Source organism: Candidatus Hydrogenedentota bacterium (genome assembly GCA_016791475.1).
In the GTDB taxonomy this organism is placed as follows: domain Bacteria; phylum Hydrogenedentota; class Hydrogenedentia; order Hydrogenedentales; family JAEUWI01; genus JAEUWI01.
Window position 1 is genome coordinate 1 of sequence record JAEUWI010000002.1, and the last position, 115343, is coordinate 115343.

General features: G+C 61.3%; 85 protein-coding genes, 1 tRNA gene and 1 pseudogene (1 of these 87 running past the window's edge). 50 read left to right on the top strand and 37 right to left on the bottom strand.

Annotated elements, in window-relative coordinates; genetic code table 11:
- On the bottom strand, positions 1-442 hold a 442-nt coding region (locus JNK74_01120; protein MBL7644766.1), incomplete at its 3' end, for a transposase.
- Positions 443-640: 198 nt separating this feature from the next.
- Between JNK74_01120 and JNK74_01125 the strand changes: the two genes are divergently transcribed.
- The 3 genes from JNK74_01125 (at position 641) to JNK74_01135 (ending at position 4177) form a co-directional block, all read left to right on the top strand.
- Positions 641-3364: a glycoside hydrolase family 127 protein gene (locus JNK74_01125; protein MBL7644767.1), complete on the top strand. Its 2724-nt coding sequence runs from the start codon at positions 641-643 to the stop codon at positions 3362-3364.
- A gap of 192 nt (positions 3365-3556) precedes the next feature.
- Positions 3557-3778: an AbrB/MazE/SpoVT family DNA-binding domain-containing protein gene (locus JNK74_01130; GenBank protein ID MBL7644768.1), complete on the top strand. Its 222-nt coding sequence runs from the start codon at positions 3557-3559 to the stop codon at positions 3776-3778.
- A 9-nt stretch (positions 3779-3787) separates the two neighbouring features.
- Positions 3788-4177: a type II toxin-antitoxin system death-on-curing family toxin gene (locus JNK74_01135; GenBank protein ID MBL7644769.1), complete on the top strand. Its 390-nt coding sequence runs from the start codon at positions 3788-3790 to the stop codon at positions 4175-4177.
- Between the two features lie 27 nt (positions 4178-4204).
- Here JNK74_01135 and JNK74_01140 read toward each other — a convergent pair whose 3' ends face one another.
- Positions 4205-4825 (bottom strand): lysophospholipid acyltransferase family protein, encoded by a 621-nt coding sequence (locus JNK74_01140; GenBank protein MBL7644770.1) that lies wholly within the window; start codon positions 4823-4825, stop codon positions 4205-4207.
- A complete protein-coding gene (locus tag JNK74_01145) occupies positions 4822-5352 on the bottom strand; it encodes an NUDIX hydrolase (GenBank protein ID MBL7644771.1) in 531 nt (176 codons plus the stop codon). The genes JNK74_01140 and JNK74_01145 overlap by 4 nt, the downstream gene beginning before the upstream one ends.
- A gap of 463 nt (positions 5353-5815) precedes the next feature.
- On the opposite strand from JNK74_01145, the pseudogene JNK74_01150 reads away from it, so the two are divergent.
- The 8 genes and pseudogenes from JNK74_01150 to JNK74_01185 all read left to right on the top strand — a co-directional run bounded on the left by JNK74_01150 (position 5816) and on the right by JNK74_01185 (position 13841).
- Positions 5816-5986: pseudogene (locus JNK74_01150) on the top strand (prepilin-type N-terminal cleavage/methylation domain-containing protein).
- A 117-nt stretch (positions 5987-6103) separates the two neighbouring features.
- Positions 6104-6841: a hypothetical protein gene (locus tag JNK74_01155; GenBank protein ID MBL7644772.1), complete on the top strand. Its 738-nt coding sequence runs from the start codon at positions 6104-6106 to the stop codon at positions 6839-6841.
- A gap of 150 nt (positions 6842-6991) precedes the next feature.
- Positions 6992-7366 (top strand): ankyrin repeat domain-containing protein, encoded by a 375-nt coding sequence (locus JNK74_01160; GenBank protein ID MBL7644773.1) that lies wholly within the window; start codon positions 6992-6994, stop codon positions 7364-7366.
- Between the two features lie 131 nt (positions 7367-7497).
- Complete coding sequence (ettA, locus tag JNK74_01165) at positions 7498-9174, top strand: energy-dependent translational throttle protein EttA (protein MBL7644774.1); 1677 nt, start codon at positions 7498-7500, stop codon at positions 9172-9174.
- Positions 9175-9307: 133 nt separating this feature from the next.
- Positions 9308-10144 (top strand): site-specific DNA-methyltransferase, encoded by an 837-nt coding sequence (locus JNK74_01170; GenBank protein MBL7644775.1) that lies wholly within the window; start codon positions 9308-9310, stop codon positions 10142-10144.
- A 40-nt stretch (positions 10145-10184) separates the two neighbouring features.
- Positions 10185-11126 carry an XcyI family restriction endonuclease gene (locus JNK74_01175; GenBank protein MBL7644776.1) on the top strand — a complete coding sequence of 314 codons (942 nt, stop codon included), beginning with the start codon at positions 10185-10187 and terminating at the stop codon, positions 11124-11126.
- Positions 11127-11207: 81 nt separating this feature from the next.
- A complete protein-coding gene (locus tag JNK74_01180) occupies positions 11208-12428 on the top strand; it encodes a putative DNA binding domain-containing protein (protein MBL7644777.1) in 1221 nt (406 codons plus the stop codon).
- 87 nt (positions 12429-12515) lie between these two features.
- Entirely contained in the window at positions 12516-13841 is a 1326-nt protein-coding gene (locus JNK74_01185) for a SpoIIE family protein phosphatase (protein MBL7644778.1), read from the top strand.
- Between the two features lie 13 nt (positions 13842-13854).
- Here JNK74_01185 and JNK74_01190 read toward each other — a convergent pair whose 3' ends face one another.
- Entirely contained in the window at positions 13855-15558 is a 1704-nt protein-coding gene (locus tag JNK74_01190) for a sodium:solute symporter family protein (protein MBL7644779.1), read from the bottom strand.
- 271 nt (positions 15559-15829) lie between these two features.
- Here JNK74_01190 and JNK74_01195 point away from each other — a divergent pair, with 271 nt between their 5' ends.
- Positions 15830-17500: a carboxypeptidase regulatory-like domain-containing protein gene (locus JNK74_01195; GenBank protein MBL7644780.1), complete on the top strand. Its 1671-nt coding sequence runs from the start codon at positions 15830-15832 to the stop codon at positions 17498-17500.
- 28 nt (positions 17501-17528) lie between these two features.
- On the opposite strand, the gene JNK74_01200 is transcribed toward JNK74_01195, so the two are convergent.
- A complete protein-coding gene (locus tag JNK74_01200) occupies positions 17529-18053 on the bottom strand; it encodes an ankyrin repeat domain-containing protein (protein MBL7644781.1) in 525 nt (174 codons plus the stop codon).
- A 611-nt stretch (positions 18054-18664) separates the two neighbouring features.
- On the opposite strand from JNK74_01200, the gene JNK74_01205 reads away from it, so the two are divergent.
- The gene (locus tag JNK74_01205; protein ID MBL7644782.1) at positions 18665-19984 is read left to right on the top strand and encodes an HDOD domain-containing protein; all 1320 of its coding nucleotides are present in this window, start codon (positions 18665-18667) and stop codon (positions 19982-19984) included.
- Positions 19985-20368: 384 nt separating this feature from the next.
- Here the strand turns inward: JNK74_01205 and JNK74_01210 are convergent, their stop codons facing one another.
- The gene (locus JNK74_01210) at positions 20369-21166 is read right to left on the bottom strand and encodes a hypothetical protein (GenBank protein MBL7644783.1); all 798 of its coding nucleotides are present in this window, start codon (positions 21164-21166) and stop codon (positions 20369-20371) included.
- A gap of 372 nt (positions 21167-21538) precedes the next feature.
- Between JNK74_01210 and JNK74_01215 the strand changes: the two genes are divergently transcribed.
- Positions 21539-22306, top strand: a complete 768-nt coding sequence (locus JNK74_01215) for a ComF family protein (GenBank protein MBL7644784.1) — start codon at positions 21539-21541, stop codon at positions 22304-22306.
- 50 nt (positions 22307-22356) lie between these two features.
- Here the strand turns inward: JNK74_01215 and JNK74_01220 are convergent, their stop codons facing one another.
- Entirely contained in the window at positions 22357-22551 is a 195-nt protein-coding gene (locus JNK74_01220; GenBank protein ID MBL7644785.1) for a hypothetical protein, read from the bottom strand.
- A 463-nt stretch (positions 22552-23014) separates the two neighbouring features.
- Here JNK74_01220 and JNK74_01225 point away from each other — a divergent pair, with 463 nt between their 5' ends.
- Both JNK74_01225 and JNK74_01230 read left to right on the top strand, forming a co-directional pair.
- The gene (locus JNK74_01225; GenBank protein MBL7644786.1) at positions 23015-25834 is read left to right on the top strand and encodes an FAD-binding protein; all 2820 of its coding nucleotides are present in this window, start codon (positions 23015-23017) and stop codon (positions 25832-25834) included.
- Positions 25835-25934: 100 nt separating this feature from the next.
- Entirely contained in the window at positions 25935-29036 is a 3102-nt protein-coding gene (locus JNK74_01230; GenBank protein ID MBL7644787.1) for a hypothetical protein, read from the top strand.
- 6 nt (positions 29037-29042) lie between these two features.
- Here JNK74_01230 and JNK74_01235 read toward each other — a convergent pair whose 3' ends face one another.
- Together JNK74_01235 and JNK74_01240 are read right to left on the bottom strand one after the other, a co-directional pair.
- Positions 29043-29915, bottom strand: coding sequence for a tetratricopeptide repeat protein (locus tag JNK74_01235; protein MBL7644788.1), 873 nt, complete (start codon positions 29913-29915; stop codon positions 29043-29045).
- A gap of 88 nt (positions 29916-30003) precedes the next feature.
- Positions 30004-30942 (bottom strand): tetratricopeptide repeat protein, encoded by a 939-nt coding sequence (locus tag JNK74_01240; protein ID MBL7644789.1) that lies wholly within the window; start codon positions 30940-30942, stop codon positions 30004-30006.
- A gap of 99 nt (positions 30943-31041) precedes the next feature.
- Between JNK74_01240 and JNK74_01245 the strand changes: the two genes are divergently transcribed.
- The 3 genes from JNK74_01245 (at position 31042) to JNK74_01255 (ending at position 34824) form a co-directional block, all read left to right on the top strand.
- Positions 31042-31572 carry an NUDIX hydrolase gene (locus tag JNK74_01245; protein MBL7644790.1) on the top strand — a complete coding sequence of 177 codons (531 nt, stop codon included), beginning with the start codon at positions 31042-31044 and terminating at the stop codon, positions 31570-31572.
- A gap of 230 nt (positions 31573-31802) precedes the next feature.
- Entirely contained in the window at positions 31803-32675 is an 873-nt protein-coding gene (locus JNK74_01250; protein ID MBL7644791.1) for an HDOD domain-containing protein, read from the top strand.
- 40 nt (positions 32676-32715) lie between these two features.
- Positions 32716-34824, top strand: a complete 2109-nt coding sequence (locus JNK74_01255) for a GAF domain-containing protein (GenBank protein MBL7644792.1) — start codon at positions 32716-32718, stop codon at positions 34822-34824.
- A 1-nt stretch (position 34825) separates the two neighbouring features.
- Here JNK74_01255 and purE (JNK74_01260) read toward each other — a convergent pair whose 3' ends face one another.
- The 9 genes from purE (JNK74_01260) to JNK74_01300 form a co-directional block, all read right to left on the bottom strand.
- Positions 34826-35329 carry a 5-(carboxyamino)imidazole ribonucleotide mutase gene (purE, locus tag JNK74_01260; protein ID MBL7644793.1) on the bottom strand — a complete coding sequence of 168 codons (504 nt, stop codon included), beginning with the start codon at positions 35327-35329 and terminating at the stop codon, positions 34826-34828.
- 56 nt (positions 35330-35385) lie between these two features.
- Positions 35386-35793 carry a hypothetical protein gene (locus JNK74_01265; GenBank protein ID MBL7644794.1) on the bottom strand — a complete coding sequence of 136 codons (408 nt, stop codon included), beginning with the start codon at positions 35791-35793 and terminating at the stop codon, positions 35386-35388.
- Between the two features lie 76 nt (positions 35794-35869).
- Entirely contained in the window at positions 35870-37753 is a 1884-nt protein-coding gene (locus tag JNK74_01270; GenBank protein ID MBL7644795.1) for a M23 family metallopeptidase, read from the bottom strand.
- Between the two features lie 88 nt (positions 37754-37841).
- The gene (locus JNK74_01275; protein MBL7644796.1) at positions 37842-39026 is read right to left on the bottom strand and encodes a peptidyl-prolyl cis-trans isomerase; all 1185 of its coding nucleotides are present in this window, start codon (positions 39024-39026) and stop codon (positions 37842-37844) included.
- Positions 39023-39418, bottom strand: a complete 396-nt coding sequence (locus tag JNK74_01280) for a hypothetical protein (protein MBL7644797.1) — start codon at positions 39416-39418, stop codon at positions 39023-39025. Before JNK74_01280 ends, JNK74_01275 begins: the two co-directional genes overlap by 4 nt.
- A 56-nt stretch (positions 39419-39474) precedes the next feature.
- On the bottom strand, positions 39475-40356 hold the full coding sequence (locus JNK74_01285; protein ID MBL7644798.1) for a metallophosphoesterase: 882 nt from the start codon (positions 40354-40356) through the stop codon (positions 39475-39477).
- A gap of 118 nt (positions 40357-40474) precedes the next feature.
- On the bottom strand, positions 40475-42766 hold the full coding sequence (locus JNK74_01290) for an acetylxylan esterase (protein MBL7644799.1): 2292 nt from the start codon (positions 42764-42766) through the stop codon (positions 40475-40477).
- A 209-nt stretch (positions 42767-42975) separates the two neighbouring features.
- Positions 42976-43359, bottom strand: a complete 384-nt coding sequence (locus JNK74_01295) for a type II toxin-antitoxin system VapC family toxin (GenBank protein ID MBL7644800.1) — start codon at positions 43357-43359, stop codon at positions 42976-42978.
- A complete protein-coding gene (locus JNK74_01300; protein MBL7644801.1) occupies positions 43356-43565 on the bottom strand; it encodes an AbrB/MazE/SpoVT family DNA-binding domain-containing protein in 210 nt (69 codons plus the stop codon). The genes JNK74_01295 and JNK74_01300 overlap by 4 nt, the downstream gene beginning before the upstream one ends.
- A 153-nt stretch (positions 43566-43718) precedes the next feature.
- Between JNK74_01300 and JNK74_01305 the strand changes: the two genes are divergently transcribed.
- The gene (locus JNK74_01305; GenBank protein MBL7644802.1) at positions 43719-44720 is read left to right on the top strand and encodes a zinc-binding alcohol dehydrogenase family protein; all 1002 of its coding nucleotides are present in this window, start codon (positions 43719-43721) and stop codon (positions 44718-44720) included.
- Positions 44721-45234: 514 nt separating this feature from the next.
- On the opposite strand, the gene JNK74_01310 is transcribed toward JNK74_01305, so the two are convergent.
- A complete protein-coding gene (locus JNK74_01310) occupies positions 45235-46458 on the bottom strand; it encodes a hypothetical protein (protein MBL7644803.1) in 1224 nt (407 codons plus the stop codon).
- The gene (locus tag JNK74_01315) at positions 46458-47300 is read right to left on the bottom strand and encodes a MoxR family ATPase (protein ID MBL7644804.1); all 843 of its coding nucleotides are present in this window, start codon (positions 47298-47300) and stop codon (positions 46458-46460) included. Before JNK74_01315 ends, JNK74_01310 begins: the two co-directional genes overlap by 1 nt.
- A 490-nt stretch (positions 47301-47790) precedes the next feature.
- Between JNK74_01315 and JNK74_01320 the strand changes: the two genes are divergently transcribed.
- A complete protein-coding gene (locus JNK74_01320) occupies positions 47791-48735 on the top strand; it encodes a hypothetical protein (GenBank protein MBL7644805.1) in 945 nt (314 codons plus the stop codon).
- A 722-nt stretch (positions 48736-49457) separates the two neighbouring features.
- Positions 49458-50597 (top strand): ATP-binding protein, encoded by a 1140-nt coding sequence (locus JNK74_01325; protein ID MBL7644806.1) that lies wholly within the window; start codon positions 49458-49460, stop codon positions 50595-50597.
- A gap of 30 nt (positions 50598-50627) precedes the next feature.
- Here the strand turns inward: JNK74_01325 and rarD are convergent, their stop codons facing one another.
- A complete protein-coding gene (gene rarD, locus JNK74_01330; GenBank protein ID MBL7644807.1) occupies positions 50628-51548 on the bottom strand; it encodes an EamA family transporter RarD in 921 nt (306 codons plus the stop codon).
- A gap of 288 nt (positions 51549-51836) precedes the next feature.
- On the opposite strand from rarD, the gene JNK74_01335 reads away from it, so the two are divergent.
- Positions 51837-52925, top strand: coding sequence for a calcium/sodium antiporter (locus JNK74_01335; protein ID MBL7644808.1), 1089 nt, complete (start codon positions 51837-51839; stop codon positions 52923-52925).
- 73 nt (positions 52926-52998) lie between these two features.
- On the opposite strand, the gene JNK74_01340 is transcribed toward JNK74_01335, so the two are convergent.
- Both JNK74_01340 and JNK74_01345 read right to left on the bottom strand, forming a co-directional pair.
- Entirely contained in the window at positions 52999-54306 is a 1308-nt protein-coding gene (locus tag JNK74_01340; GenBank protein ID MBL7644809.1) for a neutral/alkaline non-lysosomal ceramidase N-terminal domain-containing protein, read from the bottom strand.
- Between the two features lie 84 nt (positions 54307-54390).
- A complete protein-coding gene (locus JNK74_01345; protein ID MBL7644810.1) occupies positions 54391-55458 on the bottom strand; it encodes an alpha/beta fold hydrolase in 1068 nt (355 codons plus the stop codon).
- A gap of 108 nt (positions 55459-55566) precedes the next feature.
- On the opposite strand from JNK74_01345, the gene rraA reads away from it, so the two are divergent.
- Both rraA and JNK74_01355 read left to right on the top strand, forming a co-directional pair.
- Positions 55567-56055 carry a ribonuclease E activity regulator RraA gene (gene rraA / locus JNK74_01350; GenBank protein MBL7644811.1) on the top strand — a complete coding sequence of 163 codons (489 nt, stop codon included), beginning with the start codon at positions 55567-55569 and terminating at the stop codon, positions 56053-56055.
- Positions 56056-56289: 234 nt separating this feature from the next.
- Complete coding sequence (locus tag JNK74_01355) at positions 56290-57210, top strand: DUF115 domain-containing protein (protein MBL7644812.1); 921 nt, start codon at positions 56290-56292, stop codon at positions 57208-57210.
- 123 nt (positions 57211-57333) lie between these two features.
- Here JNK74_01355 and JNK74_01360 read toward each other — a convergent pair whose 3' ends face one another.
- Both JNK74_01360 and JNK74_01365 read right to left on the bottom strand, forming a co-directional pair.
- On the bottom strand, positions 57334-60948 hold the full coding sequence (locus JNK74_01360; GenBank protein MBL7644813.1) for a glycosyltransferase: 3615 nt from the start codon (positions 60946-60948) through the stop codon (positions 57334-57336).
- Positions 60949-61195: 247 nt separating this feature from the next.
- Complete coding sequence (locus JNK74_01365) at positions 61196-62077, bottom strand: LysR family transcriptional regulator (protein MBL7644814.1); 882 nt, start codon at positions 62075-62077, stop codon at positions 61196-61198.
- A gap of 105 nt (positions 62078-62182) precedes the next feature.
- Here JNK74_01365 and JNK74_01370 point away from each other — a divergent pair, with 105 nt between their 5' ends.
- The 7 genes from JNK74_01370 to JNK74_01400 all read left to right on the top strand — a co-directional run bounded on the left by JNK74_01370 (position 62183) and on the right by JNK74_01400 (position 72060).
- Complete coding sequence (locus JNK74_01370; protein MBL7644815.1) at positions 62183-63760, top strand: oxidoreductase; 1578 nt, start codon at positions 62183-62185, stop codon at positions 63758-63760.
- A gap of 33 nt (positions 63761-63793) precedes the next feature.
- A complete protein-coding gene (locus JNK74_01375; GenBank protein ID MBL7644816.1) occupies positions 63794-66298 on the top strand; it encodes a DUF2309 domain-containing protein in 2505 nt (834 codons plus the stop codon).
- Between the two features lie 73 nt (positions 66299-66371).
- The gene (locus tag JNK74_01380) at positions 66372-67595 is read left to right on the top strand and encodes an ATP-grasp domain-containing protein (GenBank protein MBL7644817.1); all 1224 of its coding nucleotides are present in this window, start codon (positions 66372-66374) and stop codon (positions 67593-67595) included.
- A gap of 22 nt (positions 67596-67617) precedes the next feature.
- On the top strand, positions 67618-68523 hold the full coding sequence (cysD, locus tag JNK74_01385; protein MBL7644818.1) for a sulfate adenylyltransferase subunit CysD: 906 nt from the start codon (positions 67618-67620) through the stop codon (positions 68521-68523).
- 29 nt (positions 68524-68552) lie between these two features.
- Complete coding sequence (locus JNK74_01390) at positions 68553-69833, top strand: 50S ribosome-binding GTPase (GenBank protein ID MBL7644819.1); 1281 nt, start codon at positions 68553-68555, stop codon at positions 69831-69833.
- A gap of 28 nt (positions 69834-69861) precedes the next feature.
- The gene (gene purE / locus JNK74_01395; protein ID MBL7644820.1) at positions 69862-70386 is read left to right on the top strand and encodes a 5-(carboxyamino)imidazole ribonucleotide mutase; all 525 of its coding nucleotides are present in this window, start codon (positions 69862-69864) and stop codon (positions 70384-70386) included.
- Between the two features lie 306 nt (positions 70387-70692).
- The gene (locus JNK74_01400; protein ID MBL7644821.1) at positions 70693-72060 is read left to right on the top strand and encodes a hypothetical protein; all 1368 of its coding nucleotides are present in this window, start codon (positions 70693-70695) and stop codon (positions 72058-72060) included.
- A gap of 245 nt (positions 72061-72305) precedes the next feature.
- Here the strand turns inward: JNK74_01400 and JNK74_01405 are convergent, their stop codons facing one another.
- The 3 genes from JNK74_01405 to JNK74_01415 all read right to left on the bottom strand — a co-directional run bounded on the left by JNK74_01405 (position 72306) and on the right by JNK74_01415 (position 73960).
- The gene (locus JNK74_01405; GenBank protein MBL7644822.1) at positions 72306-72503 is read right to left on the bottom strand and encodes a hypothetical protein; all 198 of its coding nucleotides are present in this window, start codon (positions 72501-72503) and stop codon (positions 72306-72308) included.
- Positions 72504-72521: 18 nt separating this feature from the next.
- Positions 72522-72599: transfer RNA gene (locus tag JNK74_01410), tRNA-Glu, on the bottom strand.
- 152 nt (positions 72600-72751) lie between these two features.
- Positions 72752-73960, bottom strand: coding sequence for an SDR family oxidoreductase (locus JNK74_01415; GenBank protein ID MBL7644823.1), 1209 nt, complete (start codon positions 73958-73960; stop codon positions 72752-72754).
- Positions 73961-74354: 394 nt separating this feature from the next.
- On the opposite strand from JNK74_01415, the gene JNK74_01420 reads away from it, so the two are divergent.
- The 3 genes from JNK74_01420 (at position 74355) to JNK74_01430 (ending at position 79966) form a co-directional block, all read left to right on the top strand.
- Positions 74355-76400 carry a bifunctional (p)ppGpp synthetase/guanosine-3',5'-bis(diphosphate) 3'-pyrophosphohydrolase gene (locus JNK74_01420; GenBank protein ID MBL7644824.1) on the top strand — a complete coding sequence of 682 codons (2046 nt, stop codon included), beginning with the start codon at positions 74355-74357 and terminating at the stop codon, positions 76398-76400.
- Between the two features lies 1 nt (position 76401).
- Positions 76402-78399 (top strand): excinuclease ABC subunit UvrB, encoded by a 1998-nt coding sequence (uvrB, locus tag JNK74_01425; protein ID MBL7644825.1) that lies wholly within the window; start codon positions 76402-76404, stop codon positions 78397-78399.
- Positions 78400-78625: 226 nt separating this feature from the next.
- Entirely contained in the window at positions 78626-79966 is a 1341-nt protein-coding gene (locus JNK74_01430) for a hypothetical protein (protein MBL7644826.1), read from the top strand.
- Positions 79967-80020: 54 nt separating this feature from the next.
- Here the strand turns inward: JNK74_01430 and JNK74_01435 are convergent, their stop codons facing one another.
- Complete coding sequence (locus JNK74_01435; GenBank protein MBL7644827.1) at positions 80021-81346, bottom strand: ArsB/NhaD family transporter; 1326 nt, start codon at positions 81344-81346, stop codon at positions 80021-80023.
- A gap of 12 nt (positions 81347-81358) precedes the next feature.
- On the bottom strand, positions 81359-82282 hold the full coding sequence (locus tag JNK74_01440) for a PTS sugar transporter subunit IIA (GenBank protein ID MBL7644828.1): 924 nt from the start codon (positions 82280-82282) through the stop codon (positions 81359-81361).
- A 466-nt stretch (positions 82283-82748) separates the two neighbouring features.
- Between JNK74_01440 and JNK74_01445 the strand changes: the two genes are divergently transcribed.
- Positions 82749-83180, top strand: a complete 432-nt coding sequence (locus JNK74_01445) for a hypothetical protein (GenBank protein ID MBL7644829.1) — start codon at positions 82749-82751, stop codon at positions 83178-83180.
- A 92-nt stretch (positions 83181-83272) separates the two neighbouring features.
- Here JNK74_01445 and JNK74_01450 read toward each other — a convergent pair whose 3' ends face one another.
- Complete coding sequence (locus JNK74_01450) at positions 83273-84064, bottom strand: thiazole synthase (protein ID MBL7644830.1); 792 nt, start codon at positions 84062-84064, stop codon at positions 83273-83275.
- Between the two features lie 514 nt (positions 84065-84578).
- Positions 84579-85448 (bottom strand): methylenetetrahydrofolate reductase [NAD(P)H], encoded by an 870-nt coding sequence (gene metF, locus JNK74_01455; GenBank protein MBL7644831.1) that lies wholly within the window; start codon positions 85446-85448, stop codon positions 84579-84581.
- A 383-nt stretch (positions 85449-85831) separates the two neighbouring features.
- Here metF and JNK74_01460 point away from each other — a divergent pair, with 383 nt between their 5' ends.
- Positions 85832-89455 carry a homocysteine S-methyltransferase family protein gene (locus JNK74_01460; GenBank protein MBL7644832.1) on the top strand — a complete coding sequence of 1208 codons (3624 nt, stop codon included), beginning with the start codon at positions 85832-85834 and terminating at the stop codon, positions 89453-89455.
- A 69-nt stretch (positions 89456-89524) separates the two neighbouring features.
- Here JNK74_01460 and JNK74_01465 read toward each other — a convergent pair whose 3' ends face one another.
- Together JNK74_01465 and JNK74_01470 are read right to left on the bottom strand one after the other, a co-directional pair.
- Positions 89525-89941: a type II toxin-antitoxin system VapC family toxin gene (locus JNK74_01465; protein MBL7644833.1), complete on the bottom strand. Its 417-nt coding sequence runs from the start codon at positions 89939-89941 to the stop codon at positions 89525-89527.
- Positions 89938-90153, bottom strand: coding sequence for a hypothetical protein (locus JNK74_01470; GenBank protein ID MBL7644834.1), 216 nt, complete (start codon positions 90151-90153; stop codon positions 89938-89940). The genes JNK74_01465 and JNK74_01470 overlap by 4 nt, the downstream gene beginning before the upstream one ends.
- 152 nt (positions 90154-90305) lie before the next feature.
- Here JNK74_01470 and JNK74_01475 point away from each other — a divergent pair, with 152 nt between their 5' ends.
- Entirely contained in the window at positions 90306-91049 is a 744-nt protein-coding gene (locus tag JNK74_01475; protein ID MBL7644835.1) for a hypothetical protein, read from the top strand.
- A gap of 26 nt (positions 91050-91075) precedes the next feature.
- Here the strand turns inward: JNK74_01475 and JNK74_01480 are convergent, their stop codons facing one another.
- Positions 91076-91606 carry a DinB family protein gene (locus JNK74_01480; protein MBL7644836.1) on the bottom strand — a complete coding sequence of 177 codons (531 nt, stop codon included), beginning with the start codon at positions 91604-91606 and terminating at the stop codon, positions 91076-91078.
- A 232-nt stretch (positions 91607-91838) separates the two neighbouring features.
- Between JNK74_01480 and clcA the strand changes: the two genes are divergently transcribed.
- From clcA to JNK74_01500, 4 genes are all read left to right on the top strand, one after another.
- Complete coding sequence (gene clcA, locus JNK74_01485) at positions 91839-93407, top strand: H(+)/Cl(-) exchange transporter ClcA (protein ID MBL7644837.1); 1569 nt, start codon at positions 91839-91841, stop codon at positions 93405-93407.
- 336 nt (positions 93408-93743) lie between these two features.
- Positions 93744-98756, top strand: a complete 5013-nt coding sequence (locus tag JNK74_01490; GenBank protein ID MBL7644838.1) for a PAS domain S-box protein — start codon at positions 93744-93746, stop codon at positions 98754-98756.
- 80 nt (positions 98757-98836) lie between these two features.
- Positions 98837-101644: a sigma-70 family RNA polymerase sigma factor gene (locus tag JNK74_01495; GenBank protein ID MBL7644839.1), complete on the top strand. Its 2808-nt coding sequence runs from the start codon at positions 98837-98839 to the stop codon at positions 101642-101644.
- Between the two features lie 364 nt (positions 101645-102008).
- Positions 102009-104948, top strand: a complete 2940-nt coding sequence (locus JNK74_01500) for a sigma-70 family RNA polymerase sigma factor (protein ID MBL7644840.1) — start codon at positions 102009-102011, stop codon at positions 104946-104948.
- A gap of 67 nt (positions 104949-105015) precedes the next feature.
- Here the strand turns inward: JNK74_01500 and JNK74_01505 are convergent, their stop codons facing one another.
- The gene (locus JNK74_01505) at positions 105016-107715 is read right to left on the bottom strand and encodes a trypsin-like peptidase domain-containing protein (GenBank protein MBL7644841.1); all 2700 of its coding nucleotides are present in this window, start codon (positions 107713-107715) and stop codon (positions 105016-105018) included.
- 364 nt (positions 107716-108079) lie between these two features.
- Between JNK74_01505 and rpsF the strand changes: the two genes are divergently transcribed.
- The 7 genes from rpsF (at position 108080) to JNK74_01540 (ending at position 113667) form a co-directional block, all read left to right on the top strand.
- The gene (gene rpsF / locus JNK74_01510; GenBank protein ID MBL7644842.1) at positions 108080-108508 is read left to right on the top strand and encodes a 30S ribosomal protein S6; all 429 of its coding nucleotides are present in this window, start codon (positions 108080-108082) and stop codon (positions 108506-108508) included.
- Between the two features lie 111 nt (positions 108509-108619).
- A complete protein-coding gene (locus tag JNK74_01515; GenBank protein MBL7644843.1) occupies positions 108620-109108 on the top strand; it encodes a single-stranded DNA-binding protein in 489 nt (162 codons plus the stop codon).
- A 27-nt stretch (positions 109109-109135) separates the two neighbouring features.
- The gene (locus JNK74_01520; protein ID MBL7644844.1) at positions 109136-109417 is read left to right on the top strand and encodes a 30S ribosomal protein S18; all 282 of its coding nucleotides are present in this window, start codon (positions 109136-109138) and stop codon (positions 109415-109417) included.
- Positions 109418-109449: 32 nt separating this feature from the next.
- Positions 109450-110391 carry a DUF2232 domain-containing protein gene (locus tag JNK74_01525; protein ID MBL7644845.1) on the top strand — a complete coding sequence of 314 codons (942 nt, stop codon included), beginning with the start codon at positions 109450-109452 and terminating at the stop codon, positions 110389-110391.
- Positions 110392-110556: 165 nt separating this feature from the next.
- Entirely contained in the window at positions 110557-111078 is a 522-nt protein-coding gene (locus tag JNK74_01530) for a 50S ribosomal protein L9 (GenBank protein MBL7644846.1), read from the top strand.
- Positions 111079-111162: 84 nt separating this feature from the next.
- A complete protein-coding gene (dnaB, locus tag JNK74_01535; protein ID MBL7644847.1) occupies positions 111163-112518 on the top strand; it encodes a replicative DNA helicase in 1356 nt (451 codons plus the stop codon).
- A gap of 279 nt (positions 112519-112797) precedes the next feature.
- Entirely contained in the window at positions 112798-113667 is an 870-nt protein-coding gene (locus tag JNK74_01540) for a 4-hydroxy-tetrahydrodipicolinate synthase (GenBank protein ID MBL7644848.1), read from the top strand.
- 77 nt (positions 113668-113744) lie between these two features.
- Here JNK74_01540 and JNK74_01545 read toward each other — a convergent pair whose 3' ends face one another.
- Positions 113745-114995 (bottom strand): DUF1015 domain-containing protein, encoded by a 1251-nt coding sequence (locus JNK74_01545; protein ID MBL7644849.1) that lies wholly within the window; start codon positions 114993-114995, stop codon positions 113745-113747.
- Positions 114996-115287: 292 nt separating this feature from the next.
- On the opposite strand from JNK74_01545, the gene JNK74_01550 reads away from it, so the two are divergent.
- Positions 115288-115343: the beginning of a PQQ-dependent sugar dehydrogenase gene (locus tag JNK74_01550; protein MBL7644850.1), read on the top strand. It continues 1102 nt past the right edge of the window; the window shows 56 of its 1158 coding nt (coding positions 1-56); its start codon is at positions 115288-115290; its stop codon lies off the right edge, out of view.

Sequence of the window (115343 nt, forward strand, 5' to 3'; positions counted from 1 at the left end):
GGGACGACTTCCTACGCTCCGCCTCAAGCAGCCGGTCCACCGTAGCGGCGCTCATCCGTCCAAGCTTCTCGCAGGTCGCCTTGCTGGCCTTGAGCTCGCTTTGGCGAACAAGGCGCGGAACCAGCTCGGGCAACTGCGGGGCAAGGCGTTTGCCGCAAATCTGGTCCATAATCGTCCAAACCTTCTTCAGAGCCTTGACCTCTTCCGGGCCGTACACCGACTTGCGAGGCGAGGTCTCCCGCCTCGCGCGGATGTTCCCTTCCAGCACCACACCCGGCGTTACTTCCACACGCTTCCCATGATTGCGCAACAGGCCCGCCGCGTACGAACGGTTGTAACCCGTCATATCCACGAAACGGTCCAGAATCTCACCGCGCTCCTTTTTTCCCCCACGCTGATACTGCAATGCCAATGCCTTCGTCACCACGCGACGTTCTTTCATTCGAAGTCTCATCCAGACCCTCCAGTGCGGTTGCAAGGAGGGTAATTGTGCCAGCTGGACCCAGCCCGTTTCGGATAGATTTCCTTCGTGAGGCAACGAATACATTTCGAGTAGATTTATTGTGAGGCAATTCGATCATTCGACACCGCCACGGCTTTTCGCTACCATAGCGGTTTGCCCCAACGAGGAGAGATCACCATGCCCCGAATGATTCAGGCCGCCTTCATTGCCGTGGCGGCGCTCTGCACTGCCAACACCCTGGCGGAAGAACTCGCCATCCCCCACGCGACGTTACGCCTCGAAGGCGAGGTGGGCCGGCGCACGGATGCCGTGCTTGAGAACTGGGTGCTGCCCATGCCCGACGCCAACCCCGCGCTGCTGGAGATGTTTCGTCTGCGTGATCGCGATCCGGCCTATGCGAATCCCGTGCCGTGGGCCGGCGAGTTTGTGGGGAAATACCTTCAATCGGCCATTCAACTGCTCCAGTTTACCGACAGCCCCGAGTTGCGTGCGCAGGTGGAGGCCGTGGTCGCCGAGCTGATTTCCACCCAGAGTCCCGAGGGCTATCTTGGGCCCTTCCGAAAAGACGAGCGGCTGCTGGGCCAGTGGGATTTATGGGGACACTATCACGTGCTCTACGCGTTGCATGCCTGGTACAAGGCAACGGGCGACCAAGCCGCGCTCGACGCCGCAACGAAGGCGGCGGACTTTATCTGCAACACGTACCTCGACACCGACAAACGGGTCCACGATGCGGGCAGTCACGAGATGAACATGGCGATCATGCACGCTCTGGGTATTCTCCATCGCGAGACAGGCAACGAACGGTACTTCCGCCTGATGAAGGAAATCGAGAAAGACTGGGAAAAGGCGCCCGCGGGTGACTACCTGCGCACCGGTGTGGACAAGGTGCCCTTTTACAAAACACCGAAGCCGCGTTGGGAAAGCCTCCACTCCATGCAAGGTCTCGGCGAGCTTTACCGGATCACCAGCGAGGAAAAGTATCGCGACGCGCTGCTTCATTTCTGGCACAGCATCCGCGAATCCGACATTCACAACGCCGGCAGCTTTTCCACGGGGGAAGGTGCCATCGGTAATCCTTTCAAGCCCGGCGCGATTGAAACCTGTTGCACGGTGGCGTGGATTGCCTACAGCGTGGATGCCCTGCGCCTTTCCGCCGATTCCACGATCGCCGACGCCATTGAACTGGCCACACTGAATACCGTGCTGGGCTATGAGCATCCCAGCGGTCGCTGGTGCACCTACGACACGCCGATGGACGGCAAGCGCCCGGCCTCGGCCCACACCATCGTGTTTCAATCGCGCGAGGGCACGCCTGAATTGAACTGCTGCTCGGTCAATGGCGCGCGGGGTCTCAGCATCATCGCGGACTGGGGCGTGTTGGAGAGTACCGACGGCCTCTACGTGAACTACTACGGACCGGGCACGGTAAAGGTGGAGTCCGACAACCTGCGAACCTGGACTCTCACCCAGACGACGGAGTATCCCGCCGAGGGCAACGTGGCGATCTCGGTGGAACCGGGCACTTCGGAGGAGACCACGCTCTACTTCCGTATCCCCGCGTGGTCCCACGCAACGAAAGCCTCGCTCAACGGCGACGCGTTGCCCGAACCAAAGGCGGGCGACTACCTTGCCTTGCGCCGTTCCTGGAAACCGGGCGATACGGTTACGCTCGATTTCGACATGACCTTCCACACCCTCGCGGGTGATCACTACGTGGACTTTCGCGGCTCGCTTTATCGCGGTCCCCTGCTGCTGGCCTATGACCAGAAGCACAACACCCTTGACCCGGCGGAGCTGCCCGCGCTCGATCTCCAGTCGCTGAACGCGAAACCGGCCACAACCGATGCGCGATTCCACCCCATGGTGCTGTTCAGTGTTGATACTGACAAGGGGCCGCTTCAGTTGGTGGACTATGCGACGGCGGGCGCCCACGGCACCTACTACCAGTCCTGGTTGCCGATGAAAAATCTGCCCCCGGTGGCCATGAATCTCATGCGGCCCGGTCACGGTGACACGCTGCCGAAAGGAGAGGTGTTCCTCCAGTGGAGCCCCGCCGGAAAGGACCTGCGTTACACCCTCACCGTTGCCCGCGATGCCGCCATGAATGATGTGGTGGACACGATCACGAATCTGGAAAAGACCGCCCATTTCTATCGCCCGCCTGCGGAGCGGGGGGATCTCTATTGGACCGTGAACGCCACGGGTCCCGGGGGCGAGGCGGGCAGCCAGAACGGCCCCTTCAAATTCACCATCGATCCCGCCCTGCCCGAAGCGGAGTCGGGCTTGCTCCTCGATGCGCCGCTCCACGGCAAGTCCGCCGCCCTCACAGGCAATCTGATCATCAATGAACATGCCCGCGCGGTGCCCGGCCGCGATGGCAAAGAAAACGGTGCGCTCTACTTCGATGGTCGAAAGACGAAACTGGTCTACGACATCGGCGCCTTCCCGGCACGGAACTACAGCCTCAGCGCCTGGTTCGCGCCGGACAACCTCGCGGCGAACGACGACAAGTGGCACCATATCTTTTCCGCCTGGGCCCAGGGCTCCGATGATCCTCTGCGTGTGTCGGTGCAGAACAAGCGACTCGTGGCCAATATAGAAATGCCCGACGGCGGCGCTCACTGCCCAGGCGCTGAATTGAAGGACGGCGAATGGACTCACGTGGCCGTGGTGAAGGAAGAGACTCAGCTCCGGCTCTACGTCAATGGCGCGTTGATCCACACCACCACGGTGCCGGAAGAGCTCAAGACCTCCGCCACGAAGATCGGCCTCGGCTGCAATCCCAACTTCGGTGAACTGGAAGGCTATCAGGGCGCGATTTCCGATGTGCGCTTCTACGCCGGCGCACTGACCGACGCGGCGATACAGCGCCTCCAAGGGATTGAGGCGGTGCAGTGACCCGGAAAGCAAAAATGACCGCCAGGTCATTCCTCCTGATCCGACCGGGCGAACCCAACGCGTCATCGGTGGCTGTATCGATCCGTTAGGGGCGGGATCTGGATCTGTGGGCATCAACCCCGAACCGTCTAAATTCCGCTGCCAGAATGCGCATATCGTTCGTGCTATAATTCAGTAAAAGGAGCATCTGATATGGAACTGACAATTACTAAAGTTGGTAACACGTTTGCCGTGATTCTGCCCGCCGATTTTATGGAGAGCCGTCAACTGAAAGATGGCGATAAAGTGTATCTGACGGAATCACCCAACGGCGCCCGTCTATCTGCTTATGACGCGGATTTGGCCGAAACGCTCGCTATCGCAAAGCGCGTGATGGAAGAGGACCACGAAGTGCTCAAGAAGCTCGCCGAGTGAGGCACTTAGATGGACGAACCTCGATGGATAACGCTTGAAGCCGCGATCTTGCTTCATGAATTCCAGATCGCTGAATTTGGCGGTTCGGATGGCGTTCGCGACGTGGGGTTGTTGGATTCGGCCATGACGCGCCCGAGGAATCTATTTTTGTATGAGCTCGATGTGCCGCTTTCGCGGCTTGCGGCAAGCTATTGCTATGGCATTTCGCGAAATCATCCTTTTGTCGACGGAAATAAGCGCGTTGCGTATGTGGTGGCGCGCACATTTCTTCAGAAGAACGGGCACGATATCGTCGCGTCTCCGGCGGAAAAAATTAAGGCTATGTTGGCACTGGCCAGCGGACAAATGCCCGAGGATGAACTCGTACACTGGTTTGCTGAGCACTTCGTTTCGTTGTGAAGAACAGCATGTGCACGTCACTACTCTTTAGTATCCCCGCGGCGTCCCCAACACCGCATCACTGCGGTTCTCCGGCCTTTTCGGCGTCTTGTCCGCGTAAAAGCTCCGGATAACTTCAAAATCCCGCTCCATGTCTCCCGACGGCGCGATGGTCGGCCCGAAACCCGTTTCCTTCTTCGCATAGTCCGCATACATCAGCACGATTCGTGCGCCGGATCGCTCTGCAATGTGATAGAAGCCCGTGCGCCAGTGATCGGTGTAACGGCGCGTGCCCTCGGGCGCGAGGCCGAGGTAGAACTGTTCATGGCCCGCCAGCGCTTCCACCGCGCTGTCCACCAGGTGCTCCGTCCGCCGCCGCACCACGGGTATGGCGCCGACCGCGCGCATGAACCAGCCCAGCGGCGGACGACAGAGGGTGTGCTTTGCGAAGAAGTTTCCCTTGATACCCCGGGCCGTCACCATGAGGAAGATAATCACGAAGTCCCAGTTCGATGTGTGAGGCGCGAAGATCGCCACCAGCCTCGGGTCCTCGGGAAATACGCCGGTGGGCGTCCAGCCCAGGAGCCGGAGCAGCCCACGGCAGATCCATTGCATGGTGCGGCTCACCTGGCCGAAGTGGCGTTCAATGGTGCGGTGGGGCGGGGTCATCGTACGGGCTGCGTGGCGCCGTTCCAGCCCAGATGGGCCACGGCAATGCCGAGGAACACTTTTGGATCCACCAGTGTTTCGCTCCGAGCGCGAGATTGAAGCCAGGCATAGGCCTCCGCACGGGGGATCACGTGGACCGTAATATCTTCCCCCTCCACGCCGCCGCCCTCGTGGGCTTTGGTCGCGCCTTGAGCGAGGTAGAAGTGCACCCGGGAGGTGCTGATGCCGCCCGCGCTGGGACCGACGAACAGCAATTCAAGCGACGACGCGGCATAGCCCGCCTCTTCCAGCAGTTCGCGCCGTGCGGCTTCTTCCAGAGACTCTGGCCCCTCGTCACCCGCAAGTCCGGCAACCAGCTCGATGGTACGCGAGCCGAGGGCGGGCCGGAACTGCTCCACGAATATCAGTTCATTGCGATCCGTCACCGCCACCACCGATATGATGCCCGTACAGCCCTTGCGCTCGGCGTATTCATAGCCGTCGTTCTCGAGGAGCCGAACAAAGCGGCCTTCACCGAGTATTTTCATCCAGCGATCTCTCCCGTGCCGCGTCGGGCACGCTCAATTTGCCCGCCCCCACCGGGCGGAGTATAGCGCCCGGTTCCGCCGTGTCGCAATGGATATTGGGCAGGAAGGGTCTGCGGTTGGTCCCATGCTGTGCTCATGAATCCTTAATGCGTATACTGCGATTATCAAATAACCCTTGACAGAACAGTGCAAGTGGCGTATAAAGGAGCTTGCAGGTTAGCAGCCCTGCAAACAGGCGTGTATCGTTTCGGGAATCCGCAGTCGGGCGCATTCGTGCTTGCGCCCTTCCGCAGCCCGGTGGGATTCATCGCCCCGTCTCGTGAGGCGTGGTGTGTTCCCGATGCGCGCCGTGAAGACGTCCAGTCCGCTCCGTATGAAAGAAAGGAGGGTCGCGTTGTTTCAAAATGTATCATAGTGCTATAAAAGTGTCATACGTTTCATACCAACAACAAGGATAATACTCATGAATAAGAATGCAGAGGGAAGAAAGCGCCGGGGCTTTACACTGATCGAGCTCCTGGTCGTAATTGCAATCATCGGTATCCTGGCGGCGATCCTGCTGCCGGCACTGGCGCGAGCCCGCGAGGCGGCCCGTCGCGCAAGCTGCCAGAACAACCTCAAGCAGTTCGGCATCATCCACAAGATGTTTGCCGACGAAAACAAGGGGGCCTGGCCCCGGCGCACCACGCGCTACGACAACAACTACAATCCCGCCACTCCGGGCAGTGTTCGTGTCTGGCACGGCATCGACATGATGGTGTTGTGGCCGGAATATCTGACCGACTGGAACATCTACTCCTGCCCGTCGGACGCGGGCGGCGGCCAGCAGCCCCTGGATCAGTTGGGTGCGGACAAGGCGCTGAAGACCTCCTTTGACAAGGGGGGACTGCTGCGCAAGGTCGGCACGGGCTGGGCGGGTACGCCCTATCCCGTGGCCAACAAGCTTTCCCTGGCGGACAACAACGCCTGCGAGCTCGACCCATCCAACTGCTATGCCTACGGGGCCGACTGGTCGTACTCCTACTGGGCCGTGGTGATCAAGCCCGAATGGGTGGCCCTGCCGGCGAATGCGAAGACCGTGTTCGATTTCCTTCATAAGGGTTATGACAGCGCCACCCCGGCCGCCTCCGGTGGCGGGTGCCTGCTAAATGCCGATCGGGACTTCGCGCTTAACGTAGCCCTCACCACGGGAGAAGTGCCGACCTTCCTTCATCTCAAAGAAGGCATCGAGCGCTTCATGATCACCGACATCAACAATGCGGGCGCCAGCGCTAAGGCCCAGTCCTCCATCGCCGCGATGTGGGACACGGCCCGAGTCTCTACGACCGGGGCTGTGCTGCCGAACGACTTCACCCACGTTCCCGGCGGCGCGAACATCCTCTTCATGGATGGTCACGTGGAATTCAGCAAGTATCCGTCGGAAGACGGCGGCAAAGGATTCCCGACCAGCCGTGCGGTCCTGGGCAGCGGCGCCCAGTACACGGGCTGAGCCATTACCTCACGATGTACCGCGGCTGGAGCTTCTGGAGAAATCCGGGAGTTCCAGCCGCCCATGACAACGGCGCGTCGGGGCAGGCTCCCGACATTGAACGCGGGCGGGACCGGCCCCATTTCGGCCCGCAGGCGAGGACTAAAATCTATGCGTTCACGCGTAGTTTGGGCAAGCATGACCTTGCTCTTGATGATATTCGGGTCTGCGGGCTGCGGCAGTGGCGTGGAGACGGAAGGACAGGGTTCCATCTACACCCAGGCCGCCCAGGGCGAAATCGGAAAGGTGCGGCAGGGGATCGAGAGTGGATTTGACGTGAACACGCCGGACGCGCAGGGCAAGACCCTGCTCCATCACGCCGTGGAAGGAAACCAGCATGCCTTGGTGGAGCTGTTGATCGTCAACTACCGCGCCGATGGCTTCATTCCCGACAAGCAGGGGGTAACGGCGGTTGACGCCGCAATTCAGCTCGGCAACCCCGATGTCCTGGAAGTGCTTCGGAACGAGGAGCTGGTAACCTACTGAGCGCCTGTGCGTCATGCCGGGAATCGCCATGGGTTTGACGGGATCGCGGGCAAGCGATTACAATACGCGGCGCTTTTCCCCCACGTAATTCCACCCACCCGGCTTGCCCGGTCATGCCCGAATGAGGACCCATGGCAGAACAATTCATCTTCACAATGTACGGTCTGAACAAGTACTACGGCCAGAAGCAGGTGCTTAAAGACATCAACCTGAGCTTCTATCCCGGCGCCAAAATTGGCATCGTGGGCGAGAACGGCTCCGGTAAATCCACGGTGCTCAAAATCATGGCGGGCCTGGACGATGATTTCCTCGGCAAGGCCGAGCTGACCAAGGGCTTCACGCGCGGCATTGTGTTGCAGGAGCCCATCCTTGACCCCGAGCTCACGGTGCGCGAGGCCCTCGAAGGCGCATTCGCCGAGACGGTGGGTATGCTCAAAGACTTTGAGGCATTGGGCATGAAGATGGCCGAGCCCATGACCGACGAGGAAATGGAAGCCTGCATCGAGAAGATGGGGGTACTCCAGGACAAGCTCGACGCTGCCGACGCGTGGAATCTGGAGCAGGTGCTGAATCAGGCCAGTGAAGCGCTCTGCCTTCCGGAAGATGATCGTAAGATTGGTGTGCTCTCCGGCGGTGAAAAGCGCCGTGTAGCGTTGTGCAAGGCCCTGCTGGAGAAGCCCGATCTGCTGCTGCTCGACGAACCCACCAACCATCTCGATGCGGAGACGGTGGACTGGCTCGAAGTGCAGTTGCGCGACTATCCCGGCACCGTCATCATCGTGACACACGACCGCTACTTCCTGGACAACGTGACCAAGTGGATTCTGGAGCTGGATCACGGCCAGGGCGTGCCGTGGCAGGGCAACTATTCCGAGTGGCTCTCTCAGAAGCTGGAGAAGATGGCCGCCCAGGAGAAAAAGGGCTCCGCGCGCGCTCAGGCCCTGGAACGCGAGTTGAAGTGGATCCGTATGAGCAGCGCCGACCGCCACGAACTCAACCGCGCGCGCCTCGCGGAGTACGAGCAGATGCTCGCCAAGGAAGCCGCCGCACAGAATGCCGACAGCGCCACCATCCAGATCGCCCCCGGCCCGGAGCTGGGCCAGCAGGTCATCGAATGCCGCAAGGTTGCCAAGGCCTACGGCGACGACGTGCTCTACAAGGATCTCGACTTCATCATTCCCCGTTCCGCGATTGTCGGTCTCGTGGGTCCGAACGGCACCGGCAAAACGACGCTGTTCCGCATGATCATGGACCAGGAAAAGGCCGACGCGGGCGAGGTCTTTGTGGGTCCCTCGGTCAGTCTCTCCTATGTCGATCAGGAACGCAGCTCCATCGCGGGCGATGTGAGCCTCATCGACGAAGTGGCGGGCGGCGCGGATTTCGTGAAGCTGGGCAAGCAGGAAGTGGCCGTGCGCCAGTACCTCGCCCGCTTCGGATTCAAGGGCGCGGACCAGCAGAAAATGGCCAACCAGCTCTCCGGCGGCGAACGCAACCGCTGCAACCTGGCCAAGTTGCTGAAAGAGGGCGGCAACGTCCTGCTCCTCGACGAACCGACCAACGACCTCGACGTCAACACCCTGCGCCTCCTCGAAGAGGCCCTGCTCAACTTCGGTGGCTGCGCCCTCGTCATCAGTCACGACCGCTTCTTCCTTGACCGCGTCTGCACCCACCTCCTCGTATTTGAGGGCGAAGGCAACGTGCGGTGGTTTGAGGGGAACTATCAGGAATACGAGGCCTGGCGCGTGAAGGAACTGGGCAGCAAGCTGTTTGAAAACCGCCGCGCGCGGTATCGGAAGCTGCGGAAGTAGTTTTCATAGGGCTGAAAAAATATTCTGTATTTTTTCAGCCAGAGGTGATACTATTTCCAAGGAACATGGGCCACAATCGCGTAGCCGGGAGTTATCTGTAGTGGAAGCACGAAGACCAGAGGGTACCGGGCGCCTGGCGCTCAACGGTTCCACGATCTTTGAGGGCGATGCCCTCTCCGTGCTGAGACGTCTTCCTGCACGGTCCGTCCAGTGCGTTGTGACGTCACCCCCCTACTGGGGCTTGCGCGACTACGGCATCGATGGACAGATTGGCTTGGAGAAGACCCTGCCCGAGTTCATCAATGGCCTTGCGGATGTGTTCGAAGAGGTTCGCCGCGTGTTGAAGGACGATGGCACACTCTGGCTGAACATTGGCGACGGCTACACCAGCGGCAATCGCGGCTGGCGCGCACCCGACAAAAAAAATCCGGCCCGGGCGATGAGCGTGCGGCCAGATACGCCGGAAGGGCTTAAGTCCAAAGATCTGATGGGCGTTCCGTGGCGCCTGGCCTTCGCATTGCAAGACCGGGGCTGGTACTTGCGCACCGACATCATTTGGAACAAGCCTAACGCCATGCCGGAGAGCGTCAAGGATCGCCCTACCCGCTCCCACGAGTATGTTTTTATGATGACCAAATCGGAGAGGTACTACTACGACGTCGAATCGGTGAAGGAATCCACGGGCACGAGCAAGCGCAACCGCCGGTCGGTCTGGGATGTGAATACCCAGGCTTTTCCCAAAGCGCATTTTGCCACCTTTCCCACTGAACTGGTGCGGCCCTGTATCCTGGCGGGTAGTAAGCCGGGGGACATGGTGATGGACCCGTTTTTTGGTTCTGGAACGGTTGGCGTTGTTTGTCAAGACACGGGGCGCAACTATGTGGGCATCGAACTGAACAGCGAGTACGTAGGCATTGCCTTGGAGCGTTTGACGGCCTTGGAAAACTCGCCCGCCCGGGTTGTTGTGTAAATTGGGATCGCAAAAGCCGATATGCATTCCCGACCCGACGATGCAAGCGGATTTTTCCATGGCCTTGCTGCACCTCCGCAAGACCATGCTGCAGGAAGCGCTCGGCGACACCGTAGATCAATTGGAGTTGAGTCAGATTGATCGGGAGCTGGTGTCGTTGGCCCCGGCGGAGTCACTAAAGGCTCTTGCCAGAAAGGGCCTGAGAGGTGAGCTGCTCTTTGCCGTTCCTTGCATTCTCAATGAGAACCCCCGATTGCTGGGCTACTACCGAATGCTTCTCGGGCACAGCAAGAAGATCTTCTACACGGGCGAAACGGGGCTTATCGCATTCAAGCGAATGGAAGAAGCGGGCATACTAGCACCCGTGTTGGTGCCGCGGTTGGAAGAGTTGTGCGCGGGCCTGAATGAAATGGCCGCCCGGCTTATGGAAGGTGTGGGCAGTGATCGGATGAGTATGTCGCTCCTCGACGATCTGACCTTACTCACACTCGGCCCTCAATTGCGGGGCGGGGAAAATGTGAAGAAAGGCATGACTGCTATCAGCACCGTATTTGACGTGATTCACGAAATTGTTCGGGAACACGTAAGGAGCGCCGAAGGTAATCGTATTGTGCTCACCAACGCGGCGGGACGTGTGGTTTCGATTCAATTTTCGGCGGATCCCGACATTGTAATTCGGGAAGAAATGTCCGGAGGCGGACACCGCGATTTGATTGCGATTGAAGTCAAAGGCGGCACCGATTTCTCGAATATTCACAATCGAATTGGCGAAGCGGAGAAGAGCCACCAGAAAGCACGGGCGCGAGGTTTTGTGGAGTGCTGGACGGTCGTAAATGTGTCCCGATTTGATCCGGCGATGGCGCACCAGGAATCGCCGTCGACGGACCGATTTTACACGATGGATTCCCTCAGCGCGGCGGAAGGTCCCGAGTATTCCGACTTCCGGAGTCGAATCATTGGTGCAGCGGGGATCAGCGGATAGGCTTTCAACATCGTGCTGAAATCTATCCAGACAGACATATTCTGATAAGATTATGTCGCGTGGGCATTAACTGGAGTCCCCATGGACAAATCGACACTTCTTGAAATAGTCGCCAACGGCGAAAACTCCGGTGTGGAGTTCAAGCGGGACGACTGCCGCCCGGAGCAACTTGCCAAAGAGGTCGTCGCGATGGCGAACGCCTATGGTGGCTGCATTCTTCTGGGTGTTGAGGACGACGGCTCTATCAGCGGTATCCAGCGCCCGAAGTTGGAAGCATGGATCATGGACGCCGTGTTTGCCGCGAAGGTGCATCCGATGATGGTGCCGTTCTATGAAGAGATTGAACTGGACTGGGGAAAGCGCGTGGCGGTAATCACTTTTCCCCAGGGTCCCTCCAAGCCCTATGTGCTGCGTCACAATTCGCGGGAGGAAATTTATATTCGCCTGGGTAGCACATCCCGCGTTGCGACTCGAGAGCAGCAAGCGCGCCTCTATGCAGCCGGGGGCATGATTCATGCCGAGCTGCTGGCCGTGCCGGGAACGACCTTGGACTGCTTGGACCTCGAGCGCATCCGCGACTATCTGAGTCGCATATTGAACGACCCGACCCTGCCGGATTCCGATGATGCGTGGCGCGCGCGTCTTGTCGGACTGGGTCTCATGGCGGATGCGAACGCCGCGCGCCAATCCGCAACCATCGCCGGACTCGCCTTGTTTGGCTATGCGCCTCGGCGCTATTTTCGGCAGGCGGGCATTCGCTTGATGGCGTTTGACGGCACCGACAAGGACTACAAGGCGCGTTTTGACAAGGTGCTCGACGGCCCGTTGGTGGCGCTGCGTTCCGGTCAGCAGGATGGCCTGATCGAACTGTTTACCAGTCACATTCAAGAACTTATTTCCGAGGAGACGGACACGGTTGCCGCGGATTTTCGCCGCAGTCGGCAATGGCACTATCCGCCGGAGGTTATTCGTGAAGTGCTAATTAACGCCTTGGCCCACCGCGATTGGACCCGTCCTGTAGACATCGAGATTACGGTCTATGCCGATCGATTGGAATGCATCAGCCCCGGCCCTCTGCCCAATTCCATGACGGTGGAGAAAATGGTGGCGGGCCAGCGGTCCATGCGAAATCAGGTGATACTGGACGTATTGCGCGACTACGGCTATGTGGATGCTCGCGGCATGGGCGTCCGAACGAAGATAATCCCGCTGATGCGCCGGGAGAACGGCGTCGACCCTATTTTCGAGGCAACCGAAGATTATGTCAAGACCGTATTGCCTCGGGGCAATGCTGCGGTCTGACTCCATGGTATGCATGCGCCCGGGTCTGCTACGATTCCCTTCGTGACTTTCCGGCGCTGCCCTGCGCCACCCAACCCAGAACGAATCATGCCAGACCAACCCACCATCGATACCGCCGCGGAAATGGCCGCGTTGCGGGAGCAACTCACCCGCTACGCCAGCGAGGCGGAGGGCTTTCGCCGTGAGTTTCTGCGCATCCACGCCGACCTCGATCTGCGCGAGCGCGCCATGGAGGCGACGGATGAGGGCATCGTTATTTTCGATGTTCGGGAACCGAATACGCCCATCGTCTATGTCAATGCGGGCTTTGAGCGCCAGACGGGTTACAGCCGGGCCGAAGTGCTGAAGAAGAGCGCGCGGTTTATCCACGGCCCCGAAACTGATCCGGGCACGCTCCTGCGGATCCGCCGCGCCATCGAGGAACGCCGATCTTACACCGCCGAACTCGTCAGCTATCGCAAGGACGGCTCGCCCTTCTGGAATCGCATCTCGTTGAACCCCATCCGAAACGAGGCGGGGGAGATTACCCACTTCGTGGCCATTCAATCCGACGTGAGCGATCGCACCCAGTCCAACGCCGATGTTCAGACCGCTCTGGAACTGCTGGAAAAAACCAACGTCCAATTGACGCGCGTGAATCGCCGTATGAAGCGCAATCTGGAAACCGCGGCCAAGGTGCAGTACGCCCTCCTGCCCGAGCATCTGCCCCGGGTGAAGGGCGTGGATTTCGCCTGGAAATTCAAGCCCTGCGATGAACTGGCCGGCGATATCCTCAATATTTTCCGGATCAACCGACAGTCCGTGGGGCTTTACCTGCTCGATGTCTCCGGCCATGGCACCGCCGCCGCCTTGATGGCCGTATCGGTCAGCCGCATGCTCTCGCCCAAGGCGCTTTCTTCGTCGCTGGTGCGCGAGGAGGACGAGTCGTCCTCCGACTATGCCGTGGTGTCGCCCGCGCGCGTGGCGGAAGAGCTCAATGTCCATTTTCCCTGGGACGCGGAAACGGGCCAGTTCTTCACGCTGATCTATGGTGTGTTGGACACGGTAACCCTGGAATTTCGCTATGTCTCCGCCGGCCACCCCGGTCCGGCTCACTTCGCCCGGGGGCAGGCCCCGGTGATTACCCGGAGTACCGGCATGCCCATCGGGCTGGCGCTGGAGCCCTATGTGGAGCAGTGCATCCAGCTCGCCCCCGGTGATCGTCTTCACCTCTATTCCGATGGGGTGACCGAGGCGATGAACGAAAAGCGGGAACTCTTTGGCGTGCCGCGTCTTCTCGAGAGTCTTCAGTGCGGTGGCGATTGCCCCCTCGCCGACTGCCAGGACAAGCTCATGCGTGAACTGGAGTCCTTCCGGGGAAGTTCACGTTTCGACGACGACATCTCGCTCGTATCGCTCGAAGTGTTGCCGTAGCCGGGGATTCTCCTCAGGTTCCCCAGCGGGCCATGGCGAATACGAACCACACCATAATGCCCACGCAGGCCCAGAGGGCGATGAATCCGAGCAGGCCGATCGCGGAAGGCACGGGGAATTCGAAGTCGGGGTGGTTGATGAGTTTTCGGGGAACATCCGGCTGGACGCCGACCGGCAGCGTGAAAGGTTCCGGCATGTGGGGCTCGTCCCCGCGCACGGGCGTATGGAGGCAGTTGTAGAAGCGGTCAAGCTGCGCCTTGGGCAATCGCGGCGTCATCAGGCTCACCACGATGCACAGGCCGAATCCGGTCGAGAGATAGGCGAACATTTGCCAGGAGATCCGGAACTTATCCTCCCAGATCATGAACTCGGGCAGGTTGGCTGCCGCCCAGCTATGAAATCCATCCGTTCCGGTCAAGAGCACGACGGCGAACGCGCCCAGGGTTCCGGCCCACGCGCCGGCGGGGGTGGCGCGCCGCCAGTAGAGGCCGATCCAGAAGGCGGCGCCCATCATGGCCTGGATCTTCCAGAAGGTTTCCAGGCCGGCCGGGACATTCTCAAAGGCGAATGCAAAAATGATGCTGGCGACTACGATGACCATACCGGAGATCCGCCCCACGTTTACGTAGTGCCCTTCTTCCCTGCCCCGCACGAGATAACGGCGATAGAAGTTTTGAGTAAAAAGCCCCGAGGACGCGACCATGAAGGCGTCGCAGGAGGACATGACCGAGGCAAGGAGGGCGGCCAGGAAGATTCCCACGAGGCCCGGCAGAATCGTCGGGAGCAGTTCGCGCGCCATCTGGCCATAGACGAGGTCGGGGTGCAGGTCAGGGCGGGTCTTCATATACAGCGCTACACCGCAGAGCCCGGTAAGCATCCAGGCCACGGTGCAGACCCGCTTGAGCAGGTTGCCACAGGCGAAGCCCACGCGGCCGTCGAGCTCCGAGCGGCCCGCCGCGCATACGCCCATGATGTGGGGCTGGGTCACAATGCCGATCAGGGCGTTAAGACCGAACATGGCGATGTGAAATCCATTGATTTCGCCGGGCGCAACCAGGCTGAACATGTGGGGATCGGTAATGGTCTCGTGAAGCCCCGTGAAGCCGCCCACGACCTTCAAGGCCACGGGCAGAATCATGAACGACAGGATGATGGTGAGAATGCCCTGCATGAGATCGGTCACGATGGCGGCGGCCAGGCCTCCCGCCATGCCATAGGCGACAAACAGGACCGTGGTGATAAGCACCGAAGCTGTCTGGCCGATGCCCCCATTGGTGATGGCTTCGATGAATTTTGAAGAGGCCAGCATGATCACGCCGATGTTCACGGAGAGCTGGAGCACGCCCACCAGGGTATAGAGTGCCGCCGTGCTCTTGTCATAGCGATACTCGAAGTAGTCCCCCGTGGTGAGGGCGCGCATCCGGCGGAAGGCGGGCGCGATGAGCCAGTAGAAGGGCGTGGCGAAGAGCCAGAGCCAGGCGTACCAGATACCGGAAAGGCCGTTGGTGTAGGTTTTCGCCGCCACCCCCACGGCGTCGTTGCCGCTGGTGCCCGCGCCGAAGGAAAAGAACACCATGGAGACCTTGCCGAAATTACGACCCCCCATGAAGAAATCGGCGGTATCCTTGATGCGACGCGCCGTCCACAGGCCGATCGCGGTGACGGAAACCAGATAGGCAAACAGTGCCAGCCAATCCCAAGAGGTCAATCCGAGCATGCCATGTCTCCCGTCCGGTTTCCTATGTCGGTGCACGAAATGTCCATGGTAGTCCATGGGAGACAAGCCCTGTCAAGCCGGCGGGGAAATGTTGGGGCTGGAGAGTACCGCGTCATACCCTCAACTCTAATGCGTTCGCTCTGGCCACCTCGGCACATTGACTGCCGCGTCCGCCCCGCGTAAGGTATGGGGTAGCGCCGCCCGCCGTGTGTCCGTCCGCGTGTTACGGTTATTGCGCGGCCCGGCCGTCGAATACGGGAGTTCACGATCCATGCGCATCAACGGTACGCTTTTTGTCATTTTCACCCTGCTGGCCCTCTTCTGGGGTTTCAAGCTGCTCTTCGGAATCTTTCTCGGCGCGCCGACGGTTCCGCCGGGCGGCGGTGGAAACGAGGCGCCGGTGACCAAGGAAGACAAGATCCAGGCGCTCCTGTCGGGCGAGTTCAAGCGGCAGCCGAAGAAGAATCCGGCGGAAGGCTCGGGCCTCCTGCGCTGCGTCGTACGCGACGGGGATGGCGCCGCCGTCGAAGGGGCAACCCTGCGTGTGAACCCTGTCGACCCCACAGCCAATCCCATTGAAGCCGAAAAGGAATACCCCTCGTACTGGGAAGCGGCCTCCGGCGAGAACGGGGTGGTCGAGTTTCGCACCTTGCCCCAGGGTGATTTTCTCCTCCTTGCCTCGAAAGAAAAGACCCACGGTCTGGCCTTGGTTAGCGTGGACGAACGCGGCGCCTTTAGCGAAGCAGAGGTGGCCCTCCGGCCGATCGAGGTCCGGAAGGGCGAAGTGACTGCGGATGGAAAGCCGGTTCCCGATGCGCGGGTAGTTCCTATCCACGCGGCCGATTTCCCGGATGATTCCGGGCCCTACCGGCATTTGCCGGTCACGACCGGGGCCGACGGCACGTTCACCCATCCCCTGTTGCCCGCAGGGGCGTGGCAACTTCTCGTCTCGGCCCCGGGCTACGCCCCGAAATTGGTCTCGGCCGATGAAAGCGGCATTTTCAGGGCGGTGCTGGAACGGGGTGAGAAACTGGCGGGCCGCGTGATTCGCGATGAAGGTGAACGCCCGGTCAACAATGCCAAAGTGGAACTGCAGGCGGCTGATCACGGGGGTGAGGTGTACCGTGCGCGCGCGAATGGCCAGGGCTACTTCAATTTCGATACGTTGCGTCCCGGAGAGTACACCCTTCGTCTCGCACCAGGGGATTTGCGCGCGGAGCTGAATGTGAGCGTGTCCGAGCAGCGCCCGAACGCCGCGCCGGCCGCCACCCCGCTTTCGAGAAACATGAAGATTGACCCCCTCACCGGGACGGCCGTGGCGACCGATCAGTCCGCCATGCCTACGCCGGGCCCCGGGCCGGTGGCCGCCGCGCCCCCGGTGCTTCAATTGCGCGCGCGGCCATCGGGCGCGCTGCGGGGGCGGGTTCTGGAGGCCGGGGCGGATGTGGGTGTGCCCGGGGCGGTCATACAACTGTACCCGCGAGAAGGTCGTGAGCCTGTTGCCGAAGCTCAAACGGACCAGGCGGGCTATTACCAGTTCAAATCCCTCGCGCCCGGGGAGTATCAGGCGGCGGCGGATCGCAGTCAGGGCCGGGTTTTTGTGCCGGAAGGCGGCGGTGCAGTGGGGGTGCGGGAGGGCGGGGCGCAGGCGGGGCCGGTGTTTCGCGAGGCGCCGAGCGTGTCGCTCGCGGGGCTGGTACTCGATGGGGACGGGCGGCCCGTGGCGGAAGCCATACTGGTGGTGCGGATTCAGAACCAACCGGGAGCTTCTTTAACCTTTGGCGTGGACCAGTCGGGCCAGTTTCTGGCGACTGGATTTAACGGGGCGGATCAGGTGGAGATTCAAGCGGTGCGGCTGGGAAACGAATCAGCCACGTTTGGCCCCGTTACTATTGGCCCCTCGGGCCTGCAGGATATCATGCTTCGCTTTCCGGCCTCGTGAGGCGGGGACTTCACTCAGCGGAGTAACTTCAGCAGACGCCGCCGCGCGCCGCCATCAGCTCGACGACATCGTCATAGCCCATGAGAAGGGCCATGGCCATGGGGGTCAGTTTGCCGGTGTAACCCTCCCGCTGATTGATTGCGGCCCCATGCTCGATCAGGATTTCGGCCAGGTCGGAGCGACCGTTCAAGGCACTCCAGTGCAGGGGGGTCAGCCCCTGTTCGTTCTCATGGTCCACATTGGCGCCCTGATCGAGCAGGTTTCTTACTTGCTCGACATCGCCATTCTGGGTCGCCTGATGAAGCAGGCGGTCAATATCGTCATCCAGGCGGGCCGGGGCGGGCGCGTCCAGCACCATTTTGTGCACCGAGTGGCTCATGCCCCAATAGGCGCTGTCCCCTCCCGACGCAGGCGCGGTGGGGCTTTCCTTATCCGTAAGGGCTCGCTCCTGGCTCAACAACATTTCCGCCAATACGGTATAGCCGCTTTTTCGCGCGCGAGTCGTGGGGGTTTCGCCATAGGTATCCATGGTATACATCCAGGGATGATCCATGTGCAGCGTTCTCCTGTCTTGGGTAATTCGACTGGGTCCTGAAAAAGACCACCCATACGGCTAGCAATTAATATACCATCGGGGTCGGTGCTTTATTTCAGCCAAATTTTTGTCTTGCAGCGGCAGTTTGGAACGAATAGTGCGGATTGCCGTCCCAAACGCCACCCCGCGACCGCCTGATTTTCGTCGTCCATCTGGCGACTCGCCAAATACTACCTAGAAATGACTATCATTTACCCGAGCCGACGGCCCGCCACCGGGGTCGATTCTAACCCCTTCAAGCGCCTCTGTCAATTCAGTCGCGCAACCCGGATCGTTTCGGATAGATTTGCTTCGTGAGGCAACGAAGGCATTTCGAGTAGATTTATTGTGAGGCAATTCGCACGCTTGAGGAGGTTGGGGACCAGAACATATCCTTGTCAGGAGTGTTCAAGATGTGGCTGTGGTGCAATCTTCGAATGCCGCGTGAAATGTCAAGGGACTATTCATCTTCGCAAGACTTTTGCGCTATACTCAATGGGGTGACGCGAACCAGTATGATCGGTTTCGCCTGGGCATCCCATCTTTTCGGGTGACTGCGGAACCTACAACGTGCGACGGGAGTAATTGTAATGGCAATGAAGAAACGGGTTGGCAAACTGCTTCTGAAAGCCGGGCTGATCACCCAGGGGCACTATGATGCGGCGGTGGAGATCCAGGAGGAAACCGAAGCGGAGTTGATCGATATTCTGTTCTCCCTGGGCGCGGTGGAGCCCAATGCCTTCATGGATTTTCTTCTTACCTATCCCGGCGTGCTCCCCACGGACATCAAGGACCTGGAAATTGAGTCGGAAATGCTCGAGGTGATTCCCGCCGACCTTGCCCATCTCTTTGGTGTGGTTCCGGTGGATCGCTACCGCGACATGCTCACCCTGGCGGCGAAAGCGCCCCTCTCTCCGGATCAGGAGAAGCAACTTGAGCAGGTCGCCGGCATGAAAGTGAAGGTGCTCCTGTGTGCCCCCGCGGATGTCGATGGCGCGCTCAAGCGATACTATCCCCCCAACGGCACTAAGGAAGAAGACGAGCTCGGCAACATCGTCGGCCTCCAGCAGCCCATCAAGCTCTCCCACATGGCCCATATGGTCCGACAGATTCAGAGCCTTCCCGCGCTTCCCGAAACCGTGCACCGCGTTCGCGAAGCCATGATGAGCCCGGACAGCTCGGTAACGTCGGTGACCGACATTATCACGCTCGACCCGCCCGTCGCGGCCAAGGTACTCAGCGTGGCCAACTCCGCCGCCTATGGCTTCACCCACAAGATCACCGATCTCACCCTGGCCGTGTCGCTCATGGGCTTGAAAGAGACCTACGCCATCGTGCTCTCGGCGGCGGTCGTGGATCTCGTCAGTCAGTTGGAGGAATTCGACTACCGGACCTTCTGGCTCGAGTCCGTCTGCTCGGCCTGCGCGTCGCGCATCGTGGCCAAGGTCAGCGGACGCCGTCAATTGCCCGGTGTCTTCACCGCGGGCCTGCTCCACGACATCGGGCGCGCCGCCCTGTGGGATGTGGCGCCGCAGAAGTGCAAGCGCATCGACAGTTCGCTGACCGGCCTGGCCCTATTGGAAGCCGAGCAATCGGTCGTGGGCCTGACGCACGTGGAAGCGGGCTATGAGCTTGCGCGGCACTGGGCCCTCCCCGATGAAATCGCCCAGTCCATCCGCTTCCATCACCACCCCGAACTCGCTCCCAGCTCCCGGGAGCACGTGGCGATTGTCGCCCTTTCCGACGCCATGGTCCAGGCCTCCGGAACGCGCCTGGAGGACAATCCTTCGGCCTTTGATGGCTACCAGTCCTCGTTGGCCCTGCTGGGACTGGACATGGAAAGCGCCGAGGCCATGCTGGAGGAATACCTCAGCCGCCACGAAGCGGCCGTGCAGGATACCTTCGGCTGAGGCCTGTTGAAATTGGCGGTAGCGGGAGCACGGACTTTTCAGCCCGTGATTCTCGTGCGACGCTGTCGCACGATACGCGGGTAAGAAAACCCGCGCTCCCGGTTCCGCGATCATTTGGTGGAAAACTTCACCACTTCCGAGACTCGCAGGGGCTGTTGTCGATGGACATCGGGGGATAGCACCGCGCGGGAGGAATGGCTATAATCCTCCTGCGGCGGATCTCCGACCGACTCTCTAATTCGCATCGTCATTTCATGCCCGCATCACGCGCCAGACGAATGCAGTCCACAAAGCAAAGGCCCCGCACTCGGCTGAGTGCGGGGCCTCTGGTGTATTGGTGATGAAACAGGGACGAGTGTTCAGTCCTGTTTCGTGGCGTTAATCTTAAGCCTTGGCGTTCTTGCGACGACGCACGAAAGCCACCAGGCCCATGCCCAGAAGGCCAAGCGGCGCGGCGGCAGGGACGGGGACGACGGCGGGGCCACCACCGCCATTAATTACGACTGTTATTTCTGTGCTGGCTTTCTGGGTGGTGCCCGAGAATGCGCTCAGACGAATGTTGTAGGTCCCAGGGGCGTAGGGGTCGAATGTGGCGGAGGGAGTTGCCAGTAGCCACTCACCACGCCAAGAATTCTGCAGAACGTTGTTGGTCGCTAATAGCGTAAAGTAGTTGGTGGCGTCGGTCGCCTCAGATCCTCCACTTTCAGAGGTTCCATTTGTGCCAATTGAGTGATCGTTTGGATAGGCTATCGAGATTGGGTCGCCGTTCAACACTGGAATTAAGTCTGCAAAATCGTAGTATGTGACCCCGGCTGTTGGATCATAGTCAAACTCGAGCAAGTATGTCAGTGTATTCAAATTGCCAGGCCCGGACCCGTCATAGTTGGAATTCACGGACCAATCGAAATTCCAAGAGCCTACGCCTCCCGAATCGATATCGGTGGTGTCGTAGGAGTAAGTTCCAGGGCCACTGATGTTCACGGAGCCAATGAACGGAATTCTAGCGCGCAGTCCTAACTCGATCCCGTTCGCGCGATCAGTAGTGAAACCACCGTTGCCGATTCCGGAGCCCATGATGACGTTCGACGTCAGGTCTTGGTTATACGCAATGTCAGCCGAGGCGTTTCCGGCCCACCCTAGCGTTGCCAAAGCAGCCGCAGCGAGTACTATCCTGTTCTTCACAACCCTAACTCCTCTTTCGGGGTCAGACCCCGCCCTTTGTCCAAAGGTCTGGCGCACACACCGGACCCTTCCGAAAGTGAGTCGAAAAGACGAAGAAGCAACCCCAAAACGCCTTGCCCGAGCGTGCTCTCTTCCCACCTCTTGGTGCAAAAGCGTGCAAGAATCATGCCTTGGGGGCTGATTTTTTTCTAAGGTACTACAAATCTGTTACTTAGCAGCACTACAGTTCCGCATTGTTCTGGATCGGGCGGTGATTTGCCGTGTATTATTGCTCACAGATGACAAATTTCTGCCATGCGGCACTTTTGCTATGCCGCTAGCAATCTCAGTCTCGGGTGTGTAGTCGGCTACTACTGTGTGGGAGGGCGGGCGGTGCTGTCAGCGGTCCAAATTGACGCCTGGAAGATGGCCTTCAAGAATCTTTTCTTTCCCATCTTCTGCCTGGCCTGTCGGGAGCGTCTGCTGACGGAGGAAAACGGGTTTTTCTGCGCGACCTGCTGGGAGTTGGCGCCCCGGATCGAGCCTCCGCTATGCATCCACTGTGGACGCCCCCACGAATCCATGACGGGGCTGGGTAATCGCCGCAATTTTCCCTGTGCGGATTGCCGTGAGAAGCCCTTGAAGGCCGTCCATCGCATCTACGGCGCGGCGCTTTATGAGGGGGCGGTGGCCGAGGGCGTGAAGCTGCTCAAGTTCCACGACAAGCAACGACTTTCGAAGGCCCTGGGGGGGCTGCTGCAGGAGCATGCCCTGGCCCACCTGGATGTTGGCGCCTATGATCTGCTGGCGCCCGTTCCGCTGCACAAGGTGCGGTATCGCGAACGCGGCTACAACCAGTCCGCCCTGCTCGCGGAAGAGGTCGCCAGGGCTTTTCCCCGCGCCCGAGTCTGGCACGGTCTCCAGCGTATCCGCCCCACGCGGACCCAGAGCAAGCTTGCTGGAAAGCGACGCCGGGAAAACGTGAAGGGCGCCTTCGCCGTGATTGGCGACGACGCGAAGGACAGACGGGTCCTGCTGATTGATGATGTGGTTACGTCGGGCGGGACGGTAGAAGAGTGCGCAAAAGCGCTCCTGCGCGCCGGGGCGTCCGAAGTGGACGTGCTGGCGGTTGCGCTGGCCACCCGCCACCACACGCCGTGAACCAGCAGGGTTCAGGCGTGTGGCAGGGCGGTCTTGCGTCTTCGATAGCCTCAGCGGACGTCGGCGGTGAACTGCGTAATCAATGCAGTGAAACCGCGAATCTGCTTCAGCTTGATGTGGGTATAGCGGGCCCGGCGGAGTTTGTCCAGGGCATCCATCTGGTCCTGGGCTACAACCGTCCCCTTTTCATAATGGTCTTCTTTTTCTTTTCCCAAGGCGAGTGCGCTGAATTTGAAAACGGCCACGACGGGCTCCTCCCGAAAGGATGTTCACACGAGAAAGTAATAAGAGCAAGATGATAAAAAGTGGAACAACCATGGATTTGAGCGTCGGGTTTCTCAAAATGGGAAAGCCAAGTTCAGTTCCGAAGTATAGTAAAGATTCCCTGGTCCGTCAACCACAAATATTTGACGGGGGTACCGTTACCGGTGCGCGACTCGAAAGTTATCACCGGGAAGGACTTAGGGAAGCCGATGGCCGCAACGCATCCGCGTTTTCCCGGTCGGGGCCAGATAGCGACCGGGAAGGCCCGTGCGAGTTTCTGTCGGGGGGCGCTTCCGACGTCTTCCCTGGGAATATCTCGTTCCCAGGATACCGCCGCGATTTCGGCGTGTAGTACAATGTGCGCAGCATGCCGCACCGAGGGCCCAGCCCCTCATGATCGCCCGAGCGGCCCCGGAATTTCTGTAACGCCTGAAATCGGAATCCATGCAGACGACCATCCAGCAGACCCTCAAGAAAGCGACCCCGTGCGAACTTCGTTTTGATGATCATTCGCGCCAGCTTTACGCGACCGACGCGTCCATCTATCAGATAGTCCCCCAGGGTGTGGCCTTTCCCCGGAGCATCGAGGAGGTGTCTACCCTTCTCCCGGCGCTGATTCAGGAGGGCATCCCCGTGACGCCCCGGGGCGCCGGGACAGGTCTGGCGGGCGGCGCGATTGGCGATGGCGTCATTGTGGATCTGGCGCGTTACAATCAGGCCATTACGGATCTGAATGTGGAGGCCAGGACGGTGCGGGTGGGGGCCGGTGTGGTGCTGGACGAGCTCAACGCGTTCCTGAAACCCCATGGCCTGGCTTTCGGACCGGATGTGGCCACGAGTTCCCGGGCCACTTTGGGCGGCATGATCGGCAACAACTCCTCCGGCGCGCGGGTGCCGCTCTACGGCACGACGATCGACCATGTTCGCGCGCTGGACGTGATCCTGCCCGACGGAACGTTCAAAACCATCGGCCTGAAGAATCAAGGGGAGTATTCCGAGATCGATGCGCTGATCCGGGCCCACCAGGGCGAGATCGAGTCGCGCTTTCATGTGGGCATCATCAAGCGCTGGCCGGGCTACGGACTTGATCGTTATCTGCGTTCCGGCGGGAACTTTGCGAAGCTTTTTGGCGGCGCCGAAGGGACGCTGGCGGCGGTGTTCTCCGCCGAGCTGGATCTGGTTCCGTTGCCCGCTGAAAAGGGAATCGGCCTGCTGTTCTTCGACACGGTGAACGAGGCCATGCAGGCGACCGTGGAATTGATGGAACTCAAGCCGGCGGCGGTGGAGCATATCGACGATGTACTCTTTGATCAGACCCGGGGCCAGTTGCAGTTCAAGGCGGCCCGGGATTTCCTGGAGCTGGACGACAAGCCCTGCACTTCGATACTGCTCGTGGAGTTTTACGGCGATGTGGAAGAGAAGCTCGCGCTGCTGGAGAAGAAGAAGCTGGGCAAGCGCAAGCGCATGTGTCGCGACGCGAACGATCAGGCCCATATCCTCAATCTGCGCAAGTCGGGATTGTCCCTGCTGACGGGCTGCAAAGGCGATGCGAAACCCACGGCGGGTATCGAAGACGTGGCGGTGCCTCCGGAGAAACTTCCGGAGTATGTGGCGGGCCTGCAATCGCTCATGAAGCCGCTCGGTTTGAAGGGCTCCTTTTACGGCCACGCCGCCTCCGGCCTGCTCCATGTGCGCCCCGTGGTGGATATGCACAAGGCCGAGGACATCAGGAAATTCCGCAGTCTCGCCGAGGGCGTGTCCGCCCTGACGCTGCAATTCAAGGGAGCCCTGGCGGCGGAGCACGGCGTGGGCATCGCGCGCACGGAGTTCATGGACGAACACATCGGTCCGGAGCTGCTGGACGTGATGCGCACAATCAAGGCCCACTTCGATCCAAAATCGTTGATGAATCCCGGCAAGGTTTTTCCCGACGGTCGCTACAAGATTGATACCAACCTGCGCCAGGGCGACGGCTCGAAGATGGACACGTTGCCCTTCGAGCCCGTGTTGAAGTTCGCCGCGAAAGATGGTTCTTTTGTGGGGAATCTTGAGCAGTGCAACGGCTGTGGCGGCTGTCGCAAGTCCACGCCCACCATGTGCCCCACCTTTGTGGCCACGGGCGAGGACGTGATGGCAACGCGCGGGCGGGCGAACACGATTCGCGCCGTCCTCGAAGGGCGCGTGGATGCCGGCGTGGACCCACTTCTTTCTCCGTCGCTCGAAAAGGCGCTGGAGAACTGCCTGTCCTGCAAGGCCTGCACGACCGAATGCCCCTCCAACGTCAACATGGCGCTTCTCAAAGCGGAACTGCTCTACGCGAAGATCCGCAAGTATGGCGTGCCCCTTTCCGCGAGGATGGTGAGCCGCGTGGATATACTGGGCGAACTGGCAAGTCTTGCGCCGCGTGTGGCCAATGCGACCATGAAGTGGGGCTGGTTTCGCGCCCTGTTGAAGCGCGTTGCCGGCTTTGCCACCGAGCGGCCTCTGCCGCCCTACGCGCTCCAGCGTTTCGATACGTGGTTTCATCGTCGCCAGGCACCGTCGGTAATCGGCGAGCGGGGCACGGTGTATCTCTGGGACGACTGCTTTGTCCGCCACAACGAGCCGAATATCGGCAAGGCGGCGGTCAAAGTGCTTGAGGCTGCGGGCTTCACGGTGAACCTGATTACCCAGCGCGCCTGCTGCGGCCGGCCGGCCTTCAGCACCGGGCGGCTCGACGTGGCCGCGGCGTTCGGCGAAAAGAACATCCGTATACTTGCGGGCTCGGAAGCCCCGATTATCTTTCTCGAGCCTTCGTGCTATTCCATGTTTGCGGAAGACTATCGCGAACTCGGTCTGGAGGGCGCCGAGAATCTCGCGCGCCGAAGCTATCTCTTTGAGGATTTCATCGAGAATCTGCTCTCCCACGATTCCAGGGCAATTCGCTTCAACAGCCGTGCAGCCAAAACGGCCATTCATGGTCACTGTCATGCGAAGTCGCTTACAGGGACCGCCAAAATGCTCAAGGTGGCCCGCGCCATCCCTGGAAACGAGGTCAAGCTGCTCGATACGGGCTGCTGCGGTATGGCGGGCGCTTTCGGCAGCATGGACGCCAAATATGCCCTTTCGCTGGAAGTGGCGCGGCCGCTTGTAGCGCAGGTGGACCAACTCGACGACGCCACGTTGCTGGTGGCGTCGGGCACCAGTTGCCGCCACCAGATCGATCACCTTGCGGAGAAGTCTCCGCTCCATATGGCCGAGCTTCTCGCCCGGTTTATTGATTAAGTAGAGGCACGGCGGATTCGCGGGAAGCGCCGGGCGCGGGGATGAAATCAGCATGTCGCAAGCCCTGGGAGGGAACCCGTTGACAGGCGGACAGACAGGAATGCGGGTACGCCGTCGCGCCACGGCGCTGGCCCTGCTGTTCCTCGCCGCGATTTTGGGCGTGTCGGTCGACGCCGCCGAGCAGTGGGAGTGCCGATTTCTTCTTTCCGATCGCGGTGTTCAGTTTCCCGAGGTGCGCGAGTTTGTGGAGGATCGGCAGGGCCGGATCTGGGCCGCAAGCTGGGGCGGCGGCGTGGCCCGCATCGAAGGATCAAGCTGGACTTCCTACCGCGAGGCGGAGGGGCTCGCCAGTGACTGGGTGCGCGGTCTCGCGCTGGGGGAGGACGGCACGATCTGGGTCAGCACGCCGGGCGGCCTCTGTTATTTTCAAGGCGAAGCGCTTCACTGTATTCACCGTTCCGCCCTGCCCCCTCTTCAGGGCGATGAGCCCGATCTCATCCATATGGACGGGACCGGGGCCCTCTTGATTTCCACCTATGAAGGGGCGCTACTTCGGGTCCCGGGGGCCTCCGCGAAGGCGTCGGTGCTCTGGGAGAACACGGCGGGCTGGGAGGTCCTCCTCGCACGAAGCGATTCGGGTGCTTCGCGCACCGCGGACTTCGAGGAGGACGGCTCCGGACGCGTCGTGGTGACCTTTAAAGACGACACCTGGGCCGTGATCAACGGTAACGTCCTCGAACGTACGCCCGGTCCTGGCGGCACGATGTATATAACCCGAGAGGGCGGGGATACCGCCGGCGCCAGGATCTGGGCCTGCTCATCCACGGACGAAGCGACCTCCGGACTGTACCTTATGGAGGGGCGGGGACTGGTTCGGAAGCACGTGATGCCGGAAGTGGTTCGCGGCCTGGTAACGGGGCCCGACGGCTGGTGCTACGCGGCGACGACTTCCGGCCTCTATCGTTTTAACGAAACGTCGCTCGCCAAGGTGGATCTGGGGCATCAGGTGGGCTCGCCGGAAATCAACGAGGCTTTTTTTGCCGCGGATAACGGCCTGTGGCTCGGTGCGCGGGAGGGGCTCGTTCGGGGCGCGCCCCATGCCTGGAAACACTACCCGGTGACGGTCCAGAACCACGGGCTTGGCGCCCTCCTCCAGGACGCCGCCGCTCCAGAGGGCTTGCTTGCGGTGGACGAGCATGCCTGTCTTGCCCGCCTGGAGGATGACGGCTGGCACGAAACAACCCAACTGGCCGCGCCGGAGCCGCTGGACGGCTACGCCACCTTCGGTGACAAGCCCGATGTCTGGGCCATGGGCGATACCATGCTGTATCAGTTCACGCGCGACAGCGGTGCGCTGATCGGCGCCTTTCCCATGCCCCGCACGGGCGAAGATCGCAAGCTGTTCATGACCTCCTCGGGGGAACTGTGGCTTGCGGCGGTGGACGGGGTCCACGCCCTGGTCCAGGGGCGCTGGGAAAAGCGCCCCGTCGCCCCGGGGTATGAACGGCGGACGGTCAGCGCCTTCCACGAAGCGTCGCCGGGCGTCATCTACGTGGGCGTTCGCGACGGCATCGAGCGGTGGCAGGGAGAGGAGATTAGTTATTTTGGCGCATCGGCGGGCGTATCCGAAGACGACGCGGTGTACACCATCTGCCAGTCGCGAAACGGGGATCTCTGGTTTGGCAGTTATGGCTCGGGCGTGTATCGCTACGACGGAACGACCTTCGAGCGCTTCGACGACACGCGGGGGCTCTCCCATCATTCCGTGTCCAATATTCTGGAGACTTCCGATGGTACCCTCTGGCTATCGTACCGCCGTGTCGGCCTGGCTTCCTATCGCGAGAAGCGCTGGCTGAATTTCGGATTCGCCAATGGACTCACCAATTCCGCCATCACGCATATGATCGAGGGTGCGGGCGGAAGCCTCTGGCTGGTGACCGCCCGGGAGGGATTCTATCAGTACCGCCCCGATAGCGAGGCGCCGGAGACGGCCCTTACCGCGGCGACGGCGTCGGTGCCCTATGGGGGCGTCGGCGTGTTTTCCTTTCGCGCCATCGATGCCTGGCAGCGGACGCCGCCCCATGTGCTCCTTTATTCGTGGCGCGTGATTGACGACGCGGGGGCGACCGAGTTGTCGCCGTGGAATGAGTTCTCCCCGGAGACCTCCTACATCGCCGAGCATCTCAAGCCCGGCACGTATCGATTCGAAGTTCGTGCCTCCGACGACGCGCGCAACGTGGACCCGACACCGGCCTCCGTGGCGTTTACCGTGGCGAACCCGCTATGGTCGGAGCCCCGAGTTTACCTGCCCGTGGGCTTCATGGTCATGCTGGTGGCTGCGGCTTTTGTGCTGCGAATTCGCTCCCACCACGCCCTGTTGAATTCGGAGGCGGCCCTCTACGCGTCGAACCAGCAACTGATGAGCGAGATTCGGGAGCGGCTCCAGGCGGAGCAGCGGCTGAACGATCACTTCGAGCAGCTTGAAGAACTGGTGCGGGGCCGCACGGAAGAACTTGAGATTGCCCAGCGCGCCCTCGTCGAGCAGGAGCGCCTGGCCACCCTGGGCAAGGTCACCGCGTCGGTGAGCCATGAATTGCGCAATCCCCTCGGGACACTTCGGGGGACGCTGTTCATGATCGGGCGGAAGGTCCAGGGGCTTGATTTGGGGCTCGAAGACGCCCTGGCCCGAGGCGAGCGCAGTATCCAGCGCTGCGACCGGATTATCGAGGAGTTTCTGGACTTTACCCGCACGGTGGCGATGGAGATCGAGTGCGTGTCGATGGATCCGTGGCTCGCGGGGGTGTTGCAGGAGATGGTGATCCCGCTGGAAATACATTGTGACTACACCTTCGAGAGCGGCCTCGAGCTGGAAATCGATCCGGAACGGTTGCGCCGCGCGGTGATCAATGTGGTGAACAACGCCGTTCAGGCCATGGAGGATCACAACGGGGAGTACAAGCGGCTTCGGGTCAAGAGCAGACAACGGGATGGCCGCTTTGAAATCGTGGTGAAGGACAACGGCCCCGGCATGTCGGAAGAAAGCCTGTCCCGCATCTTCGAGCCGCTCTACAGCACCAAGGGCTTCGGGGTGGGGCTCGGTGTTCCGATTGTGAAGGGCATCATGGTGAAGCACCACGGCGGCGTGGAATATCACAGCGTCCCCGGCAAAGGCACCACGGTCGTTCTCTGGCTGCCGGTCTGACGCGTTCTATGTGCCCATCACGTCGCGGAGGGCCAGAGCGAGGCTTCCCGTGAATACGGCCATACCGACCATCAATCCCACGATGAAGAAGATGATGCGGAAGATATAGAAGAAACACAGGCCGACGAATCCCAGGTTGTAGGCTTTTGCAAACCACAGGATGGTCAGGAAAATGCCGAAAAAAGAACTTTCCAGAAGTGTGGCCACCATTACGCTGGCGCTGATGTTGAACGAGTTGCTCCACACGTCCTCGTAGGGCAGGGAGCGCATCAGCATGAGGGCGATATAGGCGCCGACGGTCTGGAATCCGATGATGACGACGAAGGTGGCGAGGGCGCCCATATAGATCATGGCGCGGTTTGCCGAGGTGACCCCGGTCGCGGTGGCCTCGACGGCGCCGGGCGGCGGCGGCTCATAGTTCACCAGAGGGACGATGATGATGGCGAGCAGAAGGATTACGCCGAGGCCGATCAGGCTATATTTGAGCCAGGGGAAAGGTTCGGGCTCGACGGGCTTGTACTGGAGCGTCGTGGATGGGATGTCGAGTAGATCGCCCTGAATCGCGGAGTCGTCCAGCCCGGAAAAGTCGAGGCCAAAGAGGTTGTCGGCGGGTTTGGGCGTCGGCATCTGGCTGATGCGTTCCTTCAGCGCGATGGCCCTGGGGTCGTTGAACTGCTCGATGAGCTGATCGCAGATGGGCAGGGCGTCCGCGCCGCGTCCCAGTTTTTCCAGGCACATGGCGGCGGGGTAGAGCACGTTTTTCGTATTGGGGAAGGCCTGATTCAGGCCCGAGAGGATGTGGAGGGCCTGCTGGTACTCGCCTTCGCGAAACAGGGTGTCCGCGCGCTTGAATCGTTCTTTACTTTCACGAGCGTCCACGTTCGGTCCTCCCAGTCCAGGTTGCTCACGCCGCCGTGCTGCTATTCTAGATAGTTCCAAGGTCCGGTGCAAGCCCTCCGGGGCGCCGTCAGCCGAGGAAAAAGGCCATGATCCCGGTCGCGCCCACGAGCGCCATGACGGGGAGCGCCACCAGCACGCACGACAACACGAAGTAAATGACGGCAAAGGCAATCAGGTTGCCAAATCCGAGATGGTAGTTGCGGTGGAACGCGTAGAGTAGGATGGCAATCTGGATGATGGCGACGGCAATGCCCAGGGCGGGGGACTCGGCCCGCGCGACGAGGAGGGTGAGCACGGCGGAGATGAGGTTTACGACCAGGATGGTCCCCCCGACGTCCAGGACGATTCCGCCGATGGTGTTGGCGGGAAGCTTGCCCAGGGCGCCCAGGCCGAGGATTCCGGTGATCGTTCCGGCCACGATGGAGTAGGCGAAGGCAAGGAGCACGATGCCGATTACGACCCCGGTCTGCTCCGGCGACAAGGTCCCCGCGCCGGTGGATGATGCGCCGCTTTCGCCCTGCCCGGAAAACATGGGCAGCAGGAGCAGCCCGAAAATAAGCAAAGCGCAGCCACCGCAGAGCAGCGCCATGGGCCACCGGGACTCTTCCACTTCGGACTGTTCGGGCACGGGGACGGTGGTTCCCGGTCCGAGGTCGGGCAGATCATAGGCGGCTGCATAATCATGATCGCCGATCAGGGCGTCCACGTGAACTTCGGGCAGGGCCCGGGGCAGACGCAGGCGGTCCGCCAGTGCGCGCGCTCTTGAATCGGCGAACTGCCGCGTCAGCCGCTCCGCCAGGGGGAGGGCTTCTTCCGGTCGGCCCAGCCGGTCCAGACACATGGCCATGGGCACCAGGATATTGCGCGTGTCCGGGTGCTCCCGGTCGAGCTCTTCCAGCAGTACCAGCGCCTGCGCGAAGTCTCCGTCCCGGAACAATTGGTCCGCGCGCTTGAACTTATCTCGACTTGCCTGCCCTTCCACCATGATCGCTCCCGTGTCTTGCATGGTATCCCGAACATCATGGTACGTAAACGACACACGGTTCGCAACAGACTTTGCACGCGGGGGTTTACACGCTTCACGCCCGCCTGTTAGCATGGCCCCATGTCTTACGAGCCACCAGAACCCTTCGCCTATAACTACTGCGGCAACTGCGGTCGCGCGCTGGTCGTGGCCTGCGATGGCCAGAGCGACAAACCCCATTGCCCGGCCTGTCGCCGGTTCTTCTATCATAATCCCGTCCCGGCGGCGTGCTGCTTTGTATCCCGCGGCCCCGGGGAGCTCCTTGTTGCCCGCCGGGCGGTTGAACCGTGCAAGGGCGAATGGTGCCTGCCGGGCGGCTTCATCGAGCTGGGAGAAAGCTCGGAAGAGGCGGCGCTGCGCGAACTCCGGGAGGAGACCAATCTCCGCGCGACCCATGCGCAACTTCTGGGGGTGAGCACGCGGCAGAGCCCGATATCCGGGGCGGTGCTCGTGCTGGGCTATATTGTGGACGAGTGGGAGGGTGAGGCGGAGATGCGGCCCGACTCCGATGCGTCGGAGCTGCGGTTTTGTGCCCGAACAGCATGGCCGGATCTTGCCTTCAGCGTGCATCGCGAGCTGCTTGCGCTGTATGCGCGCATCCGGGGGCTTTGAGCCAGGCGATTGCGGTCTCCCCGGATAGCGCCGCGAGGTGAGACGCGCGCGGTGCCATGGGAAATATTGCTATTCATATTTCGGCGCGGGTAACGTTGGAGGCGTTGTACGTTTTTGCACATTCAACTGGTTAATACGGCGAGCCTGGTGTATAGTCTATGTAGATCCACCCGCCTCGGGATTGGGGCGTGGACACGGCTCGTACGGTTTCAGGGCAGGGAGTAGAGGGAATGACACTCACCCAGAGCAATGCGCTTAAGCGCATTCAGACCCATGGCGAAGTTCCGACTTTGCCCGAGATCATGATCCGGGTATTGGATGTATTGGAAGACGAACATTCCTCCGCCGATGACATCACGGCGATTTTGTCGTCGGACCCGGTCATCACGGCGCGGGTGCTGCGGCTGGCAAATTCGGCGTTTTTCGGGTCGCGCTTTCAGATCGATAGTATTCACCGCGCGGTGGTTACCGTGGGCTTTGAGGCGGTGAAACAGTTGACCCTGGCGACGACGGTGCTCCAGAGTTTCTCGCGCTGCCCGCAGCATTGCCTGGATCCCAACGATTTCTGGATGCACGCCCTGGGCAGTGCGAAGGCGGCCCAACTGGTGGCCTTCAGCACGCGCCAGATTTCCATGCCGGAGGCGTGCTTCACGGGCGGGCTGCTCCACGACCTGGGGAAGTTGATGCTTTCCATTTCACTCGGGGATGAGTATGGGGAAGTTCTCCGGCGCGCCGGGGAAGAGCGCTGCGACCTCCGGGTGATGGAGCAGCGCCTGCTCCAGACGGATCATGCGGAGGTGGGAGGCTGGCTGATGCAGCAGTGGGGCTTTCCCGCACTGATCGTGTCGGCGATCCAGCACGCCTATACGGCGGAATGGTACACGGGGCCCTTTCAGAAGGAGGTCCTGATCGTTTCGATCGCCAGCGACATGGCGCGCCAGTCGGGCTTTGGTCACGCGGGAGAGACCACAGAACCGACTCTGAACTTTGACCGGATCGGCGCGCTCGGGCTGGAGATGTCCCAGATCGAGGAGATCTGCGAGACGCTTGCGATCATGAAAGACGATGCGCGCACCCTGCTGGGGCTCTTTCAGCAGGCTTGACGGGAGGCCGGGGTAACGGGACATGTTGGAAACAGGCCAGATGAACGCAAATGCCGCACTCATGCAAATGACGGAACGCTACGAGGCCCTCGTGCGGGATTTCGGGCTCTTGAGTCAAATAGAGGCGCTGGAAGGCGAACGGCTTTCCACGGCGGACGCTTGCGCGCGTCTGGTAGCGCTGATCGCGCTGGAGGGTATCGCCGAGTATTGCTCCATCATGCTGCTCGACCGGGAGGGTAGCTATCTTGAATTGCGGGCCGTGGCCACACGCTATTCCGTCCAGGGTTTCTCGCTGGACTCCGACGTGTGGAAGGGCAAGCGCTTCGCCCTGAGCGAAGGAATCGCCGGCCAGGTGGCGGCCACCGGTATTCATGTTCGCATCAACGACACGCTTGCGGATCCAAATTTTCTGCGCCTCCCCGACAGTCCAGTGCATATACGCTCGCTCATGTGCTTTCCCCTGGTGGATCAGGGCGAGACCCTGGGGGTCATCAATTTGAGCCAGGGGCGTCCGGATTTTTTCAGTGTGGATCGGGAGCGGGCGATGGTGCTGGTGGCCTCGCGTATTGGGCGGATCCTGGGGCGCACACTTCATGCGGCGACCGCGCATGAAGGCGACGGCGCCGGATTGCTGCTGTTGCTGGATCGGGAGGGCCGGGTCCGGCGCATCAGCGACAACTGCGGGGCGCTGACCGGGATGAGCGCTTCCGAGTGGGTCGGCGACGGGCATCGCTGGGCCGATTTTGTGGCGGAGCGGGACCGGGCCGACTATGGCGCGTATCGCGCGTCGCTGGAGAAAGGGCTGCCGAGCGAAAGCTATACCTACGGGTTTGTCGGACCGGACGGAGCGGAGCGGCGGCTCATCGAGTATGCAATCCCCGTCCAGTTGGACGTGCCCGATGGCGGGTGGATCGTGTCGGTTCGGGAAGATTCGACCGGGGCGTTGAACGGGCGCTGGCCGTCGAGCCCCGCGGCGTCCCGTCTGCTTCATGCCCAGCGCATTCACACGATGGGCCAGTTGGCGAGCGGGATCGTACACGATTTGAACAGCCTGCTTACGGGAATCGTGGGCAATCTGGATCTGGCCCTCGTATCCAATTCCGGAGATGAGTCGGCGGATCTTATTGCGCGGGCCCGCACCGCGAGCATACGCGGCGCGGATATCGTGAGCAAGATGATCAATTTTGGCCGCGCGGGGACCCGAGAGGGCGAGCAAATTCCCCTGAATCCGGCGGGCGTACTCGAGGAGGCCGCGGGCATGCTGCGCAGTTCGCTGGATCCCCGGATCGTCATGGAGGTGGCCATTCCCCCGTCGGTATCGACCGTTTGCGCGGACGGCGGGCAACTGTGCCAGGTCTTGATCAACCTGGGGATGAACGCCCGCGACGCGTTGGAGCAGCGCGGGCCCGAGGGCGCCGTTTCGGACTGGACCCTGAAGATGGGGGTGGAAAATATCCATCTGGACGAGCACACCGCCGGGCCCTGGGGCCAGTCGCTTGCGGGGGACTTTGTGCGCATTTACGTGGCCGACAACGGCATCGGGATGACGCCGGAAGTGCTGGCGCGGATCTACGAACCCTTTTTCACCACCAAGGCTCAGGGCAAGGGCACCGGGCTCGGCCTGTCAACCGCTTACCGGATCGTGAGGCATCATCGCGGCTGGCTCGATGTACAGAGCACGCCCCGCAGGGGTACGACCTTCAGCATCTACCTGCCGGCCTGCCCGGTCGAGGTGACCGCTCAAGACGACGCCGATAGGGCCTCGGAGTCCGAGGGGCCCGCGTGTGTGTTGCTGGTGGATGACGAGGCGCTGGTGCGCAACCTTGGTGCGGCCATTTTGAAGCGGCTGGGGTACCAGGCCATCACGGCGAAGGACGGCAAAGAGGGCCTCGACACCTTCAAGGAGCACCGCGACACGATCGGGCTGGTGATTCTCGATCTTCAAATGCCCGACATGGGCGGCGAGACCGTGCTCCAGCAGATCCGGGAACTCGATCCGGGCATGCCCATCGTCTATTCGACGGGCATGGCGTATTTCGAATCCGATGGTCTGCCCGAGCACCTGCGCCCTACGGGCATGCTCAAGAAGCCGTACCTCATCGCCACCATGTCGGAGATTGTCAAAGACGCGCTCAGCCGCCGCCGCTAGCTCAGGCCTCCGGGGGAACTTTCGCGCTGCGAACCTTGTCGGCCTGCGCTTTGCGGTAAGCCGCGATCTTTCCGGTCAGTTCGGGGTACTTGTTGGCCAGGATGGCGGCGGCCAGAAGCCCGGCGTTCGTGGCGCCGGCTTTGCCGATGGCCAGGGTGCCCACGGGGATTCCGGGGGGCATCTGGACGATGGCCAGGAGGGCATCCTGGCCCTTGAGGGGGCCGCTGTCCACCGGCACGCCCAGGACGGGCCGGGTCGAGTAGGCGGCGACCACGCCGGGAAGGGCGGCCGCGACGCCGGCGCCGGCGATGAACACTTCGGCCCCGCGCGCTTCGATGTCCTTAAGCCATTCCACGAGGTCGTCCGGCGTGCGGTGCGCGGAGAGGACCCGGCATTCATGGGCAATGCCCAGTTCATTCAGGATGTCGTGGGCGCGCACCATCACGTCCCAGTCGGACTGGCTGCCCATCACGATGCCCACGAGGGGCGTGGAATTTTCACTCATGTTCTTGTTCCTTTGGAATTTGGCCTGTTTCCTGACGGTGCCGGTCCCGGCGCGAATCAGAAGTGTCGGTCGATGTAGGTCAGGGCCTCATGTACATTCGGCAGAATCTTCGTGCAGTGCTTCACCATCCAGGGCGACATGTCCTGGTAGGCGTAGGGACTGAAGGCGATGACGAACTTGCCCAGATCATGGGATGCGTAGAAAACTTCCATGGAGGTGCCGATGGAGGCCTTGCCGTAATTTACGAGCAAGATGTCCGCGTCGCGCACGTCCTGGAGGTCAAAGTCGACAATTTCATTCGCGCTATCGATTTCGCGGTCACGGAAATTGCGGCGCATGGGGTCGAGAACCACAAATTTCCCCGAAAGTTTTTCCTTGGCGCGGCTGCGCCAGTCCGTGCTCTCGTCGCTGGTGACATCCATAATGGGGCCACAAAGGTATATTTTCTTGGGGGTATTGCTCATTGCCCGGAGATCCTGTTGCCGATGGAAAGCGGAGATCTTACCCGATGGAGGCACGCCGCGTCGAGTCGGGCGCGGCTCACGGCAGCACCAGCTTCCGTTCGTAATTTCTCGAATTGCCCGCCTCATCCGTCACCGTGAGGGTCACGGTCTGGGGGCCGCTCGGCAGGTCTTCATCCTGTTCCCAGCGGATTTCGTCGTGTTCGGGGTCGTAGGCCGTGAGGAGCCATTGCGTGCCGCAGTGCATGGAAAAATCGGCGATACCGCTGCCCTTATCCGACACGTTCGCGCGGATTTCGGGGCGCCGGGTCTGGGTCGCGTAGCCTTCCATGGGGCTGACATTGGCGAAGCCCGGCGCTTCATGGTCTTCCATCGCCATGAAGACGCCGGGCGCGTCCATCTTGAACGTGGCGCGCCCGCCCTTGATGGAGGTGTCTTCACGGCTCCATCCGTTGCCTTTTCGGCGATAGATATGGATGTTTTTGGCCGGTGTAACTCCCGGATCGAGGGGAAAAGAAACCGTGGCGTCCTCGAAGAGGGGAGCGCTGTCCGGCCAGACTTCCCAGGCGGCGCTGCGGGCCGGCATGGGGTGGTCAGGCGGATTGTCCAAAGTCCAGGCCCGCAACATCAATCGACCATAGGGGGCCTTCGGTCCAGCGGTGATCTGGAGATCGCCCAGCGCAATGGTTCTTTCCGGCGCCCCCTGGACCCAAACGGCTACGTCGCGCGGGGCAACCTCCAGGCCCGGGTGTCGAACTTCGAGGGTGTAAAGGCCACCTGTCTGGGGAGCAAAGAGCGCCCGGTACACGTGCTCGTTCATGGCGGAAAAGGCCGGGCCTTCGCTACCGTTGACCAGAAGGGTGGGGGACTCCGCGTCGGCTTGGGCGAATCGGGCACTGACGAGGAGGTCCGGACCCAGCGGGCTGAGCTCCACACCCTGCCCCGCGGCCTTCGCGGCGACGTCCCGACCGGGACGTACGGGTATGGTGACCTCGACGTTGTTGCCGAGGAAGTCCGAAGCCTCGACGATGAATTCCGCAGCCGTGTCCGGCGCGGCGACCCAACCGTCATTCGGACTATGGCTGTAACTGTCGCAGCGGTTGCCGGGCCAGCGCCAGAGGACCAGGAATCGCCCATCTTCGCGCATCTGGGGGTGGTAGGAGACAGCCGCGTTCTTGTGGTCGGTATAGCTCATGAGATCATGCCGCATGCGGAAGGCTTCCTGGCCCGCCACCAGCAGACGCAACTGGTGGATGCCCAGGTTGTAGCCGCCCGCGCCGGGATCGAGGACATCCGCGCCGAAGCCGACGAATCCGGAGAGGTCGACGGACGCGGTGCGAAATTGGCCCTGCTCATTTCGGACGACGTCGAGCACGACGGGGAGCACGTCGCCGTTCACGCGACCGTCCATGCCCCTGGGCGCGACGACAATCTTTCGAATCTGGGGCGGCGTCGAATCGGGCCACTCCACGCCCAGCAGGCGGGGGTTGATGGGCTCTTCCGACGCGTTGCGCAGTTCATAGTGCAGGTGTGGCGCGCCGATGCCCGTCTGGCCGCTGAGGGCAATGAGCTGGCCGCGCTGAATGGGGAATTGACCGGGGCGCAGCGTAACGTCGATGGTGTAGTTTTTCGCGCGGTGCTGTTCCGCGCGGACGAAGTCGGCCAGGGCGGGATAGTAGCCCGAGAGGTGGGCGTAAATGGCGGAGTTTCCATCGGCCAGTTGGAGATAGACGGCCTTGCCATAGCCATAGGGGGAGCAGCGTACCCGGCTTATGTAGCCATCACCCGCGGCGAAGACTTCGCGGCCAATGCCGCCGGTGCGCAGATCGATACCCGCGTGAAAGCGACCGGGGCGGTATTCCGCGAAGCTGGAGGTGAGGGCGGGCTCCAGTTTGAGTGGCCACACATAGCCGGATTCCGCCGGAGCCGCGGCGGCGAGGAGCAGGAGAAGGGCATGGATCATGGGGTATACCTCGGTTCAGGCTTCAAGAAAAAATCGGACGGATCAGTCCGATTTGACCGATCCGTCCGATGGATGCTCACCGTTCAGCCTATTCGTCTTTTTTCTTTTTCTTTTTCTTCTCTTCGGGCTTCTTCTCTTCGGCCTTCTTGGTCTCCGCCTTCTTTGCGGGCTCGGCCGGTGCGCTTGCCGCGGCCTTTTCCGCGGGGGCGTTCTCTTCCGGAGCGCGAAGCTGGAGGAAGATCTGGACCCGCTCTTCATCACCCATAATGGGCTGGCAATATTCGCCCACGGCGGCATCGCGCTTCACGAGGATAAGGCGGTTCTTGATGAATTCCTTGGCTTCTTCAAAGGGAACGTTCGCGGAGCCTTCACGGGCCACGAGGCGGATGATATGCCAGCCGTGCTCACTCTTGAAGGGGGGGGTGGTATCGCCCACCTTCATGGTCTTGGCTTTTTCCACGTACACCGGCGGCAGGGCTTGTGCGGGACGCGGGCCCATATCGCCGCCGTTGTCCTTGTCCTTGCCATCGGAAACGGCCTTGGCCACGCCTTCGAAGCTCTCGCCGACCTTGAAGCGGGCCTCCGCGTCCATGATCTTCTTTTCCGCGGCCGCCCAGGCCTTTTCGTCCGCCGTGGCGGGGTTTTCACCGGGGCGGGCATAGATCTGTTTCAGGTGGATGGTGTCGGGGCGCTGGAAGCGTTCGGTGTTGCGATCGTAAAACTCTTTGGCTTCCTTGTCCGTAACTTCGACCTTCTTTTCCTCGGCCAGGGCCTTGGTGGCTTTTTCCACCATGAGGGCCTTGTAGATGTCGCGCATGGCGTCTTCTTTGGACTGGCCGGAGCGCTCCAGGATTTCCGCCTCCGTGGGGGTGTGGGTGGGCGCGGTAAACTCCTTGATGAGGAGCTTCATCTGCTTGGCGTAGGCTTCGTCGATCTCGGCCTGAGTAACCTTCAACTGCTTGCGCTCGCCGTACTGGCTGACGATCTCGCGCTGGATCAACTCCGCGATGGTGTTGATGCCGGCCTTAACGCGCACATCATCCGGGATTTCCTTGCCATCGGCGGCGAATTCCAAGCGTGCGAGCTGGCTCTGGTAAAGAAACATGAAGTCCTCGCGCGTGACGGGCTTGCCGTCCACAAGCGCGACCGGACCATCGGGCAGGGCGCGCTGCACGGTGTCCATGGCGGACAGGTCGGGCGCCTGGGCGCCCGCGGTGGCGGCCAGTACAAGGGCGGGCAACAGGATTCCCCGGAGGGCATTAGGGCATTTCATGGAAGTTCCTCGGATTCAGCGGGCTCGGGCCCGTCGCTGTGGGCGTGGTCGTGCTGGCCGCCGCCCAGGTCCAGCCCATGGCTGTGGGCGGGTTTGACGGGGGTATGGTCCAGCTTGTTTTCCGCCGTGCGCAGGAGATACCAGACGTAGAATCCGGTACCCGCATAACTCACGAGGAAGGTGGTGGCCACGCCAATCAGTATCGTCTGCGGTTCAATCTCATGGCCCAACAAGAGCCGGACGAGATAGAGTATCATTGTACACGTGGCGAAAAACAGCCCGCCAATGGGTGCGAGCCGCGCCGGTTCCAGCTTGAGCCATTTCTGCCCCTGCTGGGGAAACCAGCGGCGCGTCTTGGGGCGAGTCGGATTCTTTGGTTTCCTTTTTAGCACCCCCCTATGCTAACACCTGCAAAAAAGGCCATGCAAACCCCGCGGGCCGGATCCGCTCAGCAGTGGGGCAGGGCTTCCGCGTCCACGGTCTCCCAGTCGGCGTTAAAGCGGTGCCAGGCCACCGAGAACCCCGATTCGTCCGTGCGAATGGTGCTGAACGCGCCCCGGCAGGTGTCCCCGGGCCGCTTGAGAAAGAAGGCGCCGGTGGTGAGATGGAGAAGATTGGGGTATTGATCGTCCCGGGTGTAACTGAATCGATGCACGTGGCCGGCGATGTAGAGGATGTCTCGCCCCGTCTCGCCGAGGGCCCGGCGAAGGGCATCGGCGTTGCGCAACTGTCTGGATTTTCCACTGGTGTAGCCGGCGGTGCGGTGCAGCACGGGGTAGTGGCCCGATACCAGGATGGGGCCTTCGGGGCAGGCTTCCACCAGGACGCGGGTGGCCGCGATTTCGTGATCAGTGATGCGCCCGGCGGAGGACAGCAGATTGGGACAGACCGTCGGGGCCAGGATCAACGGGGTGCCGCCCGGTAGATCGATGCGGCTGGGGTAACCCTCGCTGGGGGCGAAGGCGCCGAAGTACTGATGGAAGCGCCGGGTGCGGACGGACTCGAAGGTGTACACGTCGTGGTTGCCGGGCATGAGATGCACGTTCATTCCGCCGCGTACGAGGCTCTCCACGAATTCCTTTCCCATGCGGTATTCGCCGTGGGTGGCGGTGGAGGTGAAATCCCCCCCGATCAGGCATTCCCGGATGCCCAGACTGGCCAGATGGGCGCCGTAGACGGCGGCCTGGGGCATATGGAATTCGTGACGGCGCCGGTAGATGACATTGACGTTGCCCAGGAAGCGCTTGTTGAGCAGGGCAAAGGGATTCTTCACGATCTCCCAGAAGTGGAGATCGGTGATGTGGATGAGGGTGTCGCGGGGTGTGGTCATGGGGGAGCAGCGAGTCGATAGGACAGATTTGACGGATAGGACGGATGGATTAGATCGGTCCTATCCGTCCTATCGGTCTTTTACGGGTTGGGGTGGCGTAGCTTGAGAAATTGGCCCATCACTTCAACAAACCCAGCAGCGCCGCATCGCCACCTTCCGGGGCAACGGCCACGGCGCCGAACATTCCCTCGGGGAGAACTGCGCCCGCTTTGGCGATGTAGAGCCCGTGGGGCGCGATCAGCGCGGCGGCCGTGTGCACGTCGCCGATACTGCGAATGCACGGCATGTAATACTGAGCCACCCAGGCGTCATCGCTGTTGGGGTCGAAGCCGCTCAGGTCGGCATACGTCGTCTTGAGCCCACCATCCACGGCGCTGCCGAAGAGGGCCCAAACGCCCGCTTCGTCGAGACCGGCCACCGAAATGGTATCGGAAAGATCGCGGCGAGCCCGGAGGAAGGCTGCGGCCGTGATCACGTCCTGAATGCGGTAGGCCGTATCCGTCGGCTGGAAGGTGTCCATGAACGTGCCGATGCGGACGCGCTCGGTCCGGGCCGTGACGCCGAGCTGTTCGCCGGTAAGGAAGGGGTCGATGCAGAGCACGGCCTTGCCCCCCGCGATAAGCCCGGCCACCAGCGCGCCGGGTTGGCCGGTCGTGGGATCGACGAAGGACGCCTTGCCCGCGCCGCTCACGAGGAGGACGGCATCCTGGGGCTTTGTGCCGGTGCCACGGAAGAACAGCGCGGGGATGGCATCGCCCGCGCCTTTGCGGCCGAGGATCCAGTTTTCCTGCACATAGCCCTCGCGCTCTTCCATGCGGGTGCGCTCGCAGGCGAGGTCATTGGCCTGGGGCACGCTCGCGCCCAGCACCTGGGCCAGGGCGTCGCGGTGGGCGGCGGCAAATCCCGCGGGGTCGCTTTCGGCCTGCTTCAATTCCTTGTCCCATTTCGCGCCGATGGACTTGATAAGGCTATTGATAATTTCCTGATTCGCTTTGGTCGCTTTGGTCTCATCGGGGAAGAGGCGGAGGGCTTCTTTCGGCTCCACCGTGAAGGCGGGCTCGGTGTAGTTTTCATAGCCGGGCTCGTTCAGGAGCCAGCGGCCCATAAAGCGATACATGGCCTCCCGGCTGTCCTTGTTGTAATTGTGATCGGCGGTGACGTGGACATTCTGGATGCGGTCTTCGGCGTCATACAGCGCGTAAATACTCTTGATGGCCGGATACTCCACCCGGGGCGTTTCCCGGGTCCAGTCTCCCGTGGCGGAAACCATCAGGAGGGGGCGGGGGGCCATGAGCGCGCCAATTTCCATGTTGGAATTGGACAGGCGCAGGATGGGCGCGTTCTCACAGTTGCAGCCACCTTGCATGCGCGAGGAGATCATGTTCACCGGGGCGGAAGCCTGAATGCGCGAATCGATGGCGGTCAGAGCGAAAGTCTGGGTGCCGCCGCCGGAGGCGCCGGTGCAGCCGATGCGATCCGGCATCACCTCGGGCAGGGTCTGGAGAAAGTCCACGGCGCGGACCGAACCCCAGAGCTGCAGGCCGAAGGCATGGATGCCCCAGAGTTTCTCTTTTTCCGTGCCCCAGTTGTGGGGGAATTGCTGGCTGTCGTTGTAGCCGATCATGTCGTAGGTGAAGGCCACGATGCCCATGCGCGCCTGGGTGATGGCGCGACCGGGCACGGAGCCCAGTTCGACGTTTTCAAGGCGACCCGTTTCCCAGTGACCATGGGGGTTGACCATGCCGGGGAAGGGGCCCGCGCCGATGGGCTTGTAGAGGTTGCCCGTGACGTAGTAACCGGGATAGGCCTCAAATTTCACCTTTTCGACGGTGTAGTCCTCGTGAGTGACCTTGCCGGTGATCTCCGCATTCAGCGGAGTCTTCTCGGGGAGGGGGTAGAGGCCGGACGACAGGGCCACCTGCTTGCGGAGGGTTGCCGCATAGGCTTCCCACTCCGCCACCGTGTGAAACTCGGGCATGGTGAAGATGGTGTCGGTGTGGCGCGCATGCTGTCCGCGCTCGTCGATTACGGCCTCGGGCAGGCTGAGCGCCCGGGTGTTGTTGGAGACTTTATTGGCGTCAAAGTCCGGCGCGGTGGAAAGGGCGACGCCGGCCACATGCTCGCCGAGGACAACTGCGGCCTTGCCATCCGGGCACGCCGCCTCCCCCGCCTTGGCCCAGTGGTAGGTTGACTTGTAGCGGGAGTTGGCGTTGTTGTCGCTCGCGGGAAGAGTCAAGGTCTGGCCATTGACGGTGATCTGGGCTTCCGCCTTCGCGGGTACCCAGGCCCAGACCTGGTAAGTGCCCGGCGCGACGCTCAGGGGGGCATCGGTGATGTCCACGGCATAGAACCAGTGGGTGGAAAAGGGCGCGGCGGCCAGGCAGATCACGGTGGCGATAATGGCGTTCATGGGGGCACGTTCTCCGGTTAGGGTAGATGAAGCGCCCATGATAAGGGATTTTCGAGGATGCTGCAAGGTGGGAGTGTCGTGGGCGTGGGCCATCGGACGACTCGGTCCCGATTGCAGCCGACTTACCACATCTTGCCCGATACGTTAAAGGGTTGTTGTGCCCAACGCACCTATCGAGCGCCCTATCAACCGACTAAGCCCTTCGGCCGTCATGTGTATTGCTTCAATCGGTATTGCACGCCCTCGACGCTCTTGAAGTGGGCATCTTGCGTCCAGAGTAAGGCACCGTGACGCCGGGCCGTGGCAAGAATGATGCTGTCGGCCATGGAGAGTCTCAGTTCGTAACTGAAAAGAGCGGCATCTAGCGCGAGTGCCTCGTCGAGGGGGATGATGGTTCCCTGGCGCATGGCGGCGACTTTTTCAACGGCCTGTTCCCGGCCAGCGTGTGCCAGGACGTTCTTAAAGACCTCAAAGAGGCAGAGGGTCGGCACCAGCAGCGTTTCGGCGTCTGCTTCCAGCGCGGTCGCGAAGAAATCCGCATTCGTGCCGCCTGCGAAATATTCGAGCCATCCGCACGAATCCACCAGATTCATATGCGGTCACCATCCTCGCGTAAGACATTTGTATCCAGTCCAGGCAGACTGCCGCGCATGGCCCTCATATCTTTCACCGGGGCCAGTTCGATAATGTCGCCGATGCGGAAGACTTCGAGTTTCTGACCGGGCTGAATGCCGGCACGTTCCCGAATTTCCTTCGGGAGCACGATCTGGAACTCGGGGGATACGGTCACGGTGCTCATACGAATTCTCCGTTGATTGGGACTTTCGTAAATGGTAGCAGATTCCGCGGGGAATTTGTTGTTGATGTTTCATTCTGGAAAGCCGTCATCTTCGAGTAGAATAGCGATTCACCTATGACTCAGAACGATTGTGACAATAAGCAGGAGAATCCCATGAAAGCCGTCGGTTACTTGCAGTCCCTTCCCGTCGATGCCCCCGAGGCTCTGTTTGATTTTGAATTGCCCGTGCCGGTCGCGTCGGGACGGGATCTGCTGGTTCGCGTCGAGGCTATTTCCGTGAATCCCGTCGATGCCAAGGTGCGGAAGCGTGCGCAGCCGGAGGGGGATGAACCGAAGATTCTTGGCTGGGACGCGGCGGGGGTCGTGGAGGCGGTGGGCGATGGCGTGACGCTCTTCAAACCGGGCGATGAAGTCTGGTACGCGGGCGAATTGATGCGGCAAGGCTGCAATTCCGAATTTCATCTGGTGGACGAACGCCTCGTGGGCCGGAAGCCGAAATCGCTGAGCTTCGTTGAAGCGGCGGCGTTGCCCCTTACTACGGTCACCGCGTGGGAAATGCTCTTCGACCGCCTGGAGATTTCAGAGTATGACCTGGGTGCGATATTGATCGTTGGCGCGGGCGGGGGCGTGGGGTCTATTCTAATCCAGCTTGCGAAGAAACTCACGTGGTTCACGGTCGTCGCAACGGCCTCGCGGCCAGAGACGGTGAAGTGGGTTAAGTCGCTGGGGGCGGATCATGTGATCGATCACAGCAAACCGATGGTCGAGCAACTGGAGCGCATCGGTGAACCCGTCAAGTATATCGCGAGCCTGACGAACACGGGGGACTATCTGGACCAGTACGCGACGTTGATCGCGCCGCAGGGGAAGATTGTGGTGATTGATGATCCAGCGGCCATAGATATCATGCCCTTCAAGCGGAAGAGCGTTTCGTGGCATTGGGAATTGATGTTTACACGGTCGCTGTTTCGGACCGAGGACATGATCAAGCAGCATGAGATGCTCAATCGTGTGTCCGAGTTGGTCGATAGCGGCGATATCAAGACGACCGTCGCTGAGGACTTTGGCACGATCAACGCCGCGAATCTACTGAAGGCGCATGCGCTGCTGGAGAGTGGCAAGTCGCGGGGGAAGATCGTGCTGAGTGGGTTTTAGCCCGAGGGACTGACGCACGCAGGCTCACTGGAATTGAGCGGAAAAGACCAAGTGCCAGCGGTGATCGTTGTTGGCAGCAGGCACGTCGATGCGTGTGGCTGTTCCTCCTGCGGCGGATCTGCGACCCGTCGTCGGGGAAGCGTGCGGGATACTGCAACGTGTGCCACAGTCCGTGTCAATGCCCTACATCCAAGACGACGAAAAATGAAAAGAGCTGAACCACGAATGGACACGAATTTACACGAATAAGAATTGGACATCGCTCCGCAATCAGGTTTGAGAGCTAACCACAAAGAACGCAAAGAGCACAAAGTGTTTTGTTGCCGTGTGCCGTTCTCTTATTCGTGTGAATTCGTGTCCATTCGTGGTTCAGTTAATATTGTCGATGCTACCAGTCGAAAGCGTTTGAAGTTAAGACGCATTCTTCGTGAGCGTTTCTTCAGGGGGATAGTTTCCGATTGAAGCGACGACCTGACTTTATATTTTAGGCGCGTGCCAATCGGCAATAGTCCCCTCACTTCTCGCTCAGGAAATCCACCATACGCTTGATGCCGCCGAGGGTCATGTCTTCCATGTGGAAGATGTTCCGGATCTGGTTCAGCGTGTAGTATCCGTAGGTGTCTTTCCAGAGCTCTTTGGAGATGGGGTTGAGCCAGCAGGTGTGTGGGAAGCGCTCGGCGAATCGGTTGAGCCAGTAGAGGCTGGGGCGCTGGTCGCCGCCGCCGTAGTTGGTGATGGCGCCGCCGTGAGATACGAGCTCTTCGGGGGCCATGGAGGCGTCGCCGAAGATGACCACGCGGGTATCGTTGCGCCGCTGGAGGAGCAACTCAGTCGGGTGGGCGCGGAGGCGCCGGAAGTCGGTCCAGACGCTCTCGTAGATCGTGTTGTGGAAGTAGTAGACCTGCAGGTCTTCAAAGCGCTCGTGGAGCTTGGTGAAGAGGAGGCGCGTGATCTCGACGAAGGGCGTCATGGAATAGCCGCCGTTGTCGATGAGCAGCACCACGCTGATCTTGTCGCGCAGGTCGCGCTCGAAGCAGAGATCGATATCGCCGCCGTTGCGGGCCGTGTTGCGGATGGTGTCGTCCAGGTTCAGGCGATCCCGAGGGCCTTCGTTTTTCATGTGCTTCATGGATTCGAGGGCCTGGCGCAGGTTTTCCGCGCGGAGCTGCTGGGTGTCGGCGTATTCCACGTAGCGGCGATCGCCGATGGCCTTCAGGGCACTGCGGTTGCGCGACTCGCCCTCCACGCGGATGCCCCGCTCGGAGTTGCCGCTGTGGCCGAAGGGGGAATTGCCCCGCTGGCCGATCCATTTGCTGCCGCCCGCGTGGGCTTCCATCTGCTCCCGCACCGTCTCCCAGAATTTCGCCATGAGCTCTTCGGGATCGTAATGCCAGACGGCCTTCTTCGGAATTTTGCCCTCGGCAATCTGCTGCTGGAGCCATTCCTTGAATTGCTTCGTGTTGAAGAGGGCAAAATCGCCCTCGGCCACGGGCGGAATGTCGATGCCGTAGAAATAGAAGCAGAAGGCGCGCTCGAAGGCGTCCATGTACTCCACCTTGCGCACGAAAACGAGTCGCGCAAAGACAAAGAGGTCGTCGAGATCCTTGACCAGCCCCTTCTCCAGTCCCTCGTTCAACTCCAGCAGATCCTTCGGGCTCACGGGCACGCCATACTCGCGGAGGCGGTAGACGAAGTCCATGAAGAGGACGTTGCTGTAGTCCGGCGAGACCGTGAGCATCAGTAGCTCGAGCCCCGGGACTTGCCCGCGCCGCCGCCGCGATAGCGCAGGATGTCGCCCGCGCGTTTCAGCAGGGCGCCGGTGAGGGGCGGCATTTCCCGCGTGGGCACCTGGCCCGTGGCCTCCAGCGCGCCGATCCAGTCGAGGAGCTCGCTCGTCGCCGGGGGCTTTTCAAAGCCGCGCTCGCGGAGTTCGTAAAAGATGTTGATGGCGGCCTCCAGCAGCTTCGGGCTCGTCTGGGGGTAGTGGAGGTTCACGATCTGCTTCATGTCGTCCCTCGAAGGGAAGGCGATGTGGTGACAGTAGCAGCGGCGCAGGAATGGATCGGAAAGCTCGCGCTTGGCGTTGGACGTGATGAAGATCGCCGGGCGTACCTTGGCTTTGATGGTGTCGTTCACCTCGCGGATGGTGAACTGGCAGTCTTCGAGAATATCCAGAAGGTTGTCCTGTACGTCCGATTCCGTCTTGTCCACTTCGTCCAGCAGCAGCACCACCTTCTTGTCCGTGCGGAAGGCGCGGCCGATGGGGCCCCAGATGACGTAGTCGTAGAAGCTTTCCACATTGCGGCCCGAGTTGCCGCCGCCAAAGCGGGCGTCGTTCAGGCGGAGGACCGTGTCCTGCGTGTAGCAGGCCTCCTCCCCTTTGATGGTGGATTTGCAGCGGAGGATTTCCACGTCCATCCCCAGCGAGCGGGCCACTTCCATGGCGAGCTGGGTCTTGCCCGTGCCCGCCTCGCCCGTGAGCAGGAGGGGTTTTTCCATCGTCAGGGCAATATTGACGATGGCCTTAAGCTCGGGGTCGAGGTAATACTGGTCGGTGCCTTCAAAGTGCTGGATGGTCATGGCGGGGATGAGATGCTCCGGGAATCTTGGGGTATGGGCCTGTCTGGGTATAGTTTAAGGCACACGGCGGGGGACTTCAACAGGACCATGGCACTCGTCTGCGAATTGTGCAAATATCCGCCTTGTAGACATGTCACAAAGAATTCGGTAGTCTAACTCGGTGCGCGGGGCAATATCGTGCGGTTTCGGAGGCCGAATCGATATGAATGGGAGAAAACTGCTAATCTGCGTGTGGTGTGCCGCCGTCGTTGCGGTGTGTCTCTCGTTTTTTCTACTGGGGTATGGCCGGACTTGGCGACTATGGGGCGTTCCCGTAATGTCTCCCCATTTTGGTGATGCGCGAGTCATACTCAGTGGTGCGGAGTCATTGTCACGTGGCTACGACCCGCTCGTAAGCAATCCGATGGATCCGTGGTTGCGTCCAATGAATTATCCGCGAATCTGGCTAATTCCAGGTTGGTGTGGACTTGACCAGGATTACACTACCATCGTGGGCCTTGTCCTGATTTCGTCCTTCTTCTTTGGCGTTTTTCTACTGTCCGAGGGCATTGACCGAAGCGCAGCCTGGATTTTAGCCATATGCCTTTTTTCGCCGGCCGTGATGTTTGGGATTGAACGCGCCAACAACGATCTGGCCGTTTTCTGCCTGGTTTCTCTGGCGGCTTACCTCTATGGGAGATTTCCGATTCCAGCACTGATTTGTCTGGGGCTGGGCGGCGTCTTGAAACTCTTTCCCTTTATGGGATTCGCCTTGCTCTTCCGGGAGGACCGTGGCCGCCGCTTCTTCCGCCTTGCAATACCTTGCGCGGCGTTTTCGACAGCGTATTTCATTTGGACGCGGGACGATATTCGTTTGATTGGGGCGGCTACTCCGCAAAGCACACGGTTATCCTACGGCGCCAAAGTCGTCTGGATGGCGGTGCGCGAACATTACAACGCGCCGCTGGCCTCCCATGCGGTCGCCGCGTTCTCGTATGGGGTGGTCGCCCTCGCAATGGTCATTGCAGTTAAGTTACTCGGGCGTGACCACCGTTCGCGCGACGTCGCCAATAAAGGTCATCTGAGCGCGTTTCGCGCAGGCTCCGCGATCTATCTTGGCTCATTTTTCCTTACTTCAAATTGGGATTACCGATTGATGTTCTTGCTCATGACCATTCCAACGCTCAGTGGATGGGCGCGAAATCGGGACCGGCTCGCGGGGCGGATTGCCGTGATTGCTCTTCCGGCAATCCTTTTTGCCTGCTGGTCGCTCGGATTTCGTGCCTACCTGTTCAAGTTGGGCGCGCCCATGTCGGTCTGGTTCGTAGCCGATCAGTTCTCAAAATGGGTCGTTTTCGTATCGCTGCTAAGCGCTTTCGCTTGTACCTTACCGGACTGGGTGTGTCGGCCACCGCTATGGCGAGCTGGGTCTTGCCCGTGCCCGCCTCGCCCATGAGCAGGTTTTTTTGATGGTCAGGGCAATATTGACGATGGCCTTGAGCTCGGGGTCGAGGTAATACTGGTCGGTGCCTTCAAAATGCGGTATAGCCATGACGGGGACGGGATGCTCCGGGAATTGGGGGTATGGGCCTGTCTGGGTATAGTTCAAGGCACCCGGAATTGGACTTTGATCGTTTTGATTTCGTGACTTTTGGCCTCGATGGCCCGTAAGTAAGTGTCATCCGGGACTGCCTCCCGCCGGAGGGTTCGCCTGGCCGCGTGAATTGAAATCTTGGCATGACACTCCGAGATTTCACTAATAAACGATATGCTCTTGCCATTTTAGTTGGTAATCCATAGACAAAAGTGAGAAATATATTCATCGCATTAAAATTACATCGTCATGCCTTGCAATTTCTATGCATTTCCCCAGTTTTTGGCGAAGGATTGACCGGGGTGGGACGGTCTGGGGAGCGCGCTATCCACCTGAACGGGTACTTTCCGACGCGAATCTGAACCAGGATGATCATTGAAATCTCGGAGTTACACTCCGAGATTTCAATGATCAATTCAGGGATCTTTATAATCTCATTTTTCTCATATTAAATCTTGTTCATTCATGTAACTTATTCAAAAACAATATATTATAAAGTGAATATGCTTTTATCGATTTTCATTTATCATTGAAATCTCGGAGTGTAAGTCTGGATTTTCAATGATCCTGTGTTATAATCAGGCATGATCACGAGAACACACGATAGCGGGCTGCTTCAGGAGCTCATGGACCAATTCCCAGTCACGGCCATCCTGGGGCCGCGTCAGTCGGGGAAAACCACACTCGCACGGGAGTTCGGCGCGGAGCATATATTCGACCTGGAGAACCCGCGGGACGCTTCACTTTTGGAGAAGCCTCAACTGACTCTGGAGGCGCTGTCGGGCCTTATCGTCATTGATGAGGTACAGCGCGTTCCAGAGCTGTTTCCTCTGCTGCGCTATCTGGTGGACACCCGACCGGACCAGCGCTACCTGATACTGGGCAGCGCTTCGCGCGATCTGCTCCAGCAGTCTTCGGAGTCCCTCGCCGGTCGGCTCGCCTATCACGAGCTGGGCGGGTTTCGCCTGGAGGATGTGGGGGTGGCCCAGTGGCGCACCTTGTGGTGGCGGGGCGGACTGCCGCGCTCATTTGCCGCGACCAGCGATACTGCGAGCCACCGCTGGCGCGAGCACTACATCACGACGTTCCTGGAACGCGATATTCCGCAGCTTGGCATCGACATACCCGCCACGACCTTGCGCCGTTTCTGGACAATGCTCTGCCACTACCATGGACAACAGCTCAACTACGCCGAGTTCTCCCGCTCCTTCGGCGTGACGGACAAGACGGTCCGGAAATATCTCGATATACTGGAGGGTACCTTCATGGTGCGTCTGCTCCAGCCGTGGCATGTAAATATCGGCAAGCGGCTCGTGAAGCGGCCCAAAGTATACCTTCGCGACACGGGCCTGCTGCATGCCCTGCTGTCCATCCGCGATCAGCGTGACCTGGCGTCCCACAATAAGTTGGGCGCTTCCTGGGAGGGTTTCGCGCTGGAGGTGGCGGCGCGGGCCATTGGCAAGCGCAACGAGGAGCTGGCTTTCTGGGCGACCCATTCCGGGGCCGAGGTGGACTTGTTCTGGCAGGAGCACGGGAAGAACTGGGCCATCGAGGTGAAGTATGCCGACGCCCCCCGGATGACAAAATCGATGACCAGCGCGATGCAGGATTTGGAGCTGGAGCATTTGTGGGTGGTGTATCCGGGGGACAAGACCTATCGCCTGGCGAAGAATATTACGGTATTGCCGATCACGAAGATTGGGGCCGGGTGGGTGTATCCGTGACCCCAAAGCATTCTCTTTGCAATCCCCTTTTTACTCCGCCTCCGGCACCGGGGCGGGCATGAGTTCCCTTCGCGCTCGATAGCCCTTCATCTGGCCGACGGCCAGGACCGCCAACCCCACCCAGACGAAGATGAAGCCGATGAGTTTGTGAGTGTTCATAGGTTCGCCGAAGGCGAAGAGTCCGATGGAGAACTGGAGGCTGGGTGTGATGTATTGGAGGAAGCCCATGGTGTTGAGGGGCAGGCGCTGGGCCCCTTCGGCGAAGAGGATCAGGGGGATACAGGTAACCAGACCCGCCAGGAGGAGGAGCACCTGCACGTGCGGGGGGCCGTTGAAGAGGCCAAGGCTGCCCTGCGCCCCGAGCACGGCGAGATAGATCGCGGCGACGGGCGCGGCGATGAGGGTCTCGATGAAGAGGCTGGAGATGGAGTCCAGCGGTATGTGCTTCTTCATCATGCCATAGAGACCGAAGGAGGCGGGGAGCACGAGGGTGATCCAGGAGACGGAACCGAGCATGGCAATCTGGTAGATGACACCGGCGGCGGCCAGGGTGATGCAGATTTTCTGGTAGGGATTGAGCCGCTCCTTGAACACGAGGAGGCCGAGGAGGATGAGGACGATGGGGTTGATGAAATAGCCCAGGCTCGCCTCGATGGTGCGGTGGGTGGCCACGGCGTGTATGTAGACGATCCAGTTGGTGGTAATAAGACCGGAGGTAATGGCGAGCAAGCCGACCAGTTTCGGTGAGCGGAGGGCCTGGAGGGCGGTGGCATGACGGCCTTTCCACCACAGCAGCCCGACCAGGGCGATGACGGACCAGACGATGCGGTGGGAGAGGACCTCCCAACTGCCGACGGAGGTCAGGTAGTAAAAGTAAAGGGGGAAGATGCCCCAGAGGATGTAGGCGGAGGCGCCCATGAGCATTGCGGGGCATTTTAGTGGGATGGACATCGAAAGGGGCTTACCTGGGCTGTTTCGGAGACTCACACGGGGCGCGGCCGGAGGGGTGCGCCTCTTACAAGGTACCCCTCCATGCATATTGGGCCCGGTTGGCCCTGCCTCCGCCGCCACGGGGTAGTATAACCGGAAGGACCCAGGCTGGAGAGGAAAGGTTGCATCGACCGGTGCCATAAAGTACCCTTTTGGTCCGGTGGGCGGCGCCTGACCCGGTCCGATCCACAGAATTTCCATGAATTTACCGGAGAGAGCCGGTATTACCGCCCAGGAGATCCCAATTTCATGACACCCATGGTTTTTCTGACCCTGCTGGCGGGTCTCACGATCCTTACGGTGGGCGCGGAGTTCCTGGTTCGAGGGGCGTCGCGACTGGCGGCGCTGGCAGGCGTGTCTTCGCTGGTGATCGGGCTTACGGTGGTTGCCTACGGCACCAGTGCACCGGAGTTTGCCGTCAGCATGAAAAGCGCGATTGCAGGTCAGAGCGATATCGCCCTCGGCAACGTCGTCGGGAGCAACATTTTCAACGTGCTTTTCATCCTGGGCCTCTGCGCGATGCTCCTTCCCCTTCGTGTGGACAGCCAGTTGGTGAGGATGGACGTGCCCATCATGATTGGTGTATCCATTCTAGGCTTCGTGCTGTGTCTGGATGGCAGCATCGGACGGGTGGACGGCCTGATCCTCGCGTCGGGGGCCATCGGCTACACGGCTTTCACCGTGATCAAGAGCCGACGGGAAACCAAGGCGATCAAGGCGGAATTCGATCAGGAGTACGCCGTCACCGAAGCGCCAAGCGCGAAGACCGTTGCCTGGAATTTTCTTTTGCTGCTGATCGGGCTGGTACTGCTGGTGAGCGGCGCGCGGATGTTCGTCAATTCGGCGATTACCATCGCGGAGGCCATGGGGGTGAGCCAGTTGGTCATCGGACTCACCATTGTGGCGGCGGGCACTTCGTTGCCGGAAGTGGCCACTTCGGTCGTTGCCACCATCCGCGGCGAGCGGGATATCGCCATCGGCAACGTGGTGGGCAGTAATATTTTCAATATTCTCTCGGTACTTGGATTCACCGCCATCGTGTCGCCGATCAATGTCCAGGCCACCGCGATCCAGGTGGACCTGCCGGTCATGATCGGTGTGGCCGTCATTTGTCTGCCCATCTTTTTTACCGGGTTGCTCATTCTCCGCTGGGAGGGCGCGGTATTCTTTGGACTCTATATTCTCTATACAATTTACCTCATCCTCCACTCCAGCAGTTCGCCGTCCCTTCCGGCGTACACGAAGGTGGTGGGGCTCGGCGTGCTGCCGGCCGTGGCCTTGTTGCTCGTGGGCACGGCGATCTACGAGTTCAAGAACAAGCCCGCGAAGGCGGTGTAATCCAATATGGAAGTGACAAGCAAAAAGGCGCGGGAAAACTCTCCCGCGCCTTGGCGCTTTCAAGATCGAATAGCTACAACTTCAATACGTATTTTCCCAGCATCGTGTAGAGGTTAATGAGGGCCTTGTTCATCATTTCCTCTCCCGCGCCCACGGGTACCCAGCTCACGGTGGCGTCCGCGCCGTAGCCGCCGATCGACGCCCCTTCTATGGTGGGGAAATACATGTGGTGGCCGTTGCAATAGCCCACGAAGATCGTCTTCAGACCCCAGGCGCGCTCTTTCAGGCGATTGGAATGATCGCAGAAGAATTCGCCCGAGCCGCCCACGAGCGCAAGTTCCTGATTGATGAGAATGGTGGTGAGGTGGGGCGTGATACGGTCGCCCTTCATTGAATCGACGGCGGAGGCGGCGAGTTCGGGGAAGAAGGCCGTGGAGAGCAGGCCGAGGGTCATGGGGTTGTCCAGGGGAATACGGGTCTTGAAGTCGAAGTCTTCATCCATGCCCTGGATTCGGGGGTTTTCAGGCACCTTGGTTTCGATAGCCTTGGCGATCTCAATCACCTCCGCGCCTATGGCCTTGCCGAAGGATTCGATGTCCTTCGTCGTGTCCGTCGGCTTGCAGGACATATCGCCCGCCGCGCCCTGAAGGAAGCCCGCGTTCGTGCCCAGGCCCTCTTCCACGGTGTACATCATCTGGCCCGGCCACTCGGCGGAGAAGCGGAGGTCTTCGCCCGGCAGCATGGTGGGGTGGGCCGCAAAGTTAATCATCAGCGCGATGGGCTTGCCCGAGAGGTCGTCGAAGCGTAGCACGCTTAACTCCGGGTCGGTGGGCTTCGGCTCGAACTTCTTGTGGCGGTTCCGGTTGCGATCCACCATGGCCGAGCCCCAGCCGATCCGCGCGTCCTGGGTGTGGGTGGCCGCCTCGTTGATCACCGCGATGAGTTTTTCTTCCAGCGTCTTCACATAGGCCACGGCGTCGTCGAACTTGCCCTTGCCCATGCCTTCCCTATCCTGCATCTCCAGTACCGGCCCGTGGTGGGTGTGGGAGCCGGACAGCATGACGAAGGTCACGCCCGAGGTGGCCTTCACGGCGGCGCGGATGCGGTCCATCATGGCGGCGTCGGGCGAACGGCCCAGATCCAGCCCCACGAGGGCCACTTTCTGGTCGCCAGCTTCCACCACTACGGCCTTGGCAAAGAGCGGATCGCGCACACCCTGGGAGAGGGCATCGTGCCGCGCGCCATAGCCCCACATGGGCATCGGGGCCGTCGGGGTGATGTCGGCCTTTGCGAAGCCCGCCTTGAAGGTCTCGGCGGTGACGGGCAGGGACAGCAGGGACAACAGCGACAGCAGGAAAATGAAGAATTTCTTGGCAGGCATGGCGGAGTCCTTTGGGTTACATTGAACGATTAGACGCTGCAATCGGACAGTAGGATTCAGTAAGGGCCTATCGCCTCCCGTTTTTCAAGATGTGGGGAAGCCACCATCCAATGCCGCAAAAAATCGCACCAACTGCTCTTCCTGCCAATACTTTGCCTTCCAGGGCAATGCGCCATACACAAAGCCCGCGTGGCCGCCGTGGGTGGTCCAGAGGGGATAGAGATAGTTCGAGGCGTCGGCGATTTCATGGGGTATGGTGTCGGCGGGATTGAAGGCGTCGTCGGCGGAGGTGGTGAGGAGGGTGGGCACGCGGATGTCGGCGAGAAACTGGTGGCAGCCCACGCGCTCCCAGTAGTCCACGGCGTCGCGGTAACCGTGGAGGCGGGCGGTGACTTCGGTGTCGTAGACGTGGAAACTCTTGCAGTTGCGTACTTTTTCCACGTCGATGCAGCCGGGGAACTGGCGCTCTTTCTCCAGGGCCTTGGGGATAAGGGTGCCGAGGAAACGGCGGTTGTAAATGCCGAAAAAAGCTTTCTCAAAAAGACTGACGGAAATCTCGGGTTGAAACGGAGGCGACAGCGCCGCCGCACCGGCCACGTAGTCGGGCACATTGTCACCGAGTTCGCCGAGCCATTTACAGAGAACGTTGGCGCCGAGGGACATGCCCGCGATGTAGAGTTTGTCCACGCCGCGATCTTCGCGAAGCTGGCGTACGGCGAAATCGAGGTCGGAGGTTTCGCCCATGTGGTAGACGCGCTTCGCCTTGTTGATACCGCCGTCGCAGGAGCGGAATATCATCGTGACGACATTCCAGCCGAGGACGTGAAAGGCCTGGTTGAATCCCGGCAGATAGAAGGAATTGATGTGGCCCTCCAGGCCGTGCATCAGCAGCACCCAGGGCTTCTCCGCCTCGCCGGGATAAAAATACATGGAGAGTTCATCGCCGTCGGGCGTGTCCCAGACTTCCTTGTGGTAGTCCATCGCCGGTGGTCGGCGGAACACGGGCCCCCAGATTGTCTGGGCGTGACAATTGCGCAACCACCACGCGGGGCGGAAAGGGAACTGGTTCAGATGCGCGAGTATCGCCTGCTTGCGCTCGGCGAGGAACTCGTTTTCGGTGGTATCGATGGTACTGCTCCTCGGGACTGCCACGTGCCCGCTGCCGGGGGCTGGTGCATGCGCTGGCGAACTGAAGCGCATTGTACCACCTGCGGGGTCCCTGCTAAACTCGTGGAAGGCATTTTTTAAAGGAGAACCATGATGAGTTTCAAGACCGCCGACCTTTGTGACCACTTTTCCAACGTTGTTCAGATTGCCGAGGAGCAGATGGGCGATTTTGGCGGACTGGGCGCTTTTTGCGGGGTGATCGAGACCGTAAAGGCTTTTGAAGACAACAGCAAGGTCCGTGAATGCGTGGAATCGCCCGGCAAGGGCAAGGTGCTGGTGGTGGACGGCGGCGGCTCGATGCGTTGCGCCATGCTGGGCGATCAGCTCGCGGCGAAGGCCGTGAAGAATGGTTGGGCCGGGATCGTGATCAACGGATGCATCCGCGATTCGGCGGACATAGCGGAAATGGAGATCGGTGTGAAGGCCCTGGGCACGCATCCTTTGAAGACGGAGAAGCTGGGCGCGGGCAGCCACAACGTGCCGGTCCGCTTTGTGGGCGTGGATTTTGTTCCCGGCCACTTTCTGTATGCCGATGAAGACGGGCTGCTGGTTTCGGAGAAAGCGCTGGAACTGCCGGAATAAAGTTGGAACCGCGAATGAACGCGAATCATTTGTGTGGTGTAGTAAACGCAGTTTTGCGGTCCAGTGTAACAAAAGTTTTCCCACAGATTTTCACAGATCTGCACAGATGGGACCAGATCGAATGGCAACGTGCACGAGTTTTCGGTTGGCCTCAGAACGGTACTGCATCGTTTTTAATTCGCGTATATTCGCGTCCATTCGCGGTTCAGCTCTTTTAGCATCTCATGCGTGTCCGTGTCGTACTATTCGTGGTGCGGGCTGATGCTGGCCTGGACGCCCAAGTTTCCGAAATCGGCCCTGCCCCTGGCGTACTGGCGCTTGCTGCGCGCGCGTCACCAGTATTTTGATCGCGTGGGGCTGCGCTTTGGGCCATGGGGCGTGCCGCGCTTGACCCACCTGGCCGGGAGCCAGCAGCGCATCGCCATGATGCGCGACAAATTCAAAGGGCAGCGCTGCTTCATCATTGCGAATGGCCCGAGCTTGAAGCAGATCGATATGACGAGGCTGCGGAAAGAAGTGACCCTCGGTTGCAACGGCATTTACAGCGCCTTTTCAGCGTGGGGCTTCCACACGACATACCTGCTTTTTGAAGATATCGAACAACTGGAATTGCGGCGTCATGACGTGGGGCGGGTGCAGGGACCCATCAAAATGGCCGCGCTATACAACGCCTACGCCTTCAAAGCCGATGCGCGCACAATTTTCTTCAATGCGCCAAGGATGCGGGGTCAGCTCTACTATTGGCGGGATTTATATCCCCAGTTCTCGACGGACTTCGCATCGATCGTGCATCTGGGCAGCACGGTGACCTACATCATGCTCCAGCTCGCCTATCACCTCGGCTGCGACCCGGTGTATATCGTTGGACTCGATCATGATTACGGCGAACTGCCGAAGTTGTTCCCACCGGGCAAGATCACGATAACTGAAGAGAACATCGAACTCATTCGGGGACTTCACTTCAGCAATCAGTACTACCAGGTGGGCGATCAGATCGGCGTGCCCGATGTCGCGATGCAGGAAGCGGCCTACGCGAAGGCGCGCGCGGCCTTCGAAGCCGATGGGCGCAGGGTGATCAATGCGAGCGCCCACACGGCCCTGGAGGTGTTTGAACGGTGTGAGTTTGCGGGACTTTTTCGGGCCAATGAGAAGTAGCGCCAATTCACGTATACTTTTATCGGCGTCGCGATTCGATTCAGCAAGGAAGACGCTCCCAGCCGTACCCAACACTTTTGCAGTATCTGAATGACGCCGCAAGCTCTTCGATTTGGGCCGCCCTCAACCGAAAGGCAACCGTCTACGCACTTCGCGAAGCAGCTCCCGTATCGATGAGTCCAAGATCTTCGCAATCAGCGAGCGGTTTGTCGCCCTCACCCTTGGGGTCAATACCGCGGACTTCTTCCCCGGCTTAACTTCGAAGATCAGGTCAATGCCATTCGCTTTGTAGAATGCGTTCAACGTGGGAATCAGCAGTCCGTTGGTGTACGCGAAAGAATCGTGCCCGGGATTCTCGAAGACATTGTTGCCGCCGTGGACGCGATAGGCGCCCCAGCACTCGTTGGTGGAAGCGATGGGGCCGTGGCACAGCGTGGTGCGGGTGAGAAAGCCATCGGCGCAGACGCGAAAGGCGTGGGGAATGGGCATTACCCGCTCCAGCGCCTCGCGCGAGAAAGCGAGGCCCGTCGTGGGCACGAAATAGGGGAAGTGGCGCGTCCGCTTTGTGTATCGGAGAAGATCGCCGGTGTACACGAGGTCACGAAACTTTTCTTCCGTCACCTCGCCCTCCACCATTTTGAAGAGGTTGTGCTGATAGATGGCGCACCCCGGATTGGCTTCGATCAGGCGCGCCAGATTGGCCAGTTTGTCCGGGAACCAGCAATCGTCGCTGTCGATGAAGCAGATGATATCTCCGCGTGATCGTTGGAAGCCATCGTTGAAACCTGCGGCCTGTCCCTCATTTGTCTCCTTGAAGTGCAGTCTGACGCGATCGGGGTTGGCCCTGGCGATTCTCTCCATGATCTCGCGGGAATGATCCGTGGAGGCATCGTCCACCACAATGAATTCAAAATCCTCGAAGTTCTGCTGCGCCACGGAGCGCAGCGCCTCGTCGAGAAATTCCGCGCCATTGTAGTTGGAAAGGATTACGGAAAACACGGGGTTCCTGTGTGTGCTTGTGTCGTTGTCGGCACGCGGTCTGATTGCGCGGGCCATCCATTGCGCGGGATTCCAGCGACGCCGGACCGGCCTGCGCAAGTCTACGGCCCGGGGGACTTCCCATTCCACTCCGCCGTCCGCGGGCTCCGCGAGGAACGCGCAGGCCCGAAAGTTTTCGATCAGGGCGGGGGCGGTGGCGGCGGGCCGAAGCACGATGAGGCACTGAATGCGCGAAGGGGCCGGGCCCTGGGGGAGGTCGATTTCGTGGCGCAGTGTGGCCCACGCTCCGTGTCCGGGGTGCTCGGCGCTGTGGGTCTTTCGTTTGCCGTTCGTGGTGATGTGTACATTGAGCGCCAGGGCGTGGCGGTCGCCGCACCGGGCGTCGAGACTGATTGAGAGCCGTGCGCCCGCGAGGTCCCGCGACACGGCCAGGCGCTGCTCGAGTCCCGCGGACCGTGCGCCATCATCGGGATGGAGCTTGATCGATGTTCCGCGCCGTCGCGATTCCGTCGCGCTCTCCAGGCGGGTGCCCTCGAAGAGGCTCCAGTGCGCGGGCTGATGGTCATTCCCCATGGCGAAGTGGCCATTTCTCGCAAGTTCGAGCGGGGCTTCCGGACGCCATCCGGCCCACGCGGTCTGGTCGAGATAGTGGAAGAACTGATCGCGAGCGGGATGGGTGTTGTCTCCGTGCCAGGGCTTGGAGCGGGCGGAGTAATGGATGACTTTGGGGTGTTCCGTGATGGCCTGGTACTCCGCCTCGCCGAAGGGGCTTTCCCGCCATGAGGGATAGCGGAAGATGTGGGGAATCTGGTTCCAGGGTAGATCGAGTTCGCCCCAGTTCGCGTGGAGAATGGCATTGAGGCCATCCTGGTCCCACCAGCGCACATGTTCGCTGTGATCGTTGAGGTACGCGATGATCCTGCGGGTGGCCTCGGTGGCGCGCCATTGGGTCAGGTTCAGCAGGAGGAGTCCGGCGTTGAAATATCTGGTGTCCGGAGGAATGGCCAGTTCGCGGTAGTTGGTGAGCGCTTCGGTCGCGGAGAGATAAGGGCGACAGGCCTCGAAATTGGCCAGCGCCGTCTCGCTGCACATCCAGGGCGCGGTCATGTCCTGCACGGCGAGCAAATGATGGGCGCCCGGGTCCCGATCCCAGATCTCACCCAGATCGCCCAGGACGATCATGTCGCAATCGAGGTAGATGGCCTTCCGGTGGCGGGCAGGCAGAAGATCGGGGATGAGCAGCCGGCTGTAGGTGAGGAGGTTCACGTGCCCCGTGATCTTCATGTGCCTGAGTGCCGCAAACTCGGGTTCGAGCCAATGGACGCGGAGTCGGGGGCTGTCCCACGAAGAGAGCAGTCTGGATCGGAGCGCATCGCCGAGTCCGCCGTCGATCACATGAAGGAGCACCAGGCGATCCGGGGCCAGATTGCACAGGACCGATTTCACCATGGCCGCCAGGGGCATGGCAAAGCTGTCGTCGGCCGCGGCGACGAGCACGATGGTATCGGGTCCGTCGAAGGCGCTCGGGACCGTGCCCCCGTGTGCGGGGGCGTCCTTCAGGAGGCGCGAGGCCACGCGCGATGCGAAGGAGGGGGGGGAGGTCGCGGACTCGGGCAGGTCGAGTCCCTCGATGACCGGGCGCACTTCAGCGGCGCGGGACTCCGGCCAGGTGCGCGGGGGGGCCGCCATGGCGACGTCCAGCAGGCGAACGAAATTTTTCGCATAGAGGTCCATCGCAAAGGGCCGGGTGGCGGCACGGGCCGCCCGGCCCAGGAGTTCCAGACGCGCCCTGTTTTCCGCGAGCTCGCAGAGGATTTCCGCCATGGCGCACATGTCGCCGACCGGCACGGTGAAGCCATTGACACCGTGATCGATAATGCCGGCGAGGCCGCTGTCCGTTCGCGTTACCACGGGGACGACGCCGTGGGCCATGGATTCGAGCATGCTGTTGCTCGTGCCTTCGAAGTCGGAAGTCTGAATGAATACATCGTGCCGATGCCAGAGGGCGTCCATGGCGTCGGGCGGCACCTTGCCGGTGAAGCGCACGCGTCCGCCATGATCCAGGCCGGCCATGGCGCTCTTCAGTTCGCCGAGCTGACGACCCTGGCCCACAATGTCGAATGAGAAGTCGCATTTCCTCAGCAGCAACTGCTCTACGAGGGGGACAAAGTCGAGGACGCGCTTCTGTTGTTGAACAATGCGCCCACCGTAGACGAGGCGCAAGGGCGCGTTGGAATAGTTGCGATCAAGGGCAACCGGTACGTGGATGCCGGTGGGCATGGTGGCGATGTCGTGGCGGCGGTGTGGGAGGCGCAGGGCGAGCCGCGCGGCACACTCGGGGCTGACGGCGGCGAATTGTGTGATGAGGGGCTCGTACCATTCGAGGGGATTGTAGTATTCAGTCTCGGAATCCGCGCGACAGAAGCCGATACAGCGGAGGTCGACGCCCTCGTCGATCAGTCCCGCGCAAACGTCAAAGACCGGCCAGATGAAGTTGGGGAGCACGACGGCTGGGGCCAATTCGCGGAGGAGGGACCGCATATCGGCCTGACTGGGTGCGGTGTGATCGAAGCGGCCCAGCTTGTTGCCGGTCTCGCGCGCGTTAACCAGGACGATGCGGTGGCGCGGGTGCGTCTTCATGGCGTCGCGCAGGCGAAACGACCAGGCCGTAACCCCGGAGATACCATCCAGCCCCACAATGATCACGGGGATGGGGCGTTCGGATTTCGGACTGGACATACGCTGTCAGGCGCTCCGGGGCGGTTGGGCTGGCACGCGTTAGTATAGCAGGCAGTTGATGGTTGACAGGAGCTGGACAGCGGCGAAATCGAAATTCCACCGGGCCAGTGGCCTGCGACGGGCATTGAGTCGGATGGCGAAGGGGGCAACCAGGTCGTGCTTAAGTACCTGCGCAGACGGCTCGACGGAAACGGAGCGGATCGAGGGCGAGAATACCATCCTCGACGGCGACACCGTGGCGGGGAAGTTACTTGCGGCGGGGGGAAATAAGCAGGCGCAGGAGGGGGTTTGGGAAGCGCCGTTCGAGGGTTATTGCGTAGAAGGTGTCGGTAATGTCGGGGATGCTGGCCACTTCTTTCATCAGTCCGGTTTTGAGTTCGTCTTCCACAACGATGCGCGGGACAATCGCCAATCCGGTATTTTCGCGCACCAGAAGGCGCAGCATGGCCATGTCGTCCACTTCGGCCGCGATACGGGGCCGAATACCCAATCGATCCATCATCGCGTCAAAGCCGGTACGAATGCCGCTCTCCACGGTGGGCACGAGAAGCGGCTGTTCCGCGAGGAGGCGTGCCAGCGGCGCTTTGGGCAGTTTGCGCGCCCGGTGTCGTATGAGGCTGACCGGTTGTTCGTCGAGCAGGTGCGCCACCCAGGTGGTTGCGGCATCACGAGAGGGTGCGTGATTGGAGAGCACCACGTCGAGCAGGTGTGCCCGCAAATCCAGCATCAAGGCGCCAAAGGTACCGGAGCGAAGCACGATTTCAACGTCGTCGCGATGCGTCAGGGGCTTCAGAAACTGAATCTGAAAGTTTCGGGAGAGGGTAGCCAGGGCGCCAACCCGAAGCACACGACGTTTTGACTCTCCCCGCTCCGTCAACGTGCTCATCAACTCGTTGCCGATGGCGAAAATCTCGTCCGCATGATCCAGGGCAATCTGACCCGCTTCGGTCAGAATCAACTGCTTCCCACGGCGCTCGAAGAGGGGGTGACCGATTTCGGCCTCGAGTTTCTGAATCTGAATCGAGAGCGCCGACTGGGAAACATACAGGTGTTCCGCAGCGCGCGTCAGGTTTCCTTCGTGCGCCACGGCCCAGAAATACCGCAGGTGGTTGTAGTTTAGTCGTGCCATATCGTCATTCTATAAAATAGAACGACATGATTCAAACTATATATTTTATAAATGACCCGGCACCCAGGTAGACTTTGCCAACCTAAACGCGAGGGATTGGCATTGATGAATACAATCGTTTTCTTGAGCTTAAGCGGACCGCTCCTGCTGGCGGCGGTTGCCGTCCTGTCCCGATTCGAACAGGGCGCCCGGCCCCGCTACGTCCTGGGAGCCAGCAGGTTCGCCACGCTGGCCTCTTTTCTTCTCGCGATCGGGAGCGCGGTGTACGTTGCCGTCGCCGGCGCACGGTCGACGGAGGTATTCGGCGTTGATCCGATCGCATTCTCGATACGCCTCGACGCGCTCAGCGTGACGCTGTATCTTCTCGTGGCTTTTGTGGGCGCCGTGGCCGTTCAGTTCAGCCGAAACTACCTGGATGGGGAAAAACGGCAGTGTGAGTTCCTGGGCCACATGTGCCTCACGCTTTGCGCGGTCAGTCTGCTGGTCCTGTCCGGAAGTCTCTTCCAGATGGTGCTGGCGTGGATAGGCACCAGTGTGGCGTTGCACCGTCTGCTCCTGTTCCATTCCGATCGGCCCAGGGCCGTGGCCGCGGCACGGAAGAAGTTCATCTGCGCGCGGGTGGCCGACGGCTTCCTGATTGTGGCGGCTGTTCTACTTTATCTGGCCTTCGGCACGGGTGATATTTCGCAGATATTGCATACCTCCAGACCGATGTCGGGTGCTGGCGCGATGCCGTTGTCGGCTCAGGGCGCTGCCCTCCTGATTGTACTGGCCGCCGCGTTCAAATCAGCCCAGTTTCCCTTTCACGGCTGGCTGACTGAAGTTATGGAGACGCCGACGCCCGTTTCGGCCCTGCTCCACGCCGGCATCGTCAATGCCGGGGGATTTCTCGTGGTTCGACTCTCGGATGTGGTTGTATCGAGCCCGATCGCCCTGCACCTTCTTGTGCTGATCGGCGGGCTGACGGCGCTGGTGGGCACCGTGGTCATGCTGACCCAGACCAATATCAAGTCCTCGCTGGCGTGGTCCACGGTGTCGCAGATGGGTTTCATGTTGCTCCAGTGCGGTTTTGGCGCTTTTTCCGCAGCGACCCTGCATATCGTGGCTCACTCGCTCTATAAGGCCCACGCCTTTCTGGCGTCGGGCAGTGCCGTGGACACCGGGCGCATACAGGGTGCCTCTCCCCAGTTGGTTCGTCCCTCGTTGGCGATTCTCGTGGGCGTTGCCCTTGGCGCGCTTGGGCTCTTCATCGGCATCGGAATGATTGGGGGGGTGTCGCTGACTGAAAAGCCCGCGGTGGTTGCGCTGGGCGCCATTCTCTTGATGGGGCTTTCTCAGTTCCTGGTTCGCGGAGTGTCTTCCGGACATGGGGGGGGGATGCTGGTGCGCGTTTTTCTGATGACCTCCGGCCTGGCCGTGCTCTATTTCGGGCTCCAGCAGGGGGCGGCCTGGATCGCGGGCGATCTGTTCCCGCCTGCGGTGGTCCCCGACGCCCTCGGCATCGCGGCGATGGTGCTTTTGGTTGTGCTGTTTGGCGTCATCAGCCTGGCCCAGCTTTATGGTTGGGCGTGGGCGATGCGCTGGCCGGGGATCTACGTGTATGTGTCCAACGGGTTCTATGCGAACGCCATGTTTGATCGGACCATTGGATGTTTGGAAACGACCGCGCGGCAACAGCACTAACGGACGTTTACGTTGTACGAAGGAGAGTGAACAATGGATATGGCTGAATCAAAACCGTCAACATCGACTTCCAAAATTGCGGAAGCGGTGCGCAAGGCTGCGGGCTCCATCGCGCCGTGCTGGCCCCTGAAAGAGTTCGTGGCGGTAAATCCTTTTGTCGGAATGGCTGATCACGACTTTTGCGACGCCGCCTGCCGGATGGCGCGCGTGGCGGGAGCCCATTTGTTCATGCCCCGATCCTTTTATGCCGAGGCCCTCGCCACGGGCAGAATTCAGACCCAGGATTTGGAAGCTGCGCTTGAGGATCTACCGAAAGTCGCCGCCGTCGTCGGGGGGCTTCGCGCGCTGGAAGAATCCGTGCTGCCCGGCGCCCGGTCGCATGGGCCGACCGTGCTTCCCACCGTGGCGGACGTGGCGCGGGGATTTACCGGTGTGGATTGGCCCGAGCTGGTGAATGAACGCCTGTCCAGGTGGGCGGCGTCCTATTTTGATGGTGGTCAGGCCTCGTGGGGATCGCCCTGGCAAAACCTCAGTCCCTATTCGGCCTGGAGGGCGGAGGCCCTGCTCGACCGGAGCCCCGCCATTGCGGGCCTCTCCGGTTACCGGGAGGTGATCGCGTCGCTGCCGGAATCGGCCGATGCGCTGGTGTACCAGGCGGTGGAATGTCTGTCCATTCCCGAGCCCGGACTGGAACTCTATTTTCATCGCCTCCTGATGGTTCAAGGCGGTTGGTCCGCCCATGCACGGTACCGGGACTGGCAATCCAACCTGCGGGGCGAAGGGGAATACGTTGTGGCGGAATTGCTCGCGGTGCGGCTCGCCTGGGAAGTCATTCTGCTGCGCTGCGTGGACGACACGAGGATTGCCCAGGCCTGGACACTGGCGAACGAGCGCCTGGCGGCACCCGATCCTGGCCGCAACATGCCCTTCGCGGTCGAGGCTCTCCTGCAGCACGCCTATGAGCGCGCGTGGCAACGCGAACTGATCCGGTCCTTCACGCCCCGGGCCCTGCCGGAGGCCGAGGCGAGGCCCGTGGTGCAGGCGGCCTTCTGCATCGATGTGCGGTCCGAAATCTACCGGCGTGCGTTGGAGTCTTCCATGAAGGGCGCCCAGACCATAGGCTTTGCCGGATTCTTCGGCATTGCGATGTCCTACCTGCCGGTTGCGCACGAGACGCCCCGGCCCCAGTGCCCGGCCCTGCTCGCGCCCCGCTATGTGATTGTGGAGGACGTAAAGAATGCTTCCCATGCGGAAGAGGTCGCACGGGCCCGGCGTGTATGGTACGCGGTCTCCGCGGCATGGAAGTCCTTCCGGTCCGGAGCCGTTGCTTCCTTTGCGTATGTTGAGACGCTCGGCATCTTGTTCGGCCTCAAACTCATTACGGACTCCCTTGGCATTACGCGGCCCGTGCCAAACCCTTCCATCGCGGGCCTGCCGCATAAAAAGTCCGGTGAACTGGTGCCGAGGATCGAAGCGGCACTGCGGAACGATCATAAAGTTGGGCTGACGCTGGACGAGCGGGTAACGATCGGGGGCGGCGCGCTGAGGGCCATGTCCCTCACTCGGAACTTTGCGCGTATCGTCCTGCTCGCCGGCCATGGCTCCACGTCGGTGAACAATCCCCATGCCGCAGGGCTCAACTGTGGCGCGTGTGGCGGTCATGCCGGCGATGTGAACGCCCGCGTTGTCGCCGCAATTCTCAACGACCCCGAGGTACGGGCGAGGCTGGCCGCGACCGGCATCGCGATTCCTGAGGACACGATATTTGTGGCCGCCAACCACGACACGACCACCGAAAACGTGACGCTTTTCGATGTGGAAACGGTGCCCCTGTCCCATCGGGATGAACTGCGCTCCCTGTTGGAGAATCTCGCCCAGGCATCCACCCTGGCCCGTCAGGAGCGGGCTGCGAAATTCAATCCGGGCAGCCCGCAGGCACACGAGTCGAGTTTTGTTGCCCGCAGTCGTGACTGGAGCCATGTGCGGCCCGAGTGGGGCCTGGCGGGTTGCGCTTCCTTCATAGCGGCGCCGCGTCACCGGTCCAGGCATTTGAAGCTCGATGGCCGCGCCTTCCTGCATGACTACGACTGGCGCCAGGATGAGGACTTCGGCGTGCTCGAGCTCGTCATGACGGCCCCCCTGGTCGTCGCCAATTGGATTAGTCTGCAGTACTACGGCTCCACCGTGGACAATCGGGTCTTCGGCAGTGGGGACAAAACCCTGCACAACGTGGTCGGCTCCCTCGGCGTCTTCGAGGGCAACGGAGGAGACCTTCGCGTGGGGCTGCCCTGGCAGAGTCTCCATGACGGAGAGCGGCTCGTTCACGAACCGATGCGATTGACCGCGCTTTTCGAGGCGCCTGTCGAGGCCATGAATTCGGTCATCAGCAAGAACGAAGGTCTTCGGGCGCTTCTCGACCATGGCTGGATGAGTCTCTACGCACTCGATGCGCAAGGCGTTGTGTCGAAGCGGTACTGCGGGAAAGGGGAATGGGCTGAGGTAGTCGCCGAGGGACGCTCTGGCGTTGAGGCGGCGTAGGGCGTCTGCACGGCAATCCGCGCCAGTGGCGCGGAAGTCACCGTGCCGCCGTAATCAAAGAAAGGTGGGATATATGGGACGTGTATTCGAAAAAGAACGTCTGGGAATTCTTGGCGGCGGCCAGTTGGCCCGCATGATCGCGGAAGCAGCCTTGCGCGAAGGGCTTCAGCCCGTCGTACTCGCGGAGTCGCGCGATGTGCCCGCCGCGATAGAAAGGGCGCTGTGGGTGCCGGGCAGGTTGAGCGACAAGCAGGCGATTCTGACGCTTGCGCGACAGGTTGACGTACTGACGATAGAGAACGAATTTGTCGATGTGGAGGTCTTGCGCGCCGTGCTGGCGGAACACCCAGCGGTCCGTCTGTTGCCCGATCTGGACAGCATCGCGATGGCCCAGGACAAGCTGGCACAGAAGCGGATCTTCGCCCATCTTGGCCTGGCCACGCCCGATTTTGAAGCGGTCGCCACAGAACATATTCACGAGGAGCTGCCGCGCTTGTGGCGACGCTTTCCAGCGGGCTTCGTGCTGAAGTTCTCCCGTTTCGGCTACGATGGCCGCGGTAATCTCGTCGTGAAACCCGATTCCGTGCCGCGCGATTGCGAGATCGCACACTTCTGCCGAAACGCGGAGCGCGCCGGGTCGGCGATCTATGCCGAGCGGCACGTGGAATTCAGCGCAGAGCTGGCGATTGTCGCCGCGCGCGCGGCGGACGGAAGCATGCGTTGCTTTCCGCTCGTAGAAAGCAGACAGGAGCGCGGAATATGCCGGGAAGTGCTCGGGCCCACGCTGCGTCTGGGCACCGCACCTGAAATTGCCCGGCAAGCGTCCGAGGCCATCGAACGCGTCGCGGATTACCTGGGCTTTTGCGGCACCCTTGCCATCGAATTCTTCCTTACGGAGGACGGCCAGCTTCTGATCAACGAAATGGCGCCACGGGTGCATAATTCCGGTCACTACACGTTGTACGGCGGCGAGACGAGCCAGTTTGACCTGCATGTACAGGCCGTCATGGGGCATGGGCTCGCAACACCGGAAATCGATACGTTTGTGGCCATGCGGAACATCCTCGGTCCAAAAGGCATGATTTCCGGACTTCCCTGTCCACCCCCAACCCTGCCGCTGCCCGCCGACATCGAATTGCACTGGTACGGCAAGCGAACCGTATCGGCGGGTCGCAAAATGGGCCACCTTACGGGGCGCGCGACTTCGGTGGAATCACTTCAGCGGACGCTGGAGCAGATGGAACGGTATGAAGCCCAACTGTGGGCGGCCTTCTCAGGCATACAACACGCCGGTTAGGGCGGACGGAGTTTTGAAACCCATGGTTCTCCATGATCTATCCCATATTGAGCAACTGGAAGCCGAGGCCATTTTCGTGATCCGTGAAGTGGCCGCCATCCACGAGCGACCGGCCCTGCTTTTTTCCGGCGGCAAGGACTCCATCGTCCTGGTGCGTCTCGCCCAGAAGGCCTTCTACCCGGCGCGCCTGCCCTTCCCCCTGGTGCACATCGATACGGGCCATAATTTCAGCGAGACGATCCGCTTTCGCGACGCGCTCGTACGGGAACTTGGGGCACGCCTTATCGTGGGGCGCGTCCAGGACACGATCGATGCGGGTCGCGTCCGGGAGGAGTCGGGCCCGCGGGCCAGCAGGAATCTGCTCCAGACCGCGACGCTGCTGGAAACGATTGAGCGACATCGCTTCGATGCCTTGTTTGGCGGCGCCCGCCGGGATGAGGAGAAAGCCCGGGCAAAGGAGCGCTTTCTGAGCCACCGCGATGAGTTCGGACAATGGGACCCGAGGAACCAGCGCCCGGAACTCTGGAATCTGTTCAACGGTAGAAAACAGCAACGGGAGCACTTTCGCGTGTTTCCCCTGAGCAACTGGACCGAAATGGACGTATGGCAGTATATCGCCGCCGAGGAGCTGTCCATTCCGGAAATCTACTTTGCGCACAAGCGCCCTGTTTTCTTTCGTGATGGCCTCTGGATGGCCGATTCCCCGCACGTGTTGCGCACGGCCCACGAGCGGGTGGAAGAACGAACCATACGCTTCCGAACCGTGGGCGACATTACGTGTACCGGCGCCGTGGAATCGACGGCCAGCACGCTGGCGGACATCGTTCTGGAGGTTGCCGCGGCCCGCGTTACCGAACGGGGCGGCAGGGCGGACGATCGGCGCTCGGAGACGGCCATGGAAGACAGAAAAAAAGTGGGTTACTTCTAATCGGTCCTGAAAAGGGACCCGGAGGCACTATGGAAACGCTGGCATATGACGTTGTGAAAAAGAAACACGCCGGGTTGCTCCGATTCATCACGGCAGGAAGCGTCGATGATGGAAAGAGCACCCTTATCGGCCGTCTGCTTTATGATTCCAAGTCCATCTTTGAGGACCAGCTTGCCGCGCTGGAGCAGGCAAGTCTGCTTCGCGGGGAAGACGGCCCCAACCTCGCCCTGTTGACCGACGGCCTCCGCGCCGAACGCGAGCAGGGAATCACCATCGATGTGGCCTATCGCTATTTCGCGACGCCGAAGCGGAAGTTTATTATTGCGGACTGCCCGGGCCATATTCAGTACACCCGAAACATGGTGACGGGCGCGTCCACCGCCAACCTGGCCGTCGTCGTGGTGGACGCGCGGAAGGGCATCGTGGAGCAGACCTGCCGCCACGCGTTTATTGCCTCCCTGTTGCAGATCAGGCACCTCATGCTGTGTGTCAACAAGATGGATCTCGTCGACTTTGACGAGAAACGATTTGAGGCCATCTGCGACGATTTTCGGGCGTTTTCAAGCAAATTGAGCATTCCAGACATCCGTTACCTGCCCATTTCCGCCCTCGGGGGAGACAATGTGGTGGAACCTTCCCCGAACATGCCCTGGTACACGGGGCAGACCCTGCTGGACGCTCTGGAGACGATTGAGGTCAGCGCGGATCATAACCACGTCGACGCGCGCTTTCCCGTTCAATATGTCATTCGTCCGCGGGATGACGCTCATCATGACTTTCGCGGCTACGCGGGTCGGGTCGAAGGCGGCGTGTTCCGGCCGGGCGATCAGGTGGTCGCGCTTCCCTCCGGTTTCACGTCGCGTATCCGGTGGATTCAGCTCTTTGACAGCGCATTGCCCGAAGCCTTCGCGCCCATGTCGGTAACACTTCTCCTGGAGGACGAGCTCGACATCGGACGGGGCGACATGCTCCTGAAGACGGACAATCAGCCGACCAGCGAACAGGATATCGAGTTGATGCTTTGCTGGCTGAACGGGGCCGCCATGAAAGTGGGCGGGACCTACGCCCTTAAACATACGACGCGAGACCTGCGGTGTGTCATCAAGAAGATCCGCTACAAGGTGGACATTACGACCTTGAACCACATCGAGGGGGACTGCATCATGGGACTGAATGACATCGGATGTATCCAGATTCGGACGACCCAGCCACTCCATTTTGACCGGTACACGAAAAACCGTTCCACCGGCAGCGTGATTCTGATCGATGAATTCACCAATGAGACCGTGGGTGCGGGGATGATTCTTTGATCCACAGACAGCGAAGAGGACAGGTGCAATGACCGACAAGAAGCGAGTTCGGGTAGCGATAATCATGGGTTCAAAATCTGACCTGCCCACAATGAGTGGGGCGGCCGAAGCACTGGACGCCCTCGAGGTTGGCTACGAAATGGCCGTGGTTTCCGCCCACCGAACCCCGGTGGAAATGGCGGAATTCGCGTCCGGCGCGGCGGACCGGGGTATCGGCGTCATTATCGCCGGGGCCGGGGGCGCCGCACACTTGCCAGGGATGGTCGCCGCACACACGCCACTGCCCGTCATCGGCGTTCCGGTGCCGGTGGGCTACATGCAGGGTATGGATGCCCTGATGTCCATCGTACAAATGCCGAAAGGCGTGCCCGTCGCCACCGTGGCCATCGGCGGAGCCTACAATGCCGGCTTGCTCGCGGCCCAGTGTCTTGCCAGCGGCGGCATAACCCCGGACCACGAACTGCTGACGCGCATTCGGAACTACAAAGAGGCGATGCGGAATCAGGTCCAATCCATGCAGATCGGCGCGGCAGACCGGGGAACGGGGGAGTAGCCGTGGCGCCCCGGCGAGGAGTACTATAGAGGCGACGCTCCGCCCGGGAGTATCCGGTACGGCATTCCTGCCCCATTCCTTGCTTCCGACGCGGCGGAAAAATGGAGAGACAGGGCCATGCATTCGCTTCTGGATCTGATCGCGACCTGTATCGAGGGGGGACGTGCCAACCGCTTTTCCAACGATCCGCCGGCGGCGCTGCAGTCGCTGTCCACCGCGTGTCGTTGATGGGCGTCCCGCCCCGCACCTGCATCGCGCATACACCAGACGATACACCCCGTCCAGAACGTTGGAGGTACCCGGACTATGAACACCTTCTCCGAACTCTGTATTGACCATGTGGACGAACTCATCTTTGGAAGATGCCCCCATCCGGTTCAGGTGACGCCGGCCATACGGGTTGGCGGGGGTGATGCCATTCCTGAGCTGAACTACATCCTGCCCCACGGCAGCGGGGTGAACGAGGACACGATCGACAAGGTCGTGGCCCAATACCGCCTCATGGCGGAGCACAGCCTGGAGCGCGCGTTGCAGTTGTCCGTGCCCGCCCTGGTCATTGAGATCGAGCTGGTGTTCGAAATGACCCTCAACCCCGCCTGGGGAGAACGGGTTATCGCCGCCACGCGCGAGGTGATGGACGACTTCCAGGTCCGCGGCGTCAATGCCGCGCTCCGGACAACCGTGGCCGACATACGGGACCGCAATCGCCCGCCGCGCAACCGGACCAGCAATGAAACGGAACTCATGTTTGAAACCTTTGAACGCTGCGCGCCGTACTCCGACATCCTGTCCATCGAGTCCACCGGCGGAAAGGAGGTCTCGGACGACGCCCTCCTTCAATGCAGCGTCGGCGGCGTGGCCTTTGCCCTCGGGGAACTGGCCGCGCGCGATATGGAATTCGTCTGGCGGCGCGTCGCGGAGATTTGCCGCCGGCATGGCAAGATCGCCGGTGGCGACGCCGCGTGCGGATTCGCGAACACAGCGATGCAACTGGCCGGCAAGCGGATGATACCCACCGTGGTCGCCGCCGTGGTCCGCGCCATGGGCGCGGCCCGCTCCCTCGTGGCCCTGGAATGCGGCGCGACGGGCCCGGACAAGGATTGCGCCTACGAGGGCCCGATCCTGAAGGCCATCGCGGGCATCCCGATCTCCATGGAGGGCAAGACCGCCGCCTGCGCCCATTCCAGCCCCCTGGGCAACGTGGCCATGTGCTGCTGCGATCTCTGGAGCAACGAGTCCGTGCCCTTCGTGAATCTTTTCGGCGGCCACACGCCCGAGGTGTGCCTTGAACAACTCTGGTATGATTGCAAGCTGATGAACACGGCGTCGAAGCAGGGGCAGGCCCTCGCCCTGAGAAACCTGCTCAGCGAGTCCGACATCCACACCAGCGCCGAGGCGCTGATTCTGGCGCCCGCGTCCGCACTGCGGCTTGCCCGCGCCATTGTCGCCTCGCCCGATCGCGCCACCCGCACCCTGAACGCCGCCCGCGAGGCCTTGCGCATGATCGACGAAGCCCTCGCCGATGGCCGCCTGGTCATTCCGCCCATAGAAATGCCCTGGCTCGACCCGATGCGCGAAAGCCTGGACGAATTCGCGGGCCTGGGCGGAAAGCGGATCGACCACTACGCCGCCCAGTTTCCCGACCGCTTCATCCCGAGCGAATACGGCCTCTGAGGCAATAGCAACGGTTGGAAAGAGGGCGATGAGGTCTGGCGCGAAGTGACATCACTTGGTCTGACGGGTATCTCGCGTTGGGGCGTGGGGTACCTGTGGACCGATTGGGACAGGGGGACAAACTCCGCAAACCGGGGGGCGCGTTGACACTGGATGCCCGACGATGCCTGGGCTGCTTTGTGGGCGCATGCAGCAGCCTGTTCGGAGATCCGCACCCAGGCGAGTACCTGTAAGCGGCAGGGATATCACTGTAATAGGTGGCTGTCCCCATTATGGACCCAAGGACTTGTCGGTCCTTTCGGTCCTTTGGGTCCTGTCGGTCCTTTCGGTCCTTTCGGTCCTTTCGGTCCTTTCGGTCCTTTCGGTCCTTTCGGTCCTTTCGGTCCTTTCGGTCCTTTGGGTCCTTTGTCCCAAAATGGAAAATGCGCTCCGTGCTGCTGCACGGAGCGCATTTCAAAAGATGGTAGGCCCAACGGGATTTGAACCCGTGTCGCCGCCGTGAAAGGGCGGTGTCCTAGACCAGGCTAGACGATGGGCCCGCAATGGATAGCGGTAAAATGCTGGGCGGCGTCCGCAGAAGTGCGTAACACGTGCCTGCCAGCAAAGGAAGCAAAGTATAGCAATTGTGCGGGGGACAAGTCAAACAAGCGGGCACATTTTTTTGCACACTTGTTTCACTTCCCGGGCGAACTCAGCTTCGGGCCGTGGCCGCCGTGGCGAGGTCTTCCGCCAGGTCGGTCTTGAGCCGTTCCACCGTGATGTGGGAGCCGCTGGGGTCTTCATCCAGCAGTAATCCGCGAAGTTTGCAACCGAAAGCGCCGATCCACTGCTGGGCCCGGGCGTAGCCGAGGAGCCGGTCGAAGAAATCGGCATCCAGGCGGGGGCAGGGCAAGGTCCCGCCGAGGGCCCGGTCGGTGTTGGTGCGATCAAAGATCGGCTCGTCAAGGAGGTAGTGCCGATACAGGGCGAGGGAGGCGTTGGCCACCTGCTCCGCACGGGTAATGTCGCCGTCGAGCTTGGGCTGGAAGCCCATCTGGCTGCCCATGGGGCTCAGTGTGCGCGTGGCCCAGTGGTTGAGCTCGCGAAGTTTGCAGGGATTCGGATTCGTGAGGTGGTAGGTCCGGGCGGACGCACCCTCACGTTCAACGATGGTCCAGAGGGCCTCGGCGACCCAGTCCACAGGAATGAGGTTCAGCGTGGACTCGGGATTGCCCTGAAGGCGAAGGCTTTCGCCCGCGGGCAACTGGCCACCCTCGATCACATCCACCATGCGGAGGATGCTGTAGAAATTGTGGAACTGGCTGATGAGGCCGTTGCGCTCGGCGCCCACGATGATGGAGGGGCGGAATACGGCGCCGCGAATCGTGCCGGCGGCCAGGGCGTCCACGAAAATCTGTTCGGCCTGGCGCTTGGTGCGCTCGTAGGTGTTTTTGCAGGGAGTGTCGAGGAGTTCATGCTCCATGACCCGGCCCTCGTGCATGCCGGCCACGTAGGCGGTGCTCACGTGGTAGAGGGGCACGTCGGTGCCTTCCAGCAACTGCATCATGTGCCGGAGTCCGTCCACATTCGCGGACTGGAGCTCAAAATCTTTCTTGGGATTGAAGCTGATGCTGGCGGCGCAATGGATGACCAGGCTCAGGGTATTGCGGAGCATGCCGCGCTGGGCATCGTTCAGGCCCAGATCGGGCTGACACGTATCGCCCTGGAGGATGGTGATCTCGTCGAGGCGATGGTCCGCGCCGGGAAGTGCCAGCACGGCGGCAAGACGCTGGCGCGCCTGTTCCATCGTGGCGTCGCGCATCAATACCACCGGAGAAAAGCCCCGTTCGAGGGCCTTGGCCAGCACCCAGCTTCCCATGATACCGGTGCCGCCGGTGATAAGAATCGACCGCTTCTCCATACAACTCCTTTCACATACAATACTTTGTACGTTACGTAATGTGGTGGTACTGCCGCGCCAGAAGATTTTAGGGCGGTTCGTAGTAGGACTTCCCTCCACTATACCGCCGAAGGGGAGACTGCGTTACACCGGAACAACCCGCCCTGTGCGGCGGTAAGGTCGGCACGGCATCCCGTGGGGGAGGCCGGTCCGAGGTGAAAAACACTTCTCCTGCGACGCGAATAGTGTAACAGATTGAAACATCAAAATCTATTGAATTTCGGTGGACGACGGCAGCGCAAGTAATTACGTAAAACTGTATCGATCCGGCCCCGGCCCGACTCTGGTTTAACTTTTTCGGCCAGTGGTACAATGGGGCGGGTCAGCCTACACCGCCAGAAGGGCAGAATCGGCCATGCGAAGTCTATTTGCCAAACTCAAGAAGCAACTGCGAAAAAACTTCTCCGAAGAGGAGCTGGAAGTCGTCCGCCTGGCCTATCGGGTGGCGGATGAAGCGCACCACGGGCAGAAGCGTCTGTCCGGCGAGCCCTACATCATCCACAGCCTTTCCGTGGCCCAGAATCTCGCCGGGATCGGGTTGGATCCGGTCACTTGTGCGGCGGGCCTGCTCCATGACGTGGTGGAAGACACGCCGATCACGAGCGCCGATCTTCATGCGCAGTTTGGAGAAGAGATCACCCGGCTGGTGGAAGGGGTGACCAAGATCAGCGGGTTGCACCTGCCGGATCGGAAGGTCACCCACGAGGTAAAGCAGGCGCAGAACATCCGGAAGATGCTGGTGGCCACGGCGAACGATGTCCGGGTGATTTTGATCAAACTGGCGGACCGGCTGCACAACGTGCGCACCCTGGAGCATCTTCCGAAGGAAAAGCGCATGCGGATCGCTCGGGAGACGCTGGAGATTTATGCGCCAATGGCGCACCGGCTCGGTATCTCCCAGTGGAAATGGGAGCTCGAAGATCATTCCTTTCACCACCTGATGCCGGAAGAGTACAAGGCCATCGCGCAGCAGGTGGCCATGAAGCGCCGCGCGCGCGAGTCCGAGCTCTATGATGTGATCCGCGAGCTGGAGGTGCGACTGAAGGAGGCGGAGGTGACGGCGCGGGTGATCGGGCGCCCGAAGCACCTGTACAGCATTTATCAGAAGATGGTGCAGCAGGGCAAAGACTTTCACGAGGTCATGGACATCCAGGCGGTGCGCATCATCACCCAGACCGAGGCGGGCTGCTACAACGCCCTGGGCGTGGTGCACAGCCTCTGGACGCCGATCCCCGGCCGGATGAAAGACTATATCGCCATGCCGAAGCTCAACATGTACCAGGCCATCCACACGACGGTCATGGGGGTGAGCGCCCTTCCGCTGGAAATCCAGATTCGATCCGAAGAAATGGATAAGATGGCGCGGGAAGGCATCGCGGCGCACTGGATCTACAAAGAGGGCGAGAAAAACCGGGACACCCGGCTCGACCACCAGTTGACCTGGCTGCGCCAGATGTACAGTTGGGTGAAGGATGCGCATGCCCCGGAAGAGCTTATGGACAGCATGCGCCGGGATTTTGGACCTTCCCACACCTATGTCTTCACGCCGAAGGGCGAAGTGATGGAACTGCCGCCGGGGGCGACGCCGCTGGACTATGCCTATTTGATTCACTCCGACGTGGGCCACCAGTGCATCGGCGCGCGGGTGAACGGGCGCATGGTTCCCCTGCGCTATCACCTTCAGACGGGCGATGTGGTGGAGGTCCTGACCTCCAAGAGCCAGACGCCCCATCTGGACTGGGTGGATATCGTCGTCACGGGCCGCGCCCGCACGCGCATACGCCAGCGTTTGCGCGAGCTGGGCGCCCTGGCGCCCATGGACGATCCCATGCACCACCCTCATCACGAGGAGGCCGCGCCCGCGCCGCCCCCGCGCCCGAAGGTAAAGCCGCAGGAAGTGCGGGAGGTGGACGACAAGACCCGGCAGAATCTGGTGCGCATCGAAGGCGACAAAGGCATGACGGTACAGTTTGCCAAGTGCTGCAATCCCATGCCGGGCCATGCGCTGATCGGGTACATCACCAAGAGCACCGGGCTGACGGTGCATCGCGCGGACTGCAAGAGCTTCGCAAAATCCAACCGCGACGCGGCCCGGGTGATCGAGGCCTCGTGGGAGGGCGAGGGGCTGTATGAGATGCGGATTCGCGTGACCATCGGTCAGCGGCCCAACGTGCTCTCCGATCTTACGAATGCGCTTCGCCCGATCAACATCGACATCCTCCGTGCGGACTACCGCCTGACGGAGCCCGGCGTGGGTTGCTTCGAGTTTATCGTGGAGACCTCGGGCAAGAGCGCGGTGAACCGGATCGTGCGCACACTCAATACGGTCAGCGGCGTCGTGAACGTGAACGCGGAGCCGGTGGAAATGGAGCGGGGCAAACCCCTCTCCCTGGCGGGTTGAGATGAACCGCTTTAATCTGAAGACGGAGTTCGCGCCCGCCGGGGATCAGCCCGCGGCGATAGACGACCTCGTTCGGGGCCTTGAAGAGGGCCTGGCCCATCAGGTGCTCCTCGGCGTGACCGGCTCGGGCAAGACCTTTACGGTGGCGAACGTAATCGCCCGGACCCAGCGCCCGGCCCTGGTGCTGGCGCACAACAAGATCCTGGCGGCCCAGCTCTACGGCGAATTCAAAGCGCTCTTTCCCGAAAACGCGGTGGAGTACTTCGTAAGCTACTACGACTACTATCAGCCCGAGGCCTATGTGCCCGCGAGCGACACCTTCATCGAAAAGGACTCGTCCGTCAACGACGAGATCGACAAGATGCGCCACGCCGCGACGCGCTCACTGCTCAGCCGGCGCGACTGCATCATCGTGGCCAGCGTGTCCTGCATTTACGGGATCGGCTCCCCCGAGGTCTACGGCGCAATGCGCGTGGAGCTGGAGCCGGGCCGCATCCAGGATCGGGACGAGCTTATCGCCGGCCTGGTGGAGATGCAGTACGAGCGCAACGATGTGGATTTCCACCGCGGCACCTTTCGCGTGCGGGGCGATGTGGTGGATATCTTTCCGGCCTATGAGGCGGACCGGGCGGTGCGCGTGGAGCTGTTTGGCGACGAGATCGAAAATCTCGTGGAGATCGACCCGCTCCGCGGCACCGTGCTCCGGAAGCTCCGGCGCACGGAGATCTACCCCAAGACCCACTACGCCACCACGCGCGCCGCGCTGGAGAAAGCGATCGAGGGGATCGAGCGGGAGCTGGACGAGCGCCTGATCCAGTTGAACAACGCGAATGAAATTCTTTACGCACAGCGCCTCGAACAGCGCACGCGCTATGACCTGGAGATGCTCAAAGAGATCGGCTTCTGTTCGGGCATCGAGAACTACTCGCGGCATCTCGATGGGCGCCAGCCGGGAGAACCGCCCTATACGCTCATGAGTTATTTCCCCGACGACTACCTCCTGATTATCGACGAGAGCCACATCTCCGTGCCCCAGGTGGGGGCCATGTTCAAGGGCGATCGGTCGCGCAAAGACAAGCTGGTGGACTACGGCTTTCGTCTGCCCTGCGCCCGGGACAACCGTCCGCTGATGTTCGATGAGTTCGAAGATCGCATGGGCCAGACGATCTATGTCAGCGCCACGCCGGGCAAATATGAGCTGGAGAAAACGGAGGGCGTGATCATCGAGCAGGTCGTTCGGCCCACGGGGCTCGTGGATCCCGAAGTGGAGGTCCGGCCCGCGGCCAACCAGGTGGACGATCTGCTGGGCGAGGTGCGCGCGCGCGCGGAGCGGGGCGAGCGCGTGCTGGTGACCACACTGACCAAGCGCATGGCGGAGGATCTCACGAGCTACTTCACCGATCTCAACGTGCGCGTGCGCTATATGCACAGCGACGTGGAGACCCTGGAGCGCATCGAGCTGATCCGGCAACTTCGCCAGGGCGAGTACGATGTGCTGGTGGGGATCAACCTGCTCCGCGAGGGGCTGGATATTCCCGAAGTGTCTCTGGTGGCGGTACTGGATGCGGACAAAGAGGGGTTTCTACGTTCGGAGACCAGCCTGATTCAGACCTGCGGTCGCGCGGCGCGCAATCTGGGGGGACGCGTCATTCTCTACGCCGACACAATGACCGGGTCCATGACGCGGGCGATGGAAGAGATGGATCGCCGCCGCGAGAAGCAGCGTGCGCATAACCAGAAGCACGGCATTACGCCGGAGACCATCCGGAAGGCCATTCCCGATCTGCTCAATACGCTCTATCAGCGGGAACAGCGGGAAACGCCCAAAGCGGCGGAAGAGCCGGATCTGTACGTGGCCGCGCGCGATATCGACAAGACCATCAAGAAGCTGGAGAAGGCCATGAAGGACGCCGCCGCCAAGATGGACTTTGAGAAGGCCGCCGAATTCCGGGACCGAATGCTGGCCCTGGAGCGCCGCCAGATAGAAGAGGGGTTGTAGGGGCGGGTCCGCATCCGCCGGGTCCGTTCTCCGGAATCTGGGGTCAAAAAACTGCCCCGCGCCCCCGTCGCCTGACCATGGCCAACCGATCCCGGTGCGCCAATGACCTCGCCCGACCTGTCCGAGAGCCGGACGCTTTCGCGGTTGCCGGATTTACCTTGCAAAATACACCCCAATACGCTAATTTTGTAGGTGGGTGTTGGAGGGAGGCGGCGAGGATGGGAAGATGGGCGAACGCAGGCATACGGTCACGCCACAGGCCCTGGCGAACTATGAGCAGCAGTTCAAGGCGCTTCACAAAGACTGGCACTACCTCTATAAACTGGTAGAGGCCTATATGCGCCCCCATGCCGAGCGCGAGGTGCTCGAAGTGGACCTGCTCCGGATCAAAGGGCGCATTTCGTGCGACTATCCCGTGCTGGCCGAATGGCGCAGCGGGGGCTATGGCGCGCCCGCCGGTATTTCCACGCTCTTCTCGGAAAGCACGACCCTCAAGACCCTGACCGAGGGCATGCGGGAAGGGGGGGGGCGCGCCTGGGACGAGTGGCAGATGGTGGACGAGGCGCTGGGGCGTGTCCGACAGACCTTGATTGCGGCGCGGGAAAAAGCGCGCCCGGGCAAACCCGTCTCCCTGCCGGGCGAGTTGTTTTCCGCCCCGGCCTCCGTCCAGGAAATCGACCACTACGAGAGCCAGTTTGTGGCGTTTCAGGCGGACTGGCGCCGTCTCTATGAACTGGCCGAGGCCTACGCCCGACCGGGGGCCGACCAGCGCGCGCTGGAGGTGGAGCTGATACAGCTTAAGGGAAAAATCTCCTGCAATTATCCCACCCTGCCGCGGTGGTTTGGCGGTCGCGACGAGTGCTCCAGCGGGATCGGAAAAATTCTCACCAGCGGCGTGTCGCTTGAGGGTCTTGCCGAGGGGGTGCGCGGGGGCGGCCGGATCTGTCGCGACTGGCTCGCGGTGGATCAGTCTCTGGGCAACGTGCGGCAGCAGTTGGAGAGCGCCCGCGAGCAGATCCGCCGGGGCAAGCCGGTCAGTATCACCGACAACTTCTTTGTGCCGCCTCACGAGCGGCCCATCAACTGGAAGAAGATTATCGTGCGCGGAACGGCCATCTGCACGGTACTCATTTTTTTTGGCGGGGCTTGGATCGCGCGCAACTTCTTCGGCATCGGCGCGCCGGAGGCGGGCGCGGGCATCGTGGAGATGGCGTCGATGGAGGATCGCGAGAAGGTGGTGACGATCCTGGCGGTAATGAATGAGTCCTTCGTTCGCGGCGATCTCGACATGTTCATGACGACGATCGCCAGTGATTTTTCCGATGACGCCGGAAACGGTCGCCGCGCGCTGCGCGCGGTGCTCCAGACCTTCCATGCGGCGGGTAATTTTCAGCAGGCCTGGGTGGATTGGAGCCGGACGGAGATCGTGAAGACCGGGGACTGGCTCTATGCGAGTCCGGTGGTAATCCGGTCGCACGTGGAGGGGGAGGATGACCTGTTTATCCGCCTGGGCTTCAAGGAGTACGGCGGGCGCTGGCTGATCGCGTCGGGCGAGGGCTACAACTGAGCATAGAAAAAGCCGCAGCCCCCGAAGGGAGCCGCGGCTTGCGAATTGCTGGGCTCAGAAATAGCGCAGGTACATGTACACGCTGGAAATGAGCACGGTGATGATCATGAGGGGGAAGCCGGCCTTCGTAAACTCCATGAAGGTGATGTTGGCGTTGTTCCGCATACCGATTTGGGCGATTACCACGTTGGCCGAGGCGCCAATGAGCGTCCCGTTCCCTCCCAGGCAGGCGCCCAGGGCGAGGGCCCAGTAGAGGGGGGCTTCGATGACGGTATGCACCTGATCGGGGCTGTCGGCCAGGCCCATCTGGGTGGCGAATACCGGGATCATGGTCTTGATCAGCGGAATCATGGCGATTACCAGGGGGATATTGTCCACAATGGCCGATGCGATGGCGCTCGCCCACAGGATAACCATGACCGTCAGCAGGAGATTGCCCTGGGTGGCGTGAATGAGCATCTCGCCCGATTTCTCGAAGAGCTTGTTGTGCTCCAGCGCGCTGATAAGCATGAAGAGACCGATAAAGAAGAGGATGGTGGCCCATTCGACTTTGTGCAGGGCGGTGTGGATGTCGACTTTGCACACGATCATCATGACCACGGAACCCGCCAGGGCCACGATGCCGGGCTCGAATCCGGTGAGGCGGCTGGTGAAGAAGCCGAGGAGGATCAGGCCGAGTACCGCGCCGCACTTCTTCAAGAGCACGGGATCGAGGATGGCCAGTTCGGGCTGGGCCATCATGACCCGGCGGCGCGCCTCCTCCTTCGTTTCGAGGGAAGCGCCCATGCGGAAACGGACGAGGGCCAGGCAGAAGAGAGTCATCACCAGCACAACCGGGCCGAGATTGAAGAGGAAGTCATTGAAACTGAGGGTGGTGGCCGAGCCGATAATGATGTTGGGAGGATCGCCGATGAGGGTGCCCGTGCCGCCGATATTGGAGAAGATGGCGAGCATGACGAGGATGGGCGCGGTGCGCAACTCCAGCAACTGGGTAATGAGAATGGTGATCGGCGCGATGAGGATGACGGTGGTCACATTGTCCAGCACGGCGGAGAGGAAAGCGGTGACCAGGAGGAATTGAACGACGATGACCTTGGCGTTGCCCTGGGCCCGCTGGGCAATGGCGATGGCGAGCCACTCCAGAAAGCCGGTTTCGGCCAGGATGCTCATGACGATCATCATGCCGATGAGCAGGAATATCACGTTCAGATCGACGCTTTTCACGGCTTCGTGATAGGGCACGAGGTGAAGCAGGATCACGGCGCCGGCGCCCAGAAGGGCGGCCGCGGTCTTGTCCACGATGTCGAAGGCGATCAGGGCATAGACGAAGAGGAAGATGCCGAGGGAGAGAATCATGGGGGAGGCGAGGAGCGAAAGCATGATAGTCGGACCCTAATAGTTGAGAACGCGGTTCAGAACCGCGATACGATCAATGATGCCGCAGAGGATGCCATCGCGCACCACGAAGACCTTGGGGCGCCGGTGTACGGAGAGCTCGAAAATGACCTCGAGCATCGTCGCGTCTTCGGGCAGTGCCGAGAAGTCCGTGGTCATAATGTCGCCCGCCGTGGCCGTCTTCATGGACTTGAAATAGTTCTCGAACGGATCGAACTTCTTGATAAAGGCCACGCTCTTCAACTGTCCAAAGAATTCCGGGAGTCCCGAGCGGAAAAGCTGGTCGCAGGTGACCATGCCGACCACGCGCCCTTCCTGATCGACCACGCTGGTGGCTTCGAGATTGTGCTCGGCCAGCAACCGGGTGACTTCGGTAAGGGGGGTCTCGGGGTAGATGGTGTAATAGGGCTTCCGCATGATGCTGCGCGCCAGCAGGGAATGTTCTTCACCCGTGTCCAGATCCCGCAGAAGGGCATGCAGCGCGGCCCCGTCCTCCGCCGCTTCCACTTTGGCGCGCAGCGCGTCGTCCACCATGATGGAGGCCACTTCCGCCATCACCTTGAGCGTCATGGAGGGGTCTTCCAGCGGCGCGAGCAGCAGGCACACGATGCGCACCGGCTCATGATCGATGGCGTCGAAATCGATGCCCTTGCTCAGCGTGGCAAGGCAGGCGACCGGCTGCGCGAGGCCTTCGATCCGGGCGTGGGGTAGCGCGCAGGCCTGGCCAAGTGCCGAGGAACGCCGCTGTTCCTGGTCCGAAACGGCCCGGTAGATGGCGTCTTTGCTGAGGACTTCGCCGTTGGCGACGGGCATCGCCAGGGCGATGAGCCCCGACAACTGCTCGATGAGCGCCCACTTGTCGTGGGCCTCCACCTGGACGTGAATTAAACCCGATGAGAGCATTTTGGGCAAGTACATCATGGGGGCTACACCTCAGGGGGCCTCCTCGGAGACCGATCCAGTGGTAAAGTGCGGTAAATGGTGACAGGGGTGATCGGCTAAGCATCCACTCCCGAGTGAGAGTGTATCCCTGCGGCACCACATTCGTCAAACTTGCGAAAAGCGCGATAAATGTTCATCGAAATGATGGGCCTCCGCCAACTACGCACCCCATCGCCTAACGCGGCGGTCGGGCTTTGGGCTTCATTAAGAAATCGTAATCTCTGGGCGGGCCATCCCGTCATTTTTCGGGCCGATACTGTGCCCGGGTCGACTGGACAGCGCCCGCGCCGGTTGCTGCAGGAAGCGCCCGGAAAGGAGTTGCCTGGCGGGATTCAAAGATTCAATCGGGACACCTGACTTACAACACGAATCGAGTAGAAGGTTACCTGGGATGGCGACATCCAATATGGGCTCGTGACATTTTCTATTCATGGAGGAAAAGAGAATGAATGTAAGTTCTGCAAGCGGCTACAGCAATGTGGCGTTCAGCCGGCCCGAGCGGCCCCAGGGTCCACCGCCCAGTCCGGAGGACTTCGCGGCGAAGCTGCTGGAAGATCTGGACACGAACACGGATGGCGCACTGAGCGCAGAAGAAATTGGCGCCGCGGGTGATTCCCGGCTCCAGGAACTCTTTGAAGCCGCGGACGCGGACGGCGATGGTCTCCTTACGGAGAGCGAAATCATCGCGGACGGTGAAAAGCGGGCCCAGGAGTTCGGCGATCGGTCCATGTATCCGCCGCCCGGTTTGGTTGGGGAGACGGATATTGATCTCGCCAGCCTGCTGGAATCCAGCAGCCGGGGCATCTCCGCCTACCAGTCGAACAGCCTCTGGTCGAGTCTCTTCGAGCGCAGCGGCAGCCTGAACCTTGCCGGATAGTACCGCCCCACACATGGTGGCCCCGGTTGCCATGTTCGCCGTAGCGCCGGGGTGGTCCGACCGTCCCGGTGCTGCGGCCCCGTACTGTCACATCAGCCGTTGAGAAAACCGGTCAGCGGTGAGGAGGCCTCCGCCGTGCCGCGCTCGGGGCCGAGTCCCGCCAGATAGGCCATGCGGCCCGCTTCGGTGGCCATGGCGAAGGCCTTGGCCATGGGGCCGTGATCCCGCGCATCGGCGAGGGCCGTGTTGACCAGCACCGCGTCCGCGCCCATCTCCATGGCCTCGGCGGCGTGGGAGGGTGCGCCCAGGCCCGCATCTACCACTACCGGCACATTGGCCTGCTCAATGATGATGCGGATCATTTCTTTGGTCTTGATGCCCCGGTTGCTGCCAATGGGCGCGCCCAGGGGCATCACCGTGGCCGTTCCGGCTTCTTCCAGACGCTTGGCGAGAATGGGGTCGGCCTGGATATAGGGCAGCACCACGAAGCCTTCTTTGATGAGCATCTCCGCCGCGCGAAGGGTCTCGATGGGATCGGGGAGGAGATAGCGCGGTTCCGGGGTCAGCTCAAGCTTCACCCAGGGCTCCAGGCCCGCCGCCCGCGCCAATTTGGCCAGGCGCACCGCCTCCTCCGCCGTCCGCGCACCGCTGGTATTGGGTAGAATAAACTGCTTCTTCGGGTCGATGGCGGACATGATGCCTTCGTCGTCGGGCTTGGACAGATCCACGCGGCGCAGGGCCACCGTGATGATATCGGAGCCGGAGGCGGCGATGGCCTCGCGCAGGGCCTGGGCGGAGGGGAACTTGCCCGTGCCAATCATGAGGCGGGAGTTGAAGCTGCGGCCGGCGATAACGAGGGTGTCGGTGGGGGCGGGGTTGGTCATGGCGCTCGGAGTGTTCGTTGGGTAAAATGTCGTTAGTTGAGGCGATTATGGAATAGCACCTTATTATGGCAGACCCGGTACCGCCATGGCACGTTCCCGAACCCGAGGTTATTGATGCTAACGGCTTGTGATGATACAATTTGACTATGGAAATGAAGGTAGACAGGTCAAAAGCACGGCTGCTCCGGATGTCCGAGAGCGACGACAGCGGCTACGTTGAGGGTACGCCGTCCGAGCGAATTGCGATGGTGTGGCCGCTTACCTGTCAAGTACTTCCATTGAGCGGCTACGATGTGGACGCTCCAATGCGGCGGGATATCGCTAAACTTTTTCGTCCCGGGCAGGCGAGGGATTAGTTGTTGTAATCCGCATCGCGATTCCAGCATCCACGGGGACATGTCGAAGATGCGCCGTGGCGGACCGCCGCGTTCAAGGGAACGGCCCTGATTGTTGGGTGGTTGGCGACTGGAATTCTTTTCGCTGACTCGAGATCTGCGTGCGGCGGTACGTCCCCTCAGAGCGCCTGGGCGCGGCAGATGTGGGCCGTGGCTCTAGATTTGTTCAGCACGTAAAAGTGGACACCAGGCACGCCATTTTCCACCAAATCCTCCACCTGCCTTCCCGCGTAGTACACCCCCACGGAGAACTGGCCCTCTTCGTCGTGCTCGTGGGCTTCCAATCGGCGCAGCAGCTTCTCCGGCAGTTTTGACCCACACATGGAGGTCAGGCGCTTGATCTGGGCGAGGTTGGTCACCGGGAGGATGCCGGGGATCAGGGGCTGTGTGATGCCCGAGGCCGTAACCTGATCGCGGAAGCGGTAGAAGTCGTCGTTGTCGTAAAAAAGCTGGGTAACGATGGCGTCCGCGCCCGCGTCCACCTTGCGCTTGAGGTTGTCCAGGTCCGCTTGGGGGCTCGTCGCTTCCTGGTGTACCTCCGGGTAGCCCGCCACCAGGATGCCGAACTCGGGATACTCCGCCTTGATCAGCGACACAAGCTCGTTGGCATGGGCCAGGCCGCCCTTGTGCTGCACAAAGGTCGTCTCGCCTTTCGGCGGATCGCCCCGAAGCGCCACGATATAGCTCACGCCGCGCTTTTTCGACGCTTCAAGATAGGCGCGAAGCTGGTCTACGGTGGCGCCTACGCAAGTCAGGTGGGTGGCCACGGGGACCCCGGGGTGGCGCGCCATGACGCCGTCGAGCACCTCCAGGGTCTTTTCCTGGGTGGAGCCGCCCGCGCCGTAGGTGCAGGTGATGAAGGCGGGCTTGCGCGCGGCGAGCTCTTCGAGATTCTCGAAGAGATTGACCATGCCCTGCTCGGTCTTGGGCGGGAACAGCTCAAAGGAAACGGCGAGTCTTTCGCCGGAGAATATGTCGGACAATTTCAAGTTGAGGCCTTTCAAAGAAAGCGCTGAACCGCAAATTTTCGCAAATTAACGCAAATGCCACACGCATTGGTCAGTAACAACGACCTCACTATTAATTTGCGCCCACTTGCGAAAACTTACGGTTCCCAAAAATCTCTTGACTCGTAGCTGATGTACCATCCACCGCGCTCGCATGCGCATCGGGCCGTGTTCCGGTATCCAAGGGCGACGGTATCGGGTCTCTGCACCTACCAATAGCGCGGTGCGGGTGAATCAGGGAATTTCAGCGAATTTACCCCGCTCGGCGCGTAATGGTACAATGAAAGTCCCGCTTCCCGGTAATTCGATACCCGGAGCGGACCCAGGCCCTCGATTCTTCCCCGCGACACCCCCGGAGTATAGGCATGAATTTTCTTGACGCCCTGAAAGACCAGATCATCGTACTTGACGGCGCCACCGGCACCGCCATCCAGGATCTGTACCTCGGCGACGACTCCTTCGGCGGTAGCGACTTCAAAATGCTCTCGGATCTGCTCTCGTTCTCGCGCCCGGAGGATATGATCAATATCCACCTGAACTACTATAAGGCCGGGTCGCATGCGGTGGAGACGAACACCTTCGGTGCTTCGCCCATGCGCCTCTGCGAGTATGACTTCTCCGGCATCGACCTGAACGCCTTTGAGGCCATTCCCTATCTCGAGATGGACTTTCGCGGCAACGATTATGAAGCCCTGGCCTATTTCATGAGCCGTCGCGGCGCGGAGCTGGCCTGCGAGGCGCGGTCGCGCTACCTGAAGGACCCCGGTTACGACGGGCGGCCCCTCTTTGTGTTTGGTTCCATTGGCCCGTCCAACCGCGTGCTCTCCAGCACCAAGGCGGACCTCACGGTTTCGACCTATGAAGCCATCATGGATAATTTCTACCACCAGGTGAAGGGGCTGGTCGATGGCGGCGCGGACGTGCTTCTGTATGAGACGCAGCAGGACATCCTGGAGCTGAAAGCGGCCGTCATGGGCGGGCAGAAGGCCATGAAGGAGCTCGGCGTGAAGCTGCCCATCATCGCCCAGGTGACGGTGGACAAGTTTTCGAAGATGCAGATCTTCCACACGGACATCCATGCGGCGCTGGTGACCATGCAGGGCATCGGCATCGACGTTTTCGGCATCAATTGCAGCATCGGGCCGGACCTGATGGAAAAGACGGTGGAAAAGATCTCCCGCTACAGCCACCTGCCCATCTCCGTCATCCCCAATGCGGGTCTGCCCATGTCGGTGGACGGCAAGACCGTCTTCAAGTTTCCGCCCGAGGAATTCGCCGCAATCCAGCGGAAGTTTGTGGATCAATATGGCATCAACGTCGTCGGCGGCTGCTGCGGCACCACGGCGGCCCACATCAAGGCTGTGGCCGATCAGGTGCGGGGACTGAAGCCGAAGGCGCGCACGCCGGAGCCGGGACTCTACCTCTCCGGCCCGCAGAATGCGGTGCTGCTCGACGGCTCCAAGACCCTCATCCGCTTTGGCGAGCGCCTCAATGTGCGCGGCTCGAAGAAGGTGCGCGACGCGGTGGAGAATGATACCGGCATTGACCACGACGTACTCGAGGAAGTGATTCGCGAGCAGGTCGAGGGCTTGGGCTGCCAGGTCATCGACGTGTGCATGGACTCCAATCAGATTGACACCGTGGCCGCGATGAAGGAAGTGGTCCATGTGCAGACCACCGACTTCCCCGGCGCCATGTGCCTCGACTCCTTCCAGGTTGATGCGCTGGAAGAGTCCATCAAGCAGTATCCCGGACGTCCGCTGATCAACTCCGTCTCCATGGAGGAAGCGTCGCCCGGCGTGCTCAAGATCGACGCGGTGATCGAAGCGGTGGACCAGCACAATCCCTGCTATGTGGGCCTGTGCACGGGCCCCAAGGGCCCCGGCGCCACACGCGAAGAGAAGCTCGATCTGGCCAGCCAGATCCTGGATCGGGCGCTGGAGAACTATGGTGTTACGCCCGATCGCATGTTTATCGACGTAAACTGCTTTCCGCTGGGCTCCGAATCGATCGAGGGTCAGAACTTCGCCGTGGAGACCCTCGAAGGCATTCGCATGGTGAAAGAGAAATACCCCACCGTGCACACGACCCTCGGCGTGGGCAACCTGTCCAATGGCCTCGCAAAGAAGCCCTACATGCGCAAGGTGCTCACGTCGGTATTCCTTGATGAAGCCCGAAAGATGGGCCTCGATTCCGCCATCATCAATCCGGACCACTACGTTTTCGTGTCCGACCTTGACCCCCACGATTATCAGCTCGGGCTCAAGGCCGTGATGGAACGCGACATGGACGCCTTCGCGGAGCTGGAAGACATCGCCGAGCGGAAGACGGGCGTGGTGGTGGTGCGCCGCACGAGCTACGACGATCTGCCCCTCGAGCGGGCCATCTGCGAGAAGGTGAAAGACGGCTTCAAGGAGCGCGTAAAAGGCAGCTTCGAATACAAGGGCCACACCTACGAGTACATCGACAAGATCGCGATCCAGGTGGCCCAGGCGATGGACACCCACGCGCCGCTGGACTTTATTAATGAATACCTCATGGGCGCGATGAAGGATCTCGGCGACGGTTTCGGCCGCGGCGAGGTTTCCCTGCCGCACCTGCTGAAATCCGCCGACGTCATGCGCCAGGCCATGGGCTTCCTCGAACAATACATGCGCAACGAGGCCGGTGTGGACATCCACAGCAAGATCGAATACAAAGGCGTGGTCGTCATCGGTACCGTCTACCAGGACGTGCATTCCATTGGCAAGGACCTCGCGCGCACGCTGCTGGAGAACTATGGCTACCGCGTGATCGATCTCGGCACCATGACCCCGCTCCAGGGCTACATCGACGCCGCGAAAGAGCACAATGCCGACGCCATCGGCATGTCCGCGCTCCTCGTGCAGACGTCCAACCACATGATCACCGTCGCGGCGATGATGGAAGAGCAGGGGCTCAATATCCCTATTCTCATCGGCGGCGCACCCGTGAGCGATCGCCACGCGGCTTATGTGGCCATGGCGAACCGGGAAGTGCCCGAGACCATGCGCGAAAACGTATTCTACTGCCGCACGGCCATGGACGGCGTCAACGTGATGAACAAGCTCCGCTCCGCGGGCGATATCAGCGACTTCTACCGCGAGAACAAGAAGAAGCTCATCCGCAGGATGGAGCGCGCGGAAAAGAAGGCCGCCGAGGACAAGGAACTCCTGGAGACCTTGCCGCGCCGTGTCGTGACCTTCGACGGTTTCAGCCTCGCGCCCGAGCCCCGATTCGCGCGCCGAAAGGTGAGTTATACCTTGCGCGAATTTGCCGCGCACCTCGACAAAAAGACGCTCTTTTCATTGAACTGGCGCTTCGGCGGCACGGCATCCCGCGAGAAGCAGGGCCACAGCAAGGAGAAGCTCGACGCGCTCCTGGAAGAGTGGATTGAAAAGGCTACGGTAAACAACTGGGTCGTGCCCCAGGGCGTTATGGGCATCTACCCCTGCCAAGCCGACGGCGATACCGTCATCGTATATGACCCCGAGACCCAGCGCCAGGAAATCGCCCGCTTCGGCTTCACCGTCGTCATCGGCGGCGAGCGCGATGATACCGTCGCGGGTGCGCAGTACTTCCACCCTGTCGGCGGCGGCCAGATGAGCGCCATCGGCCTCCAGCTCACCACCAGCGGCCCTCAGGTGGACGACTTCCTCGCGGAGATGAAAGGGGCCGGCGACTCCGAGTCCAACCTCTTCCTCCAGGGCCTCTCCGATCGCGTGGCCGAAGACATGGCCGAGCACCTCCACGGCCTCATGCGCGAACTCATGGGTATCGGCCCCAAACAAGGCCAGCGCTGGAGCCCCGGCTACCCCGGCATGCGCGACATCCACCTCAACACCACGATCCACGAGTTGCTCGGCGGCGAAGAACTCATCGGCGTGAAACTGACCGAGGCCAGCGAATTCAGCCCCACGGGAACCACGGGCGCGGTGTGCAGCTTTCACCCGGATGCGCGGTATACGTGAGGTGGGTTGCGAACTGACGTTGTGACGACCGACATGGTGAAGGCGCGCAAGTCTGGGAGCGCAGGCGGCCTAGATTTGCTCCGAGATGAGCTCCAGCGAAGCGATATCCCGAAAATCGCCCGCATTGTGCGTCACCAGCGGGATGGCATGCCGTGTGGCACAGGCAGCGATCCATGCGTCGTTGGTCTCGATAGGTCGCCCGATGCGTTGGCGCTCCGCAAGCGCCCGACCGTAGTGGCGCGCAATCTCAGCATCATAGGGAATGACTACGAAGCGGCGCAGGGTTGCTTCGAGCGAGCGCCGCTTTAATTCGCCCCAGCAGCGTTTCTCGGCCCCGTAATACAACTCGCCCACGGTTATGAAAGAGATGGCGGCGAGTTTGTCTTCCAAGTGGGGCAGATAGCGTTGGGCAAGTTCTCCGCCGCGCATCAAGTAGGAAACGATGTTGGTATCGAGTAATACCTTGCCGGACGGCACGGTGCTCATCCCCGCGTCATTCTCGGATGCCGCAATTTGTCAATCAGCGATTCGAAGTCGTCGTCGGGCTCGCCGGGCCAGGTGCCGAAGAGGACGCGAACATCGGCTATCGGCGTGACTCCCTGGGCCTCGGCGAGTTCCTCCAAAGTTGGGGAATGCCAGAAGTCGGGTCCCGAGGGGCCGTCGTTTGCGGGAATATTGGTGTTAGTGTCTCTGTCCAGCACGGCAAGCGCTCCTCATTCATGTCTTTGCTATAGTATAGTTTACACGACAAGAGGCCATTTTCATAGCCGTGCAAAACTCCAAACGAAGCAATCTGTGGGCTAAACTGGCGGAAGTTATCCCAACGTCATCATCCACACAAGGCCACCCCATGACACGTCATCTCCTCACCGCTCTCCTCTTCCTCGCCGCGTTCCCCGCCATGGCGGAGGACACCACGCTGGATGAAGCGAACGCGCAGGCGCTGCTGGCCGACGCGTTGCGCTTCGCGGGCGAGCAGCGCTACCCCGAATCCATCGCGGCCTTCGAGAAAGTGAAGGCGCAACGGCCGGAGGCCATTGTATCGATCCAGGGCCTCAAGATGGCCGTGGTGTACGCCCAGGTGGGAGATGTGGAAAAGTTTGACGCGCATAGCCGATGGCTGATCGCGCGCTATAAGGACGCGGAACTCGCGACGGATGCGGAGCGCTCGGTGAAAGGCTACCTGCTGTTCGCCGGGCCGCACGACCCGGCGCTGCTGGCCGAAGCTCTCGTGCGGACGCGCTACGCGGTGGAGGCCGCGGCGAAGGCGGGAGAGGCGGAGTTGCTGCCCTGGTTTTATCTTTCCCACGGCATGGCGGAGTACCGCATGAAGAACTACGCCGAGGCCGCCACCTGGCTCGCCAAGGTGGCGGACGACGAGACCCTGTACATCGGCAGCCTCGCTCAGGCTTTCCACGCCATGGCCGTCCACGGACAGGGCCAGCACGCGGAGGCCCTGGCGCTGCTGGAAAAAGCGCGGGCCACCGCGACGACCCTCCCCGCGCCCGGCACCGAGGAATACAAGGAGGAATGGCCCGACACCTTGTCCACCCAATTGGCGATGGGCGAAGCGGAGGCGCTCATCGCGAAGTGAGGGTGGGAGGAGGTGTCGTAGCCCCGCTATTCTCCCCCGTAATCCCTCCCCAGCGTCTCCAGATGATGCCCCATGTGGTGATATGTGAAAAACAGCATCCCTCGCACGGTCAGGTCGCCCAGTAGCGGGTGGGGGAGGACGAATTTGTCCAAGTCTTGCTCGCTCCAGGTCTCTGCGACTTCGATCAGCCGCTTTCCCTCGTTGCGCAATGCCTCCAGTAATCGCGGCTTGTCTTCGAGCGCGACGGCGGGCGGGACGAAGCGGCTTGGCGCCTTGCCACCGCCCGCGAGGGTGGCTTCGTAGCGCGCGACGAGGGCTTCCATGCTTTCGCCGGGAGCTTTGGCCGTGCCGAACTTCATCCGCAGTGCGATGCGGGGCATGCGCAGGGCGAGGTTAAGGGGCTTCGCGCTCAGGATGAGGTGATCAAGGTGCTGTCCCTCGGTCCAACGCTCCGGGGGCGCGGTGCAGAAGGTAGTGTCGGGTCGCGCCGCAAACCAGGCCCCGACTTCGGCGAAGCGGGTCGCGAGGGTGGCGGTGATTTCGGATCGGGTTTGCATGGTGGGTTGCCTCCGATTTGCAATGAGAGTGCATAAGTAGAACAGATGTGAACGGCGGTGTCAAAGGAGGTGTCAGCCGGCTTGGCCCGGCCCTCGGCCACGATCATGATTACTGCAGTCGCGTGGCACGTCTCCACGGCTTTCCCTTCGCGCCCCCCGTGGCGTACACTCATGCCATTGAAAATAAACAGACGCCTTTCGGGCGTTTCGGGTGATTGATACATTGGATACGTTGCACAGTTTAAAGAATTGGCAGTTTCTGCGGGACCGGCGGCAGCATCAGTATTGGCGGGCGGCGGTGGTGGGGCTGGTGGCGGGTGCGGTCGCGCTGTTCTTTCATCGGGCGCTGCTGCTGGCGGAGGAGTCGCGGATTAACCTGCTGGGTTATCTGCACGACGCCCATCCGTCGTGGGGCTGGGTCGTGCCCATGCTTATCGCGGGGTGCTGCGGCGCGTTTGTGGGCTGGCTCACGTCGCGCTTTGCGCCGGAGGCGGGCGGCAGCGGCATCCCCCATGTGAAGGGGGTGCTGATGCATCTGAACACGATGCCGTGGGCGCGCATTCTGCCGGTGAAATTCATCGGCGGCGTGTTGTGCATCGGCTCGGGCTTTTCCATGGGGCGCGAGGGGCCCACGGTGCAGATGGGCGCCGCGGTGGGGAAGCTGGTGTCGGAGGTGTTGCGCGTGCCGGCGAAGGCTGCGCCGCGCCTGATGGCCTGTGGTGCGGGCGCGGGGCTTGCGGCGGCGTTCCATGCACCCCTGGCCGGCTTCATTTTTACCATCGAGGAATTGCAGCGGGAATTCTCCACGCTGACGTACATCATGGCGCTGGTGGCCGCGGTGGTGGCGGATATCGTCGCCACGTCCTTCTGGGGCACGGAAAATGTCTTTCAGGCGACAGGCTTCCCGGCCGCGCCGCTGTCTTCGCTGCCCGTGTGCGTGGCCATCGGGCTTGCGGCGGGTGTGCTGGGCGCGGGCTTTTCCAAGTCGCTCCTGCAGATTCAGCGGTTGGCGGCGGGCCCGCTGAAGTCGCCGGCCTGGGCGCGGGCTGGTGCCGTGGGTCTGGTGGTGGGCCTGGCGGCCTGGTGGATGCCGGCCCTGTCGGGCGGTGGCCACGAGATTACGAAGCTGATGCTCCACGGGGATTCCATGACGGAGCAGACCCTGGGTTTCCTGCTGATGCTTTTCGTTGGCAAGTTCCTGCTCACGCTGCTCTGCTACATGTCCGGCGTGCCCGGCGGCATCTTTGCGCCCATGCTGGTGATGGGCGCGGCCATCGGGCTGATTGCGGGCACCATCTCGGGCAATCTTATTCCCGGCATGGCCCCCGTGCCGGCCTCCTTCGTGGCCATCGGCATGGCGGCCTTCTTCGCGGCGGTGGTCCGCGCACCCATTACAGGCATCGTGCTCGTATTGGAGATGACGGGCGACTTTCACCAGTTGCTGCCGCTGATCACCGCCTCCCTCTTTGCCGTGGTGGTGTCGGAGCAAATGGGTTCCGAGCCGATCTACGAGGCCCTGCTGGAGGCCGATATCAACCGGAGCCAGCCCAATGTGCCCGCCCACCGCGAACCGGTACTGCTGGAATTCGTGATCCAGGAAGGATCCGAGATGGACGGCAAGGCCATCAAGGCCCTTCCGTTGCCCGCGCGCTGCCTCTTCGTGACCATCGCGCGCCAGGGCAATGATCTGTTGCCGAATGGCGACACCGTGTTACAACGGGGCGACCATGTGACGGCGGTGCTGAGCGGGGCCGGTGCGGCTGAGGCCGTGGTGCGCCTGTTGCCTTTGAGCAAGGCTTGAAAACGCGGGCGCGCAGGGGTGCGGATTTTTCCGCACCCGAGCGTGATAATCGCTGGTCGATACTTGTGCAGCATGCTGGATAAATGGCGTCCCAGCGGGTACAATTTAAGGGAAAGTCAACCGGACCACGCACGGCGTATCTTTGGTGGGTATCGCACGCTGCTGAAATCCAATAGTCCGTCGCGGGAGGCGCGGTGGTGGCCAACAAGTCGGCCCCGAGATCCTGATAACGGCGCGTAGAGTCTTTCCGGGGGAGCGCGCGGTTCATCGGATACCGCCGGGTACACGAGGGGAGCGATGTTCACCGCACGTCCCGATCGGATCCAAGGCGAGTTCATGAATCCGCTATTACCGCCCGCGATTACCACCCTGTTCGTCACCACACTTCTCGCGCTTGTGTGTTACTACATGTACCGACAGGAGCGCGACAAGACGCTTCTCCTCTGGACTTTTGCCTGGATCATCTTATTTCTCCGGCAAATCGGGGCGCTGGCCACCGCCTATCAACCAGAGTTCGGGCTATGGCATGGGGGGAACCATGCCCTCACCCTGGCCTTTACCTACCTCTTGCTCCGGGGAGCGCAACACTGGGCGGGCGTTGCGGGGCCAAAGTACTGGGAACGAGCCTTCGCGGCCGTCCTGGCTTGGACCGCCCTGTCGGAGCTTGCGGACTGGCCACACCTGGTCAGCGCTATTCCCCCGTCCTTCCTGTCGGCGCTCGCTGCGCTCTGGGCGGGCCTTACCATGCTGCGCTCCCCTCGCAGACGGGGCAATCAAGGCGCGACCTTGACGAGTTGGTCGCTGGTCGCCTGGGCCTTCCACGCCCTCGATCATCCCCTGTCCTGGGAGTTGGCGTGGTATTTGCCCTGGGACTACGAGCTGGACGCCGCGTTGGCGCTTTTCACCGCCGTGGCCGTCTGGCTGATGTACTACGGCGAGTCCCGCCAGTCCCTCGATGCGGGCCGGGCATCCTACGCGTCCTTGGTTTCCAGTCTGCCCACGTTATTCTGGAAAATCGAAGGGGAGCGGCCCCGGGAGGTCTTCCGCACGCCCGAGCAGGGGCCTGGCGGCACCTGGGCCGGCGGCCCCGGCGGTTCCGACTGGGCGGAGTCCATCCATCCGGATGACTTTCTGCGGGTGAGCAACGCCTGCCGGGCGGCCATCGAGAACCGGGAGCCTTTCTCCCTGGAGTATCGGCTCCGTGGCGCGGCGGGCGAATATCGCTGGGTGAAGGACGACGGCGCGCCGACCTTCGACACCCGGGGCAAATACACGGGTTACGTGGGCGCGGCCACCGACATCACCTCGCAGAAGGAGAACGAGGCCCGCCTGGTCGAGCGAGAGCGACGGCTCCATGTGCTGTTTGAGGAGTCCGCCGACGCGATTTTCGTGGCGGAGGCCGACGGCAGGTTGGTCCAGGTCAACGAACAGGCCTGTCGTTCGACCGGCTATACGCGCGAAGAACTGCTCTCCATGAATGTGGTGGATATCGATACAGATACCGCGACCCTGCCTGAATTTGCGGATTTCTACAGTCGGCTACGCACATCGAAGACACAACTCGTCCACTCGGGTCACCGGCGGAAGGACGGCTCCGTGTTCCCAGTGGAGGTGCGGACCGCCCACATCCAGACCGACCGGGGACCACTGATCATCGGTACGGCGCGGGATTTGTCGGAGCGGGTTGCGAGTGAAGTGCGCAATGCCAAGATTCTGGAGGCCGCCATTGATGGGTTCTGGGTCGTGGATGCTCAGGGGCGGATAATCGAGGTCAACCAGGCGGCGGCGAATACGCTCGGCTACTCGGTGGACGAGATGCTCCAGCTCGCGGTGTACGATATCGATGCGGATGAAAACCCCGAAGATTCCAGGCACCGAATAGAAGTAATCGCGGCGCAGGGGCATTTGCGATTTGAAGCCCGGCATCGGTGCAAAGACGGACGCATCATCGATGCGGACGTAAGCGTGAGCGCCCATCCGACCCTCGGCGGGCACATGTTTGTTTTTACAAGGGACATCACCGAGCGAAAACAGGCCGAGCTTGCGCTGAAAAGAAGTGAGTCTTTCTTGAAGCGTTCCCAGTCGGTGGGGCATATCGGCAGTTGGGAGTTTGATCTGGCGACCGGGAAGGTCACCTGCTCCGACGAATTCTGCAAAATTTTTCAATATGCGTCCCCCTGTGGCCGCGTGAGTGCGCGGCGTATTTTCCAGTGCATCCATCCGGAAGACTGGTACGGCGCGCGAAAAGCCTATTTCAAGTCACTCAAGAATCGAGAGGGGCTGAATTCAACCGAATTTCGCATCATCCGCGCGGGCGATGGCGATGTGCGCGTGGTGGAGTCGCGCTATGAACACGAGTTCGACGATCGCGGGCGTATCTTTCGGACGCTCGGCGTCGTCCAGGACATCACGGAGCGCAAACGGCAGGAAAACGTGTCCGCCGCGCGGCTCCGGCTCATCGAGTTCGCCAGCCAGGGCCACAGTTCCCATGACCTGCTTCAGACCTTTCTGGACGAGGCGGAAAAGCTGACCGATAGCCGGATAGGCTTCTTTCACTTCGTGGATCCCGACCAGGAGAATCTGGCGCTTCAGGCCTGGTCCACCAATACCCTGGCCCACATGTGCACGGCCGAGGGCGAAGGCCTTCACTATCCCATCAGCCAGGCGGGGGTCTGGGTGGACTGCGTCCGGGAGCGCAAGCCGGTCATACACAACGACTACGCCAACCTGCCCCACCGGAAGGGGCTGCCCGAGGGACATTCGCCCATCATCCGCCAACTGGTGGTGCCGGTCTTTCGGTCCGGTCAGGTGGTGGCGATTCTCGGCGTGGGGAACAAACCCACGAACTATGGCGACTATGACTGCGATATGATCGTGGAGCTTGCGGATATCGCCTGGGACACGGTGGTGCGGATGCGCACGGAGGAGGCCCTGCTCGCGTCGGAGGCCAAATTCTCCAAGGCTTTCTGGAACGCGCCCTTTCTCATGACCCTTACCGCGCTGGAAGACGGACGCTGCCTGGAGGCCAACGACGCCTTTTACGAATTGACCGGCTTTACCCCAGAGCAGGTGTTGGGCAACAGCGGCACGGAACTGGGCTTCATCACGCCGGCGCTGCGGGAGCGCCTCGTTGAACTATTTGAGCGGGACGGCCATGCCCGCGACGTGGAACTGGAGTTGAGTCGCGCCGACGGCTCGACGATGACCGCCCTGTATTCGGGGGTGCTCGTGGAAGTGGATGGCGCACGGCGGGTGCTCTCCACGGCGGTGGACATCACCGAGCGCAAGCGCGCCGAGTACCGGCTGGCCCACGCCTACGAACTGCTGGAACGGTCAAACGAGGCCGCGCGGATCGGAAGCTGGGAGTTTGACCTGGATAGCGGGCGGCTGACCTGGAGCCGCGTCGCGCGGGAAATTTTCGGGATTTCCGCCGAGGGCGAAGTGAGTCTGGATGCGTGGATGGGCTGCTACCACCACGACGGCGGACCGTCCGCGGAATCGGGCGCGCTCCGTGCGGCCCTGCTCGAAGGAAGGGCCTTCGACGAAGAGTCGGGCATTCTCACGGCGTTGGGCGAGGAGCGCTTCGTCCGTACCAACGGCCTTCCCACGGTGGTCGCCGGGCGCTGTGTCAAGATGTACGGGCTAATTCAAGACCTGACCGAGCGGCGCATGTCCGAAATTGCCCTGCGGCGCCAGCACCGCGCGATCAACCTGACGAAAAACATGACTTCGGTCTTTCTAACCGCCGACCACGATCATGTTTTCACCGAGCTGCTCGAAGTGGTCAAAGCGGCCACGGAAAGCCGCTTCGGCCTGTTCGGGTACATCGACGGCGCGGGCAACCTGGCCTGCCCCGCCCTTTCGCAGCTTCTCTGGGGCAAGCCCGAGTATTCGGAGGGGACGGCCGTGTTCACGCCGGACCAGTGGGCCGGGATCTGGGGACGCGCCCTTCGGGAATCGAAGACATTCCTGCTCAACGAGAAACTACGGGTGCCCGAGGGCCACCTGAGCCTGGACAATGCCATAGCCACGCCCCTCATCCACCAGGGGCGCGCCATCGGACTTTTTATTCTGGCGAATCGCATGGGGGGGTACGGCGCCGACGAAGTGGGCCTGCTGGAGAGCGCCGCGCTGCAGACGGCGCCGGTGCTCAACGCTTATCTGGAGCGCATTCGCAACGAAGAGGAGCACGAGCATCTCGAAGCCCAGTTGCGCCAGTCCCAGAAAATGGAAGCCATCGGCCAGCTCACGGGCGGCGTGGCCCACGACTTCAACAATCTGCTGCAGATTATCATCGGCTACTCCGACATCCTGCTGCTCCACGCCATTTCACAGGAACAGTCCCGGGATCTGATCGAGCAAATCGCCGGTGCCGGACACCGCGCCGCCCGGCTCGTCTCTCAGTTGCTTGTGTTCAGCCGCCGCCAGATCATGCGGCCCGAGACCCTGAGCCTGAACGAAACCACCGCCGATCTGATGAAGATGCTGGGCCGGATTATCGGCGAGCAGGTACAGATTCGCTGGCATCCCGCCTCCCACCTGAACTACGTCTTCGCGGACAGGAGCATGGTCGAACAGGCTCTCACCAACCTCTGTCTAAACGCCCGCGACGCCATGCCCGAGGGCGGCATCGTAACCATCGAAACCCGTGAAGTCACCCTGAGCGCCCAGGACTGTGCGAGCAATCCCGAGGCCCAACCCGGGGACTACGTGCTCCTCAGTGTGCACGACACGGGTTGTGGCATGGGCGAGGAGACCCTGACCCATATTTTCGAGCCCTTTTTCACCACGAAGCCCGTGGGCAAAGGCACCGGCCTCGGCCTCGCCACAGTCTACGGTATCGTGAAGCAGCACAACGGCGTGATTGACGTCCAGAGCCAGCCGGGAAAAGGCTCAACCTTCAATCTCTACTGGCCCGTCCAGCCGGCGGGGCAACACCGAATCGAGATCGACGCGGCGGACGAGCCCGTGGCCGGTGGCACCGAAACCATCCTGCTCGCGGAAGACGACGAGGCCGTGCGCGTCATGGTCCGCCAGGTGCTCGAAGGCGCGGGTTATACCGTGGTCGCCGCCAACGACGGGGCCGACGCCCTCGCCGTGCTCAAAGACTATCCGGGACGGGGCGACCTCGCCATCCTCGACGTGGTCATGCCCAACATGGGCGGTCACGAGGCCTACCAGCGGATGCAGGCGGAACACCCCGGCATCAAGGCCTTTTTTGCAAGCGGCTACAGCGAAGACGCCATCCACAAGAACTTCGTCCTCGAGGACGGCCTGACCCTCATCCAGAAGCCCTACAGCCACCGCGACCTGCTCAGGACCGTCCGGGAGGTACTGAACCGGAATTGAGGCGGGCCCGGGAAAATATCTCCTTGCATCATTGCGCCCGGCGGTTTCTTTACGTATAACACAACGTAAGGATTGCCGCCATGACCGAACTGAACGATCAGAGCCTGCTTGCCCACTGGTACCGACACCGGAACGCCGAGGCCTTCCGCGTGCTGGCCACGCGCCACGCGCGCATGGTCTACGCCACGGCCCTGCGCATCCTGCGCAACGCCCACGACGCGGAAGAAGTCGCCCAGCAGAGTTTCCTGGCCCTGGCGCAGACGCGCCGCCCGCCGTCGGGCAACGTGGCCGCGTGGCTCCACCGCACCGCGTACCGCGCCGCCCTGAACCTCACCCGCGCCCGCACCCGCCGCACCGCGCGGGACCACGCCTACGCCACCGCGCAGCCCGACAGTACCCGCACCGAGTGGGACGACATCCGCGACCTCGTGGACGAGGCCGTGGCGGGATTGCCCGATGCCTGCCGGGAATGCATCGTGCTCTACTTCTTCGAAGAGCAGACCCACGCCGCCATCGGCGAGCGCCTGGGCATCACGCGCCAGGCCGTGGCCCAGCGCATCGAGAAGGGGATCACCCTCGTGCGCAAACGCCTCGCCAGCAAGGGCATCGTCGCGCCCGCCGGCGCGGCGCTGGTGGCATTGATTCACGAAAATTCGGCCCTCGCCTTGCCCGCGACATTAACAATGGAACTGGGGCGGATCGCCCTCGCGGGTACACCGTCGCTATGGGCCGTGGGCGCGACGTTTGTGTCGGGGTTCGGGCTCAAAGTGGCTGCGGCGGTGCTGGTGGTGGGGGTGGCGATGACGGTCGCTACGATAGAGTCGAGAACCGATGATGACTCGACGCAGCCGCCTCCGGGGGGCGTAGTGCATTCTGCATCGACCGAATTGGCCGCATCGGAACCATACGTGAAGCCAATCGCGGTGGCGGGACCGGGTGAAAACAACAGCGGAGTTGCGGCACCAGAGAGTCTGGAGACTGCAGCCGGGCTGGTGAGTAATTCGCAATTGGCTTCCGTCTCCGGGGTCGTGTTGCTTCCCGACAAAACGCCTATGCCCGGCGCCAGAATAACGTTGGTGGACGCTGCGAGCGTTAGTTCGGCGCCTTATGTGCGGAAGATTTACCTGCAAGCGGACGATAGCGGCCGCTTCGAAGCAAAAGATCTGACGCCGGCGGAGTATCTCATTATCGTGGGGGATGCGCTTTCGAACTCGTGGAGTCTATCAGACGAAATGGCCCGCGTTGTGTTGGCGGCTGGGGAGCGGCGAGGCGATCTGGAAGTGACTTACAGGCTGGAGGGCGACTTTAGCATCGCGGGTATCGTGGCGGACAGCAGCGGTTCACCATTGAGCGGCGTTGAAGTGATGCTTGCAGGCGGCGTGATGCGTGAAGCGGTATCGGATGAACGAGGTCGCTTCGAATTGACATACGTTCCAGAAGGTCAATACAACGTTGTACTTTCTCCCACTATAATGGGCTTCAATGAGTCCTGGATCGCAGCCAGTGCGGGCGATGAGGATGTGCGTTTTGTACTCCAGTATGCAGGCGGTGTGAGCGGTCGGGTAATCGACGGTAGAACTCATAAGCCAATTCCGAAGTTTGAAGTGGCCCACATGCGCGGCCACAAGACGGAGTTTAATGACCGCAAGGTTCGCTTCAAGCGCGAATTCAACGATGCGGACGGTCTTTTCAGCTTTGAAAACTTTCAGTCCGGCGAGGGGACGGTGGTGGTGCGGGCACCGGGCTATGAACCCGCACTGGCCCCTGTTACGGTGCCCGAGAAGGAACTCCTATCCGGCTTGACCTTCGAGTTGACTCCGGTGACCAGCACGGTGATCGCGGGCAAGGTGGTGACGGAGGACGGAAAGCCTGTAGCAGGGGCGAAGATCTACACGGAGAAGCCCGAACAACCGCGCATTCGCGAGCACCAGAAAGTCGTTTCGGAATCGGATGAATCGGGCGCGTTTACAGTTGCGGACGCATTGCCGGGCCAGGAGAAAGTATACGCGTGGCATTCGGGTTTTGTGCCCGCCGCAGGGGAAACTTCCGACGGCTATACCATTGTCTTGAAGCCGGCATGCCGCCTCACCGTCGATGTTTACTCGGGGGGCGTGCCCTTGGTCAATACGCGAGTGAGTGCCGGGAGTCTGGGTTATGGGGCAACCGATTCCGCTGGACGCGTAGTTATGGAGGAGCTTCCTCCCGGTGAGTTAAGCGTTTCCGCGAGCCTCGATATCGGGCGCACCCGGCGCGAAACGGTCGTTCTGGAGCAGGACATGGAAAATACCCTGCGAATCGAGATGGCATCAGCCCCTGCCAGTGTCGAAGGCACGGTCCATGAGAACGGCGGGCCGGTTGGAGCTGGAACGGTGCATCTCTTCGTGGAAACTGCGACGGGCATGGAAACGCTCACCCGTCCCGTTCTGCCCGGGGGCGATTTTCGCTTTCCCGAGGTTCCGCTGGGCGCCGCTCAACTTGTCGTGACGACAGCGCAGCCCCGTCGTCGGGTGTCTGTGGAAGATGTAGCCCTCAACACGGGGAAGATTACTAACGTGAACGTCGACGTGACCATCGAGGCATGGGTGCGCGGCACGGTGAACGGATTGGCTCGGGGCAAACACGCTAGCGTCAATATTCTGCGCGGCGCCATCGGCGAAGAGGAAGCGCTGGAATTGGCCGCCGGTTCCATGGACGACATCAAGACCGCCGGCCAGGCGATAGTCAAATCAGGAGCATACGAGGTCGCGTTGGTCGAATCGGGTACCCACACGGTCCTACTGCTGGTCCATCCTGGAATCATACTCAATGAGTATGAAAGTTTTGAATGCCGTGTTGTGGAGGTGCCTGATGGCGGGGAGATTAACGTCGATTTCGCCTTGCCAGAGTAAGTAAGAGCGACAAATCCCGTTCGACCGGGATAGTTTGGGCACCGCGCGAAAATCTCTCCATCGCGCGGTGTTCGTGCAATGAAGGATTTTGGACATTCATGTCCGAGGCAGAGCCTGCAATGTTTTTCGAAGGGCGTGATAGCGTGTATGAAGCCCAAGGTATCCGACACTATTAACCCGGCAATCCGGACTGATCGCACAGACTTACCGGGCCCTGTGGGGTTGGCGTGAGTTCTGCCTCGGACATAAATGTCCAAGATCCTTTGTTGTGAGCTCCCTATGAACACGTCAGGTCTCGGCATCCCCCTTGGCCGTTTTGACCTCGGCGGCGTCTTTACGTATAACAACCACAGGGGATGCCACCATGACGGAATTGAGCGATCAGACTTTATTGACCTATTGGTACCGCAACCGGAACGCGGAGGCCTTTCACGTTCTGGCCACGCGCCATGCGCGGATGGTCTACGCCACGGCGCTGCGGGTGTTGCGCGATGTGCAGGCCGCGGAGGATGTGTCGCAGGAGAGTTTTCTCGCACTCGCTCAGGCCAAGCGCCCGCCCTCGCGCAACGTGGCCGCATGGCTCCACCGCACCGCCTACCACGCCGCGCTCGATGTCATCCGTTCGCGAAAGCGGCGCGACGCGCGGGATCTGGAATACAGCAAGGCGCAGCCCGGCGCGGCCCACATTGCGTGGGACGATATTCGCGAACTGGTGGACGAGGCCGTCATGGCGCTGCCCGAGGCCAGCCGCGAACCGCTGGTGCGCTACTTCTTCGAGCAGGAGTCCCACGCCGCCATCGCGACGACCTTGGGCATTCCCCGGCAGACGGTGACCCACCGAATCGGGAAGGGCATCGAGCAAGTGCGCCAGCGCTTGAAGGACAAGGGCGTGATTGCGCCTGCCGGAGCGGCCCTGACGACGCTGATCCAGGAGAATTCGGCCAGCGCATTGCCCGTCGCAGTTATGCAGGAGGTCGGGCGCACGGCGCTCGTGGCGACACCGTCGGTGTGGGCGGTGCTTAGCAGTTACGCATCGGGGATGGGGCTCAAAGTGGCTGCGGCAGTGCTGGTGGTGGGGGCGGGCGTCGCGGCTTCCGTGACGGTTGCAGCGAGAGACGATAGTTCTTCGGTGCAACAGCCCCAGGTTGTTCAGGCACCCTCCGATACACTCCTATCAGATTCGGCGAAACCCGAGTCGGTTCTGGCCGAGGCTCAAGTGCCGGGCGGGCAAGATGGCATTGAAGAAACTTTGGCGAGCGTACACCATACAGCCGAGGTTTCTGCGGACACATCGACGCTCGCCTCAGTCTCGGGTTCGGTGGTCTTTCCAGACGGTCGCCCTTTTGCGGGAGCAACGGTTCATCTCAGGAACACGAAAGTGTACGAAGCGGTAGTGATTTCGGGAGGAGTTCCCTATCGTGGCCCCACGGTCGAATTAGACGGAGTGAAATATCCGGCGGGCGGCACCTACTTTAAGGCAGTCGCCGACGCGTCAGGGAACTACTCGGTCGGGGATATTACGCCTGGCGAGTACAGCGCCACCCTCACTGAACCGGGAAGCGGCGACACCTTTCCAAACTATGAGTACGCAAGTATCACCCTCGCACCGGGCGAGCATAAGGATGATCTCATTCTTACCTATGGCACCGAGGGCAATCTGACAATCTCCGGGGTTGTTACCAATAGTGCGGGAGAACCTGTGCCGGATGCCCGCGTTTCGACTTCGAGGCCTGTTCCCCGCAACGTCGGGACGGATGCGTTCGGCCGTTTCACGATTCCCTATCTCCCTGAAGGTGACCTGGCTTTGCAAGCGCGCGCGAGCGGAGACACCTTGGCACTTGAGGCTCCAAGCTCCAAACCTGTGATGTACGCAGAGCCGACTATGGTAAGGGCGGGCGATCAAGATGTCCGCATCGTGCTCTTGCGGCGGGCAGCGATCGAAGGGTGCGTCATCGACGCCAGGACGCGACAGCCGATAAAGCTGTTCGATGCCGTGCAGTTGCGGGGCCACCAGCAGTCATTCCCACGTTCCACTGTCGGGCGACAGCGCCCCATTGAAAGCGCCGATGGCAGCTTTCAGTTGGATTCAGTGCGCGTGGGTGAGGTGACCGTAATGATCGAGGCCGCTGGATACACTCCATCGTTCAACCCCCTGACGATTGGCGAGGGTGAACAGATACGAGATCTCCTGGTGGCGCTGGAGCCAAGTGACCTGGTACTTTCGGGCAAGGTGGTCGATGAAGGCGGCGCACCCGTTCCCAATGCGAAGATTTATCTGGGCGACGTACCCTCCGCTCCAATGCGCGAGAAGGGCATCGTGGCGACGACCGGGCCGGAGGGGGAATTTCGTCTCGAGGGTGCGCCGACGAACCTTCAGTATGTAGGCGTGTTTCACCGCAATTTCGCGCCCGGTGGGAGCGAACCCGAGACGCAAATGAAGATCGTGCTGAAAAAAGCCGCGCGCCTGCACGTGGAAGTTCAAACCGAGGGCAAGCCGTTGTCCGACGTCCGCGTTATTGCTCAATATCGCGGTGCGCCGGGCGAGCGATTCAGCGCCACATCCGCCCGCGCCACCACAGGACCCGACGGGCGCGCCACGGTGATCGACATCATGCCTGGCAACGTTCAAGTGTCTTTCCTGCTTCCGTCGAAGCGAAGTCGGTCTTTGATGCTCGAAATGGCGCCCGGCGAGGATAAATCGTTGCAGATGGAGATTCCACCGGCCAGCGCCGCAGTCCACGGCGTCGTTACCATGAATGGCGCGCCGGCCTCCGAGGGTTCGGTAACGCTCCATGTGGAAACTGAATCGGGGCCCGAAGGCCAGTCGCAGGCTATCGCGCAGGACGGTAGCTTCCGCTTTTCCGAAGTGCCACTTGGGGCGGCGGAACTGGTGGTGTCAACCGAGCCCGGCGCCGGACGAACCTTCGTGCACGATGTCTCCCTTGCGGCGGGCGAGGTCACGGAGCTTACGGTCGACGCGACCATGGTCGCCGGCGTGCGGGGTACCGTGACGGGCCTGCCCGCGGACGAGATGACCAGCGTCGCCGTATTGCTCGGTGCCATGAACCTGGAAGAGGCCGCTGAGGCCGCCGATCGCTTGTCCACGCAGCGCGACCTCGCGAGCCATGTCGCTGTGGATGACGCAGGCGCTTATGAGGCTCCGCTCCAGAAACCGGGTACCTATACGCTCCTTCTCATGAGCAGCCCGAAGGAGTCGCATTGGAAGATTAACCATCACGAAGCCCGTGTCGTCGAAGTCCCCGAGAGCGGCGAGCTGGAGGCCGACTTTACCCTGCCGGATTGATCTCGACCATCAATACGGCTTTCGAGCCGGGCGGGGGCATCGCGGACGTCGTGCGGAAAATTCTCTCCTACGCGCGGCGTTCGCGCGTCCGCCATGCGAGCAGGGTCACCAGCCCGCAGGCGATCAGGATCTCCGTCCACGGGTTGCGCGGCGTGCCGCCGTCTACGTAGCATCCGAAGCTGGCCTTGGCGCCCCGGGTGACTTCGAGTTCGTAGGCGCCGGTGGTTGCGCCGTAGCCGGAGATGCGGATCCAGTAGGTCTCTCCGGCGTTGAGCGAGGCCACCGCGGTCGATGCGTAGTCGCAGTAGCCGTCGTCGTTGCCCTCCACAAATTCGAGTCCGCCGCAGTCGCCGCCGAAGATCTCGACGATGGTGTCGAAGGTGCTGCCGCACAGGGAGACGGAATAGGTGTCCGATGTGGGCGGGGTGAAGGTATACCAGACGTCGGGGCCGTAGCAGTACTCGCAGCCGGGGACTTCGCTGCTGCCCATGGCGGCGTGGGTCGCGCCTGTCTGCACCTGCCCGACAGCGATGGGCAGTGCCGTGTCACAGGCATCGTTGTCGACATCCACCTCACAGACAATATTTTCGTAGGGTGAGTCGACGCATTCCGGTGCGCTTTCAAAGGTGCTCGGTTCGAATTCCGGGTCCATCCCGGAGCCGTCAGAGAGCCCCACGATGCCATAGGGGTAGGTCAGCATGACCCAGGTCAGCCGGATTGCACCATCGTCGAAGATTTCGATCTGAAAGCTCTGCAAGTCGCCGTAGTAGTCGAGCACGTTGAAGTAGGAGATGGCCACGCGGTCGTCCAGCTCGGCCACGCTGATCAGGCCGCCTGCGGGCGAGTAGAGGTCGGTAAAGTAGCCGCTGATCCGGGGCAGGGCAAAATGCGTTTCGTATATGGGGTCATAAGAGAAATCTTCACTGCCAAAGGTCACATAGCCATTTCCGTTGACGAAGAAGGAACCGTATTCCTGGCCGAAAAGGGTCACCTTGCGCCCGGCGGCGAGGTTGTACTCGGCATTCTCGTCATCGCCGGGGAACACGGCCTCGCCGCAGAAGGGCGAAGTGAAGAAGCCGTCTGCGGGCGCCATGCAGGCCTCATAGCCGGAGGCCGAGCCGTCGGGCGTAAAGGTCACGGACATGCCGGTGAGATCGGAGAGGCCATCAAAGAGGCCCTGGGTGAGATAGTCGCGATAATCAGTCGTGGTAAATGTAAAGCAATTGCCGCCATTGTCGTCTGCGGCGCTGTTGCCCGCCGGGTCTTCCGCCGCCACGCGGAAGCGGTATTCGGTCAGGGGGCTGAGCCCCTGCACTTCGATTACGTGATCCGTGGTCACATCGCCCGACGCCGAGAGATCCAGCACGGCGCAGTCCAGCCCGGCATAGACCGTTCCCGTAGCGGCCTCGCTGGTTGTGAAGGAAATGCGGGCCCTACGCCCGCCTGCATAGGTCACGGCAACATTCGATATCGTGGGATTCGTGCAGTCCACCCGTGCGGTGACGACCGCATCGCCCGGCGTTCCACCGCCCGTATCCGCGTCACGATAGCTCGCGATGATGGACTCGTCTTCGAGGGCCTGCAATGTCCCATCACCCTCGACGGGTCCGCCCGCCGCCAGTGCGATAGTAGCCCCGAAATTGCCCGGTGCGCCGGAGGCCGTCAGGTCGAAGGTTTCAACATCGCCGCCGCTGGTGTAGATGGTGGCCTGCGCGCTTTCCACTTCCCGCAGATCATCGTCGAAGAGGCTGAGCGCCACCGTGTCCGCACACTGGTAGGCCGCCTGATCCAGGCTCAGCGTGCCCCGGCCCGCCTGGGCAAAGCGGGCAAAGGTGGCGGCCTTGCTCACGTCTTCGCCGAAGCCCGCATCGTCTTCCAGCACCCGCGAGCGAAAGCAGTCGCCATCCAATTCAAAATCCTCTTCGCCCCGGACCAGAATGCCTTCGACCAGCCCGGTGTCCGCGTTGAACACGGGCGAGCCGGAGTTGCCGCCGAACGTATCCAGGTTGGTCACAAAATAGCCGACTTCGTCGCTGGCCCGAACAACCGAATTGTCGCCAAAGGCAATTTTCGTCGGGAGGCCGGCGGGATGGCCAATGACGCCCACCCGGGTTCCCTCCGGAATCGTTCCCGCGCCGCGCAGACGCAGGATTCGCGCACCGGGCGCCACGATGGGCCGATCCACGCGAATCACGGCGTAGTCGAAATCCCCTTCGAGCTGGCGCGCCACCACTTCCACGCCGGTGTAGACTTCATCGGCGTCGAAGGTGGTCCGGGGCGTTTCGCCGTCGATCATGCGAAAGCCGAAAACAAACCGGGCGTAGGGGAGATCGGAATCGCTGTAGCAATGCCCGGCCGTGGCGATTAAGTCCGGCCCCACCACGAAGGCGGTGCAATACGCCGCCACGGGCTGGCTGGCGAAGGGTTCACCTTCGCAGGGTTCAAATCCGTAATAATCATAGTCGTAGGTCTGGAGGGCAAAGGTGCCGTCCTCCGCTTCTGTGAGGTTGCTGGCATCGACCAGGGCGCAGGTGGAGTCGGCCAGGGCCCTGCGGTCCGCGTCGGTCTCCTCAAAGACATCGCGGCGGTCGTCCGTGCCGTAGACTACCTTGCCGGGCTGATCCGCCTGCGGTTTCCAGGGCGTCCCGCCGATTTCCGTGCGGCCCCCCGGCTTGTGGGCGGGTTTTTCCCCGGCCCAGCCGGGAATCGCACAGAACAGCGCCAGTGCGCCAAGTAGCAGGAGGGTAATCGTGGAAGAATTGCGCATGGTGTGCTCCCTGTTGACAGTTTCGGCCCCCTCGGCCCGTTTCAGACTATACGAAGGGCCGGAATTCGTCAAGGGGAAAGGGGAAAGGGTGAAGGGTGAAGGGTCTTATGGGTCTTATGGGTCTTATGAGCGGAGTCCCCAACCTCCAACCTCCAACCTCCAACCTCCAGCCTCCAGCCTCCAGCCTCCAGCCTCCAGCCTCCAGCCTCCAGCCTCCAGCCTCCAGCCTCCAGCCTCCAGCCTCCAGCCTGCCCGAAACATCATTTGCCCCGCGCCGTCCCTATTTGCTATGCTTACCCGCTATGCTGGCCCCGGAGTGTCCGGAGCCTTACCCCTGTCTACCTTTAAAAGGAGGTGAATTGTCTTGAGAACTTACGAAGCGCTGTACATCGCTTCTCCGAATGTGGAGGACGGTGACATCCAGACGTTGTCCCAGGAGGTCCAGGACCTCGTGACCCAGAATGGCGGGACGATCGTGCGCTCGGAGATCTGGGGCAAGAGGAAACTGGCCTATCTGGTCAAGAAGTACTCTGAAGGAAACTACATTCTGCTGCGTTTCCAGGCCAACCCGGACTTTATCCAGAAGCTTGAGCTGTGGTTCAAGTTGCACGACTCGGTTATCCGTTATCTGGTGACCTACTACGACGAGCACACGCTGCGCGCCGAAGAAGAACAGGCCCGCCGGAAGGAAGAAGATCTGCGCAAGAGCGCCGCGGGCGGACGCGATGATGACGATGATGACGACGAAATCATCCCCGCGCGCCTGCAGAGAAATGACCGAGACGACGACTAAGTGGCTGGGCGACAGCCAATACCATTTGGTCCTGCTTGCCCATGCCTGAAGAATTCGACGGCGTACGTCGATTTTCAGGACCCTGTCACTAAACCAGAAAGGTGAGGAAGCATGAGCGATCTCCGGGTGCCCGATCTGAACAATGTAGTCATCGCCGGTCGGCTGACGCGCGATCCCGAGTTGAAGTATATCAGCTCCGGTCGCGCCGTTTGTCGGATTAGCATTGCCAATACCCGTTACTATAAGGACAAGAACGGCGAGCGCAAGGAGGACACCTCCTTCATCGAAGCGACGGTCTGGGACAAGTACGCGGAATATGTTGGCGAAAAGCTCAAGAAAGGCCGCCCCGTTATTGTCGAGGGCCGGCTGAAGAGTGACTCCTGGGAAGACAAGGCAACGGGACAGAAGCGGTCCAAGATTGAAATCGCCGCGCAACGTATCACGGCCCTGGACTGGGACGAGAACGGTCGCGGCGGCGGTGGCGGCAACTATGGCGGTGGCGGCGGAGGCTACGGCGGCGAGAGCAGCCGGCCCTCCTCCAGCGCGCCCGCGCCCCGCGAGATCGAAGAACCGATTCCCGAAGACGACATTCCTTTCTAACCACAACTCCTGAAGGAAGCCCCTACAATGGCTAAAATTTCCGCCAAGGCGAAGGCCAAGGTCCGCGCCAAGAAGGCGAAACGCAAAAAGAAAAAGAAAATACAGCGTCCGAAGATCTGCCGTTTGACGGTGGATCGCGTAGTCCACATCGACTACAAAGACGTCGCCATGCTGAAGCACTACATCACCGAGCGCGGCAAGATCATCCCCGCACGCATCACCGGCGCCTCCGCGAAGCACCAGCGCATGCTGACCCGCGCGATCAAGCTGGCCCGGCAGATTTCCCTGCTTCCCTTTTCGGCGGACTGATGCACTCGATCCTGGCACAGGCGGAGTGAACCATGAAGCCCGGTGTCCAACGGTGCGTGACGTTGTTTGTGCTGGCCTTCCTGTTTATGGCGGTCAGCGCAATCCCCATCGCTATCGTATGCTATGTGCTCCTCGGCGCGCTCTATGAGCTGGCTGGCGAGCGGAAGAAAGCCGCGGGCGTGGCCCTCTGGGCCGCGACCTCGGGCCTTCTTGTGATGAATGACGCCCTGCTCGCCCTGGCCCTCGCGGCCGGGGCGGGCATGGGCATCGTGTTGGCCCTCGCCATCCAGCGCAACTGGAGCTACGGCTGGCAGTTGACGCTGCTCGCGGGTACGGGCTACACCGCCATGGCCTCGGTCATGGTGGCGCTCTGGACGACGCTGCGCAAGGATATGACCATCTTTTTCAATGCGCGCATTGCCGAGTTCCAGGCGATGGAGAATGTAAATACCCAGTGGATCGAATTGATGCGCTGGTGGGATCTGAACTACGAAAACGTGGCGCTCGGCTCCGCCTTCGGTTCGGTGTTGACCCTTTCGGCGATCACCGTGGGTATGCTGGAGCGCTGGCGGCGGGACCCGGAAGCCCGGGCGCGGCGCAAGCCCACCGGCTTCCAGAAGATGCGCGTGCCCGACTGGGTCGTGTGGATGGCCATTGCCGCCGCGTTGATGTGGTTTGTTGATGTTTACTATGCGTCAAGTCCCGTGTTGCGGGCTCTTTCGTGGAACCTGGCACTGGCCTTGTTCGGCCTGTATTTGTTAAATGGCGTGTCCATACTGTTCTTCACCTTGACCATCTTCAAGGCTTCGGCCTTTGCGGGATTCATGGTGATTTCCGGGATCCTGATCTTCGGCCTGTGGCCGATGCTCTGCATCTTCGGGCTGTTTGACACGTGGTACGATTTCCGGATGCGTGTGCGGCGTATCGCCATGCTCCGGCGCGTCATGTACCGCCCCGATGATCAAGACTACTAGCCTCCGGGCCGGTGGTTGAAATTTCTTTACCGCCGCAAGTGGCGCGCCGTGCGCCCCGCGGTACCATTTGGACAGGGTCTGGGCATCGCCCGGCCTTGGCTGTGTTCTACAAGGGCACGCCCCGGAGGCGCGCCCGCGTAAAGCCTAACGAAGGGAACGAATACCATGAATGTCATCCTGTGTGACGACGTCGAGAACCTCGGCGAAATGGGCCAGACCGTTAAGGTCGCCGATGGCTACGCCCGCAATTTCCTGATCCCCCGCCGCCTCGCCGTGAAGGCCGACAGCGCCAGCGCCAAGCAGATCGAGCACGAGATGGCGATCATCAAGCGCCGCGAAGAAAAGCGCCGCGCCGAGCAGGCCAAGATCGCGAAGGAGCTCGAAAAGCTCACCGTCGAGATCAAGGTCCGCGCCGGCGAAGGCGACAAGATCTTCGGCTCCGTGACCGCCGGTCACATCGCCGAAAAGCTGGCCGAAATGGGCCAGGAGATCAACCGCAAGAACCTCGTGCTCGCCGAGCCGATCAAGTCGCTGGGCATCTTCAAGGTCACCGTCAAATTCCCCGGCGGCATCGAAGCCCAGATCAAAGTCTGGGTCACCGGTATCGAAGAAGCCAAGAAGTCTGACGCCGAGATCGCCGAGCTTGCCGCCGCGGAAGCCGAAGACGACATGGACGACGACGATTAATTGGTAACGAAGAAAAAGCCAGCACCCGTATTTGACCGTACTCCGCCTCAACATGTTGAGGCGGAGCGGTCCGTTTTGGGCGCGATGCTGCTCAATCCCGACGCGGTCGGCACGGCGGTCGAAATCCTCCGGGACGACCCCGCCGACACCTTCTATGTGGATGCGCACCAGCACATCTACAGCGCCATACTCAAACTCGCCCGGGAGAATATCCCTGTCGATTTGATCACGCTCAGTGAAGCGCTTACGCGCGATGGCGCCCTGGAAAAGTCCGGCGGCGCGGTGTATATCGCCGAACTGACGGACGCCGTGCCCACCTCGGCCAACGTCGAGTACTACGCCAAAATCGTGCTGGAGGCGGCCCTTCGCCGCAAACTGATCACCATCTGCACGCGCTGCGCGGGCGAAGCCTACAAGGCCGAGGGGGAAGTGGACGATCTGCTGGACCTCGCCGAGTCCGAGATCTTCAGTATTGCGCAACAGCGCCAGCTCAATCCGATCCACCGCGTATCCGAATTGTTGCAAGACGGCATCAAGCGCATCGAACAGCAGATGAAGAACGACGGCGGCATCACCGGCGTGCCCACGGGCTTTAACAAGCTCGATGAGATGCTCTCCGGCATGCAGCCCTCGGACATGATCATTCTGGCGGCGCGCCCGTCCGTCGGCAAGACTGCCTTCTGCTTGAACGTGGCCTCTAACGCCGCGAACTACCACGGCAAGGGCGTCTTGCTCTTCAGCCTCGAAATGGCCAAAGAGCAGCTCGTCAACCGTCTGCTCTGCATGGTCGGCCAGGTGGACAGCAACCGCCTCCGCTCCGGCTTTCTCGCGCGCTCCGAATTTCCCAAGCTCCAGCAGGCCGCCGCGCTGCTCGACAAAGCCCATATCTACATCGACGACACGCCCAACATCAGCGTGCTCGAGTTGCGGTCGAAGGCGCGCAAGCACAAAGCGCAGCACCCGCTCGACCTGCTCATCATCGACTATCTTCAGCTCATGCAGGGATCTTCCCGGGCGGAAAGTCGCCAGGTCGAAATCTCCGAAATCTCCCGGGCGATTAAAGGCCTCGCCCGCGAGCTCAAATGCCCCATCATCGCCCTGTCCCAGCTCAGCCGCGAGGCCGAAAAAGACGACGGCGGTGCGCCGAAACTTTCGCACTTGCGCGAATCCGGGGCCATCGAGCAGGACGCCGACGTCGTCATGATGCTTTCTCGCCTGCCCGCCGCCGAGCAGGAAGGCCGACAGAACGTCATCATGCTCACCGTGGCCAAGCAGCGTAACGGCCCCACCGGCCCCGTGGAATTGCTCTTCGAGAAAAACATACAGCGCTTCCGCAACCTCGACGGCGACGGCGGTCACAACGAACCGCCGCCCTACCAGTCCTTCGACGACGACGGACCGGTCGAAGAGTACTACGAAGAAGACGATACGCCGTTTTAGTCTGTAGTCTGTAGTCTGTAGTCTGTAGGCTTTAGGCTTTAGGCTTCGGGTTCGTGGCAGACACGCTCATTCCATACGACCCATACGACCCATACGACCCATAAGACCCATACGACCCATACGACCCATAAGACCCATACGCATGCCCCAGTCACCTATGCTATAATCCGGCCCCCAGTGCCGCGCGGCCAAAACTGCGCATGGCCTGCTGGATACTAAAGGGCCACTTCCAAACCCCAAAAATCGCCAGGCCACGGGCCCGCGCAGGAGTTAAACGTCATGTTTCAGGGATCGTTCCCCGCACTGGTTACGCCGTTCAAGGAAAACTTCGAGATTGACTTTGACGCGTATGGTCGCCTCGTTGACTTTCACCTCGAAAACGGCACCGATGGTATCGTCCCCTGCGGATGCTCCGGCGAAGCCGCCACCCTCTCCCATGACGAGCAGAAGGCACTGATTCGCTTCGTCGTCGAGCGCGTGGCGGGTCGAGTGCCCGTGGTCGCCGGCACGGGCTCCAACAACACCGCCGAAGCCGTCGGCCTTACAAAGTACGCGAAGGAAGTGGGTGCGGACGGCGCGCTGCTGATTACGCCCTACTACAACAAGCCCACGCCCGCCGGTCAGATAGCCCACTACACCATGGTGGCCGAACAGGCCCAGATCCCGATCATGCTCTATAATGTGCCCGGTCGCACCGGCACCAAGATATCCCCCGAGACCATCGCGGCGCTTAGCAAGGTGCCCTTTATCGTCTCCGTGAAAGAAGCCTGCGGTAGCGTGGATCAGGTCTCCCAGATTCTCCACCAGTGCGACATCAACGTCATGTCCGGCGACGACAGCCTCACCCTGCCCATGATGGCCGTAGGCGCGAAAGGGGTCGTATCCGTCGCGGCGAACGTCGTCCCCCGGCTGATTTCTGATCTTTGCAAAGCGGCCAACGCGGGCGACTTCGCAAAGGCGAAGGAATTGCACTATAAGTCTCTGTCGCTTGGCACGGCCCTCTTCCTGGAGACCAACCCCATGCCCGTAAAGGCCGCGCTGGCGAAGATGGGCATGATCAAGAACGTTCTGCGCCTGCCGCTGGTTTCCATGACCGACGAGTCCGCCGCACGCATGGACCCCGCACTGAAGGAACTGGGACTGATCTGATCCCGACTGATGTCATTCAATACGCGAAACGGCTGCCGCAGATTCTGCGACAGCCGTTTTTCTTCGCTCAGGGAAACTCATTTGAGGCGGTGTATCGCCGCGCCGCTGGGCAGTTTTGGGAAAAAGTAGGTCGACTTCTGCGGCATGGGTTCTTTCGCATCCGCGCAGGCACAGATTTGTTCCGAGCGCGTGGGCTGGAGGATGAAGGCAAGTTTACCACCCTCCCGGGCACCCTTCATCGCACCGGCCACGCTCTTCTCGTATTCAAACACCGTCCCCTCCGGAATGCCCAGCAGCCGCTCGATGATGCCTCGGTGCAGCAGGGCCACATCGAGATCGCGCCAGGAAGGCCCGCGATCATCGCCCAGGAACGCCACGCGATCTCCCTTGAACGACAGCACGTAGTCACCCTTGCCGGGAATCGCCAGCCCCATCGTGCCCAGCGCGCCCGAGGCCTTCACGGCGGCGGGCATATCCTCCGCGACGGCAGTGACGTCAAACCATTCGCCCAGCGCGGACAGGAAAGCGTCCGCGTCGAATAGCGGCGGTGGCGTCACCACGCGGTGGGGCGGATAAATCTTGAGCCCCGGGTCGCTGAATGAGACGAAGCCCATCAGGGCGAAATTGGCGGGGTGGTTCGAGTCCAGCGGCAGCTTCGCCCTCAGTTCATCGCGGTAGGTGCAGGCCGTCTGGAAGCGGTGGTGGCCATCGGCGATGTAGATCGTCTGATCTTTGAAGAAGCCACGGACCAGCGTGTCGTCTTCCACGCGCCAGAGCTCCTGGGTCACGTTGTCGATGGTGTGGGCCCTCATGTCGGCGGGCCGCTCGTCCATCTGCGCGAGCAGGGGGGCCAGGGCGTCTTCCGGATCCGAATACAGCCCGAAAACCGCCCCCAGATTGGCCGCAGTGGCTTCCGTAAGGCGAAGGCGGTCTTCCACCGGCTTCGCAAAGGTCCGCTCGTGCCCGAGCACATAATTCTCATTCACCTCCGGCAGGCGGATCACGCCGAAGAATCCCCTGCGTACCTGTGCGTTACCTTCGAGGTCGGTAAAGTGCTGGCGGAGCAGATACAAGCTCGGGGCGTCGTCCTGCACGAGCGCGCCCTCCGCGATCCAGGACTCCAGCGCGGCGGCCGCATTCTCGTACTTGTCGCGGCCGTCGCTCTCCACGGGGAGAATGAGATGCACCAGATTGTGGGGGCTGCCCGCCGCCAGCGCGGCGCGCTCCTCCGGCGTGATTACGTCGTAGGGCGGCGTAATGGCCAAATCAAGATTGGGGACCAGGGCGGAATTATAGCGCAGACCGCGAAAACCTTTTACTTCAAGCATGGGAACACCTCTCTCGGGAGCATGGGGACATATGAAACCGTATTCTATAAGTTCGCGGTGTGCCGATCAAAGCCCGCCCCGTGGTTACGTTCGCCACGGCGGGATCGGGTACTATGATGCCCTGAAACGCGCCCCGGAGAGCCGGCAGCTATCCGAGACCGCGTCCGCCAGTCCCCGTAACAGTATCGCCGTCTCGACGTATTGTACGAAACCCCAAACGGAGTAGTTATTCATGCTGAATCGAAAAAAGCTCGCCCTCTGGGCCATTCCGGCCCTCCTGCCCCTCGTACTCATGTCCTGCCCGCCGGAGGCCGGTGAAGGCGCCATCGCCCTGCCCCTGCCCCGGAC

What these genes read in the sequence shown, in the direction of transcription:
- JNK74_01450 (MBL7644830.1), bottom strand. Translation starts at nt 84,064, where the DNA reads ATGACCAACCCCGCCCCCACCGACACCCTCGTTATCGCCGGCCGCAGC.
- JNK74_01195 (MBL7644780.1), top strand. Translation starts at nt 15,830, where the DNA reads ATGCGCATCAACGGTACGCTTTTTGTCATTTTCACCCTGCTGGCCCTC.
- JNK74_01515 (MBL7644843.1), top strand. Translation starts at nt 108,620, where the DNA reads ATGAGCGATCTCCGGGTGCCCGATCTGAACAATGTAGTCATCGCCGGT.
- JNK74_01155 (MBL7644772.1), top strand. Translation starts at nt 6,104, where the DNA reads ATGATGGTGTTGTGGCCGGAATATCTGACCGACTGGAACATCTACTCC.
- JNK74_01325 (MBL7644806.1), top strand. Translation starts at nt 49,458, where the DNA reads ATGATCACGAGAACACACGATAGCGGGCTGCTTCAGGAGCTCATGGAC.
- JNK74_01125 (MBL7644767.1), top strand. Translation starts at nt 641, where the DNA reads ATGCCCCGAATGATTCAGGCCGCCTTCATTGCCGTGGCGGCGCTCTGC.
- JNK74_01245 (MBL7644790.1), top strand. Translation starts at nt 31,042, where the DNA reads ATGTCTTACGAGCCACCAGAACCCTTCGCCTATAACTACTGCGGCAAC.
- JNK74_01460 (MBL7644832.1), top strand. Translation starts at nt 85,832, where the DNA reads ATGAATTTTCTTGACGCCCTGAAAGACCAGATCATCGTACTTGACGGC.
- JNK74_01475 (MBL7644835.1), top strand. Translation starts at nt 90,306, where the DNA reads ATGACACGTCATCTCCTCACCGCTCTCCTCTTCCTCGCCGCGTTCCCC.
- JNK74_01340 (MBL7644809.1), bottom strand. Translation starts at nt 54,306, where the DNA reads ATGCCTGCCAAGAAATTCTTCATTTTCCTGCTGTCGCTGTTGTCCCTG.
- JNK74_01185 (MBL7644778.1), top strand. Translation starts at nt 12,516, where the DNA reads ATGCCAGACCAACCCACCATCGATACCGCCGCGGAAATGGCCGCGTTG.
- JNK74_01545 (MBL7644849.1), bottom strand. Translation starts at nt 114,995, where the DNA reads ATGCTTGAAGTAAAAGGTTTTCGCGGTCTGCGCTATAATTCCGCCCTG.
- JNK74_01540 (MBL7644848.1), top strand. Translation starts at nt 112,798, where the DNA reads ATGTTTCAGGGATCGTTCCCCGCACTGGTTACGCCGTTCAAGGAAAAC.
- JNK74_01160 (MBL7644773.1), top strand. Translation starts at nt 6,992, where the DNA reads ATGCGTTCACGCGTAGTTTGGGCAAGCATGACCTTGCTCTTGATGATA.
- JNK74_01440 (MBL7644828.1), bottom strand. Translation starts at nt 82,282, where the DNA reads ATGATGTACTTGCCCAAAATGCTCTCATCGGGTTTAATTCACGTCCAG.
- purE (MBL7644820.1), top strand. Translation starts at nt 69,862, where the DNA reads ATGACCGACAAGAAGCGAGTTCGGGTAGCGATAATCATGGGTTCAAAA.
- JNK74_01390 (MBL7644819.1), top strand. Translation starts at nt 68,553, where the DNA reads ATGGAAACGCTGGCATATGACGTTGTGAAAAAGAAACACGCCGGGTTG.
- JNK74_01360 (MBL7644813.1), bottom strand. Translation starts at nt 60,948, where the DNA reads ATGTCCAGTCCGAAATCCGAACGCCCCATCCCCGTGATCATTGTGGGG.
- JNK74_01265 (MBL7644794.1), bottom strand. Translation starts at nt 35,793, where the DNA reads ATGAGCAATACCCCCAAGAAAATATACCTTTGTGGCCCCATTATGGAT.
- JNK74_01140 (MBL7644770.1), bottom strand. Translation starts at nt 4,825, where the DNA reads ATGACCCCGCCCCACCGCACCATTGAACGCCACTTCGGCCAGGTGAGC.
- JNK74_01445 (MBL7644829.1), top strand. Translation starts at nt 82,749, where the DNA reads ATGAATGTAAGTTCTGCAAGCGGCTACAGCAATGTGGCGTTCAGCCGG.
- JNK74_01240 (MBL7644789.1), bottom strand. Translation starts at nt 30,942, where the DNA reads ATGCAAGACACGGGAGCGATCATGGTGGAAGGGCAGGCAAGTCGAGAT.
- JNK74_01250 (MBL7644791.1), top strand. Translation starts at nt 31,803, where the DNA reads ATGACACTCACCCAGAGCAATGCGCTTAAGCGCATTCAGACCCATGGC.
- JNK74_01520 (MBL7644844.1), top strand. Translation starts at nt 109,136, where the DNA reads ATGGCTAAAATTTCCGCCAAGGCGAAGGCCAAGGTCCGCGCCAAGAAG.
- JNK74_01375 (MBL7644816.1), top strand. Translation starts at nt 63,794, where the DNA reads ATGGATATGGCTGAATCAAAACCGTCAACATCGACTTCCAAAATTGCG.
- JNK74_01130 (MBL7644768.1), top strand. Translation starts at nt 3,557, where the DNA reads ATGGAACTGACAATTACTAAAGTTGGTAACACGTTTGCCGTGATTCTG.
- JNK74_01525 (MBL7644845.1), top strand. Translation starts at nt 109,450, where the DNA reads ATGAAGCCCGGTGTCCAACGGTGCGTGACGTTGTTTGTGCTGGCCTTC.
- JNK74_01380 (MBL7644817.1), top strand. Translation starts at nt 66,372, where the DNA reads ATGGGACGTGTATTCGAAAAAGAACGTCTGGGAATTCTTGGCGGCGGC.
- JNK74_01335 (MBL7644808.1), top strand. Translation starts at nt 51,837, where the DNA reads ATGACACCCATGGTTTTTCTGACCCTGCTGGCGGGTCTCACGATCCTT.
- rarD (MBL7644807.1), bottom strand. Translation starts at nt 51,548, where the DNA reads ATGTCCATCCCACTAAAATGCCCCGCAATGCTCATGGGCGCCTCCGCC.
- ettA (MBL7644774.1), top strand. Translation starts at nt 7,498, where the DNA reads ATGGCAGAACAATTCATCTTCACAATGTACGGTCTGAACAAGTACTAC.
- JNK74_01300 (MBL7644801.1), bottom strand. Translation starts at nt 43,565, where the DNA reads ATGAGCACCGTGACCGTATCCCCCGAGTTCCAGATCGTGCTCCCGAAG.
- uvrB (MBL7644825.1), top strand. Translation starts at nt 76,402, where the DNA reads ATGAACCGCTTTAATCTGAAGACGGAGTTCGCGCCCGCCGGGGATCAG.
- JNK74_01285 (MBL7644798.1), bottom strand. Translation starts at nt 40,356, where the DNA reads ATGACCACACCCCGCGACACCCTCATCCACATCACCGATCTCCACTTC.
- JNK74_01315 (MBL7644804.1), bottom strand. Translation starts at nt 47,300, where the DNA reads ATGACCATCCAGCACTTTGAAGGCACCGACCAGTATTACCTCGACCCC.
- JNK74_01430 (MBL7644826.1), top strand. Translation starts at nt 78,626, where the DNA reads ATGGGCGAACGCAGGCATACGGTCACGCCACAGGCCCTGGCGAACTAT.
- JNK74_01435 (MBL7644827.1), bottom strand. Translation starts at nt 81,346, where the DNA reads ATGCTTTCGCTCCTCGCCTCCCCCATGATTCTCTCCCTCGGCATCTTC.
- JNK74_01275 (MBL7644796.1), bottom strand. Translation starts at nt 39,026, where the DNA reads ATGAAATGCCCTAATGCCCTCCGGGGAATCCTGTTGCCCGCCCTTGTA.
- JNK74_01295 (MBL7644800.1), bottom strand. Translation starts at nt 43,359, where the DNA reads ATGAATCTGGTGGATTCGTGCGGATGGCTCGAATATTTCGCAGGCGGC.
- JNK74_01400 (MBL7644821.1), top strand. Translation starts at nt 70,693, where the DNA reads ATGAACACCTTCTCCGAACTCTGTATTGACCATGTGGACGAACTCATC.
- purE (MBL7644793.1), bottom strand. Translation starts at nt 35,329, where the DNA reads ATGAGTGAAAATTCCACGCCCCTCGTGGGCATCGTGATGGGCAGCCAG.
- rraA (MBL7644811.1), top strand. Translation starts at nt 55,567, where the DNA reads ATGAGTTTCAAGACCGCCGACCTTTGTGACCACTTTTCCAACGTTGTT.
- JNK74_01465 (MBL7644833.1), bottom strand. Translation starts at nt 89,941, where the DNA reads ATGAGCACCGTGCCGTCCGGCAAGGTATTACTCGATACCAACATCGTT.
- JNK74_01305 (MBL7644802.1), top strand. Translation starts at nt 43,719, where the DNA reads ATGAAAGCCGTCGGTTACTTGCAGTCCCTTCCCGTCGATGCCCCCGAG.
- JNK74_01175 (MBL7644776.1), top strand. Translation starts at nt 10,185, where the DNA reads ATGCAAGCGGATTTTTCCATGGCCTTGCTGCACCTCCGCAAGACCATG.
- JNK74_01500 (MBL7644840.1), top strand. Translation starts at nt 102,009, where the DNA reads ATGACGGAATTGAGCGATCAGACTTTATTGACCTATTGGTACCGCAAC.
- JNK74_01480 (MBL7644836.1), bottom strand. Translation starts at nt 91,606, where the DNA reads ATGCAAACCCGATCCGAAATCACCGCCACCCTCGCGACCCGCTTCGCC.
- JNK74_01255 (MBL7644792.1), top strand. Translation starts at nt 32,716, where the DNA reads ATGAACGCAAATGCCGCACTCATGCAAATGACGGAACGCTACGAGGCC.
- JNK74_01530 (MBL7644846.1), top strand. Translation starts at nt 110,557, where the DNA reads ATGAATGTCATCCTGTGTGACGACGTCGAGAACCTCGGCGAAATGGGC.
- JNK74_01370 (MBL7644815.1), top strand. Translation starts at nt 62,183, where the DNA reads ATGAATACAATCGTTTTCTTGAGCTTAAGCGGACCGCTCCTGCTGGCG.
- JNK74_01490 (MBL7644838.1), top strand. Translation starts at nt 93,744, where the DNA reads ATGAATCCGCTATTACCGCCCGCGATTACCACCCTGTTCGTCACCACA.
- JNK74_01230 (MBL7644787.1), top strand. Translation starts at nt 25,935, where the DNA reads ATGCGGGTACGCCGTCGCGCCACGGCGCTGGCCCTGCTGTTCCTCGCC.
- JNK74_01180 (MBL7644777.1), top strand. Translation starts at nt 11,208, where the DNA reads ATGGACAAATCGACACTTCTTGAAATAGTCGCCAACGGCGAAAACTCC.
- cysD (MBL7644818.1), top strand. Translation starts at nt 67,618, where the DNA reads ATGGTTCTCCATGATCTATCCCATATTGAGCAACTGGAAGCCGAGGCC.
- JNK74_01135 (MBL7644769.1), top strand. Translation starts at nt 3,788, where the DNA reads ATGGACGAACCTCGATGGATAACGCTTGAAGCCGCGATCTTGCTTCAT.
- JNK74_01505 (MBL7644841.1), bottom strand. Translation starts at nt 107,715, where the DNA reads ATGCGCAATTCTTCCACGATTACCCTCCTGCTACTTGGCGCACTGGCG.
- JNK74_01190 (MBL7644779.1), bottom strand. Translation starts at nt 15,558, where the DNA reads ATGCTCGGATTGACCTCTTGGGATTGGCTGGCACTGTTTGCCTATCTG.
- JNK74_01270 (MBL7644795.1), bottom strand. Translation starts at nt 37,753, where the DNA reads ATGATCCATGCCCTTCTCCTGCTCCTCGCCGCCGCGGCTCCGGCGGAA.
- dnaB (MBL7644847.1), top strand. Translation starts at nt 111,163, where the DNA reads ATGCTGCTCAATCCCGACGCGGTCGGCACGGCGGTCGAAATCCTCCGG.
- JNK74_01290 (MBL7644799.1), bottom strand. Translation starts at nt 42,766, where the DNA reads ATGAACGCCATTATCGCCACCGTGATCTGCCTGGCCGCCGCGCCCTTT.
- JNK74_01420 (MBL7644824.1), top strand. Translation starts at nt 74,355, where the DNA reads ATGCGAAGTCTATTTGCCAAACTCAAGAAGCAACTGCGAAAAAACTTC.
- JNK74_01415 (MBL7644823.1), bottom strand. Translation starts at nt 73,960, where the DNA reads ATGGAGAAGCGGTCGATTCTTATCACCGGCGGCACCGGTATCATGGGA.
- JNK74_01200 (MBL7644781.1), bottom strand. Translation starts at nt 18,053, where the DNA reads ATGGATCATCCCTGGATGTATACCATGGATACCTATGGCGAAACCCCC.
- JNK74_01310 (MBL7644803.1), bottom strand. Translation starts at nt 46,458, where the DNA reads ATGCTCACGGTCTCGCCGGACTACAGCAACGTCCTCTTCATGGACTTC.
- JNK74_01225 (MBL7644786.1), top strand. Translation starts at nt 23,015, where the DNA reads ATGCAGACGACCATCCAGCAGACCCTCAAGAAAGCGACCCCGTGCGAA.
- JNK74_01365 (MBL7644814.1), bottom strand. Translation starts at nt 62,077, where the DNA reads ATGGCACGACTAAACTACAACCACCTGCGGTATTTCTGGGCCGTGGCG.
- JNK74_01145 (MBL7644771.1), bottom strand. Translation starts at nt 5,352, where the DNA reads ATGAAAATACTCGGTGAAGGCCGCTTTGTTCGGCTCCTCGAGAACGAC.
- JNK74_01495 (MBL7644839.1), top strand. Translation starts at nt 98,837, where the DNA reads ATGACCGAACTGAACGATCAGAGCCTGCTTGCCCACTGGTACCGACAC.
- JNK74_01205 (MBL7644782.1), top strand. Translation starts at nt 18,665, where the DNA reads ATGGCAATGAAGAAACGGGTTGGCAAACTGCTTCTGAAAGCCGGGCTG.